Origin of the sequence: Vagococcus intermedius, from assembly GCF_029144185.1 — a bacterium.
In the GTDB taxonomy this organism is placed as follows: domain Bacteria; phylum Bacillota; class Bacilli; order Lactobacillales; family Vagococcaceae; genus Vagococcus_D; species Vagococcus_D intermedius.
Map to the genome: position 1 here is coordinate 346,030 of NZ_CP110232.1, position 115,343 is coordinate 461,372.

Below are 115,343 nucleotides of genomic sequence, written 5' to 3' on the forward strand. Positions count from 1 at the left end.
TAGATGATTTTTTAGCCCAACAAGGCCATGTTATTTCGCCAATCTTTGAGTTAGGTTCCTATGATTTGGTTATGGAATTTGCTAAGATTAATCTGGGAATCTCATGTGTTCTACGGGAATTTGCAGAATCCAATTTACTGAATGGTGAACTAATAGAGTTGCCATTGGAACAAACGATTCCCTCACGACATATTGGCATTATTCACCTAAAAAGTTATCCGTTATCTCAAGCGGCACAAAAATTTGTTGAAAGTATTATAAAATAATCTTTTTAAAATGGTATAGTTCGAATCAACTTGATTTTAATGGGATATTGGGGTATATATTAATAGAAGGTTAATTATAACGATGTTATTTATAGGACAGTAATGTATTATTTTTGCTGTTCCATCTGTTATAACCTGGTTTTTATTTAAAAGGAGGAGTTTTGTATATGTTTTGTCGGGAATGTGGGAATAAAATGAAAGAGGGCGCAGTATTTTGTCCTAAATGTGGTACAGCTGTAAAAGAAGAATCAGAGGCTAATTTTAAAAAAGGTGCCAGTGATTTTTTAGGTAACATGAATACAAAGTTTGAGGAATTAAAAAAAGATCAAGCTAGTAGTTTGCAGATCGAAGAACACCATGGGATTAATGTCACAAGGAAAGAACTAAAAGAATTGGCCCAAAGAAAGTTGTCCGGTAAATTTGGTCAATGGTCAGTCACGTTGATTTGGATGTTTGTGATTGTTATAGCGCTTATCTTAGTTGCAGTTTTAACTGGAATCAAAGGGAGCGAAGCTAGCTTCTTTGGTAATTCTTTTGTTGGGTTTATTTGGGGACTAATTGCTTTTATTGCAGTTATTGCGACTTTATTAGTCTTGATTTTAGGTAATGCCGTAATTGAGTGGTGCGCAATTAATACTTTATATGATAGAAAAGTAGATGGCAAGCGTATTTATTACTATTTTATTCGTTCAGAAAAAAATCGCGTGCTCTTAGCAAATATTTTAGTAGGTATTTTTACTTTCTTATGGACACTATTATTCATTATCCCAGGTATTATTAAAGGTGCTTCTTATTCAATGACAAACTATTTAATGGAAAGAGACCGGACACTATCAGCTAATCAAGCGATTAAATTAAGTCGTCAGCTAATGCATGGATACAAGCTTGAGTATTTAATTTTGAATTATTCATTTTTCTTTTGGCGTGTTGCGATGTCAGTTACGAATGGTTTAGTCTTTTTCTATGTAGGACCGTATCAAGCTGTTACAAGAATGGCATTTTTTGATAAGATTTATGATTATTATTTAGAAAAAAATCATGAGGCATTATAAAAATAGTAAGGTGAGCTATGTTTAGTAAATGAGAGGGACTGGAAAATAATGAAAAAATGTGAAAAGTGTGGCAGTGAATTTAATGAAGAAGCGGTATTTTGTGAAAATTGCGGAAACCGTTTGAAGAATAAGACTGAGGAACAAAATGTCAACAATGATGACGAGCAAAAGGCTGAAGTAAAAAAACAAGTGATAGAAAAAAAACAGGAACAACTTAGTGGTGAGTCTCAATCTGCTTCTAAAAAATTGGCAGAGATGAAAGCTAGAGAATTGGCAGAAATGGAAAAAGAAGCAGATGAGTTAAAGGTGAAACAAAAAGCTGCTGGGCAAAAAGAACCTACTGTTGAGAAAAAAGTAGCACCAATAAACGATCAATTTACTTGTGCACGTTGTGGTTTAGTTCAAAATGTTACCAATAATTTTTGTGAAAAATGTGGACATAAACAAGGTGAGTCATATGATGCAAGTAAAGATGATTCAAAACGAGTTTTAAATGTAGCGACACTTCCCAAAGAACCACGTAAACCTTTGTCAAAAAAAGCTAAAATAATGATAGGGTCCGGTATTGGAGCAGTTATTTTATTAGCAGGCGGTTATGCGTTTGGTAAGTCGTATTATAGTTTGGAAAATCAAGCTACACGATTTGCTGAACTTGTTAAAGAAAATGATCCAGCTAAGCTAGCGTCCGTCTTAAAAACTCATGATCCTAATTATAAGGTCAATAAACAAAATTTGACTAAGTATACGGACTATTATGCTGATAAAAAACATAAAAAAGAGTTTTCAGAACTAGTCAACACATTAAATTCTTCACCTTATGCTATCAATGGTATAGGGGATTTATCAATGCAACAGGAGGGAAGTAAATTTCTGTTCTTTGACAATTATAATTTCTATATTGAACCGGTCTATCTAGAGTTAACAGCTAATCAAAAAAATATTGAATTTAAGATAGACGATGAGGTAGTTGGGAAATCAGATTCTGATGAGTATCAAATGAGTTCTGATCCGTTAACTCCAGGTGAGTATGATATTGAGGGAGCGTTAAAAGGTCAGAAAGAAAAAAATACCTCACGTGTTAATTTAGTACGCTTTATGAACGATTCGTTTCAGGAGAATACGAGTGTGAACATGGCTATCCAGAAAGTAGCTTTTGATATCATCTCAAATACTGATACAGGTGATGTGTTATTAGATGGCGAAAAAGTTGGTGAACTGGAGGATGGAGAATTTACAGTCAAAGATAAGGTCTGGCACCAAGGTATGACTGTTCAAATTTCTAAAACCTTACCTGATGAGTCTAAGATGACAACTGATAAAAGAGAAATTGGTGAATATGACTATCCGGCTGAAAATTATAATTCTGATTACTCAGAACTTAATTTAGATTTAGAAGAAGTTAAAGGTAAAGATGATATTCAGTATGAATTAGACAATATTTATAATAATTTTTCATCTTATACAGATGATTCTTACGGCTCATATAATGCACGGGCAATCACAGATTTAGCGTCACATTTTGAAAATGGGCAGAGTAATGCTGAGTTTATTGATTTTGATACGTTTATTAACAGTGTCAGAAAAGCTAAAAGTAAGGATCATTTAAGTGCAGAAGCTAGTGTAGAAGAAGTGCAACAAGTAGGGGATAATACCTATGAAGTACGGTACTTAATCGAGTACACAACTGTGTATAAAGATAGTGATCAAGATAGTATTACGCAAATATTCCGATATAAAAAAGCTACATTTATCTATGATGAAGAAGATCAACAGTTAAAAATAAGAGATTTAGGTGGCACTGATAACTTTGAAGTCGTGGATGATGGTAATTAGATGCACCTAGCTTAAACAAAGAAAGTAGTCGAGTAAATGAAAAAAATAATAGGGTTACTAGTGGGGATTATTGTACTAGGAGTTGGTCTCTATGCTGGTGCAACAAGTTTTAAACAAGAAGCCAAAGTAAAAAAAGAAATAGAAGTCACTGAGAAAGAGCCGACTGATAAGACAACAGAGTCAATAAGTCCAACTAAAGATCAACAGTTAATGAAAAATGAACAGGATGAAACGAAAGAAGAGAAAACAAAAGAAAAGAAAGCAGAGATTAAAGCGGCAGTGACTATTGATCAAAGAATAGCAGAGATGAGCTTAGAAGAAAAAGTTGGTCAGTTATTTTTAGTCCGAGTACCAGAAGCTAACCAATTAAATGACATAAAAGAGTACCATCTAGGTGGTTATGTTTTATTCAGTCGTGATATGGAAGGTGAAACAAGAGCCTCTTTAAAAGCAAAGATAGCCAGCTATCAAGCTACTAGTAGTATCCCTCTTTTAATAGCATCAGATGAAGAAGGCGGTACGGTGAGTCGATTGAGTACAGGAAGCAATTTAGTCGATACGCCGCTACTATCCCCACAAGAACTTTATCAAGCAGGTGAATGGCAAGCCATCCGTCAGGATATAACGGATAAAGCCGCTATATTTTCTGACTATGGTATTCATACGGGCTTAGCTCCTGTTGCGGATATTTCAACTGACCCAGCCTCATTTATTTATGATCGGACTATTGGTTTAGATCGAAAGGCAACAGAAAAATATGTGGTTACGGCAGTAGAAGAGATGAAAAAGCATAAGATAGGTTCAACGTTAAAACATTTCCCTGGTTATGGTAATAATCGAGATTCTCATGTGGATATTGTGACAGATAATCGTCCGTTGACTGAATTGGAAGAAAATGATTACAAGCCATTTGAGGCAGGTATCAAGGCTGGAGCTGATAGTATTTTAGTGTCTCACAATATTATTGAGGCCTTAGACGCCAGTTTACCAGCTTCTATTTCAAAACCCGTTCATGATGAAATTCGTAATAAACTAGGGTTTGATGGGGTTGTGATGACAGATGATATGGATATGGCTGGACTAGCTGATTTTATTAGTCAAGAAGAAGCGGGCATGTTAGCTTTGAAAGCTGGGAATGATTTGATCTTATCCTCATCGTATGATCGCCAAATTCCTTATGTAATTGAAAGTGTTGAACAAGGCGAATTAAAGGAAACTCAAATTGATGCTTCGGTTAAACGTGTGTTGACTTGGAAAGAGAAGTTAGGCTTATTATAAAAATAAAAAGTGTCTCGATATTTTCGAGATACTTTTATTTTTTTATAATAAAGTGAGAGCTAGTTGGGACTTATATCATTAAATAACTTCAATATTGAATTTTTTTTAGTGAATATTCAAGAAAATATCATGATATAATAAGTAATTGCGTATTACTAATTGTAAATATACATATATTTATCAGGTTTATGAAAATAATCAGTGAATGATTTTCAGTTTTTTTCATAAAGTATGAGAAAAATTTTATTTATGTCATCTTTTTGTTATTTTATAAAACAATAATGGGTTATATGTTTTATAAAAAGTGAGAATCGTAAGAAAAGTTATTCGAAAAAAAAACTTGTCAATTTTAAATGAGATCATTGAAATAAGGGTGCGTTGACTTTTTTTGGGTAACTTAATACAATGACAACTGACTTAAAAGAAAAAGAAACATTAAATGTGATAATCTGCGACTAGTGTGCTAATAGCTGTTATATGACTTAAGTTAGCTTTGAGTGAATCAGGAGATTATTTATTATTTTTTTAGAGTTAGTAAAACGTTTTAAAAAATAGAATAAGGGGTTGTCAGTTTGAATTTTATCGTAGGAATTATTGGAATCATTATTTTTTTAGGCTTGGCTTATTTAACTAGTAGCGATCGCAGTAAAATAAAAAAATGGCCAATTATTAAATTATTTGCCTTACAGTTTATTTTTGGGTACATTTTATTAAACACGAGTGCAGGAAATTTTATTATTAGTGGAATTGCCAACGGTTTTACTAAAATTTTAGATTATGCTGGTGAAGGGGTCGAATTTGTTTTTGGAGGTCTAGCCAATAAAGGTGCAGCACCATTCTTCTTAACTGTTTTGATGCCGATTGTCTTTATTTCCGTCTTAATCGGAATTCTACAATATTTCAAAATTTTACCTTTTATTATCAAATATTTAGGTAAGGCGATTAGTAAAGTGAACGGTATGGGACAATTGGAATCATACAATGGTGTTGCCTCAATTATTTTAGGACAATCAGAAGTTTTTATTTCAGTAAAAAAACAATTAGGTGGCTTATCTGAGCAACGTCTATATACGTTATGCGCCTCAGCGATGTCAACCGTTTCTATGTCGATTGTCGGATCTTACATGACGTTACTAGAGCCTAGATTTGTGGTGACAGCGATTATCTTAAACTTATTTGGTGGCTTTATTATTGCGTCAATTATTAATCCATATGAGTTAACAGAAGATGATGATGATACGATTATTATCGAGGGAGAAAAACAATCGTTCTTTGAAATGTTAGTGGAGTATATCATGGATGGTTTTAATGTGGCGATTACAGTTGGAGCAATGTTAATTGGATTTGTAGCAATCATCGCGATGGTCAATGGTATTTTTGAAGGAATTATTGGGATTTCATTTCAAGAGCTGTTAGGTTATGTTTTTTCTCCAGTTGCCTTTTTAATGGGAGTACCTTTTGAACAAGCGGTTGATGCGGGAAGTGTCATGGCAACAAAGCTTGTATCAAATGAATTTGTTGCGATGACTACTCTAAAAGAAGGAAACTTTGCTTTTAGCGAAAGAACGGTTGCCATTGTGTCAGTTTTCTTAGTGTCGTTTGCAAATTTCACCTCAATTGGTGTTATTTCAGGCGCAGTAAATGGCTTGAATCAACGTCAAGGGAAAGTAGTTGCTCGTATGGGCTTACGTCTGCTTTGGGGAGCAACCTTAGTAAGTTTATTATCTGCAACAATCATTGGTTTAATTTTTATCTAAAAAAGAGAACTCTTTAATAAGAGTTCTCTTTTTTTTTAGTTATTTTACAGTTGTTGTAAGAATTATCCGATCCGAATTTAAATTTGGAAGCGGAGGATTCTTTTTTAAGAGGATGGTTAGGATTAAGGCAATTAAGCATAATATAGTTGTCATATTATAAGCAGATTTTATGCCGTGTAAAATAATACCTTGTTGTTGATTAATCGAGTGAGTAAGCACTAGTGACTTTTCAAAATGCTTGGAAGATATACTCATCATGGTTATTAAAATAGAGGTACCTATGGAACCCGCTATTTGTCGTGTCGTTTGAAACATAGCTGTTCCGTGCGCCACTAATTCTAAAGGCAATGATTTTAATGCTTCGGTTTGAAGAGGCATTAAAATTAAAACAAGACCAATTGAACGAATTGTTTGAGCAAGGGCAGCAAAGGTTACAGTCGAGTGGACTGTCAACTGAGTAAACATGAAAGTTCCCACAATAAGAATGACTAGACCGATAATTGTAATCGGTTTGGCGCCATAACGATCAAATAAACGCCCTGAAAGTGGAGATAAGATAGCCATAAAACAAGCACCAGGCAACATAATAACGCCAGAGACAAAAGGTGTAACATGTCGAACATTTTGTAAAAACATCGGTAATAATAGCATCCCACCGTAAAGAGCCATAATCACAACAAAATTAATAATTGTCGTCATAGTAAAAGTTTTACTTTTAAAGACGGTAAAGTTAAGCATTGGTGAGGTAATAGTTAACTGTTGGTAGACAAAGATAGCGGTTATTACTGAACCGATTATAATAACGCCTAACACGTTGAAGCTTAACCACAGATGATCACCAGCATTGCTGAAACCTAGTAACAAACAACCCAGCCCAACTGAGGATAGAATAACTCCTATTAAATTGAATTTTAACATTTTTTGTCGGCCGACATTAGCTAAATAACGGAATGATAGTAATAAATTGAGAGCAGCAAATGGAATTAAGATATAGAATAGGTAGCGCCAATTATAAGATTGCACAATCCATCCAGCCATAGTTGGTCCAATACCGGGTGCAAAATTCATGGCAAGGCCGATGAGTCCCATAATACTACCAATCTTATTAGCAGGATAAATATTCATTAAAGTTACAGTCATCAAAGGCATAATGACACCTGATCCAATAGCTTGAATCATTCGACCCAAGATTAGAACTGTAAAGCTAGGTGAAATACCTGCTAAAATAGAGCCGATTAAAAACATAGTGATTGAAAAATGATAAAGTGGACGGGTTTTAAAGCGTTCGATGAGAAAAGCTGTAATAGGAATCATCAAGCCACTAACCAACATATAGCCAGTTGAAATCCACTGACCTTGACTAGCACTGATATTAAAATCACTCATGATACTAGGAAGTGCAACATTAAGTAGGGTCTGATTCAGGTTACAAAGAAACGTACCTGTCAATAAAATAGCAAGAATCGGTCCGTTTTTAGTAGATTTAGTCATGATGTTTCACCTCATCTAAAATAGTTAGAATTTGCTGATGAGTCGTCAATAAATCGGCTAATTTTTCAGGATCAATCTCTAAGATTGGTAAGAGATTTTTTAAATAAATATCATATGTTTCAGAGACTTTTTGTTCACCACTAAGAGATAAACTTAATAGCGTATTACGTCGATCACTAGGGTCTTCCTCTTTTAATATATAACCAGAGTTGACCATACGTGAAACAATACCAGATACAGTACTTTTTCCTAAACGCATTTCCTTTGCGACTTGATTAAGTGTACTTTGAGGATTTTTTTTAATAATGTTAGCTACTAATAATTGTACAATCGTGATGTCCTTTTTCATAGCAGCGCCATTTAGTATCGTCCGTGTTTCTTGATGGATATCTCTAAAAGATAAGAGTATGGTTTTGAGATAATCTTCATTTTCGTATAGCATAATACCCTCCTTTTGATTTTCAGTTCGCAAACAAACGGTTCGTAGGCGAACTATTTTATTCTACTCTTAATAGGCGAGTGAGTCAATCTATTCTTTACTAAATATGAATAAAAAAGAGGAGTCTAAAGACTCCTCTTTTTTAAACTGTTGCAAATTTCTTATTGTAAATAATGTATAAGGCAATAAACCAAATAGGAGTGATAACCAAAGAGATACGCATATCTGGTAAGATTGCTAAGATAACAATAATAAGTAATAAAAAGGCTAGGCATAGATAGTTGCTATACGGTGCCCATGGCATAGTAAAAGCCCCACGTTTTTTAGCTTGTTGCACATATTTTAAATGGCAAATAACAATGATTGCCCAGATATATAGGAAACAAACTGTTGAAATACCAGAAATTAAACTAAATACGCCATCAGGCATGATGTAGTTTAATAATACAGTAATACCAACGACTAGTGTTGAGAAATATAACGCTAGTGACGGATTTTTACGTTTTGTTAATTTTGAGAATTTCTCAGGAGCATGATCATTGATTGATAAACCGTATAACATCCGACTAGTACTGAATAAAGCACTATTACAGGCTGAAGCGGCTGATGATAAAACAACAAAGTTGATGATACTAGCTGCACCTATGATCCCGATTGTTGAAAAAACAGTCACAAAGGGACTTGTCTTAGGATCGATAGTATTCCAAGGTTGGATACTCATAATAACGCCAAGTGAGCCAATGTAGAATAATAAAATTCTAATTGGGATATTGTTAATGGCTTGTGGAATAACTTTTTTAGGATTTTTGGTTTCGCCAGCTGTCAACCCAACTAATTCTACTCCTGTAAAAGAGAAGACGGCTAATTGAAAGGCTAGAATAAATCCTGAGAAACCATTAGGGAAAAAGCCACCATGGCTGTAGATATTTTTTAGCGAGGCTGTTCCGGTTTCAGTTTCATAATTAGTTAAAATCATAAAACCACCAATTCCGATTAAGGCAACAATTGCAATAATTTTAATCAGCGCCAACCAAAATTCGATTTCTCCAAATAATTTAACAGAAGCCAAATTCATAAACATTAAAAATAATAAGACGATTAATGCAGGAATCCATTGTGGTAAATTTGGGAACCAAAAACGCATGTAAATTCCCACAGCTGTCAAATCAGACATCGCCACACTAATCCAACAGAACCAGTAAGTCCATCCTGTAATAAAGGCGGTTCGTCGCCCTAAATATTCATGTGCTAAGTCAACAAAAGAGTGACATTCTAGATTTGAGAGTAATAATTCACCTAACCCCCTCATAATTAAAAAGATAAAAGCTCCAACAATTAAATAAACTAATAGTATCGAAGGTCCAGCCAGTTCAATCGATTTTCCAGAAGCCAAAAATAGCCCTGTCCCAATTGCTCCACCGATGGAGATCAGCTGAACGTGTCGATTACTTAACCCACGTTCTAGTGACATTCAAACATCCTTTCTTATATAAAAAATCCTCTTTGTTATCAATAAAAAAAGAGACTTCATAAGTATAGCGTAAAATTGATTAAAAATAAATGAGAACTTGTTATTTTTTTTTGAAATAAAAACCTTTTATTGGTAAGAACCTTATTTAAACAGGGATTATAGCAGTGAGAATCATTTGAAATCAGAGAGAAATCTTTGTTGAATATTTAAGAAATTTACATGAAAAGTGGTGTTATAATAGAAATGAAAGTAGAGGAGATGAGAGTATGTTGTCTATTATTCTAGAAGAGTTAGAAGAAGAACGCCCTGATTTATTTGTTCATGCCCCTTGTGGCAATATCCAGCCAGTTCAGCTTATTATAGAACTAAGTACGAACAAAGGGGATTTAACTCTAATTTGTTGGATACCCCAAACACTTATTGAAAAAGTGATTGTCTATAACCAAAAAGGGAAATGCTATGTAGGAAATTATGAAAAAGAATTAGCCGAGGTGACCTTGGCGTTAACTGAATTAGGCTATACTTCTTTTCAGCTGAGTCGGTACTATAAGACGGTTAAAGATTTTAAATACGAAGTTGATTAGTAAGTCGTAAGCAGCAATCAGAAATTAAAAAGTAGCAAGAGTTAGGTTGTAAAATAGGATTGGGTAAAGATAGGAGGAGTATAAATGATAGCAATAGTCTATGCAACAATCGATGGACAAAGTCAAAAAGTGGCAGAGTTTATTAAAGAAGAAGTTGGCGTAACCGGTGAGGTGGTTGAATTGGTCTCAATTGAGACAATAGATGAGCGTCTCTTGAATATGGCGAATAAAATTATTGTCATTGCCTCAATACGTTATGGAAAGTTTTCAAAAAAAGTGTATCGCTTTGTGGAAGATTATAGACCGGCTTTGACAGAAAAGAAAGCGGACTTTATTGGAATCAATCTGATAGCTCGTAGCCCAGAAAAACAACAAATAGCAACCAACGTTTATGTTAGGAAATTTTTAGAAAAAGTGACGTGGCAACCAGTTAATGTTGAAATTGTAGCAGGTGCCTTACGTTATACTAAATATAAGTGGTTTGATAAAACAATGATTAAGCTCATTATGAAATTAACAGATGGTCCGACTGACACGTCTGTTGATACTGAATTTACTGATTGGAGTCAAATATCTGACTATGTTCAGTCAAAAATAATTAGTTAAAATCATGAATTATTTTTTGCCAAATGTTACAAAAAGGTAACAGTAGAAATATTTTTTTAGAGATTTAAGCTTAAATAAGGCTATATATTACTTCTTTAAATGGATAAAACATAAAAAGTTGACCTTATATTACAAACGTGTTACAATTAGTTTAAGTTAAGAAATCAAAAAAATTGCTAATAGAAGAAAAAGGAGTGTTTTAGATGAAAAAAATGATGTTAGGTTTTGCGACAGTACTAAGCGTGGGGATGTTTGCACCATTAACAAGTGCTCAAGCTGATGAAATCAACGTGAATCCAATTGTTGTAGGAGAAGCCTCATCTCATCAAAACATCTCAGTTCTTTTAAATAACTATCAAAATATAGAATCAGCTTATATAACACAACAAGGTTTAGCACAACAAGCGATTGATAATTATACAGATTTTGCTGCAACTATTGCATCATATGGTTATACATTGGAAGAAGCGCGTGCTACAGCCGATAGTTATTATTATGCTGTTGATGGACAAATGCGTCAACTAGATGAGAAACGTAATTCCTACTGGTTTATGAACCAAGACCTTGCAAACCAATATAATTATTTATTGGATCAACAAAATCCAGCAGATCAAGAATTTTTAGCACAAGTTAGAAGTGTTTTAGAGAATAGCGTGCCTGTTGTTGAGAATGAGAAAGCTTGGTTTAACCAATCATTACCAACAATTATGATGACTACTAATAATATTTCAAATTACATTAGTTTATTAGCTCAATAATCAAATAAAAAACACTTAAGGTCATTTTAGACCTTAGGTGTTTTTTTATTTGTAACTCAGTGGTTGAGTTGTTTCTATGTGATAATCCATAATTGATTTTAATAAAAATTTCCAAGTATCTTCAGCGAGATAATTATCACAGTAAATTATCTTTTGATAGTTAGAACGAGGAACAGGGTAGTCCACAATTAAGAGATTAGCCTGTGACATATTAGATGTGAGTTCAAAACATTCCGTTGATAAAAGTGTTGGTAATTGTTTTTTTAGCGCAAACTCTGCTTGTGGCGTGCGGACGGTATCAATGAAAATGTATGTTTTAGATTTTAACAATAAAATATAAAGGGAACTGAAGTTTTTTTTGATAAAGTAAGATTCATTCTCCGTCATTAAAACAGTTGGATAGGCGTCAGTAATATGATTTAAAACCGCCGTCACAGAGTTATAAACATCGGTATCCTGAAAACAGTCTTGTTGATAGGGAATAACTAGGGTATAGAAATTAGCCTTTGAATTAATTGGGAACTCATGAGCATAGACTAGATCTAAGGTTAAACAATAAAGCAGTTCTCCAAATAAATTTTCAGAAATCTCCCGCTTAAAAAAGTTTAAAAAAGTTTTCAATAAAAATTTAGCTTTAATGATAATAGGATTATTTTGATGTTTGTTGAAAAATAATCCTGTTTTAGCACGTTCAGCTACAGGTATGATTTCTAAAATATTCGTACGTAGCAACAATTCAGTGAAATAAATTTGCTCAGTTGTTAAGTCAATTAAATTTAAATTGTTAAATACAGGATAGAAACTATGAGCTAAGGTTAAGATTTCTTTTGTTTGACGTGATTTAAATTGTATAGCATGGAGATCGTCTGCAAATTCTGAAAATGAATAGCGCATTAATAAGCAACGTATAGCCCCTAAGTGATCTTTATCAGCTAAAAAAGGTGAATTGATATTTGATAATTTAGTTTCCAAACTTTCTTGGCTAACGTCAGTTTCCCCGTAGTTGACTAGAAAATTTTTGACAAAATAACTTCCTAAAATTTTATAGGAAATGTCTCCAGTAATACTGTAGTAGTTCCCCTCTTTAGTCAAATCTAAGCCACAATAAACTAATAGTTTTTTGAGTTTTGTTAGTTCTTTGAGACAGTAACTATGAGAAAGTGATAAGTCTTCACATAGGGTGAAGATATTATAACGGGGGTGATGACTTAGTTTTAAAAATAAGTTATAAGGAGTCGAATTTTTTAAATAAAAATTTAATAATAATTTTTCAGGGTGATTATCAAAAGATAAATTAGGTCTAGGTGCAAAGAAATTACTATCTGTTTTAACCACACAAAATTCACTAATATTTAATAATGTGAGGTCATCGTTAATTTTTTTTATTAATCGTAAGATAGTTGAACGATTGATGTCAGTTAGTTCCACTAAATCTTTAATATGGATCGTATCGGTTTTTAGTAACGTATGGTACAGACGCATTTTTTTAGCGTCGATTGTATTAAGTAACTGATTGTGCATTGTGCCACCACCATTTCTATTTTAGTTAGATAAAGTTAAAAAGATATATAATGACCACTATTGTTCAAAATATGAAAGTTTAGAATGAACAATATTGGTAAAAATAAGATAATCACGATGTTATTTTATGGAGTATTATATTTTCATAGCAAGAGTAAAATAAGTTGTTTTATATAAGAATAAAACTAAAGGAGTTCAATAAAATGAGAATAGATAAATACTTTAATGACTATATGATTTACCGCGTAGCAATGGAAGAAAACAACCGTATCTTTTATCGTGCTTTGATTGCCCCTCTTAATCAAACACAAGAAGAATTAGAGGAAAAATTAAAAACAATGTTATCTAAAGAGTCTGTTAAAATTGTCAATATTATCGAAGAAGATTACGCATTAGAGATATGCTCGTAGTAAAGATATAAGAAAATAAAGTCGCTATAGTGAGGTCACTATAACGGCTTTTTTTAATCTTTTTTATTTTGGAGTAAAGCCTCAATAATTTTTTTACTAGCGAACCCATCTCCGTAAGGATTGGTAGCATGGCTCATTTGATTATAAGCGACCTTGTCTGTTAGTAATAGTTTGAATTGTTTATAAATTTCTTCCTCAGTGGTACCTGTTAACTTTAAGGTACCTGCTTCAATACCTTCTGGGCGTTCAGTTGTATCACGCATTACCAAAACTGGTTTTCCTAGAGAAGGAGCTTCTTCTTGAATACCACCGCTATCAGTGAGAATTAAATAACTTTTATTTAATAAGTTATGGAAATCAATAACGTTCATTGGTGGGATTAATTTGATCCGGTCATTTTCACCAAGAATGGTTGTAGCTAACGTTTTTACTTTAGGATTCATATGAATGGGATAGATACACTTGATATCAGGATGCTCTTCGACAATTCGCTTGATAGCATGAAACATATGTTCCATAGGTTGCCCAATATTTTCTCGACGATGGGCTGTAATCATAATGATCCTGCTAGAACCAGCCCACTCTAAAATCGGGTGAGTATAGTTGGGATTAATAGTTGTTTTTAGAGCATCAATCGCAGTGTTTCCAGTAACAAAAATAGATTTAGGATCTTTTCCTTCGGCGAGTAGTGTTTTTTTTGCTTGCTCAGTTGGCGCAAAATGATAGTTTGCTACCAAACCAACAGCTTGCCTATTAAATTCTTCAGGAAAAGGTGAGGTCATATTATAGGTCCGTAAACCAGCTTCAATGTGACCGATGGGAATATTCAAATAAAAACAAGCCAACGCTGTAGAAAAAGTAGTTGAGGTGTCACCATGTACAAGGACTAAATCTGGTTTTTCTTTTATAAGTATGGCTTTTATTTTATCTAAAATATTGAGTGTTATATCAAATAAATCTTGCTCTTTTTTCATAATATTTAAGTCATAATCTGGTTTGATAGTAAATGTTTCTAATACTTCTTTTAACATCTCACGATGTTGACCAGTGATGCATACGACTGATGTAATTTCAGTGTGTGACTGAAGTTCTTTGATTAAGGGACACATCTTGATAGCTTCAGGACGAGTGCCAAAAACAGACATGATTTTCATTGACTACCCTCCAAACATGTAATTTAAGTTGATAACTAATAGAAAACTATTTATAAAGCTAGTTTAACACAAATAGACAAAGATTTAATAATAAAAGCCTATTATTTTTGAATTCGAGAAAAGTCGCCATATTGTGATGATATTCCTTAGTAAGGGGGAGTTTTTATCGGATTAAACTAGGACGATAAATGGATAAAAAACAAAAAAACGAATTAAAACCTACTATTATATAGGGATAAAAAGAGTTGTATTGTCATATTGTTTTTTAGTATCGTTTTTTAGTATGTTTTCTAAAAAATAGAAGCTTTTTTTAGAAATTGACTTTTAGAGTCAGGTCACTTAATCTTTAACTAGACTAATTTTATAAGTGTACAGAAGAGGTGTGACAAGATGGTTGATAAATTAGTAGGTAAGTTATCATATACTCAAACGATGGAACAGGTTAGTGACATTTTAGAAAAATATCCAGCAATTGAGTCAGATTTTTTCATGAAACAAACCAGTGCAGGTCAGGCAGTTGAAGGTTATTGCCATTTTTCTGACACGATTGCAGATTATGGCAGCAGTCCCTTAGATGTCCAAAAATCGGCCAATTTCTTTTTTGAAAATATGGATCAGAAAATGAAGGCATTAGATTTGGCTAGAGCGAATTACTGGGAGATTAATAAAGCCTTGGCTTTTTATTATAATCAATTAGTTGATATGAGTGAGGATCAAGAGGATAACTTTGTTAAGATGGTACGGGAAAAATTAGAAGTGAGTGTAACAAGTGTTGAGCAAGAGAAGACTTGGCATCAAGAAGCAATTCCAATTATCCACCAACACATGGCGTATGTCGAAAGTATTATCATCAAGTTGTTAGAAGAAAATTAAGTGGTGTATTTTGGACAAAAAAAGAATTCAGAAATTAATCTGAATTCTTTTTTTATTGAGAAGTAGTCCTTTGTCAGTAAAAGTTTATAAAAATTTCTTTGGAGTTATAAAACCTTAAGACTACAAGGAAAGTATAGCATTTCAAGTGTTATATTTCAATTTAATAACAATAAAATATCAAAAAGAAATCTTTTTGTAATGTGAATGTAACAATTTTATGTTAAATTACGTTCATTGAGAAAAACGAATGAATATAAATCGTTTATGGAGGAATAATAAATGTCAGTGAAAAAGAAATTGTTTTTATCTACTGCAGTTTTGGGTGGAGTAGCAGCAACAGGTATGTTTGCTTCAGAAGCGAGTGCAGATAGTATCTACACAGTTAAAGATGGAGATTCTTTGTCAGAGATCTCATTTGAATTAAATGGAGATTCAGGTTTAGTATCACAATTAGCAGAAGTAAATAACATAAAAAATGTTGATTTGATTTTTGTTGGTCAAAAATTAAACCTAAGTGTTGATGGAACAATTAAAGAAGCGACAATTGAAGATGTTCAAGCGAACCCTGAAGTTGAGTCACCAGCAGAAGCGGTAACTTTACCAGAAGCTCAACAAGCAGTTGTTGAACAAACTATTATTGAATTACCAAAACAAGAAGAAGTTCCAGCTGTTGAAGAAAATACAATGGTCGAGGAAGTTCCAACTGTTGAAGAAAATACAATGGTTGAAGAAGTGCCAACTGTTGAAGAAAATACAACTGTTACTGAAGAAATGTCAGTACAAACAGAAGTTGAAGAAACACCAGTTTCTGAAATTCCAACTGTGGAAGCTCCTGTTCAAGAAGAGAAACAAGCACCAGCTGAACAAGGAAACCCAGATTTATCATGGGCTACTCGTTATTCAGATCAAGGTCATTTTACTTACTATGACGCTACTCCGGAACAAGGATGGGGAAATGGTGACTGGACTGCAGATGGTACATCAACACGTACTAACAATGGTCGCGATGAGAATGGTTTCTTGATCGTAGCAGCAGATACTAATTTCTACTCAATGGGAGATCACGTCCAAACTCCTTGGGGTGAAGGTGTCGTTCATGATACAGGTAGTGCAATTAAAGGAAATCAACGTTTCGACGTATTACGTCCAACTAATTAATAAAAAAGAAGTAGCTAAGGCTACTTCTTTTTTTTATTTTGGGTATTATTATCTTTCGAGAGATAAAGAACAGTAATTTTTAAAAAAAGTGATTCCAAAGCTAAGGGATCAAATAAATCAGGCATAAAAAAATAAGGTTCAGTCGATTGAGTTAAGTCGACTTGATCGGTAATGATAATATCAGCAAGTGTATCTGAGCTAATAAACTTAATAGTATTTTCATTAAAGAGTGTGGTAATTGTTTTTTTAAATAGCGTCTCATAAGGAAGTTGAGTGCTTAATTCAATTTTTATGTTCAATTTAATGACGTGATTGGGGCAAGTCATTCTAGCTAAATAAGTAAGATTATTGATTGGATAATAGGAACAATCTTTTTCTAACAAAATAGCTAGATTAGGGTTTAAATTTTGATTATTTGAAAGCTTGAAAGGATCGGGTAAAATAGTTAATTGAAAAAAATGTTGAAAGTTAGTCCCAACCATTTCTAATGATAGTTGTTGTAAACAAAGCAAGTAAGCTATTTCATGATAAGTTGTATCTTGTGGTACAGATTTTAATGCGAGTAATGTAGTAATTCGATTTTTATAGGCTTGAATAGAGGGGTGCTCTAGTTCCATAAATTTTTTCCCGATTATTTCACGTTTCTGATTACTAATAAGATAAGGGGCTATGAGATGAATCATCAAATTTAAAAATTTATCGGATTCGGGCAACCAAAGGCGTTTCTTTTGATTAGGAATTAATAAGTTATGCTCAGAAAATAAGATATTACTTAAGCTTTTGTATAAAGCAGAGTCACATACGATATGATCGTTTTTGGCAAAGTAATTATAAGCAGTATGTTGTAATAATTTTAACTTTATGTGAGGGTGTTCGATAAAGGGATAATTGTCTAATGAAACGAAATTTAAGGGGCTTTGGATAAATCTAGGTGCCATCATTTTAGGATCAACTAAAAATAAATAAGACCATAACAAATACTGAATAAAAAATAATTTGATCTGATTTCCTTCCCAATGTATCATATGGTTTTTTTGTGATAGACGAATATAATATGGTTTTAAAAAGTTGTTAATTTTTTTTATGAGCTTATTAAAATAACTATGAGATAGATTAAGCTTGTTTAGCAATTGTAGAGTGGATTGCGATTGTTGATAAAGCATTTCAGAAAGTATCTGATAGATGGGTGATAGGCATGAATATTTTTGAATTAATCTTGCCATTAAATCATAGACTGAATAATCGGGATGTTTGTTTAGAAAAATCTGTTGTTTCTTTATAGATATATAGTAGATGGTGTCTTCCTGTGTGGTATTTAAATCATAATTAAGATTATTTACATAGCGATGAAGGGTATCTTTTGTGACATTTAATTCTTTTCCAATAGTGTGATAAGCATGTTTTTTATTATCTGCTAAATAAGCCAACAAATTCAATTGATTATATTCATTGGTCTTCAATATTAGTGTTAGCATGGGAGTATTTCCACCTTTCAATTAGAATAACTTTAAGTTTGGAGAATAGACTTTAAAAAGTCTACTAAAATACTTTTAGTTTAAGTTATAATAACTGAAATTAATGTCAGACTTTTACTATTTTTTTCAGTGAATTAAAGATAATTTTTAGTTAAGAGCGGTGTACTCTTATTTTTTATAAAGAAAAAATATTTATTGAAATATATGAAATAAAGGAAAGGAAGCTTGATTTAACAAGCTTTTTTCCGAAAAAAACTTGTTAAACCAGGATGAAATGGTGCTAATATTTCATGAGCAACCTAATAAGAGATGTAATAGCAAACAAAGTGTAACCTCCGTGTAATACGGCTATGTTAAATTATGTCTATTGAAAAATAAAAATAACTTATAACTAATAGATGAATTTACGGAGGATTTAAAATTATGTCAGTAAAAAAAATGATGATGTCAACAGCAATCTTAGGTAGTGTGTTAGCTAGTGGTTTAGTAGCGATGAACGCTAGCGCAGATAGTATTTATACTGTTAAAGGTGGAGATTCTTTATCTGAAATTTCTTACCGTTTAAATGGCGATTCTGGTTTAGTAGCAGAATTAGCGGAAATGAATAACATAAAAAATGTTGACCTGATATTTGTTGGTCAAAAATTAAACTTAAGTATTGATGGAACAGTAAAGCCAGCGACAACTGAGGATATTAAAAATAATCCAGAAGTAGACTCACCAGAAGAGGCATTAGTAGATAAGGATGCGCAAATTGAAACAGCTTTAAAAGAAGCACCTGAAGAAGTGAAAGAAGAAATTAAAGAAGAAATTAAGGACAAAGCTCCAAAAACTAACTCAAATACGCCGTGGTCAACTCAAACAACGTCAACAGGGCACTTTACTTATTATGATGCAACACCTGCTCAAGGATGGGGAAATGGTGATTTTACAGCTGATGGAACATCGACGCGTACAAACGGTGGCCGAGATGAAAATGGCTATTTAATAGTAGCGGCTGATCCAAGTATCTATTCAATGGGTCAAAAGATAGAAACACCATGGGGAACAGGTGTTGTTCATGATACAGGCGGAGCTATTAAAGGTTCTGGACGTTTTGATGTATTACGTCCTACAAATTAAAAAAAGAGTAAAAAGAGTAGCGAAAGCTGCTCTTTTTTTAGTATAGTTACCTTTTTTAGATGACTTTTAAACAAAAACAGTCTATTAAGTTTGTTTTTATAAAACTTAATAGATACAAAATAGAAAAAAGTTGCAACTTGCTAAGTTTGGGTGTAAGATAATAGTCGACATTAAGAAGAGGCTAGTAAATCAGCCTATAAATAACGCAATAAAATTGTCAGAGATAGTGGCATTTGATATGATAAATTTAAGGAGTGGTGACTTATGAAGAAATTTTTATTTTCAACAGCTGTTTTATTATTGCCTCTTTGTGCAACTAATATCACTGTAGAAGCCAATGAAGTAACAGTAGATTACGTTTATGAAGGTCAAACAATTCGTTCAGATAAATATCAAAAAGAAGAAGGCCGTTTATTCAATCATTTAGACCGTTTAGACGCTTTAAATGAACAAGGTAAGGGAATTGACTATCAAGATATCAAAAAAGGCCAGACGACCTATGTGGTTCAACCTGGAGAGGCTTATATTTCAGATGTTGTGAAAGGAAATCCAACTTATCAAATTGCGCTAAATAAAGTGGAATTAGATGAAGATGATGCACACGGCTTTTTATTTCAGGCTAAATCAAAAGAATTCCCAGAATTAGATGCTCCAATTATGGGTTTTTCAAACTTTATTAGTGTACCTGAAGATGAGGATGTTAAAGCCAATGATTTATTAGACGAGTTACATAAACAAGTCGATTTACCAGTCGAAGGGACACCTAACATTAGTGAGTCAAAAGATATCACTGTTATTAAAGAAAAATATAGCGGTACAGAAGTTAAAAAGACGATTAAATACCTTGACGTAGAAACAAAAGAAGAAGTGGCGCCAAGTAAGGAAGTATCCTTTTTATCATCACTCAATCATGAAGAAGAAGTGCCAGAAATAACAGGGTATAAAGCCTTGGAAGAACATGTGATTGTTGGTGAAACGAGTGACGATACAATTGAAATTCCGTATATCAAAAAGGAAAAAGTCGTGATTAGTTATTTAGATGAAGAGGGAAAAACTTTAAAACCATCTAAAGAAGAAGAAGGTTTAGCAGGTGATGATTTATTAGCTGAACCACTTGATATTAGTGGCTATGAGTTGCCAGAATCAGTCGAAAAGAAAATTGAACATGGTGAAGATAATAAAGTAGAATTTATCTATAAAAAACCAGCTGCGCCTATCCATATTAAGTATGAAGATACGAGCGGCAAAGAAATTCAACCAGAAACCGTTCTTGAAGGTGAAAAAGGTGAAAAAATTAAAGTTGACGTAGCAGAACTTGAAGGCTATGATTTTGTCAAAAGTGATCATAAAGAGTCAATCACTATTAGTACTGACGAACAAACGGTTAAATTAATCTATAAAGAACTGTCAGAAAAAGAGTCAGATAAAGGCGAAGAGCCAGATGAAGAAAAAGCTGATAGAGAAGAAACAACTTCTTCATCCGAAGAAGAAAAAGAGGAAACAACTTCCTCATCCAAAGAAGAAAAAGAGGAAGCAACTTCCTCATCTAAAGAAGAAAAAGAGGAAACAACTTCTTCAAGTACAGAAGATGATAAGTTAGCGAGTGATGATGAAGACAAAATCTCAAATGAGTCAACTCACTCTTCAGAAAAAGGTAGTAATAAAGAGTTAACAGGTCTGTTAGGTCAAAAAGATCCTAAAAAAACAGGCCAAATTACAATTAAGTATGTTGATGAGGCAGGCAAAAAACTGAAAGAAGCCGAAATCGTGACAGGTAAAGTCAATCGTTTGAAAGTTGTAACTCCAACATATATCAAAGGGTATCTATTTGATCAAGCTGATCAGGATCGCTCTATGAGATTTTCCGAAAAACCGCAAACGATCACCTTAACTTATAAAAAAGTAACACTTGGTAAAGAAGATGGACAACCAATCATCGTGCGTTATGTCGATGAAGAGGGCAAAGAAATTAAAGACCATGAAGTAGTGATTGGTAAAAAAGGTCACAAAGAAACGCTTAGAGCACCAGGTATTGAAGGCTATGTTTTGAGTAAAGATGACAAGATTATCAAGCGTGTGACAGTCACGGATAAAGAGCAAGAGGTGACGTTTACTTATAAACATAAAACTGAAAAACAAGGGCAAGTCGTTGTTAAGTATGTCGATGCTTTTAAGCCAACAAAGGAACTGTCTGAGAGCGAAATTGTAACTGGTAAGATTGGTGACACATATGACGTATCTGGTTCAACTTATAAAAAAGATATTTCTGGTTATAAATTTAAGCGAATACGTCATGATAATGGAACAGGTGAATTTGGTCGTAAATCAACACGTGTTGTGTATGAGTATGAAAAAATTGACACGACTAAAATGACAGTGACGTTTGAAACATTAAGTGGTAAGAAAGTTAAAGACTCTATAGTGATTGAAGGTGAGACTGGCGATAAGTATGATTTAAATCAATATGCTGTCGATATTCCAGGTTATCATTTAGTTAAAAGTCCACGTAATATTGAAGGGGAATTTGGCCATAAGGATCGCACTAGAAAGTTTATCTATACGCCAAATCATGTCGTCGTAAAACACAAAATTTTAGGTGGCGAGACCTTTAAAACTGAAAAACTTAAAGGATTAACAGGTGAGTCTTATAGTACGACTAAACAAACCCGTGAGGGCTATCACTTAGTGAATATCCTTGGAAATACTGAAGGGGAATATGGTAAGGCTCCAAAAGAAGTTATTTATCTTTATGGAAAAGATATTCCCGGTAAAGTCAAGGTTCATTACTTAAGCCTTTTAGGTAAGGAATTAGCACCAGTTGAGACTTTAACAGGTAAACAAGGGACTAACTATACCACAACTGCTAAAGAATTTGATGGCTTCAAATTAGTTAAAATCCCTCATGATGCAACTGGGACTTTTAGATTATTACCAGGGCACGTCTTTTATGTTTATCGTCCAACCTTGGCAGTCCCAACAATTGACAGTACGGTTAAAGTCAAATATGTGGACCGTTTAGGTCGGAGTATCGCTCCTGATGAAAAATTAACAGGGAACCCTGGGGAATCATATCTGACATCAGCTAAAGAAATTGCGAATTACCGTCTAATAAAAACCCCATTTAATGCTGAAGGGACTTTCCGTAAGGGCCATCAAGTAGTCATTTATATGTATGACAAAGACCGTAATCTAGCTGGAAGTTTATCAAGCCACTTACCAAAATTAAGTGATAAAAAATGGTCGATTACAGACCGTAAAGGGAAAAACCTTCTAAGTGGTAAAGGGTCACTATCAAATCGTGATTTGGGTAAATTACCTGGTGGAAACTTTAAAGCAAAATTCTCTGGTTTAGATAAAAATGGTAAAAAATTTAAGACAGCAAAGGATTTCTCATTACCAAATAGCAATAAACGTAGTTCTGGTTACAGTAGACTGCCGCAAACAGGTGAAGAGAAAAATACAACTTATATTGCCGCGGGTGGTGCGATCGTGATAAGTGCCGGTTTGATTGCAATCTTGCGACGTAAAAACAAAAAAGAAGATAAATAAATGTCTAAAAAGAGACCTTACTGACTAGTAGGGTCTCTTTTTTTGATATTTCTATAATAAAACTACTAATATTTATGAAAATGTATATGAAAAATATTGTGTTTGTTTCATTATTAGATTACAATTAACGTATAAAAAAATAAAGGAGATGATAGTATGACAAATATGTCAAAAAAAGTAATTGCTGAAATCATCGGAACCTTTGTACTTGTTTTATTTGGTACAGGTACTGCTGTTTTAGGTGGAGGTGCTGAAGGTGTAGGGATTTTAGGAGTTGCTTTTGCTTTTGGTTTATCAATCGTAGCGATGGCTTATACAATCGGTGTGGTTTCAGGTTGTCACGTTAACCCAGCTGTTACTATTTCAATGATTGTCAACAAACGTATGGATGTGAAAGAAGGATTAGTTTATATTATTAGTCAAATCGTTGGAGCTATTTTAGGATCATTAACATTACAATACTTCCTTTCAACATCAAAACTAGCTACTGATAACTTAGGACAAAATTCATTTGGTGATTTAGGAGCCGTTGGTGCTTTTATCGCGGAAACAATTTTAACATTTGTTTTTGTTTTAGTTATTGTAACAGTGACTGGTAAACATGGTATTAACAAAATGGAAGGCTTAATCATTGGGTTTACTTTAATTTTAATTCATTTATTAGGTATTCCACTTACAGGAACATCTGTTAACCCTGCACGTAGTATTGGACCTGCCTTATTAGTAGGCGGCGAAGCACTATCACAATTATGGGTATTTATTGTGGCTCCAATCGTTGGTGGCGCATTAGCAGCTTTAGTTGGTAAATTTGTTTTATCTTCAGAAGAAGCTTAAATAAAAAAAACACGTCTTAGACGTGTTTTTTTATTTGTGTTTTTTTCGGTTAAGTAAACTTTTAAAATTATTATTAGCTTGACGTAATTTATCACTACCTAGATGTTCACGCATAATAATGAGTGCTTGTTTGGTATTGCTAGTAACAAAAGAAAGCATTTGCTGATCATCAGTATAAACATCAAAGCCTCTAATATAGCGTCCATGAAAGAGGACATGGGCCTTTACTACAACAATATTTTCCCAAGGTATTTGAATAAAACCTATGCCGTTAACAGCTAAAAATTCGATTCCTTTCTCCCCTAAGGAAAGCATCCCTTTTTTAGGTGAGATGGGATTAATTAAAGAATTTGCTTTCACTACCAGCTCAATTTCTGTATTAAAAGTTGCGGTCATTGTTTTAAAATCATCCTTTCTGTCGGAGAGTTAATATGTTTAGTCTAACAAAAAAACGGTGGGAAAGCATCCCAACCGTTTTTTTACTTAAGCAAAGATTCCTAAAACATAACCCAAGATACCTACAACGAATAAACCGAAGATGATAACAATAGGGCTAACTTTTTTACGTAATAAATAGATACATAAGAACGTTAATAATAGTGGCATTAGACCAGGGATTAGTTGATTGAAAATATCACCAAGTGTTGTGACTTGTTCACCTGAAATACTACGACCTTGTTGAATCTGAGCTGCAACTTCTCTAATTTGGCTTGTTTCTAATTTGCCTTGATTAGCACCAGAAATTAAAGAAGTGAAATCAACAATTTTATCCGCATCTTGTGCATTTTTTGCTGGATCAAAGACGACTTTTGAGACAACGGTTGGAAAATTCATGGTTGTCCAACGTGGGACAAGTACCCCCATGATAAACATACCTAATATTGAAGCACCTTGTGTGATTTTTTGCATCACACCGCCACCTAAGTTTTGGGTAATGTTAGAACCTTGACGATAACCAAGTTCTTGTGTGTTCCAAAGGAAGCCCATACGAATTAAATTCCATGCTAGGAAGAAAATAATAGGTCCCATAATATTACCTGATAAAGCCATTGAAGCGGCAAATGCACCTAATACTGGACGGATTGTTCCCCAGAAAATCGGATCACCGACACCAGCAAGTGGGCCCATCATACCGATCTTAACGCCCTGGATAGCGGCATTATCAATTTCTGCACCTGCTGCTTTTTCTTCTTCAAGTGTTAAGGTTACCCCTAAGATTGGAGAAGCTAAATATGGATGTGTATTGAAAAATTCAAGATGACGTTTTAATGCCTCAGCACGGTCTTCTTTAGTTGTATATAATTTTTTTAGAGCTGGAATCATTGCATAAGCCCAGCCAACATTTTGCATCCGTTCATAGTTCCAAGAAGCTTGTAAGAATTGGCTTCTCCAGAACACTGATAAACGGTCTTTTTTCGTTAATTTATATGAATTATTTTGTTCTGCCATTGTCTTGTCGCTCCTTTTTAATAGTCATTTAAGATGTCATCTAATGGATCGCCACCAGATGAGTTATTGTTACCACCGTTGTTATTGCCACCATTAAATTCAGGTGCAAGTTGTAAATAAACTAAAGCTAAAACAACACCGATAAGTCCCATTGCAATTAAGTTCAATTCTGAAACAGCAGCTAGGGCAAATCCTAAGAAGAAGAAAGGCCATAATTTAGGTGTTGCCATCATATTGATAACCATAGCATAACCAACAGCTACAATAAAGCCACCAGCTACAGCTAAGCCACCAGTTACCCAATCAGGGATGGCTGCCAAACCTGTTGTAACAGCAGTTGCAGGTACGGCTAAGATGATAGCAGCTGGAATCACAATACGAATTCCTTGTAAACATAGAGCAATCATATGAAACATTTCAACACCACGGAATGACCCTTCACGAGCTTTTTTATCTGCTCCATGAGCCAAACCAACAGTGATTGAACGAACAAAAATAGTTAATACTTGTCCAGCTACAGCTAATGGAATCGCAAGGGCAATCCCTTCACTGACGCTAGCACCTTTCATGGTTACTAAAATCGCAGCTGCAATCGAAGCAAGTGCGGCATCAGGTGCAACGGCAGCTCCGATATTCATCCAACCTAAGGCGATTAATTGTAGAGTTCCTCCTAAAAATAAACCTTCAGCCATATGGCCAGTTGCTAAACCAATAAGGGTACACGCAATAATTGGTTGATGAAATTGAAATTCATCTAATATTCCTTCCATTCCGGCTAAAAATGCGACCAGGATGACTAGGGTTACTGTAATAATAGACATTATCTATTCCTCCTATTTATAAATATGAAATTATTTTTTTACCATGCCAGTTTTGTCTAACAATTCCCACAAATTCTTTGGTGAGTCATTTGGCACTTTACGAACATCAAATTTAATTCCTTGATCGCGTAAATATTCAAATGATTCGATGTCTGCTTTATCGACAGATAAAACATTATTCACCATAATTTTACCTTCTGAATGAGCCATGGAACCGACATTAATCTCAGGTAATTCAACGCCACCTTTCACGACTTTAGCAACATCTTCAGGTGTTTCAAATAATAATAAGGCATTTGTTTTACCAAAACGAGGATCTTTGGAAATCTCAATCATTTTACTGATAGGGATGACATTGGCTTTGACTCCCGGTGGAGCAGCTTGCGTGATTAATGTTTTACGTAAGTCATCTTTAGCGACGTTGTCTGATACAACGATGATACGTGTAGGATTGACATTACGTGTCCAAGCCGTTGCGACTTGTCCATGTAAAAGACGAGAATCAATACGAGCTAAGCCGATTTTGATTTTGCCATCTCCCACGACAGTCCCTTCCGGTAAAGCCTGTTGAATTTCTTCAACTTTTTCAACTTTTTCTTCTTCAGGTTCTAGTTCCTCAGGTTTAGCCTTAACACCTTCTTTGGCAACCGTTAAAATATGTGACGCAATTTCATGAGCAGATGTCATTGAAAAGCGTGAAGCATAAGTTTCTATTAACATAGGTAAGTTTAAGCCACTGACCATTGCCCACTTATCTTTGTGATTTTCCAAAAGGTTATTTGCCTGGTTAAAAGGTGTTCCTCCCCATAAATCGACTAAGAATAATACTTCATCTTCTGCATCAAATGTTGCAATTGCTGCTTCCATTTTTGCTTTTAAATCTTCAGGACCTTCGCTAGGCATCAATGTCACTGCGTGAACTTTTTCTTGTTCACCAAAAATCATTGAACCCGATTGTAAAATTCCATTGGCGAATTCCCCATGACTAGCAAGAATAATTCCTACCATATTTGTTACCTCCTATTAAATTCATATGTCTAGTGCTATCTAATTTTTCAAACTTTAGTGCTCTAATCAATAATTATCAGTAAAATAAAATAATAATAGCTTTTTTATCAGTGATTTAACACAATGAAAGTTGAAATAGTTGAAACCATGAAGCCGTTAGTTAAGTGGGCATCACCTCCTTTTCTATTTTTTTAGTAGCTCAATTAAGTTGACCTTGCTATCGGCAACAACTTTTCGTATTTCTAATTCAATGCCTTCTGAGGCAAGATAGTCAAAAAAATGTTTATCAGTCTCATCAATAGCTACAGCGTTAGTAATCATCCGTTTGCCCTGTGAAAAGCTAATGCCGCCAATATTAACAGAAGTAAAAATGACGCCGCCTTGATGAACTCGTGCGACATCTTCTGGATTAGTAAAGAGTAACATCGCTTTAAATTTGGAAAAACGCGGATCCGGGTAAACCTCAATCATTTTAGCTACAGTGATGACATTTACTTTCACACCAGGTGGGGCAGCTTGAATTAATAATGATTTTCTTAAATTATCATAGGCGACAGTATCACTAACAACTAAAATTCGATTAATATTACAGGCTTTGGTCCAAACAGTTGCGACTTGTCCATGTATTAAACGGTCATCAATTCTAACTAAGCGAATATCCATAAGAGAGCTCCTTTAATAAAAGTAGTTACTTATTATTAATGCAAGAATCATGCCAAAAAATAAATAAAGTGTTAAACGGTGTCATAGAGGGGACAGGAGATAATAAAAAAACAGGATCAACACACTAATTAGTGTATTGATCCTATTTATTATAGTGTATCGTCGAATAGTGTATCATCAAAATCTGTTTTATTTTGTGTATTCTTAACTAACTGAACAATATAATAGATCTCTTCTTTTGGAAATTGAATGCCTAAAATATGATTAAGTTGTTCTAATTGTTTGGCTATAGAATGATAAAGCAGCTCATCTGGTAATGATCCCAACTCTTCAGGAGTGAGCGTTAAAGTATCTAATCGGATAATACGTTCTAGGGCGCCGGCTAGATGCATGGTTAAATTAATATGAAAGGAGTAACTTGTTGCCAATTGTAGTGTATTTTTTAGAGTGTTGGAAAACTCCCATAAAGGGTCAATCATTTTTTTAGGGTTAATAAAAGAAAAACTTTGTTCCATATACTCAATACAAATATTACGTGCTGTCAACTCATCGACATCTTCTGTCACGAGTTGAGTATTGGATAGTAACTGTTTAATGATGGTCGTTGATTCACTTAAAAAGAAGGACTCCATAGTAATAAATGGGACATTTATTTTAGGGTCAGTAATTCCTGTCGTCGCAATAATCCGATAGTTGGCTTCAATTTTTGGTAGCATTTTTTTGATGTCCAAAACGGACAAAGGAATGACTTCAATTTCAATTTCTGATTGTGTTTTAACTGATGTTTCAATCATTTCTTTCATACGTTGTGCCGTTCCTTCTCCAGAAGCACAAATTGCGATAATGGCTCTGGGTTTATGACCTAAGGCAATATCAAGCTTTTTATTGGTTGATGTAGAAGCATAACCATGAAAATTTTTTAATAAGTCATATAAATCTTTTAATTGTGTTCCTAATAATGAGGTCTTACGAGCCGCTTCTAACACGATAGGCGTAGTGACCATATCAATTGTTTTAATTGGAATGGCTGTTTGTTTTGTGATTTCTTCCGAAAAAGTTGCAAGAGATCCCATATCTACTAACAAAATAACCCCATTTCCTTCGTTAACATTTTTAACTTCTGCAATTATTTTAGTAAGAGCTTCATTTGGTGACATTTCGAGAGGCATATCAACAGCCCTCAAATTAGTGGCATTTAATAATTTTGTGACAACTTGGACCATACTAGAAGCTGTACTGTCACCATGAGCTGCAACAACAATCCCAATACGTCCATTTTTTTTATTTTCACTTAAAGAGATCAGTAAAACTGCTAGATAATAACTTTCAGATTGTGGCACATTGATTTGGAAATAACTTTCAATCATTTCTTTTATTTCTTCTGAAACCGCCAATTCTTTGGGGTAACCTAAGACCATATTTTGAATATTTTCATTTAATTCCAGTTGCAGTTTCTCACCGTTTTGAGACCGTTTTAAAAAGGAACTAATATGTAGACTCATGGCATAGATAAAGTTAGTTTGAAAATGTTGGCCTAATCGTTGTTGTGCGAGTAAATAAATATCTTTTGTGATATCAATAACAGTTTGATCGACTATTTCGACTAATTTGTTTTCAGTATCAAAGGTGAAGCCATGGTTTTTATAAAATGACTTTAGATGGACATTGATGTCAGTAGTAATAAAATTATTAATAACCTCTTGATCAACGCCATCTTCTTTTAAAACAGCGGCTTTGTCCCCAATAATTTCATATAGGTTATAAGGTAATTCATAGCTATCAGCCTCAAAGGTTATTAAATCACCATTAGGAACAACCGTAAGTTGGGGCTCTAAATGTTTTGATAACTCAGCTAAGGCGTCACGATTACTTGCTAATTGTAGTAACCCTTCTTTAATAGAGTCTGTTAATTGATCCATGGTAATGGTTAACTCTGGAAGATCCATTTGTTTTAAAAAAGCTCGAGCCGTGATTAATTGAGAATTAGATTTTAATTGTCCAACATTTCCATAAGAAACACTACCGATAAGTGACTTAACGACATCTTCAGATAAAGTTATTTTTCGTTGAATACGGGTAGCTTCCATCGACATCATTAATTTTAATAAATCAATTTTTTCGCTAGCAGGGCGATTGGTGAAATGTGGAAGCTGAATAATAATTGGGATTCTTCTGACGAAAGTATTTAGTAGTGATGAGGTGGTGCTTTCAGTAGTGGCACAGATAACTCTGACATTAGCTTTTCGTGTTTTAGAGGTTTCTCCAAGGCGGGCATAAGTGCCATGATCTAAGAAATAAAATACCATTTCTTGTCCTTCGGGTGGCAAACGGTGGACTTCATCTAGGAAAAGGATGCTACCATCAGCTTCATGAATAATACCATCTTTAGCTTTCAGTGCCCCAGTAAAAGAGCCTGCAGCGTAACCAAAGAGATGGGACATTAATAGTTCAGGGTTGTGAGCATAGTCAGCACAGTTAAAAACAATCAATTCTTTTGTCGGATCAATTACTTTATTGAGTTTGGCAAATTGAAACATAGCATGGGCAAAATAAGTTTTACCAGATCCAGTTGGCCCGATAATTAAACAGTTTAATCCTTTTGGCGGATATAAAATAGCCGCTTTAGCTTGTTCGACTGAATTTTTCATACTCCCATTGGAACCAATCATTTTGTTAAAAATATCGTTATTTGTTAGAGCTGTTTTTTTGTTCTTTTCCCCTTTTAGAGTGGTAATTTGTTTGGTATTTGGTTGTTCTAAATAACTTTTCACCGGTTTGGTTAAGGCTTTATGTTGGAAAGCTGAAATAGTAGCATATCTAACTGGACGACCGTCAATTTTTCCGATTAAGCCATCTCTGACCAATTTGTTGAGGTCTTTACTAACGTTACTACGTTGGATATTAAAGTAGTCGGCGATAACAGAGGTTGTCAATCCAGCCCCTTCCTCTAATTCGGCAACCGTTAACTGCTGAGTTTGTTTTTTGACATAATGATAAATTCGCTCGTACCGTTTCATTAAAGCAACTCCTTTAATACTAGTCATAAAATCACTAGTATTACTGTATTGTTATGTCTGTAGTGTATCATTTTAAAAGAGGTGAGCCAATATTTTTATCTATTAATCGGTTGTAATAGTAGGATAGAATATGAATTTACTCTATATATGGTGAGATAATTTTGTTTTTTTGGTCAAAAGTTGTTTCTATTATTTGCTATACTCAGTGGGAAAACTTAGATAAATTAGCAAGTATGCTTAGGGGGGAAAAGTATGAATGTCGATAACTATTTTAATGATTATATGATAATACGTGTTTTTTTTGAAGGAGAATCTCAAATGTTTAACCGTCTATTGATTGTACCTTTAGAAGTTGAAGTAGAGGAGTATCAACGATTACTTTCTAATAAGTTGAAAGATAGTGGAGTAAAAGTCACTAAAATAATGGAAGAAGAAAATGCGTGGTCGCTAATCAAATAAAAAAGACACGACAAGAGAGATGACTCTTTTGTCGTGTCTTTTTTCATTTTAAAAGATTCCCAGAAGGTCGGAGAATTAGTGAAAAACACCACTTGTTATTTTTTTGTCATTTTTATTTAAAAAAACAATTATTAGAAAAAGAAAAATAAGTATAGTTTCGTAAAAAAGTATCCAAAATATGCCTATTTTTTTAACGTGAAAATGGTTTAAAAGGAATGCGTTTAAAAAAGTGTCTATTAATGAAAAAAAGATTAAAAAAATAAAAAAACAATGAAAAAATACCCTTTTTTGGTTATTTAGAAGCAAAAAAGGGTATAAAAACTAAGTGGTTTCAAGGTTTTAACTGAATGTAATTCAAAATTTCACAAATTTCCTGAGTACTTGATTTTGAAAAAAAAAAAAGTTAAAGTTTTCTAGCAAAGAGAAATATATTTGTTCTTAAGGAGGTATTATGTTCAAAAAGACCAGGTATTTACTTGCTACATCCGCTCTCATCTTATCTAGTGTTCCTATATCTCCAATAGTAGAAGGAGTTAGTATTCGAGATGCAGAAGTAAGTAACGATAAGGTAGACTTATTAGAAGATTTTGGCGTTGACTATCAATTTGTTATGTTTCATAAAGAGCTTGTTGTTGATTTATTAGAGGCGATCTGTGAAAAAATATCAGATAACAGTACTATTAACAATAGTGACTTCGAGATAACCGATATAAAAGAGTTAAAAGATTATTTTGATAGAGTTATTGTTCGAGAAACGAACGATAAAAAAGACGACTTACCAGAAGACTCTATGGATAAACTCCAAGAGCTTAGAGATGTTGTGTTAAGTTTTTCAGATATGCCAGAAGTTTTAACTTTTAAAACATTATTATTAGAAAAATATGATAGTTATGAAAAGAATTTAAAACAGAATCATGATGTCAGTCAATCTCAAGTGATAACGGAAGAAGAAGCCAAAGCCGAAGAAGAAGCCAAAGCCGAAGAAAAAGCCAAAGTCGAAGAAAAAGCCAAAGCCGAAGAAGAAGCCAAAGCCGAAGAAGAAGCCAAAGCCGAAGAAAAAGCCAAAGCCGAAGAAGAAGCCGAAGCCGAAGAAAAAGCTAAAGCCGAAGAAAAAGCTAAAGCCGAAGAAGAAGTTAAAGCCGAAGAAAAAGCCAAAGCCGAAGAAGAAGCCAAAGCCGAAGAAGAAGCTAAAGCTGAAGAAGAAGCTAAAGCCGAAGAAGAAGCCAAAGCCGAAGAAAAAGCCAAAGCCGAAGAAGAAGCCAAAGCCGAAGAAGAAGCTAAAGCCGAAAAAATCATAAAGGATAAAAAAGAAGCAAAAACGAAAAGTAAGGAAGCTTCAAATCAGAAGAAAAATATTGAAACTAGAAAAGAAGAAATAGAAAAAATTGTGGCTTCAGCGCCATCTGGTTTACGCACAACCGATTTATTCAATATTCCAAAATCTAAACATGATGGCATAGAGAATAAAACAAAAGTTATAACTAATAAAGCAACTAATACGGATGTTGTATTCGTTACGCCAGATGAAGGGGAACAAATTGGGGTCATTTGGTCAAAGCATACCTATAAATTAAATATAAAAAAAGATTTTAAAATGCGTGCAAAAATGTATTTCGGTGATAAAGGAACCGACGCCGCAGATGGGATGACGTTTACAATCCACAATCCAGGGAAAAATGAAGCGGGTTATGATGAAAATGGCGATACTATTGTCATGGGGAATGCTGGCTCTTCATTGGGAGTTATGGGAAGAGCAACTGAAACCAAAGATAAACCATGGGGAATGGCAGTACAAAATGCCTTCACTATTGAATTTGATAGTCATGTTAATGGTCAAGGATTAGATAAGGGATTTTCTGATAAGAATTTTCATATTGGAAGTTATTATCCAGCACAACAAAAATATTATGCGAATGATAAGTCTCATAAACTAAGACATGATGGGATAATTCAATATCCGTCAACAAACCACCAATCAAATGGGGAGTGGCATGATTTTGAAGTTTCATACAAAGCAGAGACTAATGAAATAACATATAAGTATGATGGTAATGAAAGAACTGTGACATTAGATGTTGATGCATTAAATCCAGCAACTGCCGAAAATGAATCCATGTTGTATTGGGGGTTTACAGGAGCTACTGGAAGTAATTCAATGACTAACGCCATCGTATTTGAAGAACTACCTGATTTAGGAAATACGCTAAATCAACAAGATGTAAAAAAAATAATCAACAATCAAGAAGAATCTGTTAATAATTCGACAGATATTGTTCAATCAGGTGATCAATTATTTTATGACTATAATATCACCTATGAACCTGGGAAGCAGGTTACAAAACAACTTCATCTTAATGCTTCGTTAAATGATTATGTAAAAGTGACGGATGACACATTAAAAAGCATCGAAGTAAAGTATAAAAGGTATGACAAATATGGAGGTGGTGAATTACTTGCGCCTCAAGGTCCTAACCCAGGAAATTATCAAGTAAATATGTCTGAAGGAGGTCTTCAATTTGAACATCTAGCTCCTTTAGGCCCGGAAGATGGGGATGATGAGTATTATGAAAGTATGACCATACGAGTACCGGTAGTTGCCGATGAAAAACATCAGCTGAAAGAACCCCTAAGGGTGAAAGATAACTTTACAGTTAGAGAGCAAGATTATCAAGATATGACAAAATTAACTAGTAAGCAAGTGAAAAAAAGTCATGTTGAATATACGATTAATCCAATAGAAGCTGAACTAGATTTAGTGGCGGTAACTGATCGTAAAGTTGATTTGAAAGAAGGCGAGTCATCACCAGCGGACTTGCATAAGACCGAATTTATTAAAGGGACAATCGTATCTAAGGGGAAGTTAGATTTAGCTAATACTAAATTAAAAATTTCTAGTAAGGATGGCGCATTAATTGATAAGGATGGGCAAGTCACGACGTTAGAAATAAACTTAACTGCGAATCAGGATACTTTTGAAGTCCCACTAGCCGACAATCGTTTAATTGCTAGTAAAGAGTTATGTTATCAATTAATGGATAAGGATGGCAAACTGCTTGTTGAAACTACTCAAAAAGTGAAAGATGCGACACCTCCTACAGGTGAACTAAGGAATCCAATTTATGTCTTACTGAATCATCTACCAAATGAAGCGGATACTTTTATTAATAAAAAAACAGATACAAATCCAGATTCTAATAATAAGGTAACTGTGGATTATACTGACAGAGATATAATTGAACAAAATGTAATGGATCCTTCTGTTATTGATGAAAATGGTAACTATAAGAAAAAAACAGTAGCTATTACTTTAAAAGATAGTGCGGGAAACAGCCTAGTATTAGAGGATAAAACAATGATTGTTTTAGAATCTGGTTTATGGATTGTTGGTAACGATGTTGAGGTGACATCAAAAGAGTTATTAAAAAATGCACCGGTTAATCCTGAGTTGATTGAAAATCGTGAGCGAGTAGACGATAAACAAGTGAGCGATATGTTAAAAGAAAAGGGCTTAAAAGGAAACTATGTTAATTTTGAGTCACAGGAAATTGAAGATGTGACAGACGCTATTCAATTACTTGATTTAGATAAGGTGAGTTATCAGCCTGGTGAGTATCTGGTTAATGCCAAATTGACTAAAGGAGAATTAACGGCAGAAGATAAGCCACTTAAACTGAAAGTCACTGATGGTACGTTGGGTATAAAGGTTGAGGGTGAATTAGTTTATAAACCAAGTATCACATCACTATTAAACCAACATTACCAAGCAACAGATGATGTGATATTGTCAGTCGATGATCAGCGCTATGCTCAAGATGGCTGGCAATTAGACGTTTCAGCGAAGCAGTTCACTAAAGTTGAAAAACAAATTCCGTTAGAGCAATTGGAACTTTTTGGGAAGTCATCAGGTGGTTTAAGCAGTATTCAGCATGAAACAGGCTTTAGTTTTACTGATAAAGCAACTAAATCATTGGCTAATAATAACTTAGCAGATGAAAAGGCTAAATTATCTATTCAATTACAAACTGCCAAAGGAACAAGCTGGGCTAAAACTAATGATCAATATCAAACAGAATTGACATGGCAATTGACACCAGATGCTAGAGATCTAGGTAAGCTATCCTTTGGGAAACCTAAGGAAAAGGAGTGAATAAAGTGACAGTGAAAAAAATAGTACTCACGACTTTATTAGGGTTGATGTTAGGAAGTTTTGGGAGCATTGCTAGTCAAGCCAATGAAATAGATGAGGTTACAACGGATGCTCAAGTTGAATTTTTGAATGATGCGCCTAAACCCTCTCCTCCAATACCGCCGGAGATTAAACCTGACGATCAAGAGAAGCCAGAAAAAGAAAAAATACCGAGTGATAATCTAGCATCGAATGACGAACTAAATAATTCTTCAATCGTTAAACCTTTAGATAAGGAATCACATTCATTGAGACCAAATAAACCACATAGTAGTTTAGATAATGGAAGTGGGAGACTCAAGGGGGAGAATCAATCTAAATGGTTAGGTTATTTCCCACAGACAGGGGAATTATCAAGCAATAAGTTACTAAATTTCGGCTTATTAGTAATACTGATAGTCGGAGTATTATATATAAAAAATAAAAAAAACAAACACAGGGAGAGTTATTAATTATGAAAAAAACACAATTCTTTAGTTTATTTATGGCAACAACTATTTTAGGGACATCAGGTGCGGTATTAGCAAATGCTGAGGAAGAAAAATCACCAACTGATGTGACAACAACAGCTAAAGTAGAATTTACAGCTAATGATACAGGTACAACACCACCAACCAATCCAGGTGAACCAGGAGGAGAAATTGAAGTACCAGAAGATGGTGGTGAATCAGGTGGTAAGGGAGCTTTGCGTATTGACTGGGCATCAAATTTTGACTTTGGTTCAAATGAAATTAAAAATAATGGGAATGATTTAAAGTTACCAGTCTTAAGAAAAGGTAATAAAAATTTAGCGCACTTTGTTCAAGTTTCTGATTTACGTGGAGCAGACAACCCAGATTGGGAATTATCAGTTCAAGCAACTTCTTTAAAGAAACAAGTTGAAGAGGGAACTAGAACCGATGGCGCAGAAATTACAGGTGCTCATATTGATTTTAATCCAGCACCTATTTTTGCAACAGGTTCAGGAAATAAAGTAGAACCAGCTGAAAAACCTGAATGGCAAACAACGAGCATTAATTTAAATGATGGAGCATCACAATCACTAGTTAGTGCAACTGGCGACGGAGCTCGTGGAACTTGGTCAATGGGAATGTCAACAAAAGTTGATGGGACAGCAATTGATTCCGATGAGGATATCCAATTAGTTATCCCTCAATCAGAAGTAGGTAAAATTCGTAAAGGGAGCTATACAGCAAAATTAAATTGGAATTTGAGTAGTACATTAGCAACAGAAGAAGCTGGATTTATGGCACCAACAACAAAATAATAAATAAAAACGAGACTGTTTAGTCTCGTTTTTTTCCGAATGAATAATAACAAGGAGAATGATGGCATGTTTAAAAAATTAACTAAATTAGTACTTGTGATGGTAGCATTGTCTAGTTTTTGCTTAGGTAAGGCAGTGTTGGCAAGTGAAAATAAATTGAATTTCACCCCGACTATCAAACAAACACCACAAAAGATGGATGATTCTCAAACTGATTTTAAATTAAAAGGTGAGGCTGGAGAGTCTGTAGAAGTAGCGGTCGAGGTGAAAAATGAAAGTAATCGGACCATTTCGTTAAAAACAAAAATGAAAGATGCCGCCACAAATAATCAAGGCGTTGTGAATTATACATCTGATCAAAGCGTTTTGAATAAAGAGTTATCGTTAGCGAAGTTAGCGAATTATTCCGAATCTTTTGAATTAAAAGGGAAAGAAAAGAAAGAAATCAAATTTAGTATTCCGTTACCTGAAAAAAACTTTTCAGGAATAGTGTTAGGTGGGTTATTGATAGAGCAGGAACCAGATAAAGAAGCTAAAGGTATGATAAAAAATGTGTTTTCTTATTCGATTCCCGTAGTTGTGGTAGAGAGTGAAGAAAATATTGAAGCTGACTTAGCTTTTAATAGTGTCAAACCTGAATTGACAGGCGGACGAAATGCTTTAAAAATCAGTTTGGATAATCCAATTAATAATTTGTTGCCAGAAGCTAAATTTCAGGTTAGTGTAACTAAAAAAGATGGAAAAGAAACACTATATAGAGATGAGATTAAAGAGGTTAATTTTGCACCTAATAATACCTTCCATCATTATGTTGATATGGGAAAAGATGCGTATAAAGCAGGCGAGTACACGGCTCATATAAAAGTCAATTCTCCATATGGTGATTGGAAATGGAATGAAGCTTTTGAAATCAAGGGTGATGTTGCAAAAAAATTAAATAAAGAATCGATTAGTGTCCAACGTATGAGTCGAACAATGAAAATAATGATAGGTATTGTTATTTTATTACTATTATTAGTACTTATTATTTTTTATATCATGCGTAAGAAATTAAAAGAGGCCCAAAATAAATCAGTTAATGAATAAAGCACGCCTTAGGCGTGCTTTTCTTTTCATATAGAAGAAATCTTTTTAATATAAGTGCTGCTTATAAAAGTAACTAATTGTTCTAACCAAATCATTTCATGAGAATTATATACATAGAAAAACTCTTGATCGGGGTGATAATTAAGTGGATTATCACTAATGACTAAATCAACATCTAATGAATTAGGTACAATTTGAATTTTTGTCTGTGAGAAAAATTCAGACAGTACTTTACGAATACTAAATTCCGTGGTGGGATTCATTGTCAAATCGATAGCTATCGTTAAAGTGCGTTTAGTATAGGTTTTTATCAGATTATTAAGGATACCAACGTATAAATCACAATGATCTTCGAGCAATTTAAACACATTAGGGTGTTTCTCTATTAAAGCTGAGGCATAAAGTCGTTTTAAAATTACTTTGGATGATGTCTGATCCTTATCTTCAAGATCAAATCCGATAGAATAATCTTGGTTATATATCAATGATACGTAGTCAGTAGGAAATAGCTCTTGAGATATTCGTAGTATAAAAATAGTATAGTGTAGGTAAAGGGAATCATTAACAGTTAAGTTGATATCTTTTGGCAAACATGAGACGATGAATTGTTCGATGATTCGCGAATCAGTGTATAATTTATTGGTTTTTAGTGACTCATCTAACATATAATTGGCTAATTCTATTTGGCTTATATTATTAGTGAATTGTAATTGGGCAAAAAAATTAAGTAATTTTCTAATATTTTTATTTTGGCTTAGGGTATCTAAATCGGTCGAAAATAAGTCGTTTTTTTCGACCATTAAACTAAGAGCCTGGTCGACATTAGGATGACTAATAGTAATGGTATCAAATTTGTCTTTTAATTTAAGCAGTTGTTTATACGCAATACTTAAGCGGTGCTTTTTCATATAGTCAAGAGAGTTGATTTGATTATAATTTAGGTATCGAGTTATCTGAGTCAATACATTGCTATCTGGATTTTGACATGAGATGGGTTCAAAGATTGTTGATAAATAACTATCTAAGTTATAGGTTAAAATAAAAATATTCCATGACTCTCCAGTAAAATGATAAACATTATTTTTAAGTCTGATTGTGACATTTGATGACTTAATAAAGCGGTTAATATCACCTATGAGTTGTTTGACATAGGGTTGAGACATATCAAGTTTTTGACATAAAAAATCAATAGAGAGATTGTTGTTTTTGACTAAAAGAAAAAGTAGATTGGCTTTGTATGATTCGCTAACTGTTTTTTGATAAATAAAATAAAGTGCTTCATTGACTTCTTTATTTGTTAATTTAGGATCGAGACTGATGTAATTGTTATCGATAAGGATAAAATCTTCTTTGTGTAATCGTGTATGAATCGCTTTAATTAAACGTAATAAAGTCGGGTGTGAAATATCTAATCTAGCAAGAATTTCTTTTGTAGAATAGTGGGTATTTTTATCTTCATTTTTCAAGAGTCTGAGTAATAGAATTTCATTAAGCTCATTTTTTTTTAGAAGTAAAGCTTCCATGTTTGCCCTCCGTTAACGTAATATTTGATTAAGTATAACATGAAGAAAAAAAAAATAAATATATCCATTTATCTTGTTTTTATCTATAAGGAAGTATTTATATTCAGTTATAGATGTTAAACAATATAAATGTCTGTTAAAAATACGTATTTTTCTTAAAGTGAACAAAAAGGCATATAATTTAGGAGGTTGTAAAAGTAATTGTTACTTAACTTTATAGGTTATTAGATAATATAGTAGGAAAAGGCTGGTTATGACTTTTTATAAAAAATACGTATTTTACAATAAAAGTTATAAGTATGTTAAGTATCTGTTATTTTATTAATTATTATTACTTGTTTTTTTCTGAATCAGTTAGCCGATATTAGTGTAATAAAAAGAAGTTATTGATAGTAGAATACAAATTATTAAAAAAATATAAAACGAGAAAAAAAAAACTGGGATTAACATGCTATACTTCGTACATACTCTATATCAACCTATACTTACCCCTAGAACTTCAAGCAGTCTATAATTAATAGATTTCTTGAAGTTCTTCTTTTTGCTCATTTATAACCTTTTTGTGTAATTGTGAATATTTTATATGGTAAAAACGAAAGAAGATGACTATTTTAAGAATATTTGTATTAAAGATTGAAAAAAATTAAATTTAATATTATTATATAGAGTGTTCTTCTTTTATTTCAAAATTGAAATCAAAATTAATAAGGAAAACTAAAAGGTATGGCTAGTTATTTTATACTAGGTATCATTGTTAAATGTAAGTTTAACAACTAAAAAAAGTAAATTTATTGTGAATGAATTGATCTAAATTAATGAATATATTAGGTTAATATGTTATGATTATAAATGCCTAAATTTAACTTTTTTTGTATAAAATGCGATATATATCTTATAGAATAATATGCTATTATTAATAAGTTGAAAAGTTTATTTAAGGAACAAAAAATATAGAATAAAAGGTGATGTAGTTGAAGAAATTAACGTTGTTTTTTGCAGCAAGTGTTTTACTTTTTAATTCATTAGCCGCACCGATGGTGACTGTTGCAGCAAGTACATCTTTTGATGAAATAGCAGAAGAGACAATTGCTTCTAATAAAGAAGAAACTGAAGAAGAAGCAGACCAAAAGGCTGAAGAAGAAACAGACCAAAAGGCTGAAGAAGAAACAGACCAAAAGGCTGAAGAAGAAACAGACCAAAAGGCTGAAGAAGAAGCGGAACAAAAAGCTCAAGAAGAAGCAGACCAAAAAGCTAAAGAAGAAGTGGAACAAAAAGCTAAAGAAGAAGCCGAACAAAAAGCTCAAGAAGAAGCCGAACAAAAAGCTCAAGAAGAAGCAGACCAAAAAGCTAAAGAAGAAGCGGAACAAAAAGCTAAAGAAGAAGCCGAACAAAAAGCTAAAGAAGAAGCTGACAAACAAGCAGCCGACCAAAAAGCTAAAGAAGAAGCAGACAAACAAGCAGCCGATCAAAAAGCTAAAGAAGAAGCTGACAAACAAGCAGCCGACCAAAAAGCTAAAGAAGAAGCAGACAAACAAGCAGCCGACCAAAAAGCTAAAGAAGAAGCTGATAAACAAGTAGCTGAGCAAAAAGCTAAAGAAGAGGCTGATAAAAAAGCCAAAGAAGAAGCTAATAAACAAGCAGCTGAGCAAAAAGCTAAAGAAGAGGCTGATAAAAAAGCCAAAGAAGAAGCTAATAAACAAGTAGCTGAGCAAAAAGCTAAAGAAGAGGCTGATAAAAAAGCTAAAGAAGAAGCTAATAAACAAGTAGCTGAGCAAAAAGCTAAAGAAGAGGCTGATAAAAAAGCCAAAGAAGAGGCAGCCAAACAAGCAGCCGAGCAAAAAGCTAAAGAAGAGGCAGCCAAACAAGCAGCTGAGCAAAAAGCTAAAGAAGAGGCAGCCAAACAAGCAGCCGATCAAAAAGTTAAAGAAGAAACAGCCCGCTTAGAAAAAGAGAAGCAATTAGCGGAACAGCAAGCTCGTAATGAAATTATTCGTCAAGAAGCTACTAATAAAGCAAGTACAACAAATTTATGGCAACCAAAAGATGGAATTATTAGTGTTTTACCTAATAAAACATCACAAGAATTTATCGATGCAATTGGTCCATTAGCAGCGGAAGTCGCAGAAGAATATGGAATTTATGCATCAGTTATGATTGCTCAAGCCTCATTAGAGAGTGCTTATGGAAATAGTGCCTTAGCTACGGCGCCTAATTATAACTTATTCGGAATCAAAGGAAGTTATGAAGGAAGAACTGCTAATTTCCAAACGCTAGAAGATTCTGGTAACGGTAGTATGTACTCAATCTCAGCTGGTTTTAGAAAATATCCAAGCTATAAGGAGTCATTAGAAGATTACGCTAAACTATTGAAAAATGGTGTTGGAGGAAATTCTAAGTTTTATGCTGGAACCTGGAAAGAAAATACGGATTCATATAAAGATGCTACTAAATTTTTAACTGGACGTTATGCAACGGATACTAGTTATAATAAGAAATTAAATGGTATTATTGAAGCTTATAATTTAACAATGTATGATAATGGTGCTAACTTTAAAACAACTAAGAATCGTTATTACATCGTGAAACCTCATGATACGTTAAATAAAATTGCTAAAAAAGAAAAAGTATCAGTGAAACAAATAATGTCACTGAATAAAAAAATTAAAAACCCTAACTTAATCTATCCAAAAGATAAATTATTGATTGAGAAAGGTCGTAAAATTACAAAACGTGGGAAATTAACCTCTACAAATGATGTTATTATCAAAGCGCGTGAATATTTGGGAGTGCCTTATGTTTGGGGTGGGACAACACCTTTAGGTTTTGACTGCTCAGGTATTGTGCAATATGTTTACCGTGATTTAGGAATTAACCTACCACGTGTTACAACTCAACAAGAATTTGCCGGTCCAGTTGTCGACTTTGATGATATGGAAATTGGTGACTTGTTATTCTGGGGTGCTCGTGGCCAAACACATCACGTTGCGTTCTATTCAGGCAATGGTCAAATGATTATGGCACCAGAACCTGGTGATGTTGTGAAAGAAGTACCAATGTCTAGTTACATGCCAGACTTTGCGGTACATATTGAAAAAAATTTAAAAAAAGTATCTGTCGGTAAAGACGATAAATAAAAAAAGCTATCCTTAGGGATAGCTTTTTTTTTAGATAATATTTTTTTTAAAAGTTTCAAAACGTTTTAAATTAGCTTCCATCTGTTCACGCTGTATTAATAATTGAGAGTGGATCATTGTATTATTACTATTCATTGCCATCGTATTGTTGATTGCAATAATAGCACTATTTAAGTACTCACAACTGTACATTACCATTAATTTAACGTCTTCTTCGGTCATTTCCATTTTACTTAATACCTCCAATAGTTATTATTATAAAGTTGTTACTATCATAGCATTTAAAAATAAAAGTATTTTTTCTTTTATTTTTTTATGTCAAATAAAAAAACAAGCAGTCTTGAGACTACTTGTTTTTAAAAATAATGATTTGTTTGTTTTTGGAGTTGTGATTTAATATGAGCGACATTTTTTTCATGAGTCAAAATATTTAATCTATCTCCCGCCAGTAAGAGTGTGTCACCTTTGGGGATAAATTCTTTTTCTCCACGGGTTATGCTAGCTACTAAGCAATCTACAGGAAAGTCTGTTTCTTTTAACATTTTGCCATCTAAATCACAACCAGTATGCAGCGATATTTCAATGATCTCTTTATTCCCAGCAATATTTTCTTCAGGCTCACCAGTCATTTTTTCTAATAAAGCTTCGTAAATCGGTGAGGCGCCTAATAAATCAGCGACAATATAAGCCACAAGAGAGACCACAGCAATGGTCATAAGCTGTTGGAAGTCTCCGACCATTTCGGTAATTAAAATACAAGCAGTCAGGGGAGCTTTGCTAATAGCTGTAAAAAGACCGGCCATACCTAAAATTAAGAAATTCCGTGTGAAGGAGTCATTAATATTAAGATAGCTAAAACTTGCACTGGCAAACCAAGTCCCTAAAATAGCTCCTAGAGAAAGGATCGGTAGAAAAATACCGCCAGGTAAACCAGAACCATAAGAAATCATGGAAAAAGCGAATCTCAAAAGTAAAATACCAGAGAGGGTGAGTAAAGGCAACTTGTTGTCGGCAAGAATAAAAATAACTTCACTGCCACCACCTAATAAATTTGGCCAAGCAAAACCTATTGGGATCACTAAAACCAAAGGAATAATACCGTAGTAATAATTAGGTATTTTTTTAAATAACTGATAAAATCTGGGCATTCCTAGCAATGTTTTTTGGTAAATAACACCTGCTATTCCCAAAAATATCCCAAATACGATTAATAACCAGTAGTATTTAAGTGGTAGACGAGTGATACTACCGAATGATAGGATCGGGGTTAAACCAAAAAAATGCAGTGAGATAAAGTTGGCTGTAGTTGTAGCTGACAAGGTGGTGAGAAGCACAACAGGTGAAAAATTGTGTTGGATTTCTTCCAAGACAAATAATAAGCCAGCAAAGGGAGCGTTGAAGGCAGCGGATAAACCAGCACCAGCACCACTAGCTAGTAGGACTTTTTTTGACATGGTATTTCCCTTAAGTAACTGGTTAATCCCTTGTCCGGCTGCAGCACCTAGTTGAATAGAGGGCCCTTCACGACCTAAAAATAAGCCAGATGAGATTGCCAAGATGCCGGCTAATCCTTTTTTCCACAGAACGGAAAACCAGTCACCATCTAATGTACCTGCAATTTGCCCTTCCACTTGGGGAATGCCACTCCCTTTTATGAAAGGGTCGCTTTTAATGAATTGTCCCAGAATAATAGCTAATAAGATAGAGATACCCAGCCAAGGTAAGAGCCAAATCGGAGAACTGTGTAGAAAATAATAAATAGTTTTAGTGAGATGGAACATTTTTTCAATCGCGACTCTGAATAAGCTAACGACTAAACCAGCCGTAATACCTACTAAGATTCCTTTTGCAATAAAAATTAATTTTGTGCGATCGAAATAAGTTGTAACAAACTTTTTCTTTGTGTGACTAGTCAAATCTAAAACTCCTTTTTAATGTCTCAAAATAATTGTTACCGTATTAATCATAATACTATTTGACTGTCTTTACAAAAAAATTGTTATTTATAAGTGAAAAAATTAATAATAAATAAGAGACCTTGAAGGTCTCTTTTATCTAGTCGGTTGAATCAATCGAATAATTTCTTGATTTGGTAATTCTCGTTTTATTAGTTTACCTATGGCATTTTTGGGTAATTCTTTTACTAGATAGTATGTTTTAGGACATTTGTAAGCGGCGATTTTTTTTGATAATAAACTTAGAGCGTCTGTATTAAAATCATCTATATCAGTCACGACAAGATAAGCGACAACGCGTTCTCCCCAATAAGTATCCTGTTCTCCAATGACAGCAGCTTCTTTAATCATAGGAAGTTGTTTAAGCTGGTATTCGACTTCTAAAGGATAAATATTTTCTCCACCAGAAATAATTAATTCCTTTTGACGCCCACTGACAAATAAAAATCCTTCGTTATCTAAATAGCCTAAGTCACCGGTCTTAAAGTAACCATCTTCTGTTAATTCTAGTGGAGAATTTAAGTATCCGGGAGTAACATTGGGACCTTTAATTAAAATTTCACCAGTTGAATAGGGCTCAACTGTATCAGCAATTTTTAATGAGATTGCAAGTTGAGGTAGCCCACTAGAACCTATTTTTTTGCGAGCATCGTGATGATTTAAGGCAACAACTTGTGAGGCTGTTTCGGTCATACCAAATGATTGAATGACTGGTAAATTCAAACGGATACAGTGCTCCAATGTATCAATCGAAAGTGCAGCTCCACCCAAAAGTAAACATTTTAGTTGCGATCCTAGACGTCTAAAGCTAGGATTGTTCAATAAAACCTCTAGCATAGTCGGGACTAAAGAAAGGTGAGTGACGTGATAAGTTGTTAAGGTGTTAATAATAGTATCGGGATTAAATTTAGCGATTAGACAAACTGTTTGTCCATAAATCAGCCCCTTGATTAACATTGAATACCCACTAATATGAAAGAGTGGGACAGTCATTAACCAGGTGTCATCTTGGGATAGTCCAAGATTTAAAGCTGAACCAATCGCACTAGACCAGTGATTTTCATAAGTTTGTCTCACTGCTTTTGGTGTGCCAGTTGTACCAGAAGTGAACATAATAGTTGTCGTTTGGCTTAAATCAATTGTGGTCTCACTGAAACTTAGAGCGGTGTCACTGTTGATTTGTTTGAGAGACTCTAAACTAAGACTGTCATAATCAGTTGTGCTAAGTGTTAGTTTTTCAGTGAATTTTTCTTCAAAAATAATCAAATCAGGTTGAGCGATAGTGGTTTGTTGTTTAATTTCTTGGGCAGTTAAACGATTATTTAAGATGATTGTTTCAATATTACCCAAATGTAAGGCTAATAGAAGGTGATAAAAATCTGCCGCGTTACTACCTAAAACAGCCACTCGTGAGAGTGACTGTTTATGGTGGTAAAGTTGGTTTAGTAAGGTATTAGCGCACATTTTTAGCTCTGAAAAAGTCCAATTGTTATTTTCAAACACAAGGCCAATTTTATTAGGCGTTAGTCGGGCACGTTTTAGTAACCAATTTTCCATAATAACTAAGCTCCTTAAGGGAATTTAGGAAATTTTTCGAAATCAGGATCACGTTTTTCTAAGAAAGCATTTTTGCCTTCGCGTCCTTCATCCGTTGTATAATATAACATAGTAGCATCGCCAGCAAATTGTTGTAAACCAGCTAATCCATCCGTGTCAGCATTCATAGCAGCTTTGATAAAACGAATGGCAGTTGGGCTTTTCTTAAGAATTTCTTCGGCCCAGGCAACCGTCTCATTTTCGACTTCCTCTAATGGGACTACTGTATTGATCCATCCCATATCAAGAGCTTCTTGTGCTGAATATTGACGACAAGTAAACCAAACTTCTTTAGCTTTTTTATGACCAACAACACGAGCTAAGTAGCCTGAACCATAGCCGGCATCAAAACTACCAACATTAGGGCCTGTTTGACCAAAAACAGCATTTTCAGCAGCGATTGTCAAATCACAAACTAATTGTAGGACATTTCCCCCACCAATTGACCAGCCTTTCACCATAGCAATAACTGGTTTTGGAATGATGCGGATTAAACGTTGTAAATCTAAAACATTTAAACGAGGAATATTGTGGTCGTCAATATAGCCCCCATTTCCACGAATACTTTGGTCGCCACCGGAACAAAAGGCTTTATCTCCAGCTCCTGTTAAAATGATTGCACCAATACTCGCGTCATCACGTGAAATTGTGAAAGCTTCAATCATTTCTGAAACTGTTAGTGGGGTAAAAGCATTGTGTACATGTGGACGGTTGATTGTGATTTTTGCAATGTGTCCATATTGTTCAAATAAAATTTCTTGGTATTCTTTGATTGTTGTCCAATTCATTAATTTCGACTCCCTTTAATTAGTAATAGTTCTATTATAAGCAAAGAAAAAATGTTTGTATATCATTTCGTTTTGATATTTAATAATAAGTAAGAAAAAGAGAAGAGGAGTAGTTTATATGACAGCAATAGAAACTTTAGGAATTAAGGAAATAATAGTCAGTCAAGATCGGGTTGTCCTAGAACTTGATATTAAGGAATGTCATCGTCAACCGTTTGGTTTAGTACATGGAGGGGTTTCTGCCTTGATGGCAGAGACGGCTGCTAGTTTAGGGGCAACAACTTATTTGGACACCACTAAAAAAATTCCAGTAGGCATGGATATTCATTCACGTCATGTTAAATCCGTTAAAGAAGGTCGCTTAAACGCGATAGCTAAGCCTATATCAATTGGAAAGACGGTTCAAATCTGGGAGATTGAGATAATCGATCAACAAGAACGTTTAATCTGTCATAGTACATGTAGTTTGTTGGTGATCGATAAGCCGTAATAGCACGAAATCATATGAGTATATGGTAAGTATCTAACGTGTTGTGGCAGTGGTAAGCATCTCCCTAGCTATTAAATTTATTTTTGCCACAACTTTTGCAAAAAGCTTGGATTAAATAGTTTCTTTCGTGATGTTACACTAATAGTGAAGAAAATAAAGGGAGTGAGAAAATGTCACAAAAAACTATTGTTGCTATCACATCTTGTCCGGTTGGCATCGCCCATACCTACATGGCGGCTGAAACCTTAGAGAAAAAAGGACAAGAATTAGGTGTTAGAGTTAAAGTTGAAACACATGGTTCAATCGGGATTGAAAATGAATTAACTAGTGCTGAGATTGAGCAAGCAGAAGGTGTTATTATTGCAGCGGATACGGTGATTGATATGTCGCGTTTTGCTGGTAAACAAGTCATTAAAGTGGGCGTTCAAGATGGGATTCATAAAGCTGAGAGTCTAGTCAATCAAATTTTGACTAACCAAGGTCAAGTTTTATCAGGCACAGCCACTGCCTCGACTGAAGAAGGTAACGCTAAAAAAGCGAGTGTGGGTCAAACAATGTATAAGAGTTTAATGAATGGTGTTTCTTATATGGTGCCATTTGTTGTAACAGGTGGCTTATTGATTGCAATTGCCTTATCACTAGGTGGTGTCCCTGGACCAAACGGTATTGCGATTCCTGCGGGAAGTGTCTGGGCAACTGTCAATGATATTGGTGGAATTGCAATGGGACTTATGGTCCCTGTTTTATCTGCTTTTATTGCCCATAGTATTGCAGACAGACCAGGTTTAGTTCCTGGGTTTGTTGGCGGGATGATTGCTACGAATGGTGCCTTATATAATAGTGAAGCTGGAGCTGGTTTTTTAGGTGGGATTTTAGCTGGTTTTATCGCAGGATTTGTCGCTTTAGGTATTAAAAAAATTAAAGTACCAAAAGTAATTCAATCCATTATGCCAATCATTATTATTCCGGTTGTGTCATCAGTTATTGTTGGTTTTTCATTTATCTATGTGATTGGTCGTCCAGTAGCCGTTCTATTTGAAAGTTTATCAACGTGGTTAGCTGGGATGCAAGGTGGTAGTCAGATTATTTTAGCTTTGATTTTAGGAGCGATGATTGCTGTTGATATGGGCGGTCCATTTAATAAAGTGGCCTTCCTATTTGGTTCTGGAATGATTGCTCAAGGTAATTTTAATATTATGGGACCAATTGCAGTAGCCATTTGTGTGCCACCGTTAGGAATGGGTGTGGCAACATTTATCTTGAAAAATAAATTTACGCAACCTGAAAAAGAAGCTGGGAAAGCCTCTTTTGCAATGGGCTTATTTGGAATTACTGAAGGTGCTATTCCTTTTGCTTCAACTGATCCGCTACGGGTTATCCCAAGTATTGTTGCCGGCTCAATGACAGGTAGTGTCGTTGCAATGTTAGGTGGTGTGACCGATCATGTAGCTCATGGTGGTCCTATCGTCGCAGTTTTAGGTGCAGTTGATAATGTTTTAATGTTTTTCGTAGCCGTAGCTGCAGGGATTGCAGTAACTGTTGCTTGTTTACAGTTCTTGAAAAAAGATGTAACAAAAGTGGCAGTTGCTATCTCAACAGAAGAGACTGTCATTGAAACAGTTGAGGAAGTAATTGAAGAAGAAAAAGAAGAATTTGAAAAATTAACGGATATTGTGTCTGATCAAGCTTTAATTTTAGATGTTAAAGGTGAAACCAAAGAAGAGGTTATGGATGAGATGATTGCCAAATTTGGTGAACTTGAAAAAATTACGTCAACGTCAGAATTTAAAAAAGCAATCCTGGCTCGCGAAGCTGAAAGTACAACAGGAATTGGGATGTCAGTGGCGATTCCTCATGGCAAATCTTCAGCTGTGAAAGAGCCAAGCGTTGTCTTTGCTCGTTGTCCTGAAGGGCTTGATTGGGCTAGTTTAGATGGTGAGCCAACTAAATTAATGTTTATGATTGCAGTTCCAGCTGATAATCAGACTGATGCTCATTTGAAAATATTACAAATGTTATCTCGTAAATTGATGGATGATCAATTTAGAGAAGCGCTATTAGTAGCTGCTACCAAAGGTGAAGTAATGTCTTTACTTGATACTGTCCGTTAAAATAAAGTGAATAGAGTAGACTCTGCCTATGTTATAATTTAAATAGCATAGGCAGAGTTTTTTTGAAAAAGGAGGGCTAAGGTGAATTTACGACAAAAAAATATACTAGAATATTTAGTGGTCAATAAAGATAAGTCATATACATTACAAGAATTGGCCAATCAAAGTCACTGTTCGACTAGAACTGTTCGGAATGATTTGGCGCAAATTAGCCAGTTATTAGTCGCTCGTCACTATGAAGCTAACTTAATTAAGAAGCCTGGTGTGGGCATTAGCTTGGCAATCAGCCCATATGAACGTCGAAAATTAATGAGGGAATTATTGCAAGCGGATTCTAAGCAAGCATCTGATGATGTAAGTCGCAAAGAACTATTGTTGGCAACATTATTGATGTCTCAGCACCCTTTAACTTTAGATGAGTTAGCTGAGCGCTTATACGTTAATCGAACGGTTATTAGGGAAGATATTGATAGTTTACGAGAACAAACTAAGGGATATAAGCTTGATATTATTAGTAAGCCACGCTTGGGGACCTATATTGAAGGTTGTGAGCGGGAAAGGCGCGATTTGTTAGCTCAAGTCATGAAGAAAATTAATCAACAAGCCCAAGATGGCAAAGGGTTGTTAGATTTTTTTCCTGCTAAAATGATTGAACGAGTCAATCATTCTTTAAATCTTTTAAGTCGGGAAACGGCAATTTCGATTGAAAATAACCCTTTAAATAGTATTACAATTCATATTTTATTTATGATTGAGCGTATTAAACATCATCAGTCACTATATTTATCTACTAGTGAGTGGGATTTAATCAAGCATTCAAAAGCACTAGGATATGCCCGAAACATTACGACGGAGTTGACTCAACAGCTAGGGTTGAGTTTTCCAGAAGATGAAATTGGTTATTTAGCTTTACGAATATCGAGTTTTAATATTCATAATGAAGGAAGAACAGATGCTTATTATGAAGAAATGAAGCAAACTGTGGAGAAAATAACTTATGTTTTGATAAGGGAAGTCTCACAATTACTCGAAATTGATTTATCTGAGGATTGTATTTTAAGGAATAATTTACAGCAACATTTGGATTCGACTTTCACGCGCATTAATAGCGGGTTTCATATTTCAAATCCATTAAAAGTAGAAATTATGCGGGCTTATACACAGTTATTTATGTTAATCCAAGTTTTAGTCGAAGAATTATTGGAAGAGACTAATCTTGTAATGCCAGAAGAGGAGATTGCCTATTTAACTGTTCATTTACAAGGAGCAATTGAACGACAGAAAAAAGTAGCGAAACGGACGTTTAAATCAGTTATTATTTGTGAATTTGGTATGGGAGTATCAGCATTTTTAGAAGCTAAAATTAAACGGATTTTTCCGACAATTGACATCTTAGAGTTACTATCTATTGCAGAGTTGGAAGTTTATAATAATTTAAATGACTTAGATTTTATTATTAGTACGGTTCCTTATCAACATGAAAAGCTCCAAGTTTTAGAAATTTCCCCTTTATTGGAAGAACGTGATTTAACTTTGTTGCGCGCCTTTTTAGTAGAGTATGAGCCATCTTTACCGACAAAACATTTTGATATTAGTTTGTTTAGTCAACCCTTCTTAGTGGAGACTCAGATAGATCAAAAATCAAAAAAAGAAGTTATCACTCAAATGGTTCAAAAATTAATTAAAAAAGGATATGTTGCGCCCTCTTATTTAGAATCTGTTCGTCATCGAGAAGAGACGTCTAGTACTCGAATTGGTCATCTGTTAGCTTTGCCTCACGGCAATCCTCAAGAAGTGAGGCATTCGAGCATTAGTTTTGCTACCTTGACATCTCCTATTGAGTGGGGAAATGGCGAAGTACAAGTAGTGGTGTTGTTGGGGTTGAAAAAGCATGATCTGGGAAGGTCTGAATTAAAAGAGTTTTTTTCAGTGTTACATTATCTCAATGAACATCCACTTATTCTGGCTGATATTATAAAAGAAACTGATAAGTTAAAAGTATTAGAGTATTTTACAAAATATGAATAAAAATAAACCTAACAGTTAGAAGCTGTTAGGTTTATTTTTTAAGGGACTTTTACAATTTCGACATTGAAGTTAGCAAAGTGAATAGTGTTAGAGTTATTAAAATCGGTTAAAATAGCTTGATGCAAGACTGTTTTTGTAGCTGCGCCTTCTTTATAATGAACAAGATAGCGTATTTTGACATCGATGCCAACCTCGGTCACATCCATCAAGAAGGTTGGTTCAGTTGTCCCATCAGATAGTTCAATAGCCTCCATCTCTTTTTCAAAATCAGTAACTTCGGGGAAAGTTCTATTTTTTTGTTTGAAAAATTCTTGATCACAAGCTTTTTTCATAATTACTTGAGCCTGTTGCCAATCGCTTTCATGGGTCAGTGTATAACTGATTTCGTGCCAGATAAAATGATTAAGTGCGGTATAGTTAAAGATATTATCATCAAAAATAACACTATTAGGAATCTTGATTGTTCGTCCTGTCGGTGAGTCAGAAGAGAGCCAATTGTTGATTTCCACCATAGTGAAATGGATAAAACCAATTTTTATTACCTCACCTTTGACACCATTAATTTCCAAACGGTCATAAATACGGAAATGTTTCCTTTTTTCAATAATAAACCAAGCAATTAGATTATTAATCATCCCCTTAACAAAAATTGAGATAAAGAGTAAGGCGATAAAAATGAGCAAGATAAAGGTGTCGAGGGCTTGCATCCAAGTTTTTAAAGTCATTAAAATCATAATACCTCGAATAAGACTTTTAAAAATAGGTCGGATCTTGTAATAAGTTTTAACACTTTTAAAGTGTTTCTTCATTACTTTTAAACCGAGGTATTCAACACTGAAGCCAATTGTTAAAATCATGAGCATCATAGAAATTTTGGTTGAATATTCTTCAGGGTTTCTGATTCCATCGGCAATATCGTAAGAAAGTGTCACAAAATAATCACGAATTGAATCTTCCATTAATTTAATTTCTCCATTTCATAAGCTTGAAAAGATCTTAGAATCGTAAGACTCTTCTATAAGAACAGTATAAAAGAAGATGAGTTATAGTTAAAGTAATATCGCAATGTCGATTGATAATCTAGTATTAAGATGGTTGGTTAAGTGGGTTAAAAAGAGTGTGGTATAATAATCTAAAAGATAGGGGGAATATATATGCAAGAGAAAAAAGCCTTTGCTGTTAATGGGTATATTGGCCTAGTAGTTATGATTGTTCTTTTAATTGGATCACTTTCTCTTTTTTACCAAGGGTTTTCTATTGGAACAGGTACTGAGGAAGTTAAGGTAGGTCTCGTTTTGTTAGGGGTGTTATTATTAATAATCGCAGGACTATTTATCTCATCTTTGATGATTGTAGCGCCAAATACATCTAAAGTGTTGACGTTTTTTGGTAATTATATCGGAACGATCCGTGAGCCAGGTTTATTTATGACGGTTCCTTTAACGAACAAATCAACGGTGTCATTGAAAGTAAATAACTTTAATAGTGTTAAGATGAAAGTAAATGACTTGGATGGTAATCCTATTGAGATTGCAGCAGTAGTGGTTTATCGTGTTGTAGATACAGCAAAAGCGTTATTTGAAGTAGACTACTATACTAATTTTATTGAAATTCAAAGTGAGACAGCTATTCGTCATGTTGCAACGAAATATTCTTACGATGGAGATGATGATGAAGTATCTTTAAGAGGGAACGTCAGTGAGATTTCAGAAGAATTGGCAACAGAGCTTCAAGAACGACTATCAGTAGCAGGGGTGGAAGTTTTAGAAGCGCGCTTGACACATCTAGCTTACTCAACTGAAATTGCCAGTGCCATGTTACAGCGTCAGCAAGCTAAATCAATTTTAAAAGCGCGTCAATTGATTGTAGAAGGAGCTGTTGATATTACACAATCGGCCATCGAACGTTTGACGTTGAATCAAGAGTTGACCTTGACTACTGAGCAACGTGTAAAATTGGTTAATAACTTATTAGTCGCGATTGTCAGTGAAAAAGGGGTTCAGCCAACTATTTCTGCTGATCAAGCAACTGACTAACAGATACCATATTCGTAATAAAAGAACGCTAGTCTTTATTAGACTAGCGTTCTTTCTGTTTTATTATGAGTGAAAGAAGAGAAAGATTTGAAGACGACATGAGAATTCTTTCTTAATCTACATTATTAATGAGTGTTTTTTTAATGTCTGAAATAATAATTTAGAATTATTTTTATTTGCACGAATTTATTTGATGGGTAATTAGGTTGAAAGCTTGATGTTGTAAGGTTTTAAACCGTTTTTGTATTATGGGTGTTTTTCTTTTTATTTACTGATTATTTTCATCGTTTTTTAATTTAACTAATGAAACCTATTGTAATTTTCTCATTTATGTATTAAACTTGTATTTTAATTCATATAAAATAATTTTAAATAAAGAGAGTGTGGGTAAAATGAGATATACACGTGAAGAGATGATTGAGAGTGTTCCAAGGACTGGCTTCTTCGGACATCCAAAAGGATTAGGAATTCTATTCTTTGTAGAGTTCTGGGAAAGATTTAGTTACTATGGTATGAGAGCAATTCTTTTATTCTATATGTACTATTCAGTAACAGAGGGTGGTTTGGGCTTGCCGATGGCAATGGCTCAATCAATTATGTCATTATACGGCGCATTAATCTTTATGACAGCCTTATTAGGCGGATGGTTAGCTGATAGGGTGTTAGGTTCACGACGTTCACTATTTATTGGTGCTACAATTATTATGTTAGGTCATATTGTTTTATCATTACCTGGCGGGGTACCACTATTCTTACTATCAATGGCATTGATTATTATTGGATCAGGTTTAATGAAACCAAATATTGCCAACGTTGTAGGTGGTTTGTACGATAAAAATGATGCTCGTATGGATTCAGGTTTTGTTATTTTCTACATGTCAGTTAACATGGGAGCTCTTGCATCACCGATGATTGTTGGTCAATTACAGACAACATTAGGTTTCCACTATGGGTTTGCTGCAGCTGCAATCGGAATGGCTTTAGCCTTAGTTGTTTATGCTGTATATAATCGTAAGTCTTTAGGTTTAGTAGGGAAAGATATTCCAAATCCCTTAACTGAAGAAGAAAAAGGAAAATATAAAAAAGGAGCAGTCGTTAGTGTTGTTGCCTTATTAGCAATTTTAGCTATTACTTATTCAACAGGTATCTTAACGTTTGACACGTTCTCATATTTTATTACAGGTTTAGGTTTAATTTTACCGATTGTTTATTTCTTATCAATGTATCGTAGCACTAAGACAGATGCAACAGAGAAAAAACGTTTATTAGCTTATATTCCATTATTCCTTTCAGGTGTCATGTTTTGGTCAATTCAAGAGCAAGGGTCATCAATCTTAGGAACATTTGCTGACACAAAAACACAATTAGATTTAAGTAAAGTGATTGGAATTGATTATACTGTTCCAGCTGCTTTCTTCCAATCAATTAACCCAATTTTTATTGTTATTTTTGCACCAGTTATTTCAAGTTTATGGGGTAAATTAGGTAAACATAATCCTTCAACAGCATTTAAATTTACCTTAGGATTATTCTTTGCAGGTATTTCATTCTTAATCATGGTAATTCCTACTTGGGGCATGGTTGAAGGCGACAAAATTAATCCATTCTGGTTGATACTTTCATTTTTCTTATGCGTAATTGGAGAGCTTTGTTTATCACCAGTTGGTCAAAGTGCGACAGTTAAGTTGGCACCAAAAGCATTTGAGTCAACTATGTTAAGTTTGTGGTTACTATCAAATGCGACAGCTCAAGGTTTAAATGCTCAGTTAGTTAGATTATATAATGTTTTAGATGAGTCACAATATTTCGGATTCTTAGGTTTAATGGCGATTGTTTTAGGGATTATTATTTTGATTATCTCACCATGGACTAAGAAAATGATGGGTGGTATTTACTAAAGAAGGCAATTAAAAAGCTAGCGACTTAGTCGCTGGCTTTTTTGTTGGCATTGAATTTAACTAAATGAGTAGAAAGGTAGGTCTTTTTCTAGTAATTTGGTATAATATTAGCGAGAGCAAAATAAGATTGTCTAGAAGGAGCGAGTCTGATGAAACAAGAAAATTTAGTCTTAGTTCAAGGTGAAAAAGGCATGGAATTACCGTTTGAAACGGGCAATTGGGTATTATTGAAAGGTGAAGAAGGTTATTCACCAGTTGAGACTTTAGCAGCTTGTGTAGGAGCATGTGGTGCATATGTCTATCAGTCTATATTAAAAAATTCAAAAATTGACTATCAATTTGAAAAAGTTCATGTGACTTATAAGCGAGATGAGACTAAAAAAAGTGAACCGTTATCAATGGTATCTTTAGTGTTCGATATTCGAGTAGCTGAAGAAGATCAAGGAAAAGCAGAACGTGGTTTAAAAATGATAGGGGCACATTGTCCAGTGATGCAGTCCTTAGATCCAGCTATTGAAATTAGTGAGATCGTTAATTTTTTGTAAGCGAGTAATAGGTCTATACTTTTAATTGAATTATAGGTATAATAAGCAAGCGTTTGGAATGTCTTAAGCCAAATGCTTGCTTATTATTGAGAAAAAAAGACTGCTATTTTTGAAATATATTGTAATAATTGACATCTAATTTTCATATAAAACTGAAATATTCAAGTTGTTATTACCTATTTATTATATTAAAATGTTAGTAGTGCTTACTGTAATTAGTTATATAGACTCATATAATGGCTATTTTTTGTAAAGAAAGTCATGGTAAAAAAGTTGTACGTCAGATGTTTGAATATGTCTGATTGTGACATTAAGGGGAGAAAATGAAGAAAAATTTTATAATGAGAAGTTTATTCCTTCTTATCATTTTGTTTGGCTTCTTGGGAGTCAAAACAACAGCCTACGCAGGTCAAGCAAAATTTAAAGTAGTTGGCTATTTACCTGACTATGATATGATTCATCGTGATGCCACCATTAATTTTAAACAGTTAACGGATGTCAATTATTTTTCAGTAGTTCCTGAAGCGACAGGTAAATTAAAATTTACTGAAAATGGAAGTGCTGAACAATTAAAAGAACTAGTGAAAGATGCCCACAAAGAAAAAGTTAAGGTGGGTGTCAGTCTTGGCGGTTGGGGTCTTAGTGATAATTTTGCAGAAGCTACCTCCGATACAAATCGTAAACAGTTTATCGCAAGTGTGGTTGATTTTGTCGATCGTTATAATTTAGATACGGTTGATATTGATTGGGAGTATCCTGATCAAGATAAGGCACCTCAATTTGAAGCTTTTGTCAAAGAATTAAAAAAAGAATTAAAAACAAAATTAGATGGTACGATAAAGGTATCGATCTGTGTTCCCACAGGTATTGGTTCAAATGGTTTGCCAACAGGCACTTGGGAGGACCATTTTACGCCAGCGGCATTGAATGCTGCTGATTGGATTAATATCATGTCATATGATGCTCAGATGCCTGGCTTTCCGAATCATTCGCCAGTTGATTTACAAAAAAATGCTTTAAATTACTGGAATGATTTAATGGGTGGCGATAAAATGGCACATTTAGTAGCTGGGATGCCTTATTATGCTAAAGCGTTAAATGAGACAGTTATTACTTACAATAGTTTAGTTGATGTCTTCGAAGGGGTTTTGACTAATGATGAAGCCACCTACATGGGTGAAACCTTTTACTTCAATAATAAAGAAACAGTTCAAACTAAAACACAAGATTCTATAAAATTAGGTTCTTTGGGAGTGATGATCTGGACGCCAACGCAAGATGCCAATTTAGGTAGTCCGAGTCGTTTGACAGATGTTATTGCAGATACAATTGCAGATAGTAATAAGGTAGAATTAGATAAAGATATTCCCGTAGCAGAAGTCGCGATAGATAACGTGATTGAAAAAGTTAAAGAAGGCAAATCAGTTAACAAATGGTTATTAGTAAGTCTCTTAATGTTAATGGTTATTAGCTTATTATTATTTAGAGGCCATTTACCATTCTTGTTACCAAGTCAAATTAAAGGAAGAAAAGTTGACAAGATTAACTTAGGTAAATTAGTTGGTTTAATTTTATTAACAGTTTCTGTTTTAGCATTTATTATTGTTGTCTTGCCGTGGTATCTATCATTATTAATATTTGTTGGATTAGGTGCTGGTGGTTATTATATCTTAAAATAAAAAAAAGAAGCCTTTAGGCTTCTTTTTTTATTTATTTTTTCGAATGTCTTGTAGTAAGCGACTAGCTATTTCTGAATTCATCGTTGATTCAAGACGTAATTTTTCTGATAATAAATCAATTTCTTCGTTGACTGCCCCAACATGAATCGCTAAAGATTTGGCATGTAAGCTCATATGCCCCCTTTGAATGCCTTCGCTGACTAATGCTTTCAAGGCAGAGAAATTTTGGGCTAAGCCGACGGAAGTAACAATTTTAGCAATATCTAATGCAGATTCGGCTTTCATTAATTGCTGACTTGTTTTAGCAAGCGGTAAGACACTGATAGCGCCACCGACAGATCCGACAGGCATGGGCAAAGTCAATTCGCCATTTAAGAATCCTTCCTCATCTAAAGACCAACGGCTCATGCTACGATACTGTCCATCTCGAGCAGCATAGGCATGGGCGCCAGCTTCGACTGCTCGGCTATCATTTCCTGTTGCGATTAAAACTGAGTCAATACCATTCATAATACCTTTATTATGTGTAGCTGCACGATAAGGGTCTAGTTGAGCGTAACGTGTGGCTGCAACAATTTTTTTGGCAACTTCTAAACCACTCATAGAAGAACTTGCTAAATCTTGAGTTGCGACACGACAACGACTTGTCACAAGAGAATGATCATTAAAATTACTTAAGATACTCATTAAGCATTCGGCATCTAGCCATTTTTGGATTGCCTGGCTTACTGTTTCTAAAATAGTATTGACGATATTAGCTCCCATGGCGTCTTTAACATTTACAATCAGATGAATGGTTAAAAATTCATCTTCGTTCCGTTCATTTTTGATTACACGGATGTCAATTTCCTCTAGGCCCCCCCCTCGTTTGACAATTGAGGGATGAGCTAATCTTGTTTGTTCAAAAATATCGTCACGATGACGTTCAATAATCTGTGCGGCTTCTTGAAAATCAATAATATCAGTTAAGATGATTTGACCAATTAAAGCACGTTTGTGAACTTTAGTTATAAAGCCCCCATGCTTCCGCATAAATTTAGCCCCATTACTAGCCGCGGCAATAACGGATGGTTCTTCAACAACCATTGGCACTACCACATCTTTGTTATCAACAATAAAGTTAAGAGCTACCCCTAAAGGGAGAGGGAATTGAGCGAGTTGATTTTCAATTAAACTATTAGCTACATCCTCAGTTAGCAAGGGACTAGCATTAAGGAGTGCCAGAGAATCATTGTCTAAAAAGCCACTCTCTTTTAAAAGGTCTAAGCGTTCAACACGTGTTTTTTTATAGAATTGTGAAATATTAGATGTCATAATTAGTAAATTCTCCTTTTATTCGGGACGTGAAATAGCTAAAGCTAACCCAATGCCGCCTCCGACACAAAGTGAGGCAATCCCTTGCTTTTTATGCTCCCGCTCTAAAGAATAAAGTAAGGTAGTTAAGATACGGGCACCGGACGCTCCTAGTGGATGACCAAGGGCAATGGCGCCCCCATTAATATTGACACGTTCAGGTGGTAAATCGAGATCTTTAACAATGGCAAGTGATTGGGAGGCAAAAGCTTCATTGATTTCAAAAAGATCAATATCAGTTGTTTTTAAGGTCATTTTTGCTAGTAAGTCTTTAATTGCGTAATAAGGGGCATAGCCCATATAGTTTGGATCATTGCCAATTTCGGTATACTCTCCAACAATTGCTTGGTAAGGAATGCCTCTTTTTTCTGCAACTTCTTTGGCCATTAACACTAGGGCAGAAGCACCGTCATTAATGGTGGAAGCATTGCCTGCAGTGACACTTCCATCTTTTTGAAAGACTGTTTTTAACGTTGCTAGTTTTTCAAGAGTACTACTGCCACGAATTCCCTCATCTTGAGTGACAACTAAGCCATCAGGTGTCGTAACAGCGACAATTTCTTCGTCAAAATAGCCAGCTTGTTGGGCATGATAAGCTTTAAGTTGTGACTTATTAGCATAAGTATCTTGATCTTCACGTGAAATTTGGTATTTTTCTGCTACGGCTTCGGCAGTTGTTCCCATATGTTGATGGCTAAATGCATCGGTTAATCCATCTAAAATCATGGAGTCGACCAATAAGTTTTCATCAAAAGCTTGATCTTTTCCCATTCGATGATGCAGTAACGGTGATTGGGACATATTCTCAATCCCACCTACCACAACCGTATCACTAATCCCTAATTGGATGGCTTGCTTTCCTAAAATAACTGTTTTAAGACCAGAGCCACAAACTTCATTGATCGTCATGGCAGGGGTCGTTTGAGGAATCCCTGCATGAATCGCAACTTGTCTTGCTGGATTCTGTCCATTTCCAGCTTGTAAAACATTTCCTAAAATAACTTGATCTACCTTGGTAGGGGATAGGTCTGCACGTTGTAGGGCTTCTTTAACCGCAATCGTCCCTAGTGCTACAGCAGAAGTATCTTTAAATGCGCCTTTAAATTTACCGATAGGTGTTCTGGCTGCACCAACAATAACGACTTCTCTCATATATGTTCCTCCAAAATTATTTAATATTATTTTCTTAGGTAATGACGTTGATGACCGGTTAATTTTTCTAATATGATTGGGGCAGGGTCAGTGCTTGTAGGCAAGATAAAAGTAGAGCCATCTTTTGGTAATGAGCCACTGAATAACTCTTCATAGTCAGAGATACTTAATTCTGTACGTTCAGCCAATAATTGCTGATGTTCGCTACTTAAAAGCGCATCCTTAAAGTTAGGAGCAAGTCTCCCACTAAAGAATTCACCCACAGCACCCGAACCATAGCTAAATAGACCAATCCGTTGTCCTGCTTTTAAATTAGATTGATGATCCAATAATGAACATAGACCTAAATAAAGTGAACCAGTATAAATATTTCCAATTTCTTTTGTATAAAGGGTACTGTGAGCATAGTTAGCTAATAAACGCTCAGATGTTTCATCTGTTTCAGATTCTAAGAGAGGGAGTAACGCTTTTTTTCCCATTTTAGAATATGGAAGATGGAAACAAATAGCTTCAAAGTCTTCGAAAGTCAAGTTATTCCGTTTTGAATATTCTTCCCAAATATTTTTAAAAAAAGACATATAGACGTCATTTGAAAACTTACCATCTACAATTGCTGTGTCTGAATAAGCGGGACGCCAAAAGTCAAATACATTTTCCGTCATAGCGACAGAGTCATCCTCGAGGATGAGAATACTAGGATTTGAACTAACTAACATAGCCACAGCACCGGCACCTTGTGTGACTTCACCAGCAGTGTTTAACCCATAACGAGCAATGTCAGAGCCAATTACTAAAACTTTACGATCAGGATGTGATTTGATATAATCTCTAGCCATTAAAAGACCAGCAGTTGCCCCATAACAAGCTTGCTTAATTTCGATAGCTTTAGCAAATGGTTGAATACCTAATAATTGATGAATGTAAGTGGCACCAGATTTTGAATAATCAAAAGATGATTCTGTTCCTAAGATAACCATATCAATTAATTCAGCCTCTTCTTTTGACACAATAGGAAGAGCCGCATTAGCAGCAATCGATACTGTGTCTTGGCTTAAAGGATTGATTGCCATTTTATTTTGTCCAATCCCAATTGTATATTTATCAGGATCTGTCCCACGTGCTTCTGCAAGAGGAACTAAGTCAACATAGAGATTAGGTGTAAAAAAATGTAGTTTATCAATACCAATAGTCATGGATCATTCCTACTTTCGTTTAATTTATTTTGTAGCTAGTATAGCAAAGTTATCATTATAGAGTTTAACATATTGTAGAGAGATAAGTCATATCGATAAAATATTTTAACTAATCTTTAAAAATAATTAGCTTTTTAAAGGTGAATAAAATAAAAAAAGCAGCTATAAAATAGAAATATTCGTGTATAATAGTTGTCGTGGTCAAGTCATAGTAAATAAATTTGTTTATTTATAAGGACGATAATTAGAGGGGATGAACGAATGTCATATATAAAGTTGCATGATATTTCTAAAAAGTTTCATGAAGAGCAAGCGTTAGGAAGGTTAAACCTCCTGATTGAAGAAGGGGAATTCGTGGCACTTGTCGGTCCGAGTGGGAGTGGCAAGAGTACCATGTTAGATATTATTTGTGGGTTTGAACAAAGTGACAGTGGTTATGTGGCTATTGCGGGAAAAGATGTGACAGATTTGACACCAAAAGAACGAGACGTTGCGATGGTATTTCAAAATTATGCTTTGTTCCCCCATATGACAGTCGCTGAGAACTTAGCCTTTGGGATGAAAATTCGCAAGATAGCTAAAAAAGAGCGCCAAATGAAGGTAGCGGAAGTAGCAAATCTTTTATCTTTAAGTGAATATTTGAACAAGTATCCTAAAGAACTATCTGGAGGTCAAAAACAACGCGTAGCGTTAGGTCGTGCCATTGTAAGAGAGCCCAAGTTATTTTTAATGGATGAACCACTTTCTAATTTAGATACAAGTTTAAGAGAGCAAATGAGTAGTGAAATAAAGAAATTACAGAAAGTTCTCTCCGTCACTACCTTATATGTAACACACTCACAAGATGAAGCGATGTTAATGGCAGATAAAATTGTAGTTTTAAATAAGGGCGTTATTCATCAAGTAGGCACGCCTCATCAAATATATCAACAACCGGCGGACTTATTTGTTGCAAGTTTTATAGGCAAACCAAAGATAAATTTAATCACTGGGTGTTGTCAAAATGGGTCATTTAGTATTAAGAATCATTGCCTTGGAAAATTAAGTTATCCAGACAAATATGAAGGACAAGAACTTATCATCGGTATTCGAAGTGAACACATTGAGGTCACAACTAATTTTAACGAGTGCCATGTCACTATTAATAATATAGCTTATCTTGGCCAAGAAACGTTGTATTATTTAGAAAATACTCACGGTTTAAAATTAACGGTAAGACAAATAAATCCATTAGTCCAGTCAGTCGGAGACGACTTATTCATTAAGTTCAATCTTGAAAAAGCGGTACTTTTTGATAAACAAACAACTAAACGAATAGGAGAAGATTAGCATGAAAAAAATTTTAACAGGATTATTTATTACCTCAGCCTTATTAGGAGGGTGTGCTAAAAAGGCGACAGAGGAAAGTCAGTCTGAAAAAATTGGAGGAGAATTGACAGTTGTCACCAATCGGACTGATGCCGATAAATTATTTGAGAAAATTGAAAAAGGTTTTATTGAAAAGTACCCTGAAGTTAAGGATATAAAATGGGAAGCAGTTGCTGATTATGATAGTAATATTATGACCAGAATGACAAGTGATGATTATGGGGATGTTTTATTTGTACCCTTTTCAATGGCAGGTATGCCAAATGAATACCCTAATTATTTTGAATCATTAGGTAAAGTAGATGAGATGACGTCAGATTATTTAGATGTGACTGAAGCTGATTTTGAAGATAAGGTATATGGTTTGCCTACAGCTCTGAATTCTTTAGGAATTATTTATAACCAAGAGTTGTTTGATGAAGCGGGTATTAAAGAGGTGCCAACAACTGTTCCAACTTTTATTGAAGCCGCTAAGAAAATTAAGGCTAATACTGGCAGTACTCCTTTTTATACAAATTATCAAAGTGTAGCTATTTGGGCAGGGGCCTTAACATCGTTTGGGGGAGAGCAATTCAAATCAGCTACCTTAAAAGAGGGGGATGCTTTTGCTAAAGGGCAAGCAATCCGTCAAGTAATGGACTTATTTTATGAGTTAGCTTCAAATAAGTTGATTGAAGAAGATCCGATAACCCTAGACTCACAAGCAGCACAACAAAAATTAGCCGAAGGTGAAATCGCAATGCTAATGAGTGGTTCGCAAGATGTCATACCGATTCAAGCATTGGCTAAAGATAAGAAATCTAAAGCTATTAAAATAATGAATTTTCCAGTTGAAACAAAAGGGAAAACAAGCTTACCTTTAGGTGCTTCAGGAGTAGTAGGAGTTAGTAATAAATCAGCTAATAAAACGACAGCCAGAGCCTTTCTAGATTACTTTATTTCAGGTGAAAGTGGCTATGCGGTGGATGCCAATGGTATGTCTCCCGTTAAGGCCGATTTGACGAAAGAACAGCAACAAACAATTGAAGACAGTAATGTTATTTTGACGGTGGCAACTGAAAAACCAGAAGATGATGCCACATATAGTAAAATTGCTGAAGAAGCGGGAGTCGCTCGCTTAACTGATGTCTTACAACAAGTCATCAATATTGGTCTATATCCAGAAAAAAATGAGCCATACACAGATTACGTTGCTTCATTAAGTAAAACATGGCAAGAGGCTGCTAAACTTCATGCTGAATAATATTAGTTTGCAGGGGAAAAGAGAAAGACGAGTTATTTTTTGCTTTCTCTTCTTTCCAGTAGTATTGTTATGTTTATTTGGCATTTGGCCAATTGTTAATTTAATATATTTAAGTTTTACTTCGTGGAATGGCATAAGTGAATCAAAAGAATGGGTCGGGTTTGCTAATTATTTTAAAATTTTACAAGATCCAACATATTTGACTATCTTCAAAACAAACTTATATTATTTAGTATCGGGTTTGCTACAAATGGTTGTGGCTATGTATTTCGCTATTATTTTATCTTTTAAAACATGGGGTCAGTCATTTTTTAGAGCCAGCTTTATTTTACCCTTACTAATTAGTGGGGTTGCTATTTCGATGATGTTTCGTTTGTTTTTTACTGGTGAGGGTGCGTTTGACCAACTTTTAACTTTTTTGGGGTTAGAGAAATTCATTGGGATGTGGCTAGGAGATCCAGAGCGAGTCAATTACACATTAGCAGGTATATCGCTGTGGCGGAATATTGGGAGAAGTTTTCTTTTGTATTTAGGAGCTATCCAAAGTATCGATCCGGCTTATTATAAGGTAGCTGAAATGGAAGGAGCAACGTTTTGGCATAAGGTAAGGTACATTATTTTACCTAATATCACAACGGTCTTGACGTTGGATTTTATTTTATTAACAATTGGCGTTGTATCTGTTTTTGAGATGCCATTTATTTTAATGAATGGTTCAAACGGAACAGCTACTGTCTTAGTTAAGACGATGAAGTTAGCTTTTGATAATAAAAAATTTGGAATGGCAGCCAGTCTTTCAGTTTTATTAACCTTAGTTATTGCTTTGTTAACTATTATTCAACGTTATGTTGTTATTAAGAGAGAGAGGCGGCAGCTATGAAACAGCTTGTTTTTAAATCACTGAAATATATCAGCTTGTTAACCTGGTTATGCATCATCTGTCTGCCTATAGTAACATTATTTTTAGGGTCTTTTATGACCCATGAGGAATTTTCGAAAGCATCGAGTTTAACCTTTCCAACTAGTTTCTTTTATTTAGAAAATTATCGGATTGCATGGCAAGAAGGCCAGATGTTACGTGGCTTTTTACTCACATTTGTTTTACTGATATGTGGTGTGTTTGGAAGTGTTTTGGTAGGGTCGATGGTCGCCTATATATTAGCACGATTTAATTTTAAATTTAAAAAAGTCCTTGTTCTGCTATATTTTATTGTGTCCATGGTGCCGATGACAGTCTCACAAGTATCTACTTTTAAAATTGTGAGTAATTTGGGATTATACAATACTATCTGGGCACCAATTTTGTTGTATGTTGGTGCTGATGTCATGATGATTTATATTTATTTGCAGGGATTAGAAAAAATTCCGACAGAATTAGATAAGGTTGCAATTTTGGAAGGAGCTTCGTATTTTCAAGTCTACCGTCAAATAATTTTACCTTTGTTAAGACCAGCCACAGGAACGGTGATCATGCTAAAGGTAATTAGTATTTACAATGATTTTTATTTGCCCTATCTCTATATGCCAAGTCAAAATTTAAATACCATTGCCACAACGCTTTATCGCTTTGTAGGTCCTAACCAAACAAGATGGGAAGTTATTTGTGCCTGTATTATTATTAGTATGGTGCCGATGATTTTATTATATTTAGTTTTACAAAAAAAGATTTATGAAGGATTAATGTCAGGGAGTGTCAAAGGATGATAAAAAAATTAATAAGCTGGCTAGTCGGCTTCCCAAAGAGAGCCTATACAGTAATGGAATTACGAACAGGCTTTGCAACAGGTTTGCCAATCTTAAGTAGCGGTCTATTCGGAGCTTATTTAGTCGGACACTTAAGAATAATTCCACTAGTATTATTTTTTATTTGTGGGTATAGTTTTAATATTGTGGCTAACGTGGCCAATGAGATTAGAGCCTATTTAAAAAATGAGGAAGATGATAAAACCTTGACAGAACATTTTGGAAGTGAGGGGCTAGTCCGAGGGGATGCTACGTTATTGGATGCTGTCTTAAACCTCTTAGGGGTGTTGGGCATTGGAGGCATCTCTGGCTTGGGATTGACCTGGTTGCTTAACAGTTGGCTATTACTAGTCTTAGGGATACTTGGGTTAGTCGCTGCGTTGACATACTCATTAGGACCTAAACCATATATTGTCTATCCTGTTGGAGAGTTTGTTTCAGGTCTGTTTGTCGGTGGGCTAAGTTCGTTATTGTCTAGTTGGATCCAAGTCGGTCAGTTGATTTTACCCAGTGTTTTATATGCGTGGATTTGTATGATGTTAACAGTATTTTTAATGTCTACTAACAATACAGGTGACTATGAAAAGGATTTAGGCGTGAGGCGAACCTTACCTCATGTTATCGGTTTTCGTGCGTCAATTTTGATTATTATCCCTGAGTTTATTACAGTACTAGTTGCGTGGGCTATGTTAGGACTTACCGTGATTCCTTGGTGGGTCTTTCTCATAGGCCTAATTATTTTTTATGTACAGGGCTACAAGAGATGGTATCAAGCATATTATAAGATACAAAAAGTATATCCAGAGATGGGAAGGGAGTTTGGCCCACGTCCATTATTAGTGATTTATCACTTTCATGGTTGGTTAACTTTTATCTTTTGGTTATTACTAATAAAGGAAAGTGGGAAATGGTTATGGCTATAATTAGATTGCATCAAAATAGAATCAACCCATTGGTATTGCCGGTTATTTTGGCCAAAGAACTAGGATTTTTTGATAAAAGAAAGGTTGAAGTTGAGCTGCGTTTAGCAGATGATTTTGTTTTTCAAGGGAAAAATGAGTTTCTTTTGGGCGAAGTCGATGCAGTGATGGGTGATACAACCTTTTTCTTTTATTATTTGGAAGAAGGAAAGCAAGCCAAAATTACTTCTAACTTAACTAGAACGATTCAATTGGTCGATAATGGCATGACCGATGACGAGACAACTTTTGTGGTAGGTGTTAATCGTCGAGGTCTATTTCGCTTTTTTCAACAATATTTTATGCCAGAGCAATTAAAAAATGCTTCTTTAAAATGGTTAAATAATACCTATGAACGGATGGAAGCCATGCGAAAAGGTGAGATTAATAGTTTAGTTGCGATTGAACCTTTTATCGCAGATGTTCAAACTGAATTTAATAGCCGAGTTGTGTGGCACTCTAATCAAATTGAGCATTATTTTGTGATGTGGTGTTTTGATTCTCAATTTGTAGAAGAGAATCCACAAACGGTTAGACATTTTCATGAGGCTTTAGAAGAAGCATCTAGTTATTTTAATCAACTATCAGCTGAGGATAAAGTGATAACTTATCAAACTTATGCAAAAGTTCCACTAGCAAAAGCTGAAGCGATGAGTCAGTTTAATTTTGAAGAACAAAAAAATTATCAGAGTGACGATTTTAATCTGTGTCAAAAGTGGATGAAAGATGAAGGTGAAATTTCTCAGTTATATGAAGCGGAGAGATATATATTTGCAGGAATTGAGTCGAAAAAAGAACCTTAGCCAGCGGCTAAGGTTCTTTTTTTATAAGTGAGTCATGGTATTTACGATAATAACTAGGCGTAAAACCAGTACGTTGTTTAAAAATACGACTGAAATAGTGTTGATTAGGATAGCCGACTTTTTCACCTATTTCATGAATAGGATAAGCAATTGGTTCAAGCATCAAAAGTTCACAGGCTTTTCTAATACGTAATTCAGTTAGAAAATCATTAAAACTTTTCCCAAATTCCTGCTTCATTTGTTTACTAAGGTAAGAGGTATCTACAAATAAATCGGCTGCCACCATTGCTAAAGTTAAATCTTTTTTAGCATAATGTTCTTGAAGGTAGTTGGCAGCAGCTTGGCTCAAATTACGAGCTTTGGGAGGTGTTATTTTTTTAGGTAAAAGTTGTAACTGTTCTTCAACTTTTAGCAGTAACTGTTTCATATCTGACGGTGGTATCGGCTTAAGTAAATAATCAAATACTTGAAGATGAATGGCTTGTCTGGCATAACTAAAATCATCATACCCACTAATGACAACAACTAAAGTATTCGGAATTAGATATTTTAATTGTTTAATTAAGTCCAATCCGTTCATATCAGGTAAGTTAATGTCTGCAAAAATAACATCTGGTTTAGGTAGTGTTTTGGCATAAGCTAGTGCTTCATTAGCTGATTCAGCTTGTAAAATAGTGGTAAAAATAGTGGTGTTTTTTTTGACACTATTAGCCAAACCTCGACGAATAATAGGTTCATCATCAATAATTAAGAGGGTGAAAGTCATATTTTTAGTACTCCTTTAGGAATAGTGATTGTTACAATAAAGAAAGCGTCACTAATTGAAAAAGAAAGAGTTGCGTTTGATGGGTTAAAAGCAAGTTGTAAGCGATAACTAATACTATATAATCCAAAACCGGATTGATCTTCTTCTTTAATATTTTGTTGATAATAGTTATTCATAGCCTTAACTTTTTCCTTTGTTGGGAGTTTGCCTGTATTCTTTACATGAATGAGCAGTGCGTCATCTGTTAAGGTACTATCAATAATAATTTTTTGACCTTTTTCAGCAAGAGGTCTGATACCATGATACAGGGCATTTTCAACAAGAGGTTGTAATAAAAAGTGTGGGACTAGTAGTTCTTTTGTTTCTTCTGCTAGGTGATACTGGACGTTTATGTGTTTTTCATAACGTGTTTCTTGAATTTTTAAATAGCTAGCAACATGTTGCTGTTCTTCTTGCAGGGTTGCCCAATCTGAACCATTATTCAAGCCTAGACGGAAGTAATCACTTAGAGCGGTGATAATTTCAGAAACAGTTTCCGTCTCACCAGCATCTGCCAACCATTGAATCGTATCAAGAGTATTATAGAGAAAATGAGGTTTAACTTGTTCCTGAATGAGTCGTATTTGTGCATAAGATTGCGATTTTTGTGAGTGTTCCAGACTATCTAACATATTATTAAATTGTTGGGTAAGCAAGCCAATCTCATCATTTTTATAAACAATCGCTCGAGTTGAAGCCTCTCCTTGCTGAATTTTGTGGATGCTTTTACTTAAAGAGGTGATAGGAGCAACAAAGGCATTTAAAATAAATAATAGAAAAATTAAAAAAACAGCAAAAACGAGACAGCCTACAATAATAAGTAATTTTTGTAAATGTCGCCCATTTTGTAGTAGTTCTTTTTTTTCAACCGTATAGTTAAGTTGCCAATTAGGAAGCAAGGGTATCTCTTTAACAAAACTTACTATCTCTGTTTTAGCAAGCTTATCTACAGAAGTAATGGGTTTGTTTTTTGTTTTTTCAGCACTAAGTAATTCACCAACCCCATCATAAATAGTCAATTCATCTGTCAAATTTTCGATTTGAGCTGTAGAGACCGACGCTGCAATGTAATTGATTTGTTGACTAGTAGGACGAGGCAAAGGGTAGAGGATAATCACAATTCGGTGTTTAGATTCTTTAGAGTCAAGGACATTACTAACGGTATAGGGAGCGTCTGACTGAATCAATTTTTTATAATACAAACGATCGCGAATTGTGAAATCTGGCGCAATCCATGATTTAGAAACACCATTTGTGCTTACTAGCCGAATCGAATCATAGATATTCGGTTGACGTTTTTCTAAATCTCGGGTCTCTAAAAAGAAATCATCTGTTGCCAAATCTAGTCTACTGGCAGTACTTGCAAGTAAACTAAGTTCACTCAAACGTTCTGACATCCAAGAATTTATCTCATTGCTTTTACTATTAACTAATTGTTCGGTTGCTGCTTTGTTTAGTGGTAAGGTTGTTTGTGTCATTTCACGTTGAATAGTGATAGTTAAACATAAATATAAAATGAAAAAAAAGAGGCTGCTACTAATAAGAATTTTTTGTTTAAGGGTTTTCATCATGGTTAGCTCCGATAGTGAATTTTTGAACAAAGTAGACTGATTTAGATAAAAAATAACTGATTTGGATAAATACAACAAGCAGGATATTTCTTATACTAAAGTTGTTCATGTACATAGTACATCATTTTAAGAGGAGGAGCAAAAATGAAAAAATTACATCGTTGGGGAATTATGGCAGCAACTGTGATGTTATTAGCCGGTTGTACAGGTCAAACTAAGGGTGATGGCAATTTTGAAGGTAAAGGGACAGGAAAACATGGTGATATTAAAGTAGAGGTCACTATGAAAGACAGTCAAATAGATAAGATTAAAGTTTTGGAAGATCAAGAAAATGAAGTTTTGGCTGAACCAGTCTATGATGAATTAGAGAAAAAAATGATTGAGACTAATACGACAGATGTTGATGTTGTCACAGGCTCTAGTGCAACAAGTGAAGGGTATTTGGCCGCAGTGAAAGATGCTGTTGAAAAATCAGGTATCACATTAGCTGCTGTTAGCAAAAAAGCAGGGGAAAGTAAGAAAGAAGAGACAGAACAAACGTATGATGTTGTCATCGTTGGTTCAGGTGGGGCTGGTTTCAGTGCCGCTATTGAAGCAAAAGAAGCAGGTAAATCGGTAGTTATTTTAGAAAAAATGCCGGCAGTTGGTGGCAATACGTTAATTTCTGGCGCAGAGATGAATGTTCCAAATAACTGGGTACAGAAAAAACTTGGGATTAAAGGGGATAGTCCTGAGGTGATGGCAAAGGATACCATTAAAGGTGGCGATGAACTAGGTGATAAACATATGATCAAGGTCATGACCGAAAATGCGTTAGATGCCGCTGAATGGTTAAGAGATGACATTAAAGTTGATTTCTTAGAAGATCAATTGTTCCAATTTGGGGGACATTCGTATAAACGTGCGTTGATTCCACAAGGTCATACAGGTGCAGAAGTTATTACTAAATTCCGTGCAAAAGCGAAAGAATTAAAAATTCCAGTTAAATTGAATACAACAGCTACAGAGTTAATTCAAGATAAAGATGGGAAAGTTATTGGGGTAAAAGCTAATAACAAGGAAAAACAAGAAATTTCTTATATGGGTAAAGATGGTGTTATTTTAACAACAGGTGGTTTTGGTTCAAATATTGAAATGCGTAAGAAATATAATAAAAAGATGGATGAGAGCTATATGTCAACAGTAACTGAAGGTTCTACTGGTGACGGGATTGTCATGGCTGAAAAAATTGGTGCTGATTTAACAAACATGGAAAATATCCAAACATATCCAATTTGTAACGTTGAAACAGGAGTTATTTCACTATTAGCAGATACTCGTTTTGATGGTGCTGTCTTAATTAACCAAGAAGGAAAACGTTTTGTAGAAGAGCTAGAGCGTCGTGATGTTATTTCAAACGCTATTTTAGATCAAACAGGAAGTTATACTTATCAGTTATGGAATGAAGACATTAACAAAATTTCTAAGACAATGGAAGCACATCAAGGAGAATATGAAGAGTTATTAAAACAAAAATTAATTGTAAAAGCTGATACTTTAGAAGAAGCAGCTGAATTCTTTGATATTGATGTTAAAAACTTAAAAGAAACAGTTAAAAAAGTTAATAAATATGCTAAAGATGGGAAAGATAAAGATTTTGATCACCGTGGTGGTTTAGTATCGCTTGAAAAAGGCCCATATTATATTGAGAAGGCTGCACCATCTGTACACCATACGATGGGTGGTTTAGTAATTAATGATAAGACAGAAGTCTTAGATAAAGACGGTAAAGCAATTGATGGTCTTTATGCAGCTGGTGAATTAACAGGTGTCATCCATGGTTCTAACCGTTTAGGAGGCAATGCAATTACTGATATTATCGTATTTGGTCGTATTGCAGGTCAAACAGTTGGAGAAAAGTAACCTTTAATTAAATAATAATTTCATTAGCGTTTAGTAGGCATGATCGATATGCTTACTAAACGTTTTTTAGGTTGAGTGGCTATAAAGTAGTGTAGTTTGATCTAGAATAAAAATAAGTCTTAGTCATTATTAGGTTATGATAGATAAATTTGTGCTATATTAAATTGAGAGCGGTTAATATTAATGAGTAGGTGAATAAGATGAGTTTTTTCCAGAATAAAAATTTGATTAATCATTTATCCGAAGCAGAGTCAGCTATCTACAGTTACATTGTTAATAATAGTGAAAAAGTTCAGTATATGAGAGTCCGTGATTTGGCAATGGAAACCCATACCTCGGCAACAACTGTTTTTCGCTTTATTAAAAAATTAGGATATGAATCATTTCCAGAATTTAAATTATCGTTTAAAAAAGAATGTCATAAATGGCAAGAAGACAAAAATAGTAGTCTACTTGAGCAACACTTTGATATATTGAATCCTAAAAATTTTAATCAAGATCTTGAATACTTAATCAACCAAATGGTAAATCAGATGGGTGAGGCAGAGACTATCATCTTTTGTGGGATGGGGGCGTCAGGTTCAGTAGCCAAATATGCTTCTAGAAAATTAGCAAATATTGGTTACAATTCATTTAGTATTGATGACCCAACTTACCCAATCAGGAGTCGTTTTTCAAAGACTGGGCATAATTTATTAATTGTGATTAGTTCATCGGGAGAAACGACAGAATTAGCGGAGTTGGTCGTTGAAAATACAGGGGACAGCAATATCTATACAATCTGTATTACTGGCAATCGTTATGGAAAAATAGCCAAGTTATCAGACTATATCATTGACTATGAAATTTCGACTGAACGGAGCCATCGTTATTATGATTTATCAAGTCAAATACCGGCAATGTTTATTGTCGAGTTAGCGATTGATAGTTTGAGACAAAAATCCAAGTCAGGAACGTAGTGTTCCATGCTTGGATTTTTTTTTATTTCGGTCAAAAAAGATTCTAAAACAATGAAACCCCTTTCTATTATTGAGAAGAAATTTATAATAAAAGTATCAAAAAGAAAAGAGGGATTGATTGTATGGATAAGTTTAATAGTATTATTGAGAAAACCTTAGTACCTATTGCAACCAAATTAAATAATCAACGGCATGTTGCAGCTATTCGTGATGCATTTATGTTTATATTTCCACTAACATTGTCAGCGTCAATGGTTATTTTAATTAACAATTTGATTTTTTCACCAGATGGATTTATTGCTAAAATTTTATTTTTACCAAAGTTCTTCCCAGATTTAGAAAAAGCGCAACAATATTTAGCGCCAGCTGCAAATGGGACGATTAATTTGATGTCTATCTTTATTGCTTTTCTAGTAGCTAGCATATTAGCAAAACATTTTGAAGCAGATGATATGCTAGCTGGGATTACTAGTATTGCCTGTTTTATCATTTTGTATCCGGTACCATTTGAGCTGAAAGAGGGTGGTCCGAATGTGATGGAAACAACCTATTTAGGTGCCCAAGGGTTATTCGTTGCCATGATTGTAGGCTGTTTGGTTGGTGAATTTTTACCGAAACTCTTTAAAAATAAACATTTAAAAATAACGATGCCTGATATGGTACCACCGGCTGTGGCTCGTTCCTTTTCCGGTTTAATTCCGATTGTTATTGCCATTATGATTTGCTCAGTTGCGAGTGCTTTGCTAACAAAAGTTGCCCCAGGCGGGTTAAATGAGCTGATTTATACAAGTATTCAAACACCTTTACGTCAGTTAGGTGGAAATATTTTTGGTATATTATTTATTGCTTTCATTCAAAATTTATTATGGTCAATAGGGATCCATGGACCAAATACCTTAAATGCCATTCGTTCTGCTATTTTTACGGAACCAGATTTGGCAAACTTGGCACACATTAATTCTACTGGATCAGTCAAAGGCATCCCCTACCCAGAAACGTGGGGTATGTTAAATGATGCCTTTGCTAATATGGGTGGTTCAGGCATGACTCTAGGGCTAATTATCGCTATTTTTATCGCCTCAAGGCGTTCGGATTATCGTGAAATTGCTAAGATGTCGTTAGTTCCAGGTTTGTTTAATATTAATGAACCATTAATTTTTGGACTACCGATTGTGTTAAATCCAATTCTGATTTTCCCATTTATCTTAGCTCCATTAGTTAATATTATGATCGGTTATGTAGTAACAGTTGTCTTTCAATTAATCCCATCACCAGCTATTGGTGTTCCTTGGACCACACCGGGCCCACTTATTCCTTTCTTAGGAACAGGTGGTAATCTATTAGCTCTCGTGATTGGCTTTGTCTGTTTGGCGATATCTGTTTTAATTTATCTACCATTTGTAGTAGCAAGTAATAAAGTAATAGAAAAACAAAACTAAAGGAGAATTTTTTATGACTAGAGAAGTATTTAAACATGATTTTTTATGGGGTGGCGCTGTAGCTGCTCATCAATTAGAAGGAGCATGGCAAGAAGGCGGTAAAGGAGTGAGTGTTGCTGATGTTATGACAGTAGGTGCTCATGGTGTGCCTCGTAGGATTACTGATGGTGTTTTAGCTGATGAATATTATCCTAATCATGAAGGAATTGATTTTTATCACCATTACAAAGAAGATATCAAGTTATTCGCCGAAATGGGTTTTAAGTGCTTCAGAACCTCGATTGCTTGGACACGTATTTTTCCTAAAGGAGATGAATGTGAACCTAATGAAGCAGGACTTAAATTTTATGATGAGTTATTTGATGAATGTTTAAAATATAATATTGAGCCCGTTGTGACCTTGTCTCACTTCGAAATGCCATTTCATTTAGTAACAGAATATGGTGGGTGGAAAAATCGTAAAGTGATTGATTTTTTTGTTAACTTTTCTGAAGTTTGTTTTAAACGTTATCAAACAAAAGTAAAATATTGGATGACTTTTAATGAAATAAATAATCAAGCTAATTATGTTGATGATTTTGCTCCTTTTACAAATTCAGGTATTGTCTACAAAGAAGGTGATAACCGTGAAGAAATCATGTATCAAGCTGCTCATTATGAGTTAGTGGCTGCAGCTAAGGCTGTTGCAATTGGCCGAAAAATCAATCCCAATTTTGAAATAGGTTGTATGATTGCGATGTGTCCAATTTATCCAGCAACCTGTTCGCCAGATGATATGTTAATGTCAGTTAGTGCTATGCATACTAGGTATTGGTTTACCGATGTTCATGTGAAAGGAAGTTATCCTAAACACTTGAAAAAATATTTTGAACGTAATCAGTTTAATTTAGATATTACGTTAGAAGATGAAGAAGTGCTGAAAGGTGGTTGTGTTGATTATATTGGGTTTAGCTACTATATGTCATTCGCTGTTAGTTATCAGAATCAAGCGCACTATAAGTACGATGAATCTAAAGACTTGGTAGCTAATCCGTATGTTGAGGCATCTGATTGGGGATGGCAAATTGATCCTAAAGGGTTACGCTATGCGATGAATTGGTTTACAGATAGATATGATTTACCATTATTTATTGTTGAAAATGGTTTCGGAGCGTTGGATAAGCTCGAAAATGATACAGTCCAAGATGATTATCGGATTGCGTATTTAAAAGCCCATATCGAGCAAATGAAACTGGCTGTATCAGAAGATGGTGTTGATTTGATGGGGTATACACCATGGGGATGTATTGATTTGATTTCAGCAGGAACAGGTGAGATGAAAAAACGTTACGGATTTATTTATGTTGACCGAGACAACGAAGGGAATGGGTCATTAAAAAGGTTGCCTAAAAAGTCATTTGATTGGTATCGAGAAGTGATTAAAAGTAACGGTGAAGTTCTTTAATAGGTAAACTCAAATGAGTTAAAGATAGGAAGGAGCTGGAAGGCATGTATATTGGTATTGATATAGGTGGGACAACAATTAAGTATGGATTAGTTGCGGATACTGGATTGGTTTCTAATAAACATAAAATAGCAACACCCACTAAGAAAATTGATCTATATACGGTACTTAAAGGGATTGTGTCGGAGTTAAGTCAACAAGGAGTGGTTAAAGGCGTAGGAGTTAGTGCGCCTGGTATCATTCAAAAAGATGGATTTATGACAACTGGTGGGGCAATAACTTATTTGTATGGTGTCAATTTAAAAGAAGAATTGGAACATCTTTTAAACTTACCAGTGAGGGTTGAAAATGATGCCAATGCAGCGGCAATAGCTGAAAAATGGATTGGTAATGCTCAAGATGCGAGCAACTATCTATGTTTGGTATTAGGAACAGGCGTCGGCGGTGGAATTATCATTAATGATCAAGTCTACCGCGGAGGACACGGAATGGCAGGAGAATTTGGCTACATGCTAACACAGACGTTAGACTGGGAAAGAGAGATTGAGGATTTTTCTTTAAATCGCACAGCATCTGTTATTACCGGCTTATGCCAACGTTATAATAAGGAGATATTAAGTAACGGTCAAGCAAATTTAGCAGGAGATGACGCGAGTTATATTATTTCGCTAGCTTTAAGTGGTGATACTATTGCTAATAAAGTCTTAAATGACTACACAGAAGCTGTTTCAGTTGGTCTGTTAAATTTGATAGGGGCATTTGATCCAGAAATTATTTTAATTGGTGGTGGCATCAGTGCCAATACTGATTTTTTTGAAAAATTAGTCCAAACGTTTGATCAGTTACTAAGGGCACATGATAGTTTGAACTACCTAAAAAATAAAACAGTAGGACAACTAAAACCAACTAAATTAAGAAATGATGCAGGCTTGATTGGTGCTGTTTATCAATTGCATCTTGACCTACTGAAGTAAGTTAGAAAAAATGCTCACTATTGATTAAATAGTGAGCATTTTTTAATTAGTTAGTTCGACCTTATTTAACCAGTCTTTTAAAACAACAAGGTATTTAGCATGCTCATCTACAAATGGCATGTGACGGCTTGTTGCAAATAATTCCCACTGACTATTAGGAATTCGATCGTTCATTGTTTTAGCAATGAGAGGTGTTGATAAATCATCGGTTCCACTGGTGATAAGTGTAGGTACTGTGATTGTATGGAGTTTATCACGGTAATCCCAACCTGCTAAGGTGCCATTTGGGTAAAATTCATTTGGTCCCCAAGCTGTAATGTATGATTCAGTTCCAGCAACTTTTTTACGACGTAAAGGTTCTGGTGAGTCAGGGCTAGGAACATCTGCCGCATGGCGTTTCATAAATTCATCGTTAGCCTCTAAGTAAGCTAGTTTTGTAAAGTCATCGCTTGCCTCAGCTTCAGCAATAGCTTTTTGATGGGGTGGACTCATTAATTTTATCATACGGTGTTGTTCTTGTGCCCACAGCTCAGCTGAAGGTAAGGTACTGGAAAGAATGACGCTTAGAATGCCAGTTGGCTTATGATCGCAAAGGTATTCAATTGCTAACATACCTCCCCATGATTGACCTAAAATATGACACTCGGTAATATTTAAAAAATCACGTAGTGCCATTAATTCATTTAACCATGTTTTAGCGTGCCATAAATCCGGACGAGAATCTGTTGCAGATTTTCCACAGCCTAATTGGTCATACATAATAATTTGGCGGTCATCTTCCAAGGCAAGTTGATCGAACAACTCAAAATAGTTATGAGTTGAACCAGGTCCACCGTGAAGTAAAATTAACGGTTTTTTAGTTGGATTAGGAGACCCGACAATTCGGTAATAAGTTTGATAATTTAGATAAGGCATATAGCCTTCTTCGATAGTCAAAAAATCCCTCCTCTTTTTTTGGGGTTCGATACTATGATACCATAAAAATATGCCCTATTGATGGATAATTATTAGCTTTTTTATTTTATCAGAAAGTTGCTACAAAAGGCTTGCTAAAAGGGATTTTTAGTTTATAATAAATTCTTGATTGAAAAAAAAACGGAGGTAGCGACATGAAAAAATTAGGCTTTGATCCAGAGAAATATATTGAGGAACAATCAAAATATATTCTTGAACGAGTTAACCATTACGATAAATTGTATTTGGAGTTTGGGGGTAAACTAATTGGCGATAAACACGCTAAACGAGTTTTACCAGGTTTTGATGAAGATGCCAAAATCAAGTTGCTCCACCATTTAAAAGACCAAACAGAAATTATCATCTGTATGTATGCTGGAGATATTGAACGAAATAAAATTCGTGGAGATTATGGTATTACATATGACATGGATATATTACGCTTAATTGATGATTTGAAAGAGTATGAATTGGCAGTTAATAGTGTGGTTATTACACGTTACAGCGGTCAACCAGCTACAAAATTATTTATTAATAAATTAGAACGCCGTGGTATTAAGGTGTATAAACATTCATCAATTGAAGAGTATCCTTCAAATGTTGATAAAATCGTGAGTGATGAAGGTTTTGGTAAAAATGACTATGTTGAAACAACTAAACCAATCGTGGTCGTAACAGCACCAGGAGCGGGAAGCGGTAAATTAGCGACTTGTTTAAATCAACTATATCACGAAAGTCGATTAGGACGTAAAGCAGATTATTCTAAATTTGAAACCTTTCCAGTTTGGAATTTGCCACTAAAACATCCGGTTAATGTCGCGTATGAAGCGGCTACTGTTGATTTAAAAGACATTAATATGATTGATTCTTTCCATTATGAAAAATATAACGAGGTCGTGGTAAATTATAATCGTGATTTAGAGACATTTCCAGTTATCAAACGTATTATTGAGAAGATAACGGGTAAAGAATCTGTCTTCCAGTCACCCACTGATATGGGTGTCAATCGTGTTGGGTTTGGAATTACAGATGATGAAGTGGTTCAAGAAGCTTCTAAACAAGAAATTATTCGTCGTTATTTTGCCACAGCCAACGATTTTAAAAAAGGGATTGTTGATGAAGAAGTATTACAACGTAGTAAATTAATTATGGAAGAAATGCTCTTGAGACAGGCAGATCGTTCGCCAGTTATGCCCGCACGTGAGTATGCTGATAAATTAAAAATGGCTACCTCTCTGGATGATACACCGGTGGCTGTCATTGCGTTGGAATTACCTGATGGTCAAATTATTACAGGGCGTTCAAGTAAATTAATGGATTCATGTTCTGCTGCATTATTGAATTCATTGAAAACATTGGCAAATATTACAGATGATATTTTATTATTATCCCCTGTGATTCTTGAAACGATTCAAGGATTAAAAACCAATGATTTGAATAGTAAAATTACAGCTTTGAATGCCAATGAGGTTTTGATTGCTTTAGCGATTAGTGCAGTTACTAATCCAACCGCTCAAGCAGCTTACGATAAATTGAATGAATTAGTTGGTTGCCAAGCCCATTCAACTGTGATGTTGAATAAAGATGATGGTCAAATTTTACGTGATTTAGGGATTGATGTGACATGTGATCCAGTGTATCCTTCAGAAAATTTATATTACGTTTAACAATGTATCCCCTATGATAGTGTAAAATGGTTCTCAATTTGAGAACCATTTTTTTTGTTATAAGCTTTACTTGTTATTTAAAGTTTGTTTTAATAGATAGATTAGAAGGAGGATTAGAATATGTTAAAACGATTTTTTAGTTATTATAAACCGTATAAAAAATTATTTATACTTGATTTTGGCTGTGCTATCGTAGCAGCTTTATTAGAATTAGCCTTTCCTTTAGTAGTCAATGATGTTATTGATAAGATTATGCCACAGAAAAACTGGGGCTTGATTATGACCGCGTGCTTAGCTTTATTGGGTTTTTATATCATTAACACAATTTTGCAATATATTGTAGTAAATTTTGGTCATCGTTTAGGAGTCAACATTGAAACAGATATGCGTCGAGAATTGTATGCACATTTACAAAAACAACCCTTTGAGTATTATGACAATCAAAAAACAGGGAAATTAATGAGTCGTTTAACGACTGATTTATTTGAAATTTCTGAAGTAGCCCATCATGGTCCCGAAGATGTATTTATTACTATTATGACACTAATAGGCTCTTTTTTAATTATGTTACAAATCCATGTTAAGTTGGCTGTCGCTACTTCCATCTTAATTCCATTTATTACGATTGCTTTAGTGGTTTTTAATAAAAAAATGACCAAAGTTAATACTGAAATCTATCAAAATTTAGGTGAGTTTAATGCAGGGATTGAGGCTTCTGTTAGTGGCATTCGTGTTGTTCAGGCGTTTGCTAATGAAGCTTTTGAAAGAACACGTTTTGAAAAACTTAATCAAAACTATCGTCAATCCAAAATTAAATTCTATTCAGTAATGGGCGTCAGCTCAGCTTATAATTATTTATTAATTCGTTTAATCAGTTTATTTGCTTTGATTTTTGGGGCATTTTATACAATTCGTGGCGAAATTAGTTATGGTCAGTTTGTTGGATTTATCTTATTATCTAATGTGTTTATTCGTCCCATCGAAAAAGTTAACAATATGATTGAGAGTTATCCTAAAGGGATTGCAGGTTTCAAACGCTTTATTGAAGAGATTGATCGTCCCTCAACCATTGTCGATGCAAAAGGGGCAGTCGAGCTTAGAGAAGTTGAAGGAACTATTAAATATGAGAACGTTTCTTTTAAGTATAGTGATGGAACAGAAGTTCTTAACGAAATATCTTTACAGGTAAGCCCAGGAGAAACAGTTGCTTTTGTTGGCCCTAGTGGAGCAGGTAAAACGACATTATGTAATTTATTACCACGATTTTACGATGTAACTGGTGGGAAAGTAACGATTGATAATCAAGATATTCGTGACGTGTCTTTAGATTCGTTACGTAGTCAAATAGGTATTGTGCAACAAGACGTCTTTTTATTTCCAGGTAGTTTAAGAGAGAACGTTGCTTATGGTAAGTTGGAAGCCACAGAAGAAGAAATTTTAAAAGCAGTCGAGTTAGCTCATTTAAACTTAGTTGTTGATGGCTTACCAGAGGGACTAGATACCATCGTGGGTGAACGTGGTGTCAAATTATCTGGTGGACAAAAACAACGAGTTGCCATTGCTAGAATGTTCTTGAAAAATCCGAAGATTTTGATTTTAGATGAGGCAACATCGGCTCTGGATACTGAGACAGAACAAGTGATTCAAGAATCGTTATTATCGCTATCAGAAGGTAGAACCACCTTGATTATTGCGCATCGTTTAGCAACTATCCAACAAGCTACACATATTGTAGTTGTGGATGAAGGTGGAATTGTTGAAGAAGGTAATCATGAGACTTTATTGGCTAAAGGCCAATCTTATAAAAAGTTATATGATGCTCAGTTTAGAGATTAAAAACAGCGAAGGATACTCTTCGCTGTTTTTTTATAAGCTTAGAATGTTATTGTAGACGCTAGATAAAAAGCTTTAAATAGCAAGTTTAGTTTGAGAGATTGGACAATATTAAAGATATTTTAGAGGATCTATGTTAAAATAAAAATTAAGATTATTCATAAGAACTGTAGAGACCAAAGTCAATTTGACGCGGTGTGACAGAGTCTGTCAGTTGGCGAAACTTTTCCAACTGTCTAGGCTCCTTTAAACGTACCCTATCTACTTTGAGAGATAGTTAAAGAAACATAAGAAATTGAAAATAAGTTAGACAAGCTAGGTGTGCTAACAGCCGAATCTGTTTAGTTAAGGTAGCCCTTTGGTATCTTTCAACTAAGTGAGAATTGGTGATTTTCATTTTTTATGCCCATAAATCACGTCAGATTAGCGAGCTAATAAAATTAGCACTAGTCAACAAACTATTAATGACACAGACGAGATAATCATTAGAAAATAAACGAGGTGAAGGAATTTGAGTACAAGTACAATTAAAATAATTCCACTAGGCGGCGTTCGTGAGAACGGAAAAAACTTATATGCTGTGGAAGTACAAGATGAGATTTTTATTTTAGACTGTGGATTGAAATATCCTGAAAATGATTTATTAGGAATAGATATTGTTATTCCTGATTTTAGCTATTTATTAGACAATAAAGAGAAGATTGCAGGTGTTTTCTTAACTCATGGCCATGCAGATGCGATTGGGGCATTGCCGTATTTATTAGAAAAAATTGAGGTGCCGGTTTTTGGTACAGAGTTAACAATTGAGTTAGCTAAAATAAATGTTAATGGTTATCCAGGAGCTAAGAAATTTAAAGATTTCCATGTAATTGATGAGTTTACAGAAATCGATTTTGAATTTGCTACAGCTAGCTTCTTCAGAACCACTCACACGATTCCAGATTCTGTAGGGATTTCATTAAAAACAAGCGAAGGTCATATTGTCTATACAGGTGATTTTAAATTTGATCATAGTGCTATTCCAATGTATCATACTGATTTTGCTCGTTTGGCAGAAATCGGTAAAGAGGGTGTGTTAGCGTTGTTGAGTGATTCAACTAATGCTGAAAATCCAGCACAAGTGGCATCTGAACGTGAGATTGCTGAAGAAGTTTACGATACTGTTCGTTATTCAGACGGTCGTATTATTGTGGCAAGTGTGGCAAGTAATATCCAACGTGTGCAACAAGTATTGGATGCCGCTTATAAGTCAGAGCGTAAAGTTGTGTTGACGGGTGAAGATTTAGAGAAAATCATTCGGACAGCTATCAAGTTGGAAAAAATTAAATTGCCAAGTGATGATTTAATTATTGAAACGAAAGCAATGAAAAATTATCGTGATGATGAGTTGGTTATTTTAGAAACAGGTCGAATGGGAGAACCATTAAAATCGCTACAACGTATGGCTAATGATCGTAGTCGTGGGATTAGTATCAAAGAAGGTGACCTAGTTTATATGACGACAACACCGTCTACAGCAATGGAGACAGCAGTTGCTAAAACGGAAGACTTAGTCTACCGTGCTGGTGGGACAGTTAAAACTATTTCTGATAATTTTAGAGTGTCCGGACATGCCAATCCGAATGATTTAAAATTAATGTTAAACTTAATGAAACCTAAATATTTTGTACCAATTCAAGGTGAGTACCGTATGTTAGCGGCTCATGCTGATTTAGCTCATGAGTTAGGTCTTTCTTATAAAGATATTTACATCACCGGTCGTGGCGATATTTTAGAATATAGCAATGGTCGTATGCACATGGCTGGTTCTACGGAAGCAGATAATGTGATGATTGATGGGTTAGGTGTTGGTGATATTGGCAATATCGTCTTGCGTGATCGTCGTATTTTATCAGAGGATGGGGTCTTTATTGCTGTTACTACAATCAATCGTAAGCAACAAAAAATTGTGGCACGTCCACAAATTACCTCACGTGGGTTTGTATATGTGAAGGAAAGTAAAGATTTAATGAAAGAAAGTGCTGATATCGTTGAAGATATTATCATTGAAAACTTAAAAAATAATGACTTTGAATGGGGTAAACTTAAACAAGATATCCGTGAGCAGCTAAGTCGTTATTTATTTGAACAAACAAAGCGTCGACCAGTTATTTTACCAGTGATTATGGAAACGAGTCAACGTAAAAAATAGTCGTTATGGAAGAAGCTTATTCTATGAAAATAGAATAAAGCTTCTTTTTTAACTGATTAGTGATTAAGGCGTTAAATTTAAGTAAAAGTGGAGGGTATGTTGAGTGAATAAAGAGTATAGATTAGATGAAAAGCATGATTATCATGATCATCGTTGGGTTATATTGGTTGCGATAGGATTATTTACTTTTATGTCAACCTTAGATGGAAGTATTGTAAATGTGGCTTTGCCTACCATTTCTGCCGATTTAGGTGTAAAAATGAATCAGGCAGAATGGGTCGTCTCCATTTATCTGATGACTGTGTGTGCGTGTCTATTATTATTTGGAAAAATTGGTGATAGTAAAGGAAAAGTGGCTGTTTTTAAATGGGGGACAGTCGTTTTTGTTATAGGTTCAGCACTGTGTGGCATACCTGGTTCATTATCTTTGTTATTAGTTGCCAGAGCTGTACAGGCGGTTGGTGCTAGTATGACAATGGCTACGGGAAGTGGCATCATTACAGAAGTCTTTCCTTTAAGTGAACGTGGTAAAGCACTGGGCTTGATGGGGTCATTTGTATCTCTGGGTTCTATTACAGGACCGGGCGTAGGTGGTCTTATTCTGCATTCCCTCCATTGGAGTTATATTTTTTGGATTAATATCCCTGTAGGAATTGTTACAATTATCATTGGTCAAAAGTATTTACCAAAAGAATCGATTCGGTCGGATAAAAAAATAGATAAATTAGGATTTATCATGTTTGCTATTTTTATTATGACTTTTTTTGGGGGAGTATTTGTTGGGCAAGAGATTGGCTTCCAACAGCGCTTGGTTTGGTTATTAATGAGTGTTTCTTTAGTTAGTTTGATTACTTTCTATCGTGTGGAAAAAAGTGTGGAAAATCCGCTGATTAATTTTAAGATTTTCCACAATAAAATGTTTACTATGAGTTTATTAACCGCATCATTAATTTTTGTGAGTAACTTTTTTGCAAATGTGATTGTTCCCTTTTATTTACAAAATTTAAGAGGGTTTAGTCCAAGTAAGGCTGGTATGATTATGATGGTTTTTCCTTTAGTAATGGTAGTGGTCGCACCATTAAGTGGGATGCTTTCTGATAAAGTGGGTCCAATGATTTTATGTTTAGTTGGTTTAAGTGTTCTGACCTTGTCTCAATTCTTTTATACACAAATTGGACAAGATACGCCTTTAATATTATTTGTTTTTATACCAGCGCTAATGGGTTTAGGAAATGCTTTATTCCAAGCTCCTAATAATACTATTGTCATGAGTAGTGTCACTATTGACGAGTTAGGTATTGCAGGTAGTCTTAATTCTTTAGCTCGCAATTTTGGGATGGTAGTAGGAATATCCCTTTCAACAACTGTTTTATATCAATCGATGTCAACAAAATTCGGAAGTCGTGTTACGACTTATCTTACAGATCGTCCAGATGTGTTCTTATATGGGATGCATGTTACTTATCTGGTCTCTTTTAGCATTTGTTTAGCAGCGTTTATGATGACTTTATGGCGTTATTTAAAAAATAGAGGAGTCAACAGAACCGCTTAGATTATCTGTTATAACATCTGTATTAACTTTTACTTGAAACTGTTATAGCGAAAAAGACAAATCTCTTTGTTTTTTTAAGCTATAACATATATAATATAGTTATTAAACTGTTTTATTGACTAAGAGTAAGCACGTGAAGTGTTTTTGAGATATTAGTTTATAAGGGGAAGGAGCGGTCGATTATGGCAACCAAACATGATCAAATCTTAGAGTATATAGAATCATTGCCAGTAGGTGAGCGTATTTCTGTGAGAAGTATTGCTAAAAGTTTGAGTGTCAGTGAAGGAACTGCTTATCGAGCGATTAAAGAGGCTGAAACATCAGGTTTAGTTTCAACGATTCAAAGAGTAGGGACTATACGGATTGAGCGTAAAATGAAAAGTCACTTTGAACGTTTAACCTTTGGCGAAGTTGCTAAAATTATAGAAGGTGACGTTCTTGGCGGAAAAAATGGATTGGAAAAAAGCCTAGCTAAGTTTATTATTGGCGCGATGACAGAAGATGCGATGGCTCGTTATATTGCACCAGGATCGTTGATGATTGTTGGTAATCGTGAGGAAGTTCAAGCATTAGCTTTAGAAAAAGGTGCGGCTGTCTTAATTACCGGAGGCTTTGAAACAACAAAGGAGATTGTAGAACTAGCAGATGAAGTTGGAATGCCTATTCTAAGTACTAGCTATGATACTTTTACAGTTGCCACAATGATCAATCGTGCCATGAGTGATCAGCTAATCAAAAAAGATATTATGCTTGTGGGTGATATCTTTACTAATTTAGAACAAACTAGTTATTTATTAACAACTGATACTGTTAATAGTTATCGTCAACTATCAGATAAGACAGGACACACACGTTTTCCAGTTGTGAATAAGAGTTTGCGAGTATTAGGTATTATTACAGCTAAAGATGTTATTGGCAAACAAGATGCACAGCCTTTAGAAAAAGTCATGACAAAAGATCCAAATAAGGTGAAAAAGCATATGAGTGTGGCTAGTGTCGCTCATATGATGATTTGGGATGGTTTAGAGATGATGCCAGTTGTCGAAGATGATTTGTCTTTACTCGGAATTATTTCGCGACAAGATGTTATGAAAGCCATGCAAATTGCCCAACGTCAACCCCAGGTAGCTAATACGATTTCTGATGAAATTTCAGGTCAAATTGTATTATTAGAAGATCGGATGACAGAAGAGTTGCGTTTTGGGTTCAAAGTATCACCACAAATGGTCAGCACAGTAGGGACGATCTCATTTGGTGTCCTAAGTGAAATCATAAGTAATGTTGCTCAACGCACACTTTATTTGAATCAACATCGCAATGTAGTGATTGAACAAGTTAATTTACATTATTTCCGTTTGATTCAAATCGAAAGTGAATTGGAAATTCGTCCAAGAATTCTAGACTTAGGTCGTCGTTCAGCCAAACTAGATATTGAAGTATACTTGGAAAATGCGATTGTTGCTAAGGGCATCGTAGTGTGTCAAGTGATGGAAAAAACTTAAGAGAAGAGGCCACTTTTTATGACAGTTCAAGCAGATATTTTAAAAGAAATTAAAGCGTACGATACGATTATTATTCATCGTCACCAACGACCAGATCCAGATGCTTTAGGTTCCCAAGCAGGTTTAGGAGAACTGTTAAAAGCAACCTATCCAGAGAAAAAAATCTTGTTAGCTGGTAGTGAAGTTGGTGATTTAGATTATTTAACAACAATGGATGATATTTCAGTTGAGACATATGAGGGTGCTTTAGTTATTGTAACCGATACAGCAAATGCCCCAAGAATTAGTGGGGAAAATTATGCGTTAGGTGCTAAACTAATTAAGATAGACCACCATCCAGATGATGAGCCCTATGGTGATTTATCATGGGTCAATACAGAAGCAAGTAGTTGCAGTGAAATTATTTATGATTTCTATGAAATGTTTAAAGGAGAACTAACTTTAAACGCTGAAGGAGCACGTTTACTTTATGCAGGAATTATTGGTGATACAGGACGCTTTATGTATCCATCTACTACGTCCCATACGCTAGCTGTAGCTGCTGATTTATTACGTTTTGGTTTTGATGCACCTTTATTAAATCGTCAAGTAAGTGAGATGCCATTTAAAGTAGCCAAATTGTCAGGATATGTTTTACAGAACTTACAGATGACAGATAATGGTGCGGCTATGATTATTTTACCTGACTCTTTATTACAAGAAAATGATGTAACAGATGCTGATACGTCAGCTTTGATTTCATTACCAGGACAAATTGAGAGTGTTTTAGCTTGGGGGATTTTTGTCGAACAGCCTAGTGGTTGCTATCGTGCTCGTTTGCGTTCTAAAGGACCGGTTATCAATACAATTGCTAAAGCTCACAATGGTGGCGGGCATCCGTTAGCAAGTGGTGCCAATGCCAAAGATATGGCAGAGGTTGAAGAAATTTTCAGTGAAATTCAACTAGCTATTTCAGAACAATAAAAAAAGCTAAACCAGTTTTTCTGGTTTAGCTTTTTTATTGTTCTTCTAATTCGAGTCCTAAGGTTTCCCACTGAGTCATCAAGTTTTCTTGCTTAAGTTCTAGTTCATTCAGAGTTGCTTGTAAGGTCATTAATTTGCTATGGTCCTCGATGTAGAGTGGGTTTGCCATCTCCATTTGAGTAGCCGTAATAGTATCATCAACTTCTGCTAGCTCAAGTTCAATTTGTTCAATTTTTCGTGTCAGACTTCTAATTTTTCGTTGGTAGTCTTTCGACTGTTGGAACTGATTTTTATTAGAGACAAGGGTGACAGTTTCCTTTGTCTCTGAGTTTTGTTTTTTGAGAAGGGCTAGTTCCTCTGCCTCAAGTTTTTTCTCTAAATAATAATCATAGTCACCTAAGTAGAGAGTACTACCAGTTTCAGATAGTTCAATAACTTTTGTTGCAATACGATTGATGAAATAACGGTCATGAGAAACAAAAAGTAACGTTCCTTCATAGTTAATTAGGGCATTTTCAAGCACTTCTTTGCTGTCAATGTCTAGGTGGTTGGTAGGTTCATCTAGGATTAAGAAATTTTCTTTATCCATTGAGAGTTTAGCAAGAGCTAAACGAGCTTTTTCGCCACCACTTAGTAAAGGAACAGTTTTTTCAACATCTTCTCCAGAGAAAAGGAAGCTCCCTAAAACAGAACGAATGTCTTTTTCTGGAACTGTGGAGTGTTCGTCCCAAAGTTCATTTAAGACTGTTTTATGGGAGCGTAAATCAGCCTGCTCTTGATCGTAGTAGCCGATAGTGACATTAGTACCTAAATGAGTGTTACCTTTAATAAAAGGTAATTGCCCAATAATTGATTTTAAGAGCGTTGACTTTCCAATCCCGTTAGGACCCACTAAGGCAATCGCTTCTTGTTTTCTAATATCTAAGTTGATTGGCTCACATAAGATGGTCTCATCATAACCAATTGCAGAGTCCTCAGTCTGTAAGACAATATTACCTGATTGTTTTTCAATATCAAATAAAAAACGAGCTGATTTTTCATCTCCGACAGGGCGATCCAAACGTTCCATCTTATCTAATTGTTTTCGTCTACTTTGGGCACGTTTAGTGGTACTTGCCCGTACAATATTTTTAGCAACAAATTCTTCGAGTTTGTTGATTTCTGTTTGTTGTTTTTCAAAGGCTTTCCAGTCAGAAGCGAGTTTTTCAGCTTTTAATTCGAGAAATTTACTATAGTTTCCTTTATAATGGGTCATTTTATGTCGGCTTAAGTCATAGACTTCGGTAACAATCTTATCCAAAAAGTAACGATCATGTGAAACCAGTAACAGTGCCCCACGATAGTTTTGCAAGTAGTTTTCTAGCCATGATAACGTTTCAATATCAAGGTGGTTAGTTGGTTCATCTAGAATCAACAAATCAGGGCGTTCTAATAGGAGTTTGGCTAAAGCTAGACGTGTTTTTTGACCACCAGACAAACTTGAAATAGGGCGGTCATAAAAAGTTTGGTCAAAACGAAAACCATTTAAAACGGCCTTGATTTCTGATTCATAACCGTAACCATTCTGCTCATTGAAATTATGTTGTAACTGATCGTATTCTTTCAAAAGCCGAGCATAGGCTTCTTCATCGGCTAGTAACTCAGGTTGTCCAATTTTATATTCTAATTGTCGCAAGCGTGTCTCTAAGGCGCGTAATTGGTCATAAGCTGTTAACATTTCTTCCCAGATAGTTTTGTCACTGCTTAGACCGGTGTGTTGGTCTAAGTAGCCAATGGTTAAGGCTTTAGTTTTAGAGATAGTTCCCTCATCTGGTTCATCAATACCGGCAATGATTTTTAAGAGTGTCGATTTTCCGGCACCATTTCGACCGACTAAGGCGATGCGGCTGCGATCTTGTATTTCTAATTGGATATGATCAAATAAAACTTCGGCACCAAAATGTCGAGCTACTTGATTGGCTTGTAGTAAAATCATAGTGTCTCCTTCTAAAATAAGTAGTATGTTAATAGTCTATCACACTTGCTATTATTGAGAAAAGAAAGTTGCCATTTTTATAGGAGATATTTCACAAAACGAAACAGGAAAATTGCATTTTAACGAGGTATACTGGTATTATAGTAATGTATTTATTAAGCTATCGAGATTTGATACTAGATATAAGCTTGTTTAAAAGTAGACAAGCATTGAAATAGAGCAATCAGTCGAGAACAGATATTTTTAAAGGAGGATATAGTATGAAAAATCAAGCAATACCAAAAGCCACAGCTAAAAGACTACCTTTGTATTACCGTTATCTTAAGGTTTTATTGGATTCTGGTAAAACAAAAGTGTCATCAACTGAATTGAGTGATGCCGTTAAGGTAGACAGTGCGACTATTCGTCGTGATTTTTCTTATTTTGGAGAGTTAGGAAAACGCGGTTATGGGTATGATGTCGAGAGTTTATTAGAATTTTTCTCTAAAACATTAAGTGAAGATCGCTTAACAAATGTTGCGTTAATTGGGGTAGGTAATTTAGGGAATGCCTTATTAAAGTACGGCTTCCATCAAAACAATAATATTCGTATTAGTGCGGCTTTTGACGTAAGAGAAGACCTAGTAGGACGGATTGTTGATGGGATTCCAGTCTATCCAATGAGTGATATGGAATCACAAATTAAATTACAACAAATTGAAATTGCTATTTTGGCTATTCCAGCTTCTGAAGCACAAGATACAGCTAACTTGTTAATCAATGCTGGAATCAAAGGCATTATGAACTTTACACCAGTTCGTCTAACAACGCCTAAGCATGTTCAAGTTCAAAGTGTTGATTTAACAAATGAGTTACAAACATTAATTTACTTCTTAAATCACTACACAGAATCAGAAGAATAAAAAGAAACCTAGACAAGTGTCTAGGTTTCTTTTTATTGCAAGATACTTAATTGTAACAACATCACAAGACCATTCATACAACAATGTGTCACGATAGAAGTCCAAATACTTCCAGTTTTTTGGTAAAGATAATAGAAGGTCATCCCCATTGCAAAGTACACAAGTATATGTCCGTCAGCGTGAGCTAAGGCAAATAAAAAAGAGCTAGTTATGCCAGCAAGTAGACTAGAAATGTACTTACTTAAAAAGCCAGTAATGGCTTTACGAAAAACAAATTCTTCCATAATAGGCCCAGCAATACTTACTGCTATCATAAAAATTGGCGCGGTTTTTATTAATTCTACGATATTCTGAGTATTTTCTGATTCGGGTACCGTATGAAAAAGTAGTTGTTCTAAAAGATTGGCAAAGGTTTGAGCAAAAAAGGCTAAGGGAATTCCTAATAATCCCCACAGTATAACTTTAGAAATCGGGAAATTTCCCGATTTTTTTTCAATTGGGGGAACTTCTTTTAAACGATTATTAAAGAATAATAAAAGCCCAGCGCCTAAAAAATAACTCCCAGCTGTTAAAGTAATAGATTGTTGAGCGGTTAAATTTAAGGGAATTGCGATGATGGGACTAAAAAAGATTAGGGTGTAGCCACATAGTGTAGCAATTGTATATTTTGTAAGACTCATAGTAAACTCCTTTATTATTGATAATTATTTCATTAGTATAGCATAAAGTAAGAAAAGCAGGTTATTTTTCAAAAAAAAAACACCATATGACTTGCCAAATAATTCATTTATGAGTATGATGAATAAGTGAGTTAGCACTCGGTTGTAACAAGTGCTAATTCATAATCAAAAATTTCAATAGATGGAGGGATTTATAGTGTTAAAACCATTAAATGATCGTGTTGTAATTGAAGTAGTCCAAGAGGAAGAAGTGACTGCTGGCGGGTTAGTGTTAACTTCAGCTGCTAAAGAAAAACCGCAAACAGGGAATGTTGTAGCAATTGGAGACGGTTATATGTCTAACGATGGTACAAAACTTCCATTATCAGTTAAAGCTGGAGACAAAGTTCTTTTTGAAAAATATGCCGGTTCAGAAGTAAAACACGAAGGCAAAGACTACTTAATTGTACACGAAAAAGACATTATTGCGATTGTGCAATAAACGATAACTTATAAAACATAAATAAAAAATAATTATGAGGTGACGTAAAATGGCAAAAGATATTAAATTTTCAGTAGATGCACGTGCAGCAATGGTTCAGGGTGTTGATACATTAGCAGATGTTGTAAAAGTAACGTTAGGACCTAAGGGGCGTAATGTTGTATTAGAAAAAGCATTTGGCTCACCACTTATTACTAATGATGGGGTAACAATTGCGAAAGAAGTTGAATTAGATAACCATTTTGAAAATATGGGAGCTAAATTAGTTTCAGAAGTAGCTTCTAAAACGAACGATATCGCTGGAGACGGTACAACGACTGCGACCGTTTTAACTCAAGCGATTGTGCGTGAAGGACTTAAAAATGTTACAGCTGGTGCTAACCCAATTGGGATCCGTCGTGGGATTGAAACAGCAACACGTACTGCTGTGGAAGAATTACACGCAATTTCTAAAAAAGTAGATTCAAAAGAATCAATTGCTCAAGTAGCTGCTGTTTCTTCAGGCTCAAATAAAATTGGTGAATTAATTTCAAATGCGATGGATCGTGTTGGAAATGATGGTGTCATTACGATTGAAGAGTCTAAAGGGATTGAAACAGAATTAGATGTCGTGGAAGGTATGCAATTTGATCGTGGTTACTTATCACAATATATGGTAACCGATACGGATAAAATGGAAGCTGTACTAGACAATCCATATATCTTAATCACAGATAAAAAAATCTCAAATATTCAAGAGATTGTGCCTTTATTAGAACAAATCTTACAACAAGGTAAACCGTTATTAATCATTGCTGATGACATTGATGGTGAAGCATTACCAACACTTGTTTTAAATAAAATTCGTGGAACATTTAATGTGGCAGCAGTCAAAGCCCCAGGTTTTGGTGACCGTCGTAAAGCTATGTTAGAAGACATTGCTACATTAACTGGTGGAACATTAATTACGGATGATTTAGGTTTGGATCTAAAAGAAACAACGTTAGAGTCATTAGGAACAGCCCGTAATGTTGTGGTAACAAAAGATAGCACAACGATTGTTGAAGGTGCTGGCAATAAAGCTAAAATTGAAGATCGTGTTAATTTCATTCGCTCACAAATTACTGAAACAACTTCAGAATTTGACCGTGAAAAATTACAAGAGCGCCTAGCTAAATTATCAGGTGGTGTGGCAGTAGTTAAAGTCGGAGCAGCAACTGAAACAGAGTTAAAAGAATTAAAACTTCGTATTGAAGATGCGTTGAATGCAACTCGTGCTGCTGTTGAAGAAGGTATTGTTTCGGGTGGGGGAACAGCTCTAGTAAATGTTTCTCACAAAGTAGCTGCCTTAGAAGCAACAGGAGATGAACAGACAGGTATTAATATCGTACTACGTGCCTTAGAAGAACCAGTTCGTCAAATTGCTAACAATGCAGGTCTTGAAGGCTCTGTCGTGGCTGATAAGTTAAAACAAGCTGAATTAGGAATTGGTTTTAATGCGGCAACAGATGAATGGGTAGATATGATTGAGGCTGGTATTGTTGATCCAACTAAAGTGACGCGTTCTGCTTTACAAAATGCAGCAAGTGTTGCATCACTTATCTTAACAACAGAAGCTGTAATTGCTGAAAAACCAGGAAAATCACCAATGCCACCAATGCCAGGTGGCGGTATGGACCCATCAATGATGGGCGGTATGATGTAGAGTTTTAACATCATGCTTTATTCTAAAAAAGAACTCTCTAATTGGAGAGTTCTTTTTTTTAGTGATAAAGTCTAAAAACCCTCCCTAATATGTGTTTTACATTATAAAAAGATTAAAATATAATGAGTTATATTTGTAAGGAAAGGTTTTGATGGGGATGTTAGAAAGTAAAGAAGAAACAGTACAGTTAAATGGGGCATTAAAATCACGGCACATGCAGATGATTGCTCTGGGGGGAACAATCGGTGTCGGATTATTTATGGGGTCATCTGCGACAATCAAATGGACAGGACCATCTGTTTTATTAGCTTACGCTTTTTCAGGGTTAATTTTGTATATTGTGATGAGGGCATTAGGGGAAATGCTTTATATTAGTCCAACAACAGGCTCATTTGCAAATTTGGCAACAACCTATCTACATCCTAGATGGGGATATTTAGCAGCATGGAGCACCGTTTTTGAATATTTTTTAGTAGGTATTAGCGAAGTTATTGCGGTAGAAGCTTACTTGGCTTTTTGGTGGCCAGATTTTCCTAATTGGTTAATAGGAATTATTATCATTGGAATATTGTGTTTGGCCAATCTTATTTCGGTAAAAGTTTATGGTGAAATTGAAATGTGGTTTGCCTTGATCAAAGTTGTGACCATTATTGTGATGATTATGCTAGGTTTTTTGATGATTTTTTTAGGTGTCGGAAATCATGGCATCCCCTTAGGTCTTGGTAATTTATGGCAACATGGAGGATTTTTTACAGGGGGAATTAAAGGGTTTGTTTTTTCTTTATCAATTGTAATTGCAGCCTATCAAGGGATTGAATTGATTGGAATTACCGCTGGTGAGGCAGAAGACCCCCAAAAAAATATTGTAAAAGCAATTCGTTCTATTGTGTCACGTATTTTAATTTTTTACATTGGGGCAATATTTGTGATTGTGACGATCTATCCTTGGAATCAAATTGGTGAAATCGGCTCACCCTTTGTGGCAACTTTTGCTAAGTTTGGAATTACTGTTGCCGCTGGTATTATAAACTTTGTTGTCTTAACAGCAGCATTGTCAGGTTGTAATTCGGGTATCTTCAGTGCAAGTAGAATGTTATATACACTAGGCTTACAAGGCGATTTACCTAAATTCATGACAAAGTTATCACGCTATAAAGTCCCTTATATGCCAGTTATTACGATGGGGCTAGGAATATTAGTTGGGTTTATTCTTAATCATTTTACTGCTGATTATTTAGGTAAAGAAAGTAATTTATTTGTAATTGTTTTTGGTTCAAGTGTTTTGCCGGGTATGATTCCATGGTTTATCATTTTATTTAGCCAATTGAAATTTAGGCAAGCTCACGAGAAAGAGTGGCGCAACCATCCCTTCAAGTTACCCTTGTATCCTTTTAGTAATTACTTTGCCTTACTTAGTCTGTTTTTTATTTTAATTTGCATGTTTTTTAATCCAGAAACAAGAATTTCAATTGGTGTCGGGCTTACTTTTGTGAGTGTAACACTCGTTAGCTATGAGATTATTAGTAAAAAAAGATGAAATATCATTAAGCCAAAATAGCCACCTTTTAAGGTGGCTATTTTGGCTAATTAGATGTAAAGATAGGTAATAATAAATGATAGATACGTTGCCATTTCTCTGAAAAAAGACTATCTTTTAAATAAATAAAATTAAACTGATGGTGTGTTTCTAAGTGAGGAATGCTTATTTTTTTTAACGTTTTTTTGGCTAGGTCATTTGCCACAACTGTTTGATATAGAAATGCAATCCCTTCATTTTCTTTAACTAAACTAGTCATGCTATCAAGACTACCAATTTCGATTTTTCTTTTAAAATCATTAATAGTTAAATTTTGCTCTATCAGCAAATTATCTAAAATATGGCGGGATCCAGACCCTTTTTCTCTAATAATTAGTGTTTCATTTTTTAAGTCATTTAAATCAAGTTTTTGTTTAGAGGCTAAAGAATTTTGCTGAGATAAGACCCCAATAAATGCTTCTGTGGATAAAATGTGAGAAGAGTAGTACTCTTTGGGGAAGTTTCCTTCAATTAAGGCAAAATCAAGCTTTCCTGTTTTGAGTTTTGTTAAGATACTGTCAGTATTTTCAACAAGACAATTTAGGTGTGAGTCAGGGAACTTTTTTGCTAATTTAGGCATAATAGTAGTCAAATAGTAATCACTAATGGATAAGGTGACAGCAAAATTGAGTACCTGAAGTTCTTTAGGAGCAGCTTTCATAGTCGTTTCTATTTTATTGATTTGTGCTTGTAGTTGGGTTAAATAATTGTAAAGTTCTTCACCTTTGGGGGTTAAACTAAATTGTCTTTTCCGATAGCTAACTAATTTGGTTTGATAATAAGCCTCAAGCCATTTGATATGTTGTGTGACAGCTGGTTGAGTGATGAATAATTTCTCGGCAGTCAGAGTATAATTCTTCTCATGACAAAGCGTTAAAAATGTTTGGTAGTGATAATCTAGCATACTGAGACTCCTTTATAAGTTTATGTGATAGTTATATTATAATATATAATTTAATTTTATAAAACTGACGTGGTATGCTTATTTTATGAAATAGAGAGAGTAGGAGTGTTGTTAATGGGTTTAAAAGTGAAAGAAATTAGTACTGGATTTATAGCATGTCTAAGTCTTGGTCTTATCTCGCAAGCAATAGGCAATTTTTTTCCACAAGTTGGGGCCTCGTTATTTGCGATTTTGTTAGGAATTATTTGTGGGAACACCATTTTAAATCAGTCACATTTGTCTAAGGGGGTGCGTTTTTCAGAAAGTCGGTTGTTAGAAATTTCAATCGCCTTAACAGGACTAACCTTAAATATGAAAGACGTATTGGCGGTAGGCTGGCAAGGGCTAGGCTTTATTATATTACAGATGATTGGTACAGTTGTCTTAGCCTATCATCTAGGAAGTTGGTTAGGTTTTTCTAAGAAATTTTCCTTACTAATGTCAGCAGGGAATGCCGTTTGTGGTTCTTCGGCGATTGGAACAATTAGCCCTGTTGTTGAGGCAGATGACAAAGATAAAGGCATTTCGATTACGATTGTTAATTTAACAGGTACCATCTTAATGGTTGCTTTGCCACTTGTAACAGGTTATTTATACCAACATCAAGTAATTCCAACGAGTGCGATGATTGGTGGGGTTTTACAATCTGTCGGGCAGGTCATTGCTTCTGCCAAACTAGTTAATGAAGATGTTACGCAATATGCGACTATCTTTAAAATTATCAGAATTATTTTTTTAGTAGTGGTTGCTATTGTTTTTTCAAAATTTAATACCAGAGAAGGCGAACCCCTTCTAAGAAGAAGTCGCAAACAAGAGCAAGTAAAACGGGTAGGAATTCCTCGGTTCATTTTAGCCTTTTTCGCTTGTTGTTTGGCTGTAACCTTAAATTTAATACCGGACGAATTATCGTCAATTGCTAAAAAAACAAGTAATCAATTTGAAATCATTGCCTTAGCAGGAATTGGGATGCGTGTTAAATTTAGGGATCTGATTAAAGAAGGACCAAAGGCGATGCTTTATGGTGGCTCAATTGGTATAGGACAAGTCTTATTAGCAATTATCTTGATTTTTGTCTTATTTAGGTCCTAATTTTAAACAAGATAGCGCTTGCTTTCTTGAAAGAATGATGATACATTAATAGACGTTAAACTGAAAACAGCGATTACTGTTTTTTTAAAACTAAATATTATAGACTATATGTATAGGTGGGTGGGTTTTACACTATCCGTCTATACTTTTTTTGTTTATAAAAGTTAAGGAGAGATAAGTTTTGAAGAATCAAAGTATTGATGTAAAAAAAGAAGTATTAGCGGGATTAACATCATTTTTCGCAATATCTTATGTCATCATTGTTAATTCGATGATTTTAGCTGAGGCGGGTATTCCTCCACAGTTAAGTGTTTTTGGCACAATTATTATCTCAGTTTTAGGTTGTTTAATCATGGGACTTTTTGGTAATGTTCCGATTGTTATCACAACGGGTATGGGAGTAAATTCATTTTTTACCTACACACTAGTTTATTCTTTAAAGATGAGCTGGCAAGAGGCATTAGCTGCTAGTTTTTGTGCAAGTTTAATTTATCTAGTTGTCGCTTTTACGCCTCTTTCTCAAATCTTGATAGAGGCAGTCCCTGAGAGTTTGAAACATGCTATTACAGCAGGAATCGGCATCTTTTTAGTGATGGTTGGGTTAGAAAATGGTGGTATTATTGTTCGTGGTGAGCATACATTTATGGAATTAAATTCATTTCAATCACCCATCCTTTTGCTAACGTTAGCTTCATTAATTTTGACCTTATTTTTATTATTTAAAAATATTCAAGGTAGTTTTTTTATCGGTATTATTGTCACAACTTTGGGGGCTAATCTCTTCAATCTAGTTCCTAGGACAGATAGTTTGTTTTCTTTATCAGCCATAAAAGATTATCCAACAATTGTGGGGAAATTAGATTTTTCACATATAATGACGACAGAATTTATTTTAGGAACGTTTTCATTAGCAATGATTTTAATTTTTGAATCAATGGGCTTATTTAATGGCTTATTACCAAAGATGACCGACCAAGAATTTAAAAAAGCGTATCGTTTAAATGGTATTATTATGCTATTTTCAAGTTTATTAGGAACAAGTCCGACTATTCCAGCTGCTGAGAGTTCAACGGGAATTCAGCAAGGCGGTAAAACTGGTAAAACAGCTATTACAGTCGGCTTATTATTCATAGTTGCCTTCTTTGCTATTCCACTATTAACTTATATTCCTAGTTCGGCTTTGGCTCCTGTAATCATCATTACAGGCTGCTTAATGATGCAAAATATGCAACATATTGAGATGGGGGATTTAAGTGAGTGGTTCCCAGCTTTCTTAATGATTGTTCTAATGGCATTTTCCATGAGTATTTCAGATGGGTTAGCTTTTGGCTTTGTTTCATATCCCATTGTAAAAATCTTTGTAGGTCAAACTAAACAAATATCTAAACCAATGTGGCTAATTTCCTTTTTCTTCTTGTGTTATTTGATAGCTAAAGTTTGGATTTAAAGAGTGTGAGATAGAACTTCCTAGTCTTAATAAGATTAGGAAGTTTTTTTTATTATTCTCCCTTTTCTTGCGAATAATAAGAGTATGAGGAGGGAAGTTAATGTTAGTAGCGCTTGATGCATGTGGTAAAAAATGTGATTTAAGGCAACTGTCGATGGTTGAGGGAAAGAAAAATCTACCCGGAAATTACCGTTGTCCGTGTTGTAAAAAAGCGGTAATTTTAAAAAATGGGTTGACCCGAAGAGCACATTTTGCACACAAAAGTATTAAAGAATGTGCGACTTTTTCAGAAGGTGAAACGGCTGAACATTTATTGGGCAAAAAATTGTTAGCTGATTGGTGTGATAAAAATCAGAAACCATATGAGCTTGAAGCTTATTTACCTCGACTAAAACAACGACCTGATATGTTACTATCACAGAAGATAGTGATTGAGTTTCAGTGTAGTAGCTTACCTTTAGCTCGTTTAGTTAAACGAACTAATAATTATTTGAAAAATGATTATCATGTTATATGGTTGGTAGGTCGTCAGTTTTTTGTGACTAAAAAATTAACTAGATTACAAAAAGCGATGATTAATTTTAGTCGGCGACTGGGTTTTTATTTGTGGGAACTGGATGTAATAAAACAAGAAGTAAGGTGTGTCTATCAGATTGAGGAACGTTTGATTAGCAAAGAGGTAATTAAGAGTTATAAAAAATGGCCACTAGGTTCGTGCTCCTTAGCGACTTGTTTCACATTTCCAGAAAAAGCAAAGATTTATCAGCAGCGCTTATACAATATCACGACGGAAGTTGACGAGATTAAGAGCAAAATCAACTTGGGTTTGGCTTATAAAAATTTGAATTATCTGCATTTACAAGAACGGTGTTACCTTTCTCAGACTTATTTACAGTATTTTCCATATGGTTATTTTGGTCTTTTAACCGACAACCTGATTTCGGCAGATTCGACCCTACTTTGGTGGTTACAGATTATTGATTATTTCAATCACCACTCTAGTAACCGGTTAGAAATAGCAAAAGAACAATTAGCCAAAGGACTATTAACGAATCAAAACTATCAAATTATGCCAATGATTGATTGTCAAGAAATCATCTATAATTTTGTCTTGCAGGCTATAAAACAGCTAGCTCAGCAAGGTATCATTCAGATTGATGAGAAAATGGTGAGAGTGTTGACTATCCCTATTTTTTTGGATAGTAGAGTTAGTCCTTACAAGCATCAAGATTTCAATAATAAAACAATGAGTCTTAAGTCATGTATTCCCTATGAAAATGTGTTATTATGAGAAAGTAATGTGAAAAATAGGAGGATGAGTAGATGACTACAACCCAACAATTACCTAAACGATTAGAAGTTCCCAGTGAGATGACTTGGGATTTAACAACGATGTTTGCAACAGATGAGGCTTTCAACGAGGCTTTGGCGTCATTTTCGAGTAAGATAGCGACGGTCAAAGCACATCAAGGAAAATTGAAAGAAGGGCCATCAGCTTTATTAGAAGCCATTGAAGCAATTGCTTCAATTTCTCGCGAGTTTGAGTTGCTATATGTTTACTCCCATTTAAAAAATGATCAAGATACTACAAATACCGCTTATCAAGCAATGCATGCTCAAGCAAGTAGCTTGTCCGCTCAAGTCAATGAAGCTATGTCGTGGTTTGAACCAGAATTATTACAACTAAGTGACGATGAGATTTGGCGCTATTTTGAAGAGGAAGCTAAGCTTACAGAATATAGCCATTTTATTGAGACAATTATTAGCGAGCGTCCACACATTTTAACTGAAAAGGAAGAAGCTCTTTTAGCCGGTGCCAGTGAAATTTTTGGTGCTTCAAGTAAAGCCTTTTCCATTTTGAATAATGCTGATTTTAAATTTCCAACGGTAACGAATGAAGAAGGACAAGAAGTTCAATTATCTCATGGCTTGTATGGCCAGTTGTTAGAGAGTACTAATGCTAAAGTGCGTGAGGAAGCATTTAAAGGGATGTACAGTGTTTATCAACAATTTCAAAATACGCTCGCAACAACCCTTAGTAACCATGTCAAAGGACATAACTATAAAGCAACTGTTAGAAACTATTCATCAGCCCGTGAGGCAGCTTTGAGTGCCAATCACATTCCAGAGAGTGTTTACGATACATTGATTTCAGTGGTCAGAAATAATTTGCCTTCGTTACATCGCTATGTTGCTCTTAGAAAAAAATTATTAGGCTTAGATGCTTTACATATGTATGATATGTACACACCAATTTTAGGTGAGGCACAAATTCGTTATTCCTATGAGGAAGCGAAAGAGAAATCACTAGAAGCCTTGAAACCGATGGGAGAGGAGTACTTAGCGATTGTCAAAGAAGCTTATGACTCTAGATGGATTGACGTCGTTGAAAATCAAGGAAAAAGAAGTGGTGCGTATTCATCAGGTTGTTATGATTCAGCCCCGTATATTTTGATGAATTGGCACGATAGTTTGGATCAGATGTACACACTTGTTCATGAGATGGGACACAGTGTTCATAGCTATTTGACACGCAATAATCAGCCTTATATGTATGGCGATTATTCAATCTTTTTAGCAGAAATAGCGTCAACGACTAATGAAAACTTATTGACGGAGTATTTATTAGAAACTGAGACGGACCCTCAAGTCAGAGCCTATGTGTTGAATCGTTATTTAGATGGTTTTAAAGGGACAATTTTCCGTCAAACCCAATTTGCAGAATTTGAACATTTTATACATACTGAAGATGCCAAAGGAGTACCATTAACTAGTGATTATTTAAATGAGTATTACGGCAACCTTAATGAAATCTATTACGGAGCAGCTGTCGAGAAAGATCCAGAGATAGCAGTCGAATGGTCACGTATTCCACATTTTTATTATAATTATTATGTTTATCAGTATTCAACTGGTTTTTCTGCAGCTTCAGCTTTAGCTGAAAAAATTATTAGCGAAGAAGAAGGCGCTCTAGACAAGTATTTGACCTTCCTAAAAGCTGGTAGCAGTGATTATCCAATTGAAGTCATGAAAAAAGCCGGTGTTGATATGACATCACCAACTTATATTGAAGAAGCTATGGCGGTATTTAATACTCGTTTAGCCGAATTTGAAGAACTGGTGGCCAGCTTTAATTAATAATAAAAGAACCTCCTATTTAATAGGGGGTTCTAATTTTTTAATAATTTTAAAGCACAGTGAGCCAAGTCGGCATGTTTGACAGTCGCTTGCTCTTGTTTGTAAATAGTTAACTCACTAGGTTCTTCATCATTGATTTGTAATAGCTCATTTAGTAACTCAGTTGTTAGACCATCTTCAACTAGGACACCGTAGTCTTGATTTTTAGTATAATTGAAAAAAACGGCTGAATCAGTTTTAGAAACAGACATCTCTTTGGCAATTGCTTGGTCAGTTTCAAATGATTGTTTGATAACATCTGATTGGCGGTCACTTTCAAACATATCTAAGTCACCATTAATTGACTCAATAATATCTACGACAAGTTGTTTAGAATAAGGAATCTGCTCATTGCAAACTTTATCTTGTAAATTCAAGAGAAATAATCGTCCCTTTTTTTTACCTTGAAGCTGAATGGCTTTATAATCAAGCGCCGCTGAATAAGCTGCATCAAAAAGCTGATTACGTTCATATAGATTTAAAAATTTAGTATTTTGCTTCATTAAAAATTGTTGAAAGGTATGTAAGTTAAGTAATGGCAGTATTTTGAACTGAACCTTTTTCGGTGCATTTTGAATCATCTGTAAGAGCCTCTTCTCAGATGAAAGACTATCTGGACAAAGAGGATGGATAAATAAATAAATTTCAATCATAATAATCCCCCATAACCCTTTTCTTTTAATAACTCTAATGTATCAGAAAACCTGAATAAAATGAAATGAAATGGCTTATTCTGCCATTTTGGCAGCAAAAGTTCGTTCAATTTTATTTTTAGTTGGTGAGTAGGGGATACCATGTCGATTTAAAAAGTTCACAAAGAAAGCTTTGCCACTTTCTGCATTTTTAACTTCCATTTCCAATTCAAAATCGTGTTGCCCATGATACCAACTTTCATCTAAAACTAAGAGATTATCTGGTGTGAGTGCTACCTCCGCTCTCTTAGTCGTAAGTTGTCCAAAACTTGTCAGCTTAATTGGATCAATTCCTAAGTCTTTTAAGTAAGTCGCCACATTACCTGTTAGTAAAATATTATCTTCATCAATTAGGTCTTTTGCTTCTGTTAATGTTAACTTATCAGTAGTTTCTAACAGACCATAGCCAGTAACTAGAGGGGACTTTAATGTTAATTCAGCCTCTGTTGGTAGCAGACGAATTCGTAGCCCCATTTTTTGTTTTTTTAATAGATGGTCCGGGGTATCAAAGTAATTATTAGTTTGGGTAAAACAATCTTGCTCTGTCAAGTTATAATCAGTCATTAATTTTGCATATTGTTTGCTGGTTAAACGTGTTTTAAATTCGATTTCAACTTCTTGACTCATCCTAACACTCCTTCAAAAAAAGATACTTCTAACATTTTGGCTCAAAAAAGTAATTTCGTCAATCTTTAAATAGATAAAAATGTAAACTATTGTGGATAACTAACTTTTTTTTATGATTTATGCTAGAATAATACGAGTGAGATTAGTACTAGAAATTTAAGCAAAGAACGAGGTTGCTGAGATGGAAAAATGGGAATTATTTTTAGCACCATATGAACAAGTGGTGTCTGAGATGAAAATAAAATTAAAAGGCATTCGTAAGCAGTTTAGAGATAACAATCAACATGCCCCAATCGAATTTGTGACAGGTCGGGTTAAGCCAATGGATAGCATTAAAATCAAATCCAAATTACGTGGTATTCCGATGGAGCGTTTGGAAGATGAGATGCAAGACATTGCCGGGCTTAGAATTATGTGTCAGTTTGTTGATGATATTTATGAAGTGGTTCGCTTGATTAGGGCACGTAAAGATATGACAGTTGTTCAGGAGCGAGATTATATCACAAATCAAAAAGAGAGTGGTTATCGTTCTTATCACTTGATTATTGAATATCCAGTTCAGTTAGTGACAGGGGAAAAGAAAATCTATGCGGAAATTCAAATTAGAACATTATCAATGAATTTTTGGGCAACGATCGAGCATTCACTCAATTATAAATATCAGGGCGAGTTTCCTCAAGAAATTAATGATCGGTTGCGGAATGCCTCCGAAGCTGCTCATTGGCTAGATGAAGAAATGTCGAAGATTCGTGAAGAAATTCAAGAAGCACAACAGTTATTTTCACATGGTCGAGGGAAGCAACATGATCGATATTATCAAGACTATTTAAAACGTCACGAGGAGATAGCTCGTTTAGAAGCTAGTGAAGACCAAGCTAGTGAGACAGATAGTTTGGAATAACTAAAGGGAGATGGAGTAGGTGAAGGTATCAATAATCGCGAATCGGTCTGAAAAATCACAGCAAGCCATGGCGAAATTAACAAAACTTATTGCCGCCACGGAGATAGAAATTAATGATAAACAACCGGATATTGTTATTTCTATAGGGGGCGATGGTACTTTATTGTCAGCGTTTCACCGATATGTTCACTTATTAAATAAGATACGCTTTGTAGGAATCCATACAGGCCATTTAGGTTTTTATACAGATTGGCGGGACTATGAATTAGAAAAACTACTGACAAGCTTATTAAATGACGAAGGACAAAGTGTCAGTTATCCTCTACTCGATGTCCGAGTGACATTTTATGATAATAAAGAATCACAACATTTTTTAGCTTTAAATGAATGTACCATTAAAAGAATGACTCAAACAATGGTGGCTGATATCTCCATTAAGAAAGAGTTATTCGAACGTTTTCGTGGGGATGGTTTATCGGTGGCTACGCCAACGGGGTCAACTGGTTATAATAAAAGTGTAGGTGGGGCGGTTATTCATCCGCGAGTCAACGTATTACAAATGACGGAGATTGCCTCATTAAATAATCGAGTGTATCGGTCATTAGGCTCACCTTTAGTGATTGCCAATGATGAATGGATTACTATAGCATTAGCCGAGGCCGATGATTATTTACTGTCGATTGATCAGTTGAACTTACCTCAATCTAAAATAAAACAAATAGAATACCGGATTGCTGATGAACGGATTCATTTTACCGCTTCAAAACATACCCATTTTTGGCGACGAGTAAAAGATGCCTTTATAGAAAAAAGTTCGGAAGAAAAGGACCTAGAAATACATGATTTTTAATTGGACATATAAGGAACTAGAACCACAACAGATTAAATATTTTTTGAAAAATCAGGGAGTGTCTAGAGGGCTACTAGCAAAGGTGAAATTTCATGGTGGGCATATTTCAGTCAATGGTCAGCGAGAAAATGTGCTGTATTACTTGAAAAAAGATGATGTGTTGACCTTTGAAATTCCCGATGAAAAAGAACATGAGACACTCATCCCAGATGAAACGCCAATTGAAATAGTGTTTGAAGATGAGCACTATCTTGTAGTCAATAAACCGACGAATGTGGCATCAATTCCTGCTCAGTACCATCCGAAAGGAACGATGGCAAACCGAGTGAAGCATTATGTCTGTAGTCAAGGTTATGCCAATCAAGTTGTTCATATTGTGACCCGTTTAGATCGAGATACTACAGGGTTGATGTTATTTGCTAAGCACGGTTTTGCTCATGCTTTATTAGATCAAGAATTGCGAAATAAGCGTGTAATTAAAAAATATCAAGCCTTGGTGAGTGGTAATATCTCAGATTTAGAGAGTCATGCAATAATTGACTTACCGATTGAACGTGACCTGACATCATTATTAAAACGGCAGACGGGTCCCAATGGCTTAGCCTCTAAGACTGAATACTGGTTATTAGAGAGAAGAAAAAACTTGGCTTTAGTTGATATTCAATTGCACACAGGGCGTACGCATCAAATTCGTGTTCACTTTGAAGCGCTTAGTTGCCCCTTGTTAGGGGATGAGATGTACGGTGGGGAGTTGAATCAAGGTATCAGGCGTCAAGCCTTACACTGCGGTGAATTGATTTTTACACACCCATTTACAAAAGAGACGGTACACTGCCAATTAGCTTTACCAAAAGATATGAAAACGGTGTTGGGTAGCATGCAAGAATAAAGGGAACGGAGGAGAAAGTTTAATGGATGGTCAAACAACGATTGAGGAGCAATATGACTATTTATTAGCTGTTCTTCAGGCAGATCAGTTAATAGAGTTTAGAGAACTATTTTTTAATCTTCATATTTATGAGCAAGGGCAATTTTATTTATCTTTAAATGAAGAGGAGCGCCAACGCGTATACACTTATTTGTCACCTAAGGAAATGGCAGATATGTTCGATGTTATTGAAGAAGATGAAGAAGATGTGGAAGAATATTTAAAAGAGATGAAGCCAAGCTATGTGGCAGACATGTTAGCAGAAATGTACACAGATAATGCTGTGGATACTTTAAATCAATTAGATAAAACAACTATGGCTAAGTATCTGAGTTTGATGGATACCGAAAGTGCGAGTGAAATCAAGGAATTATTACACTATGAAGACGAAACGGCTGGTTCAATTATGACCACTGAATATGTCTCCATTGTTGCCAATCAAACGGTTCGTTCTGCTATGTATCTTTTAAAAAATGAAGCCACAGTAGCAGAGACGATTTATTATGTCTTTGTCGTGGATCGTGAAAATATTTTAGTAGGGGTTATTTCACTAAGAGATTTAATTGTGAATGATGATGATCGAATGATCTCAGATATTATGAGTGAGCGGGTAATGTCAGTTAAAGTCGGTGATGATCAAGAAGATGTGGCAAAAATGATTCGAGATTATGACTTTTTAGCAGTTCCGGTTACTGATTATGAGGGACATTTATTAGGGATCGTAACAGTTGATGATATTATTGATGTCATTGATGAAGAAGCAGCCAGTGATTATTCAGGTTTGGCAGGGGTAGACGTTGAAGAATCAAGTGAAAATCCTTTTAAAGCTGCGTCTAAACGCTTACCTTGGCTGATAACACTTCTATTTTTAGGCATGTCGACTGCGACTTTGATTGGTCGTTATGAGGAACTGGTAAGCGAGGCAAGTATTTTGGCAGTCTTCATTTCACTTATCACTGGGACAGCTGGAAATGCAGGAACGCAGTCCTTAGCGGTAGCGGTTAGAAGACTTGCTGTGCAAGATGATAAAGACAGTGGTTTTTTCCGTTTGATTATTAGTGAAGTACTGACCGGTTTAATTACCGGAGCAGTGACAGGTCTTGCGATTTTTATTGTGGTAGGTATTTGGAAACAGAATTTCCCATTAGGTTTTGTAATAGGAATCGCAATGCTTTTTGCTATTACAGTAGCCAATTTGGCAGGAAGTTTAATCCCAATGCTGATGGATAAGTTAGGTTTTGATCCAGCAGTTGCTAGTGGGCCCTTTATTACGACGCTCAGTGATTTAACGAGTGTCTTAATCTATTTTAATATTGCTAGTCTTTTTATGAGTTATTTCATTTAAAAAAACCTCCTAAAAATAGGAGGCTTTTTTTTATGTTAAGTCAACAATTTTAGTACCATGGATTTCGCTAATCTCTAAATTATTGGCGACCATTTCTTGATTTTCATAAGAAATTCCCCCACCTGGTAAGATAATAATTCGTTTGGCACTATAAGTAATCAATTCTTTTAAATAAGCCAAATTATCAGCGATGGGTGTCCCAGCAGCCCCTCCGTGAGTTAAAATGCGATGGACGCCATTTTCGGCTAACCAATCAATTGCTTTAAATTGTTCTTCTTTATTTAAGGCGTCAAAAGCCATATGGAAGGTAATTTGTAGACCTTCAGCAGCAGCTAAAAATTCTAACATCGCTTCTTTATCAAGTTGACCTTCAGAAGTTAAACAGCCAATTACTATGCCATCAGTTCCCCTTGTTTTGGCAACTGCTAGATCTTCATGCATGATTTTTAACTCGGCATCAGTATAAACAAAGTCACCACCACGAGGGCGAATGATTGTCATAACGGTCACCTCATGTTCATGGCAATAATCATAGGTCTGGCTCATAACACCAGGGCTAACAGTTGTTCCTCCCGCTGTTAAATTATCACACAATTCAATTCTCTTAGCTCCAGCTTTGATGGCACTAGGGATATGAGTGAAATTTTCTGCACAGAATTCTTTTATTAACATGTGACACATCCTTTCAATTGATCCATTTAAGGGTCGATAATTGTTATAGACCAATTATACCATATTTTTTCAAAGAAAATGTGGTATGATAATGAAGATATTATGTGAAAGGAACAAGGCTAATGTTGTTAAAAAAAATTGATCAAGGACGAGCTTACCTAGAAAAACATGGCGAGTTATTTGCCTGTCCTAAATGCTCAAGTAAGATGTCAATAAAGGAAAATACGATGAGTTTTGTTTGTCAAAATCACCATCAGTACGACTTATCTAAAAAAGGAACGCTTCATTTTTTATCTCACCATATCAAAACAGATTATGATAAAGAAATGTTAGTCCATCGTCAAGAGATGATTAAAAGTGGCTTATATCAACCACTTGTAAAAAAAATTGCTGATTTAATGAGACAAATACCAATAACAAGTATGGTTGATATGGGATGTGGCGAAGGCAGTTTTTTGCAAGCCTTAGCAGATGAGAAAGTTCCTGGGACCAAAATAGGCTTTGATATTTCAAAGGATGGGGTATTTTTAGCGACTAATCAACCAGTAGAGGCTTTTTGGTGTATTGCAGACATGACGAATTTACCTTTTGCTAGTCAGAGTATGAGTCATTTGTTAAATATTTTTTCTCCAAGTCATTATAGTGAATTTACGCGTGTCCTACAAAAAGAGGGCTTGTTAATTAAAGTAGTACCTGAAGAGAATTACTTAAAAGAGTTAAGAGAAGTCTTTTATGTAGATAATGAAAGTAAACAAGTGTACAGTAATGAAAAAGTTGTTAATAAATTTTCACAAGAAATGACACTCCTTTCACAAGAACGTTTGACTTATCAAGTCCCTGTAAGCGAAGAAAATCAAGAACACCTTTTAAGAATGTCACCATTACATTGGGGAGCGTCAAAACAGGCTTTCGCTCAGGCTAAAGCACAAGGGATTACTGAAATAACAATCGATGTTTTGGTCTTAGTTGGAAAAAGTAAAATGTAAATGTGAATTTTTTTTGAAAATGGTTGTTGCAAATTGTGAAAGCATTTGGTATAGTATCTTTAAAGTTATTTTTCGATAGTTTTTATCAGGGTCCTGTTCTGATAAAAGTTAGTGAAAAATACTCACTAACGTAACGACTCGCAGTGGACTAACACCGAGGCGATACGTTCTTTTTTTGTATATCGCCTCAAATAGAAATAGTCAAATGACCAGGAGGAAATAATCATGACAAATCATATTGTCTTATTTGAACCACAAATACCTGCCAATACAGGGAATATTGCGAGAACATGTGCCGCAACTAATACGCCCTTGCATCTAATTGAACCTTTAGGTTTTTCAACGGATGATAAACAGTTAAAACGTGCCGGACTAGATTATTGGAACGATGTAGACCTTACGTACTATAAAAATTTAGCTGATTTTTTAGAAAAAAATCCGACTATTTCACTACATTTAGTCACAAAATTTGGTCATGATGTGTATAGTGACGTAGATTATAATGATGGAAAAGATCACTATTTTATGTTTGGAAAAGAAACAACAGGTTTGCCAGAAGAATTTATGCGGGACAATGAAGAGTTATGTGTTCGAATACCGATGAACGATGAACATGTCCGTTCGCTTAATTTATCTAATACAGCTGCCTTAGTCATTTATGAGGCCTTACGTCAACAAAGTTTTCCAAATTTAGAACTAACTCATCATTACGAAAACGATAAATTGGATTAAGTTTTAATCAAAAAAACGAGGTTAGCCATGGCTAACCTCGTTTTTTAGTTGTGTTAATTTTTTTAGATCGAGGTTGCTATCTGTTAGTACATCGAGATGCTTAGTTATCGTGTCGATTGGCCAGTCCCACCAAGCTAAGGCTTCAAGGGCTTGAATAACCTCATCTGAAAAGCGTTTCTTTATTTGTCTTGCAGGGTTTCCACCGACAACTGTATAAGGTGGAATATCTTTTGTTACAACTGAGTTTGCTGCAATAATACTACCATTACCAATCGTAACGCCTGGTAAAACAGTGACATTTTGCCCAAACCAAACATCGTTTCCAATGATAGTATCGCCTTTATAGGGTAAGTCAGTTAATTTTGGAGCATGGTCTGCCCACTGCCCACCCATGATATTAAAAGGATAAGTTGTGACAGAAGCTAGACGATGGTTACAGCCATTCATGATGAACTCAATACCGCTAGCAATGGCACAAAATTTTCCAATAATTAAGTTATCACCAATAAAATCATAGTGATGGGTGACGCACTCTTCAAAGCTTATTTCTGAGTTGCCGGCATCAAAATAGGTGTAGTCACCAACACTTATGGAGTCTCTTGTTAAATCATTTTTGATAAAGATAAGTTGTGGAATGAGAGGATTAGGATATTTGGCATTTTTGTCTGGAATTAGCATTAAATCACTCCTTTTAGTGAGTGTAAATAAAAATCATGTTACTGTCAATAAGTAGTAGTCGATAAAAAAACTAAAAAGGTTATTTTTTCTTGTTATTATTCAGATAAACTACTATCATAGATACATAATCCAAAAAGAAAGTGGGAGTGAAATGGGAGACGTACTTGCAGATGAATTAGATCCAACTGAAGGCATGTTTATCACAGGGAAAGTAGCCGCTATCTTTTTTCAAAACCCTACTAATTTTTATAAAGTAGTCTTGGTTAAAGTAGTCTCTACTAATACTTCTTATAAAGAAAAAGAAATTGTTGTGACAGGGAGCTTTGGAGATCTACAAGAGGAAGAAGTCTATCGTTTTCAAGGTGATTTTGTTGACCATCCAAGGTATGGTCAACAGTTTCAAGTCGAGTCATATCAGCAAGATAAACCGACGTCTGAAACGGGACTAATTGCTTATCTATCCAGTGATAAATTTCCAGGTATTGGGAAGAAAACTGCTGAAAATATGGTTGAAATGTTAGGTGAAGGGATTATTGATGAAGTTATGGCGGACCCAACACGTCTTAATAGTGTTCCAGGCATCACTTCAGCCAAACGAGATATGATCGTTGAGACGCTTCGTCAAAATTATGGAATGGAACAAATTGTCATTGGGCTAAACCGTTACGGTTTTGGCAGTCAGTTAGCCATGGCTATATTTCAAACCTATAAGGAAGAAACCTTAAACATTATTGAAGAAAATCCTTATCAATTAACAGAAGATATTGAAGGAATTGGGTTTAAAAAAGCAGATGTTATAGCGGAGCAACTTGGTTACGCAGCTGATTCGCCTAAACGATTAGCAGCTGCCATTAGACATGTCTTATTAGATAGTTGTTTTGATACAGGTAACACCTATATTGAAGCCGAAGAGTTACTAAAAAAGGCTATCAGAACTTTAGAAAGTAGTCGCTCATTTAGAATCAGTCCAGACTTAGTGGCCAATGAAATCATTGCCTTAGTAGAAGCGAATAAAATACAACAAGAAGGGACACGCCTTTATGAAAATACACTGTATTTTTCTGAATGGGGGGTTGGTACGTCCATTCAACGCTTACTATCACGAAAGAAAACAATAAAATATGATGAAGAAGATATCGATAAAACCATCCGATTAATTGAGAAAAAGTTAGCTATTAGTTATGGAGATTCTCAGATTGAAGCAATGAAAGAAGCTATTCGCTCACCGTTATTTATTTTAACTGGCGGACCAGGTACAGGGAAAACAACTGTCATTAATGGCATTGTGACACTTTTTGCAGAATTAAATGGTCTCTCATTAGATATTGACGATTATCAAAACGCCATTTTTCCAATTTTGTTGGCAGCACCAACAGGTAGGGCAGCCAAACGGATGAATGAAACGACAGGTCTGCCGGCAAGTACCATTCATCGTATGTTGGGGTTAACTGGTCGTGAGAGTAACGCAAGTTTAAGTAGCAAAGAATTAGAAGGTGGGTTATTAATTGTTGATGAAATGTCGATGGTTGATACGTGGTTAGCTAATACCTTGTTAAAAGCAGTGCCAACAAATATGCAGATTATCTTAGTAGGGGATAAAGATCAATTGCCTTCTGTCGGGCCAGGTCAAGTCCTTCATGATTTACTAGGAATTAGTGAATTACCGAGTCGAGAGCTTGTCGAAATTTATCGTCAAGAAGATCAGTCTAGCATTATTTCTTTAGCACATACTATCAAAAAAGGACAGCTACCTGATGATTTTACTCAAAACCATCGTGATCGCTCCTTTTTCCAAGCAAATGCTTATCAAATTGAAGAGATTATTAGACAAATAGTAACTAAAGCCCAAAAAAAAGGATTTACACCACAAGATATTCAAGTTCTGGCACCAATGTATCGTGGGGTTGCTGGGATAGATAACCTGAATAAGATGATGCAAGAAATATTTAACCCTAATTCAGATGGTCAACGAAAAGAAGTTGTCTGGAATGATAAAATCTATCGAATTGGGGATAAGGTGTTACATTTAGTTAACAGTCCAGAAGCAAATGTGTTCAATGGGGATATGGGAAAAGTTGTTGGCATCACCCTAGCCAAAGACTCAGAGGATAAGGTGGATGAACTGATTCTTGAGTTTGACGCTAATGAAGTGGTTTATAAGCGGAATGAATGGAATAAAATTACTCTGTCATATTGTTGTTCGATTCATAAATCTCAAGGTAGTGAGTTTAAAATGGTTATACTTCCAATGGTTCATCAATATCAACGTATGCTACAAAGAAATCTACTATATACAGGCTTGACGCGTAGTAAAGATTTGTTGATTTTATTAGGAGAAGTAAAAGCATTTAGCGAATGTGTCGCCAATGAAGGGGCGAATCGTCAAACAAGTCTTAAAGAACGAATTATCTCAGCTGACCAAATGTCTCTCACCTTACGAACACGATTAGAAAACTATGAAACGAATTTAATGATAGAAGAGGACAGTGAGATCGGTGAGCTGTCCAGTTCTGAGAAAAAAGCTGAGGTTGGGATAAAAAAAGTTAACTCTCAAAAAAAAGAGACAGCTAAACAAGAGCCGGTCTCCTCACCTAAAGTGGAGGAACTGTCATTATTTAGTAATGATTTTAATGAAGAGGATAAGCGGACAAAGATCGTCAACTTAGAACCTTTAGCAAGTCAAGAATCAGAAGAGTCTATTGAACCCAATCAATTAACGCTAACAAAAGTCAGGGAACAGTTGATTGACCCAATGATAGGAATGACAGATATTACGCCATATGATTTTATGGCTAATTAAATTAATTAGGTTACAGTTAATCATTTTTGAGGGTTCTTCGAAAATGATTAACTGTTTTTTTGTATGATATTAATTTTAGGTAGGACCAGAATTATTAGTCGACTATAAGAACAGTACGCAATCGTGTTCATTTATTGTTAGATATTTATGTTTTTTGCGACAGATTGTGATGATTCTCGTTTTTATAGTGAATAAAAGCCTACTATTGTTGATTCTTAAGAGATGTCATTAGGATTGTAGAAGGAAGATTTAGTTAGTGTTTGCTATCACTAGTGTATTTCTTGCGAAAAAAAATTGATTACAGTACGATGTATTTAAGCAAAAGAAAAGCGCTTTTCAATTGTTGATAAAGTCAAAACATGGAGGAGAAGATAGTATGCATTTATTGGCTATGATGATAGTAGGATTACTTATTGGAGCAGCAGCGAGTGCAATAACTTCTAAGAGTATCCCTGTTTCTGGTTGGTTAGGTAATATTCTAGCTGGATTGATTGGTTCTTGGTTAGGCCAATCTTTATTTGGAACATGGGGGCCGAGGTTAGCTGGTATTTCCCTGTTACCATCTCTAGTGGGCGCTATTATTTTAGTTTTAGTGGTGTCACTTGTTATGAGTAATATGGCTAAACGAAATTAAGTGAGTGTCATGTTGATTAACTAGAAATATAGTAACAATCAGACTTAACGCTAACAAGCGTGAAGAAATATAAACTAATAAAAAGTAAGCGACATAAAAATAAAGGTTTTGGACAAGGTATTGTACAACCATCCCTATTATTGACATGACTGCATCCAAAACTAGTAAAACAGTTTTGGGTGCTTTTTGTTTTAAATAAACTATTCGGATTTAGAAAGGAAGAAATCAGATGACAATCAAACATGATAAAAATAATGAAGTAGAAGAGACAAAAGAATCACCTTTAGTAGAACCGGAAGAAAAGAATCCACCTAAACCGTTGGTTAACCCTAAAAAAGATGAACCACTAAGTCCTTTAACAGAACCAAATAAAAAATAATGAGAGTGAGAGATGGAAGGAGAATGCGACATGCAAAAAAAATTAATGGAAAATAAAAGTAAAGTTAGTAAATTTTTAATTGCAACAGCAGCTACCTATGCTTTTAACAAATGGTTAACTAAAAATAATCAAAAAGCAGATAAAAAGAAAAGAAAAAACTAAAAAGTGCTGGGAAATATCAGGTATTAAATAACTCTAAATAAGAAAGGAGATACTTAAGATGACGATCAATGAAGAAAATAAAATCAGTACAAATAACGTTGTGAGAGAAGAATTATTAGTAGATGATCAAAGAAATAACCAGGCAGGTAAGTCACTTTCATGGGGGGCTATTTTAGCAGGTGTGATGACGTTCTTTTCACTGTTTATCCTCTTATCCTTTATTGGTTCAGCGATTGGCTTTGGAACGGTTGCGCCTACTTCTGATAAACCTTTTGAACATGTTGGAGCAGGTCTAATTACTTGGACGATTCTTACGTTCTTACTGTCGTTTTTAGGAGCAGGTTTTGTTTCGGGGGCGACTGCTAAAAAATCAGGTTATATCCATGGATTTTTAACATGGGCAGCCTCATTTTTATTATTAATAGTGGTCTTAACTTTTGCGACAGTCGGGGCACTATCTAACCTTGGCTCCCTATTTGGTAATGCTGTTGCTGATGTTGGCGATGGGATCACAGAAGTTGTTCAGATTTCTGCTAGTGGTGTCACTGACTTGGCTACTAATTTAGGTGACGAGATCGACACTGATAAATTAAATCAAGCAGTTAAGGGTGGTCTTAAGGAAACAGATATCCCAGAGCTACAACCTGATTATTTAAAAAAAGAACTAAATAAATCAACAGACTATCTGAAAAAAGCTGGCAAACAGATGGTAACAGAACCGGAAAACTCAGATCAAGCGATCGATAATTTATCTAAGAACTTAGAAAATCAAGTGACTGATATGAAAGAAGCTTTGGATAAGGAAGCGGTGGCTCGTTCTGTTGCTAAAAATACTGATTTGACTGAAGCCGAAGCCAAAGAAGCAGTCTCTAATATTATGACAGAGTATGATAAAGCAAGTAGTCAAGCCTCTAAAAAAATTGAAGAGTTGAAAGAAGATATTAACCAACTAAGGAGTGAGTTAGATAAAGAGGTTAAAGAAGCACGCGAAACAGCAGAAGATGCGTCAAATACAGCAGCTAAAATGTCTGGCTTAGCATTTGTAGCCGCGATGCTAGCGTTAATCCTAACCTCTTACGCTGGCATGAAAGGGGCAAGTACTAAGAGTTATTACGTGTTTAAATAATGACTAGTGTTACTAAATTAGCAGTCATTTCTAATAAAAAAAGCACTTACTTTTAAAGGTAGGTGCTTTTTTCATATTAGTTTAAAAGAATGAGCTTAAGGTTTGTGATGGCAACTAAACTTAGATTGGTTGCCATCACAAACCTTAATTTTGACTATCTTACCTGTTCTTTTTCTTAAACTGATCGCCATAGTCAGAGATAGTTAAGAAAAAGAAAGGAGATCGTTACAACCAAAAGAACCGCTCATTTGTGGAGAAGGTCAGTTTTAGTGGTGCCTGACCTAGTTCTTCACCATCTGCTTGACCAAATTGAGCTGTTGACGAACTTAGCTTTAATTCGGTCATTCGATAATGATGAACGTTAGGTGATGTAAAATGAGTCTGTCTTAAGAGTTTAACAGCTAGACCGATTAAACGATAGGGTGGTTGATAATCGACAACGATTAAAGACATATTTGCCTCTTGGGGATTTGCTAGTGGATCTAAGGCAAGCCCACCTCCAAAATAAGGATGATTAGTTGTTGTACAAAGTAAAGCGTTTGGATAGTCGATTTTTTTACCATCAAACTCAACAGTAAGAGGAAAGCCTTTTTGTTTGAAAATGACAGAGCTAGCAGCCAACAAATAACTCATTGACCCTAAGTGGCACATATTCAATAATTTTTTTAATCTCGAGTGATTTGCTTGTGAAACGATTGCAGCATCAATCCCAATTCCGACATTATTATTAACCCATCGCTCTTGGTTTGTAAGATGATTGTGATAGTGTAAGAGATTAAAGCGTTGTGGTTTTTCACAGGTTAATAAGTGATTAAGAGCTGTTAATGGCTCTTGGCTTAAGTTGACACCTCGAGCAAAATCATTGCCAGAACCTGCCGGGATATAGCCAAGAGGGATATCAAAATTATTTGCTAGGGCATTGATGACTTCGTGTAAA

General features: G+C 34.9%; 95 protein-coding genes (2 of these 95 only partly in view). 63 read left to right on the forward strand and 32 right to left on the reverse strand.

The window, feature by feature from the left end; all coding sequences use genetic code 11:
• The 5 genes from OL234_RS01565 to OL234_RS01585 form a co-directional block, all read left to right on the forward strand.
• Positions 1 to 266: the end of a LysR family transcriptional regulator gene (locus OL234_RS01565; protein WP_275469421.1), read on the forward strand. The gene continues 616 nt to the left of window position 1, outside the view; 266 of the gene's 882 nt are visible here — the last part of the coding sequence; its start codon lies off the left edge, out of view; it ends in the stop codon at positions 264 to 266.
• Between the two features lie 167 nt (positions 267 to 433).
• Positions 434 to 1,318, forward strand: a complete 885-nt coding sequence (locus OL234_RS01570; RefSeq protein WP_275469422.1) for a DUF975 family protein — start codon at positions 434 to 436, stop codon at positions 1,316 to 1,318.
• Positions 1,319 to 1,366: 48 nt separating this feature from the next.
• Entirely contained in the window at positions 1,367 to 3,151 is a 1,785-nt protein-coding gene (locus OL234_RS01575) for a TcaA second domain-containing protein (RefSeq protein ID WP_275469423.1), read from the forward strand.
• A gap of 36 nt (positions 3,152 to 3,187) precedes the next feature.
• Positions 3,188 to 4,429 carry a glycoside hydrolase family 3 protein gene (locus OL234_RS01580; protein ID WP_275469424.1) on the forward strand — a complete coding sequence of 414 codons (1,242 nt, stop codon included), beginning with the start codon at positions 3,188 to 3,190 and terminating at the stop codon, positions 4,427 to 4,429.
• Between the two features lie 572 nt (positions 4,430 to 5,001).
• Entirely contained in the window at positions 5,002 to 6,186 is a 1,185-nt protein-coding gene (locus tag OL234_RS01585; protein WP_275469425.1) for a NupC/NupG family nucleoside CNT transporter, read from the forward strand.
• Positions 6,187 to 6,225: 39 nt separating this feature from the next.
• Here the strand turns inward: OL234_RS01585 and OL234_RS01590 are convergent, their stop codons facing one another.
• The 3 genes from OL234_RS01590 to OL234_RS01600 all read right to left on the reverse strand — a co-directional run bounded on the left by OL234_RS01590 (position 6,226) and on the right by OL234_RS01600 (position 9,587).
• A complete protein-coding gene (locus OL234_RS01590) occupies positions 6,226 to 7,677 on the reverse strand; it encodes a DHA2 family efflux MFS transporter permease subunit (protein WP_275469426.1) in 1,452 nt (483 codons plus the stop codon).
• A complete protein-coding gene (locus OL234_RS01595) occupies positions 7,670 to 8,119 on the reverse strand; it encodes a MarR family winged helix-turn-helix transcriptional regulator (RefSeq protein ID WP_275469427.1) in 450 nt (149 codons plus the stop codon). Before OL234_RS01595 ends, OL234_RS01590 begins: the two co-directional genes overlap by 8 nt.
• A gap of 139 nt (positions 8,120 to 8,258) precedes the next feature.
• The gene (locus OL234_RS01600) at positions 8,259 to 9,587 is read right to left on the reverse strand and encodes an amino acid permease (RefSeq protein WP_275469428.1); all 1,329 of its coding nucleotides are present in this window, start codon (positions 9,585 to 9,587) and stop codon (positions 8,259 to 8,261) included.
• Between the two features lie 266 nt (positions 9,588 to 9,853).
• Here OL234_RS01600 and OL234_RS01605 point away from each other — a divergent pair, with 266 nt between their 5' ends.
• The 3 genes from OL234_RS01605 to OL234_RS01615 all read left to right on the forward strand — a co-directional run bounded on the left by OL234_RS01605 (position 9,854) and on the right by OL234_RS01615 (position 11,535).
• Positions 9,854 to 10,171, forward strand: a complete 318-nt coding sequence (locus OL234_RS01605; RefSeq protein ID WP_275469429.1) for a hypothetical protein — start codon at positions 9,854 to 9,856, stop codon at positions 10,169 to 10,171.
• Positions 10,172 to 10,255: 84 nt separating this feature from the next.
• Positions 10,256 to 10,777, forward strand: a complete 522-nt coding sequence (gene hemG, locus OL234_RS01610) for a menaquinone-dependent protoporphyrinogen IX dehydrogenase (protein ID WP_275469430.1) — start codon at positions 10,256 to 10,258, stop codon at positions 10,775 to 10,777.
• A 203-nt stretch (positions 10,778 to 10,980) separates the two neighbouring features.
• The gene (locus OL234_RS01615) at positions 10,981 to 11,535 is read left to right on the forward strand and encodes a hypothetical protein (RefSeq protein WP_275469431.1); all 555 of its coding nucleotides are present in this window, start codon (positions 10,981 to 10,983) and stop codon (positions 11,533 to 11,535) included.
• 45 nt (positions 11,536 to 11,580) lie between these two features.
• Here OL234_RS01615 and OL234_RS01620 read toward each other — a convergent pair whose 3' ends face one another.
• Positions 11,581 to 13,056 carry a helix-turn-helix domain-containing protein gene (locus tag OL234_RS01620; protein ID WP_275469432.1) on the reverse strand — a complete coding sequence of 492 codons (1,476 nt, stop codon included), beginning with the start codon at positions 13,054 to 13,056 and terminating at the stop codon, positions 11,581 to 11,583.
• 203 nt (positions 13,057 to 13,259) lie between these two features.
• On the opposite strand from OL234_RS01620, the gene OL234_RS01625 reads away from it, so the two are divergent.
• Positions 13,260 to 13,466 carry a hypothetical protein gene (locus OL234_RS01625; protein WP_275469433.1) on the forward strand — a complete coding sequence of 69 codons (207 nt, stop codon included), beginning with the start codon at positions 13,260 to 13,262 and terminating at the stop codon, positions 13,464 to 13,466.
• Between the two features lie 53 nt (positions 13,467 to 13,519).
• On the opposite strand, the gene wecB is transcribed toward OL234_RS01625, so the two are convergent.
• Positions 13,520 to 14,620 carry a non-hydrolyzing UDP-N-acetylglucosamine 2-epimerase gene (wecB, locus tag OL234_RS01630; protein WP_275469434.1) on the reverse strand — a complete coding sequence of 367 codons (1,101 nt, stop codon included), beginning with the start codon at positions 14,618 to 14,620 and terminating at the stop codon, positions 13,520 to 13,522.
• Between the two features lie 390 nt (positions 14,621 to 15,010).
• Between wecB and OL234_RS01635 the strand changes: the two genes are divergently transcribed.
• Positions 15,011 to 15,493 (forward strand): hypothetical protein, encoded by a 483-nt coding sequence (locus OL234_RS01635; protein ID WP_275469435.1) that lies wholly within the window; start codon positions 15,011 to 15,013, stop codon positions 15,491 to 15,493.
• Between the two features lie 279 nt (positions 15,494 to 15,772).
• Complete coding sequence (locus OL234_RS01640; RefSeq protein ID WP_275469436.1) at positions 15,773 to 16,651, forward strand: LysM peptidoglycan-binding domain-containing protein; 879 nt, start codon at positions 15,773 to 15,775, stop codon at positions 16,649 to 16,651.
• 20 nt (positions 16,652 to 16,671) lie between these two features.
• Here the strand turns inward: OL234_RS01640 and OL234_RS01645 are convergent, their stop codons facing one another.
• Positions 16,672 to 18,111 (reverse strand): helix-turn-helix domain-containing protein, encoded by a 1,440-nt coding sequence (locus OL234_RS01645; RefSeq protein WP_275469437.1) that lies wholly within the window; start codon positions 18,109 to 18,111, stop codon positions 16,672 to 16,674.
• Between the two features lie 438 nt (positions 18,112 to 18,549).
• Here OL234_RS01645 and OL234_RS01650 point away from each other — a divergent pair, with 438 nt between their 5' ends.
• From OL234_RS01650 to OL234_RS01660, 3 genes are all read left to right on the forward strand, one after another.
• Positions 18,550 to 19,248, forward strand: a complete 699-nt coding sequence (locus OL234_RS01650) for a LysM peptidoglycan-binding domain-containing protein (RefSeq protein ID WP_275469438.1) — start codon at positions 18,550 to 18,552, stop codon at positions 19,246 to 19,248.
• Between the two features lie 264 nt (positions 19,249 to 19,512).
• A complete protein-coding gene (locus OL234_RS01655; RefSeq protein ID WP_275469439.1) occupies positions 19,513 to 22,797 on the forward strand; it encodes a MucBP domain-containing protein in 3,285 nt (1,094 codons plus the stop codon).
• A gap of 165 nt (positions 22,798 to 22,962) precedes the next feature.
• Positions 22,963 to 23,631, forward strand: coding sequence for an aquaporin (locus OL234_RS01660; protein ID WP_275470093.1), 669 nt, complete (start codon positions 22,963 to 22,965; stop codon positions 23,629 to 23,631).
• 30 nt (positions 23,632 to 23,661) lie between these two features.
• Here the strand turns inward: OL234_RS01660 and OL234_RS01665 are convergent, their stop codons facing one another.
• The 6 genes from OL234_RS01665 to OL234_RS01690 all read right to left on the reverse strand — a co-directional run bounded on the left by OL234_RS01665 (position 23,662) and on the right by OL234_RS01690 (position 30,589).
• Complete coding sequence (locus OL234_RS01665) at positions 23,662 to 24,027, reverse strand: DUF956 family protein (protein WP_275469440.1); 366 nt, start codon at positions 24,025 to 24,027, stop codon at positions 23,662 to 23,664.
• 87 nt (positions 24,028 to 24,114) lie between these two features.
• Complete coding sequence (locus tag OL234_RS01670; protein WP_275469441.1) at positions 24,115 to 25,080, reverse strand: PTS system mannose/fructose/sorbose family transporter subunit IID; 966 nt, start codon at positions 25,078 to 25,080, stop codon at positions 24,115 to 24,117.
• A gap of 17 nt (positions 25,081 to 25,097) precedes the next feature.
• A complete protein-coding gene (locus OL234_RS01675; RefSeq protein ID WP_275469442.1) occupies positions 25,098 to 25,901 on the reverse strand; it encodes a PTS mannose/fructose/sorbose transporter subunit IIC in 804 nt (267 codons plus the stop codon).
• A gap of 30 nt (positions 25,902 to 25,931) precedes the next feature.
• On the reverse strand, positions 25,932 to 26,909 hold the full coding sequence (locus tag OL234_RS01680; RefSeq protein WP_275469443.1) for a mannose/fructose/sorbose PTS transporter subunit IIA: 978 nt from the start codon (positions 26,907 to 26,909) through the stop codon (positions 25,932 to 25,934).
• Positions 26,910 to 27,092: 183 nt separating this feature from the next.
• On the reverse strand, positions 27,093 to 27,572 hold the full coding sequence (locus OL234_RS01685; protein ID WP_275469444.1) for a PTS sugar transporter subunit IIB: 480 nt from the start codon (positions 27,570 to 27,572) through the stop codon (positions 27,093 to 27,095).
• Between the two features lie 149 nt (positions 27,573 to 27,721).
• The gene (locus OL234_RS01690) at positions 27,722 to 30,589 is read right to left on the reverse strand and encodes a sigma-54-dependent transcriptional regulator (RefSeq protein WP_275469445.1); all 2,868 of its coding nucleotides are present in this window, start codon (positions 30,587 to 30,589) and stop codon (positions 27,722 to 27,724) included.
• A gap of 252 nt (positions 30,590 to 30,841) precedes the next feature.
• Here OL234_RS01690 and OL234_RS01695 point away from each other — a divergent pair, with 252 nt between their 5' ends.
• The 5 genes from OL234_RS01695 (at position 30,842) to OL234_RS01715 (ending at position 37,587) form a co-directional block, all read left to right on the forward strand.
• The gene (locus OL234_RS01695; protein ID WP_275469446.1) at positions 30,842 to 31,048 is read left to right on the forward strand and encodes a hypothetical protein; all 207 of its coding nucleotides are present in this window, start codon (positions 30,842 to 30,844) and stop codon (positions 31,046 to 31,048) included.
• 451 nt (positions 31,049 to 31,499) lie between these two features.
• Complete coding sequence (locus OL234_RS01700; protein ID WP_275469447.1) at positions 31,500 to 35,195, forward strand: lectin-like domain-containing protein; 3,696 nt, start codon at positions 31,500 to 31,502, stop codon at positions 35,193 to 35,195.
• 5 nt (positions 35,196 to 35,200) lie between these two features.
• Entirely contained in the window at positions 35,201 to 35,686 is a 486-nt protein-coding gene (locus tag OL234_RS01705) for an LPXTG cell wall anchor domain-containing protein (protein ID WP_275469448.1), read from the forward strand.
• A gap of 2 nt (positions 35,687 to 35,688) precedes the next feature.
• The gene (locus tag OL234_RS01710; protein WP_275469449.1) at positions 35,689 to 36,501 is read left to right on the forward strand and encodes a WxL domain-containing protein; all 813 of its coding nucleotides are present in this window, start codon (positions 35,689 to 35,691) and stop codon (positions 36,499 to 36,501) included.
• A 66-nt stretch (positions 36,502 to 36,567) separates the two neighbouring features.
• Positions 36,568 to 37,587, forward strand: a complete 1,020-nt coding sequence (locus OL234_RS01715) for a DUF3324 domain-containing protein (protein ID WP_275469450.1) — start codon at positions 36,568 to 36,570, stop codon at positions 37,585 to 37,587.
• A gap of 26 nt (positions 37,588 to 37,613) precedes the next feature.
• Here OL234_RS01715 and OL234_RS01720 read toward each other — a convergent pair whose 3' ends face one another.
• Positions 37,614 to 39,110 (reverse strand): helix-turn-helix domain-containing protein, encoded by a 1,497-nt coding sequence (locus OL234_RS01720; RefSeq protein ID WP_275469451.1) that lies wholly within the window; start codon positions 39,108 to 39,110, stop codon positions 37,614 to 37,616.
• 971 nt (positions 39,111 to 40,081) lie between these two features.
• Here OL234_RS01720 and OL234_RS01725 point away from each other — a divergent pair.
• The gene (locus tag OL234_RS01725; protein WP_275469452.1) at positions 40,082 to 42,244 is read left to right on the forward strand and encodes a glucosaminidase domain-containing protein; all 2,163 of its coding nucleotides are present in this window, start codon (positions 40,082 to 40,084) and stop codon (positions 42,242 to 42,244) included.
• A gap of 30 nt (positions 42,245 to 42,274) precedes the next feature.
• On the opposite strand, the gene OL234_RS01730 is transcribed toward OL234_RS01725, so the two are convergent.
• The 4 genes from OL234_RS01730 to menB all read right to left on the reverse strand — a co-directional run bounded on the left by OL234_RS01730 (position 42,275) and on the right by menB (position 46,583).
• Positions 42,275 to 42,472 carry a hypothetical protein gene (locus tag OL234_RS01730; protein WP_275469453.1) on the reverse strand — a complete coding sequence of 66 codons (198 nt, stop codon included), beginning with the start codon at positions 42,470 to 42,472 and terminating at the stop codon, positions 42,275 to 42,277.
• A gap of 128 nt (positions 42,473 to 42,600) precedes the next feature.
• Entirely contained in the window at positions 42,601 to 44,160 is a 1,560-nt protein-coding gene (locus OL234_RS01735) for a ClC family H(+)/Cl(-) exchange transporter (RefSeq protein WP_275469454.1), read from the reverse strand.
• 135 nt (positions 44,161 to 44,295) lie between these two features.
• Positions 44,296 to 45,756: an o-succinylbenzoate--CoA ligase gene (gene menE / locus OL234_RS01740; RefSeq protein WP_275469455.1), complete on the reverse strand. Its 1,461-nt coding sequence runs from the start codon at positions 45,754 to 45,756 to the stop codon at positions 44,296 to 44,298.
• A 14-nt stretch (positions 45,757 to 45,770) separates the two neighbouring features.
• Positions 45,771 to 46,583, reverse strand: coding sequence for a 1,4-dihydroxy-2-naphthoyl-CoA synthase (gene menB / locus OL234_RS01745; protein ID WP_275469456.1), 813 nt, complete (start codon positions 46,581 to 46,583; stop codon positions 45,771 to 45,773).
• A 118-nt stretch (positions 46,584 to 46,701) separates the two neighbouring features.
• Between menB and OL234_RS01750 the strand changes: the two genes are divergently transcribed.
• From OL234_RS01750 to OL234_RS01760, 3 genes are all read left to right on the forward strand, one after another.
• Complete coding sequence (locus OL234_RS01750; RefSeq protein WP_275469457.1) at positions 46,702 to 47,073, forward strand: PaaI family thioesterase; 372 nt, start codon at positions 46,702 to 46,704, stop codon at positions 47,071 to 47,073.
• A 170-nt stretch (positions 47,074 to 47,243) separates the two neighbouring features.
• Complete coding sequence (locus tag OL234_RS01755; RefSeq protein WP_275469458.1) at positions 47,244 to 49,184, forward strand: PTS fructose transporter subunit IIABC; 1,941 nt, start codon at positions 47,244 to 47,246, stop codon at positions 49,182 to 49,184.
• A gap of 81 nt (positions 49,185 to 49,265) precedes the next feature.
• Positions 49,266 to 51,212, forward strand: coding sequence for a BglG family transcription antiterminator (locus OL234_RS01760; protein ID WP_275469459.1), 1,947 nt, complete (start codon positions 49,266 to 49,268; stop codon positions 51,210 to 51,212).
• A gap of 38 nt (positions 51,213 to 51,250) precedes the next feature.
• On the opposite strand, the gene OL234_RS01765 is transcribed toward OL234_RS01760, so the two are convergent.
• The gene (locus tag OL234_RS01765; protein WP_275469460.1) at positions 51,251 to 52,171 is read right to left on the reverse strand and encodes a mechanosensitive ion channel family protein; all 921 of its coding nucleotides are present in this window, start codon (positions 52,169 to 52,171) and stop codon (positions 51,251 to 51,253) included.
• A 195-nt stretch (positions 52,172 to 52,366) separates the two neighbouring features.
• On the opposite strand from OL234_RS01765, the gene OL234_RS01770 reads away from it, so the two are divergent.
• The 4 genes from OL234_RS01770 (at position 52,367) to OL234_RS01785 (ending at position 57,370) form a co-directional block, all read left to right on the forward strand.
• Positions 52,367 to 53,248 carry an SPFH domain-containing protein gene (locus OL234_RS01770; RefSeq protein ID WP_275469461.1) on the forward strand — a complete coding sequence of 294 codons (882 nt, stop codon included), beginning with the start codon at positions 52,367 to 52,369 and terminating at the stop codon, positions 53,246 to 53,248.
• Positions 53,249 to 53,664: 416 nt separating this feature from the next.
• Positions 53,665 to 55,146, forward strand: a complete 1,482-nt coding sequence (locus tag OL234_RS01775) for a peptide MFS transporter (protein ID WP_437184431.1) — start codon at positions 53,665 to 53,667, stop codon at positions 55,144 to 55,146.
• 149 nt (positions 55,147 to 55,295) lie between these two features.
• Positions 55,296 to 55,691, forward strand: coding sequence for an OsmC family protein (locus OL234_RS01780; RefSeq protein WP_275469463.1), 396 nt, complete (start codon positions 55,296 to 55,298; stop codon positions 55,689 to 55,691).
• A gap of 323 nt (positions 55,692 to 56,014) precedes the next feature.
• Complete coding sequence (locus OL234_RS01785; protein ID WP_275469464.1) at positions 56,015 to 57,370, forward strand: glycosyl hydrolase family 18 protein; 1,356 nt, start codon at positions 56,015 to 56,017, stop codon at positions 57,368 to 57,370.
• 27 nt (positions 57,371 to 57,397) lie between these two features.
• Here OL234_RS01785 and OL234_RS01790 read toward each other — a convergent pair whose 3' ends face one another.
• The 3 genes from OL234_RS01790 to OL234_RS01800 are packed head-to-tail and all read right to left on the reverse strand — an operon-like array spanning position 57,398 to position 61,068.
• Entirely contained in the window at positions 57,398 to 58,684 is a 1,287-nt protein-coding gene (locus OL234_RS01790) for a hydroxymethylglutaryl-CoA reductase, degradative (RefSeq protein WP_275469465.1), read from the reverse strand.
• Positions 58,685 to 58,702: 18 nt separating this feature from the next.
• Positions 58,703 to 59,875 (reverse strand): acetyl-CoA C-acetyltransferase, encoded by a 1,173-nt coding sequence (locus OL234_RS01795; RefSeq protein ID WP_275469466.1) that lies wholly within the window; start codon positions 59,873 to 59,875, stop codon positions 58,703 to 58,705.
• A 26-nt stretch (positions 59,876 to 59,901) separates the two neighbouring features.
• Complete coding sequence (locus OL234_RS01800) at positions 59,902 to 61,068, reverse strand: hydroxymethylglutaryl-CoA synthase (protein ID WP_275469467.1); 1,167 nt, start codon at positions 61,066 to 61,068, stop codon at positions 59,902 to 59,904.
• Positions 61,069 to 61,329: 261 nt separating this feature from the next.
• On the opposite strand from OL234_RS01800, the gene OL234_RS01805 reads away from it, so the two are divergent.
• Genes OL234_RS01805 through OL234_RS01830 form a run of 6 tightly spaced genes read left to right on the forward strand, consistent with a single transcriptional unit; the run spans position 61,330 to position 67,184 of the window.
• Complete coding sequence (locus OL234_RS01805) at positions 61,330 to 62,397, forward strand: ABC transporter ATP-binding protein (RefSeq protein WP_275469468.1); 1,068 nt, start codon at positions 61,330 to 61,332, stop codon at positions 62,395 to 62,397.
• Position 62,398: 1 nt separating this feature from the next.
• On the forward strand, positions 62,399 to 63,679 hold the full coding sequence (locus tag OL234_RS01810) for an ABC transporter substrate-binding protein (protein WP_275469469.1): 1,281 nt from the start codon (positions 62,399 to 62,401) through the stop codon (positions 63,677 to 63,679).
• Complete coding sequence (locus OL234_RS01815) at positions 63,669 to 64,559, forward strand: carbohydrate ABC transporter permease (protein ID WP_275469470.1); 891 nt, start codon at positions 63,669 to 63,671, stop codon at positions 64,557 to 64,559. Before OL234_RS01810 ends, OL234_RS01815 begins: the two co-directional genes overlap by 11 nt.
• On the forward strand, positions 64,556 to 65,383 hold the full coding sequence (locus tag OL234_RS01820) for a carbohydrate ABC transporter permease (RefSeq protein WP_275469471.1): 828 nt from the start codon (positions 64,556 to 64,558) through the stop codon (positions 65,381 to 65,383). Before OL234_RS01815 ends, OL234_RS01820 begins: the two co-directional genes overlap by 4 nt.
• On the forward strand, positions 65,380 to 66,345 hold the full coding sequence (locus tag OL234_RS01825) for a prenyltransferase (RefSeq protein ID WP_275469472.1): 966 nt from the start codon (positions 65,380 to 65,382) through the stop codon (positions 66,343 to 66,345). The genes OL234_RS01820 and OL234_RS01825 overlap by 4 nt, the downstream gene beginning before the upstream one ends.
• Positions 66,336 to 67,184 carry an ABC transporter substrate-binding protein gene (locus OL234_RS01830; protein WP_275469473.1) on the forward strand — a complete coding sequence of 283 codons (849 nt, stop codon included), beginning with the start codon at positions 66,336 to 66,338 and terminating at the stop codon, positions 67,182 to 67,184. Before OL234_RS01825 ends, OL234_RS01830 begins: the two co-directional genes overlap by 10 nt.
• Before the next feature lie 7 nt (positions 67,185 to 67,191).
• Here OL234_RS01830 and OL234_RS01835 read toward each other — a convergent pair whose 3' ends face one another.
• Together OL234_RS01835 and OL234_RS01840 are read right to left on the reverse strand one after the other, a co-directional pair.
• Positions 67,192 to 67,950, reverse strand: a complete 759-nt coding sequence (locus tag OL234_RS01835) for a response regulator transcription factor (protein WP_275469474.1) — start codon at positions 67,948 to 67,950, stop codon at positions 67,192 to 67,194.
• The gene (locus OL234_RS01840; protein WP_275469475.1) at positions 67,947 to 69,557 is read right to left on the reverse strand and encodes a sensor histidine kinase; all 1,611 of its coding nucleotides are present in this window, start codon (positions 69,555 to 69,557) and stop codon (positions 67,947 to 67,949) included. The genes OL234_RS01835 and OL234_RS01840 overlap by 4 nt, the downstream gene beginning before the upstream one ends.
• A gap of 147 nt (positions 69,558 to 69,704) precedes the next feature.
• Here OL234_RS01840 and OL234_RS01845 point away from each other — a divergent pair, with 147 nt between their 5' ends.
• The 5 genes from OL234_RS01845 (at position 69,705) to OL234_RS01865 (ending at position 76,278) form a co-directional block, all read left to right on the forward strand.
• Positions 69,705 to 71,462, forward strand: a complete 1,758-nt coding sequence (locus tag OL234_RS01845; protein ID WP_275469476.1) for a flavocytochrome c — start codon at positions 69,705 to 69,707, stop codon at positions 71,460 to 71,462.
• Positions 71,463 to 71,662: 200 nt separating this feature from the next.
• Positions 71,663 to 72,421, forward strand: a complete 759-nt coding sequence (locus OL234_RS01850; RefSeq protein ID WP_275469477.1) for a MurR/RpiR family transcriptional regulator — start codon at positions 71,663 to 71,665, stop codon at positions 72,419 to 72,421.
• 122 nt (positions 72,422 to 72,543) lie between these two features.
• On the forward strand, positions 72,544 to 73,860 hold the full coding sequence (locus tag OL234_RS01855; protein ID WP_275469478.1) for a PTS sugar transporter subunit IIC: 1,317 nt from the start codon (positions 72,544 to 72,546) through the stop codon (positions 73,858 to 73,860).
• 13 nt (positions 73,861 to 73,873) lie between these two features.
• Positions 73,874 to 75,304 (forward strand): 6-phospho-beta-glucosidase, encoded by a 1,431-nt coding sequence (locus OL234_RS01860; protein ID WP_275469479.1) that lies wholly within the window; start codon positions 73,874 to 73,876, stop codon positions 75,302 to 75,304.
• 44 nt (positions 75,305 to 75,348) lie between these two features.
• Positions 75,349 to 76,278 (forward strand): ROK family protein, encoded by a 930-nt coding sequence (locus OL234_RS01865; RefSeq protein WP_275469480.1) that lies wholly within the window; start codon positions 75,349 to 75,351, stop codon positions 76,276 to 76,278.
• A 42-nt stretch (positions 76,279 to 76,320) separates the two neighbouring features.
• On the opposite strand, the gene pepI is transcribed toward OL234_RS01865, so the two are convergent.
• Complete coding sequence (gene pepI / locus OL234_RS01870) at positions 76,321 to 77,214, reverse strand: proline iminopeptidase (protein ID WP_275469481.1); 894 nt, start codon at positions 77,212 to 77,214, stop codon at positions 76,321 to 76,323.
• Between the two features lie 173 nt (positions 77,215 to 77,387).
• Between pepI and OL234_RS01875 the strand changes: the two genes are divergently transcribed.
• The 6 genes from OL234_RS01875 (at position 77,388) to OL234_RS01900 (ending at position 86,940) form a co-directional block, all read left to right on the forward strand.
• Complete coding sequence (locus OL234_RS01875) at positions 77,388 to 78,899, forward strand: DUF1846 domain-containing protein (RefSeq protein ID WP_275469482.1); 1,512 nt, start codon at positions 77,388 to 77,390, stop codon at positions 78,897 to 78,899.
• A gap of 120 nt (positions 78,900 to 79,019) precedes the next feature.
• Positions 79,020 to 80,735: an ABC transporter ATP-binding protein gene (locus OL234_RS01880; protein WP_275469483.1), complete on the forward strand. Its 1,716-nt coding sequence runs from the start codon at positions 79,020 to 79,022 to the stop codon at positions 80,733 to 80,735.
• A gap of 508 nt (positions 80,736 to 81,243) precedes the next feature.
• Positions 81,244 to 82,923, forward strand: coding sequence for a ribonuclease J (locus OL234_RS01885; protein ID WP_275469484.1), 1,680 nt, complete (start codon positions 81,244 to 81,246; stop codon positions 82,921 to 82,923).
• A 103-nt stretch (positions 82,924 to 83,026) separates the two neighbouring features.
• The gene (locus OL234_RS01890) at positions 83,027 to 84,475 is read left to right on the forward strand and encodes an MFS transporter (protein ID WP_275469485.1); all 1,449 of its coding nucleotides are present in this window, start codon (positions 83,027 to 83,029) and stop codon (positions 84,473 to 84,475) included.
• Between the two features lie 182 nt (positions 84,476 to 84,657).
• On the forward strand, positions 84,658 to 85,977 hold the full coding sequence (locus tag OL234_RS01895) for a DRTGG domain-containing protein (RefSeq protein WP_275469486.1): 1,320 nt from the start codon (positions 84,658 to 84,660) through the stop codon (positions 85,975 to 85,977).
• A gap of 18 nt (positions 85,978 to 85,995) precedes the next feature.
• Positions 85,996 to 86,940: a DHH family phosphoesterase gene (locus OL234_RS01900; RefSeq protein ID WP_275469487.1), complete on the forward strand. Its 945-nt coding sequence runs from the start codon at positions 85,996 to 85,998 to the stop codon at positions 86,938 to 86,940.
• A gap of 34 nt (positions 86,941 to 86,974) precedes the next feature.
• On the opposite strand, the gene OL234_RS01905 is transcribed toward OL234_RS01900, so the two are convergent.
• The gene (locus OL234_RS01905; protein ID WP_275469488.1) at positions 86,975 to 88,915 is read right to left on the reverse strand and encodes an ABC-F family ATP-binding cassette domain-containing protein; all 1,941 of its coding nucleotides are present in this window, start codon (positions 88,913 to 88,915) and stop codon (positions 86,975 to 86,977) included.
• A gap of 260 nt (positions 88,916 to 89,175) precedes the next feature.
• Here OL234_RS01905 and OL234_RS01910 point away from each other — a divergent pair, with 260 nt between their 5' ends.
• Entirely contained in the window at positions 89,176 to 89,817 is a 642-nt protein-coding gene (locus OL234_RS01910) for a redox-sensing transcriptional repressor Rex (RefSeq protein ID WP_275469489.1), read from the forward strand.
• Positions 89,818 to 89,849: 32 nt separating this feature from the next.
• Here the strand turns inward: OL234_RS01910 and OL234_RS01915 are convergent, their stop codons facing one another.
• Positions 89,850 to 90,497 carry a CPBP family intramembrane glutamic endopeptidase gene (locus OL234_RS01915; RefSeq protein WP_275469490.1) on the reverse strand — a complete coding sequence of 216 codons (648 nt, stop codon included), beginning with the start codon at positions 90,495 to 90,497 and terminating at the stop codon, positions 89,850 to 89,852.
• Positions 90,498 to 90,693: 196 nt separating this feature from the next.
• On the opposite strand from OL234_RS01915, the gene groES reads away from it, so the two are divergent.
• From groES to OL234_RS01930, 3 genes are all read left to right on the forward strand, one after another.
• A complete protein-coding gene (groES, locus tag OL234_RS01920; protein WP_275469491.1) occupies positions 90,694 to 90,978 on the forward strand; it encodes a co-chaperone GroES in 285 nt (94 codons plus the stop codon).
• Positions 90,979 to 91,027: 49 nt separating this feature from the next.
• On the forward strand, positions 91,028 to 92,662 hold the full coding sequence (gene groL, locus OL234_RS01925; RefSeq protein ID WP_275469492.1) for a chaperonin GroEL: 1,635 nt from the start codon (positions 91,028 to 91,030) through the stop codon (positions 92,660 to 92,662).
• A gap of 157 nt (positions 92,663 to 92,819) precedes the next feature.
• Entirely contained in the window at positions 92,820 to 94,199 is a 1,380-nt protein-coding gene (locus OL234_RS01930) for an amino acid permease (RefSeq protein ID WP_275470094.1), read from the forward strand.
• Between the two features lie 46 nt (positions 94,200 to 94,245).
• Here the strand turns inward: OL234_RS01930 and OL234_RS01935 are convergent, their stop codons facing one another.
• On the reverse strand, positions 94,246 to 95,142 hold the full coding sequence (locus OL234_RS01935; protein ID WP_275469493.1) for a LysR family transcriptional regulator: 897 nt from the start codon (positions 95,140 to 95,142) through the stop codon (positions 94,246 to 94,248).
• A gap of 114 nt (positions 95,143 to 95,256) precedes the next feature.
• Here OL234_RS01935 and OL234_RS01940 point away from each other — a divergent pair, with 114 nt between their 5' ends.
• From OL234_RS01940 to pepF, 4 genes are all read left to right on the forward strand, one after another.
• Positions 95,257 to 96,270, forward strand: a complete 1,014-nt coding sequence (locus tag OL234_RS01940; RefSeq protein WP_275469494.1) for a YeiH family protein — start codon at positions 95,257 to 95,259, stop codon at positions 96,268 to 96,270.
• Between the two features lie 181 nt (positions 96,271 to 96,451).
• Entirely contained in the window at positions 96,452 to 97,717 is a 1,266-nt protein-coding gene (locus tag OL234_RS01945; RefSeq protein ID WP_275469495.1) for an NCS2 family permease, read from the forward strand.
• A 100-nt stretch (positions 97,718 to 97,817) separates the two neighbouring features.
• The gene (locus tag OL234_RS01950; RefSeq protein WP_275469496.1) at positions 97,818 to 99,008 is read left to right on the forward strand and encodes a competence protein CoiA; all 1,191 of its coding nucleotides are present in this window, start codon (positions 97,818 to 97,820) and stop codon (positions 99,006 to 99,008) included.
• Between the two features lie 32 nt (positions 99,009 to 99,040).
• A complete protein-coding gene (gene pepF / locus OL234_RS01955; RefSeq protein ID WP_275469497.1) occupies positions 99,041 to 100,855 on the forward strand; it encodes an oligoendopeptidase F in 1,815 nt (604 codons plus the stop codon).
• Positions 100,856 to 100,887: 32 nt separating this feature from the next.
• Here the strand turns inward: pepF and OL234_RS01960 are convergent, their stop codons facing one another.
• Together OL234_RS01960 and OL234_RS01965 are read right to left on the reverse strand one after the other, a co-directional pair.
• A complete protein-coding gene (locus OL234_RS01960; protein ID WP_275469498.1) occupies positions 100,888 to 101,547 on the reverse strand; it encodes a DsbA family protein in 660 nt (219 codons plus the stop codon).
• A gap of 75 nt (positions 101,548 to 101,622) precedes the next feature.
• Complete coding sequence (locus OL234_RS01965) at positions 101,623 to 102,213, reverse strand: CYTH domain-containing protein (protein WP_275469499.1); 591 nt, start codon at positions 102,211 to 102,213, stop codon at positions 101,623 to 101,625.
• A 181-nt stretch (positions 102,214 to 102,394) separates the two neighbouring features.
• On the opposite strand from OL234_RS01965, the gene yjbM reads away from it, so the two are divergent.
• From yjbM to mgtE, 4 genes are read left to right on the forward strand one after another with little or no spacing between them, the layout of a single operon-like run.
• Positions 102,395 to 103,114, forward strand: a complete 720-nt coding sequence (gene yjbM, locus OL234_RS01970) for a GTP diphosphokinase (RefSeq protein ID WP_275469500.1) — start codon at positions 102,395 to 102,397, stop codon at positions 103,112 to 103,114.
• Between the two features lie 19 nt (positions 103,115 to 103,133).
• Positions 103,134 to 103,964 carry an NAD kinase gene (locus OL234_RS01975; RefSeq protein WP_275469501.1) on the forward strand — a complete coding sequence of 277 codons (831 nt, stop codon included), beginning with the start codon at positions 103,134 to 103,136 and terminating at the stop codon, positions 103,962 to 103,964.
• Complete coding sequence (locus OL234_RS01980; protein WP_275469502.1) at positions 103,954 to 104,853, forward strand: RluA family pseudouridine synthase; 900 nt, start codon at positions 103,954 to 103,956, stop codon at positions 104,851 to 104,853. Before OL234_RS01975 ends, OL234_RS01980 begins: the two co-directional genes overlap by 11 nt.
• A 22-nt stretch (positions 104,854 to 104,875) precedes the next feature.
• A complete protein-coding gene (mgtE, locus tag OL234_RS01985; RefSeq protein WP_275469503.1) occupies positions 104,876 to 106,237 on the forward strand; it encodes a magnesium transporter in 1,362 nt (453 codons plus the stop codon).
• A gap of 30 nt (positions 106,238 to 106,267) precedes the next feature.
• On the opposite strand, the gene OL234_RS01990 is transcribed toward mgtE, so the two are convergent.
• Positions 106,268 to 106,909, reverse strand: a complete 642-nt coding sequence (locus OL234_RS01990) for a copper homeostasis protein CutC (protein WP_275469504.1) — start codon at positions 106,907 to 106,909, stop codon at positions 106,268 to 106,270.
• A gap of 125 nt (positions 106,910 to 107,034) precedes the next feature.
• On the opposite strand from OL234_RS01990, the gene OL234_RS01995 reads away from it, so the two are divergent.
• Both OL234_RS01995 and trmL read left to right on the forward strand, forming a co-directional pair.
• The gene (locus tag OL234_RS01995) at positions 107,035 to 107,895 is read left to right on the forward strand and encodes a methyltransferase domain-containing protein (RefSeq protein WP_275470095.1); all 861 of its coding nucleotides are present in this window, start codon (positions 107,035 to 107,037) and stop codon (positions 107,893 to 107,895) included.
• Between the two features lie 225 nt (positions 107,896 to 108,120).
• On the forward strand, positions 108,121 to 108,627 hold the full coding sequence (gene trmL, locus OL234_RS02000; protein WP_275469505.1) for a tRNA (uridine(34)/cytosine(34)/5-carboxymethylaminomethyluridine(34)-2'-O)-methyltransferase TrmL: 507 nt from the start codon (positions 108,121 to 108,123) through the stop codon (positions 108,625 to 108,627).
• Positions 108,628 to 108,648: 21 nt separating this feature from the next.
• Here the strand turns inward: trmL and OL234_RS02005 are convergent, their stop codons facing one another.
• Positions 108,649 to 109,305 carry a Vat family streptogramin A O-acetyltransferase gene (locus OL234_RS02005; protein ID WP_275469506.1) on the reverse strand — a complete coding sequence of 219 codons (657 nt, stop codon included), beginning with the start codon at positions 109,303 to 109,305 and terminating at the stop codon, positions 108,649 to 108,651.
• Between the two features lie 151 nt (positions 109,306 to 109,456).
• On the opposite strand from OL234_RS02005, the gene recD2 reads away from it, so the two are divergent.
• The 5 genes from recD2 to OL234_RS02030 all read left to right on the forward strand — a co-directional run bounded on the left by recD2 (position 109,457) and on the right by OL234_RS02030 (position 114,406).
• On the forward strand, positions 109,457 to 112,105 hold the full coding sequence (gene recD2, locus OL234_RS02010; RefSeq protein ID WP_275469507.1) for an SF1B family DNA helicase RecD2: 2,649 nt from the start codon (positions 109,457 to 109,459) through the stop codon (positions 112,103 to 112,105).
• Between the two features lie 376 nt (positions 112,106 to 112,481).
• A complete protein-coding gene (locus OL234_RS02015) occupies positions 112,482 to 112,739 on the forward strand; it encodes a GlsB/YeaQ/YmgE family stress response membrane protein (RefSeq protein WP_275470096.1) in 258 nt (85 codons plus the stop codon).
• A 229-nt stretch (positions 112,740 to 112,968) separates the two neighbouring features.
• Positions 112,969 to 113,118: a hypothetical protein gene (locus OL234_RS02020; RefSeq protein WP_275469508.1), complete on the forward strand. Its 150-nt coding sequence runs from the start codon at positions 112,969 to 112,971 to the stop codon at positions 113,116 to 113,118.
• A gap of 30 nt (positions 113,119 to 113,148) precedes the next feature.
• Positions 113,149 to 113,280 (forward strand): hypothetical protein, encoded by a 132-nt coding sequence (locus OL234_RS02025; RefSeq protein WP_275469509.1) that lies wholly within the window; start codon positions 113,149 to 113,151, stop codon positions 113,278 to 113,280.
• 58 nt (positions 113,281 to 113,338) lie between these two features.
• Entirely contained in the window at positions 113,339 to 114,406 is a 1,068-nt protein-coding gene (locus tag OL234_RS02030) for a hypothetical protein (protein ID WP_275469510.1), read from the forward strand.
• Between the two features lie 225 nt (positions 114,407 to 114,631).
• On the opposite strand, the gene OL234_RS02035 is transcribed toward OL234_RS02030, so the two are convergent.
• On the reverse strand, positions 114,632 to 115,343 hold the 3' portion of the coding sequence (locus OL234_RS02035; RefSeq protein WP_275469511.1) for a diacylglycerol/lipid kinase family protein. The gene runs 254 nt beyond the window's last position; 712 of the gene's 966 nt are visible here — the last part of the coding sequence; its start codon lies off the right edge, out of view — the gene reads right to left on this strand; it ends in the stop codon at positions 114,632 to 114,634.

What these genes read in the sequence shown, in the direction of transcription:
- OL234_RS01570 (WP_275469422.1), top strand. Translation starts at nt 434, where the DNA reads ATGTTTTGTCGGGAATGTGGGAATAAAATGAAAGAGGGCGCAGTATTT.
- OL234_RS01575 (WP_275469423.1), top strand. Translation starts at nt 1,367, where the DNA reads ATGAAAAAATGTGAAAAGTGTGGCAGTGAATTTAATGAAGAAGCGGTA.
- OL234_RS01580 (WP_275469424.1), top strand. Translation starts at nt 3,188, where the DNA reads ATGAAAAAAATAATAGGGTTACTAGTGGGGATTATTGTACTAGGAGTT.
- OL234_RS01590 (WP_275469426.1), bottom strand. Translation starts at nt 7,677, where the DNA reads ATGACTAAATCTACTAAAAACGGACCGATTCTTGCTATTTTATTGACA.
- OL234_RS01595 (WP_275469427.1), bottom strand. Translation starts at nt 8,119, where the DNA reads ATGCTATACGAAAATGAAGATTATCTCAAAACCATACTCTTATCTTTT.
- OL234_RS01600 (WP_275469428.1), bottom strand. Translation starts at nt 9,587, where the DNA reads ATGTCACTAGAACGTGGGTTAAGTAATCGACACGTTCAGCTGATCTCC.
- OL234_RS01605 (WP_275469429.1), top strand. Translation starts at nt 9,854, where the DNA reads ATGTTGTCTATTATTCTAGAAGAGTTAGAAGAAGAACGCCCTGATTTA.
- hemG (WP_275469430.1), top strand. Translation starts at nt 10,256, where the DNA reads ATGATAGCAATAGTCTATGCAACAATCGATGGACAAAGTCAAAAAGTG.
- OL234_RS01615 (WP_275469431.1), top strand. Translation starts at nt 10,981, where the DNA reads ATGAAAAAAATGATGTTAGGTTTTGCGACAGTACTAAGCGTGGGGATG.
- OL234_RS01620 (WP_275469432.1), bottom strand. Translation starts at nt 13,056, where the DNA reads ATGCACAATCAGTTACTTAATACAATCGACGCTAAAAAAATGCGTCTG.
- OL234_RS01625 (WP_275469433.1), top strand. Translation starts at nt 13,260, where the DNA reads ATGAGAATAGATAAATACTTTAATGACTATATGATTTACCGCGTAGCA.
- wecB (WP_275469434.1), bottom strand. Translation starts at nt 14,620, where the DNA reads ATGAAAATCATGTCTGTTTTTGGCACTCGTCCTGAAGCTATCAAGATG.
- OL234_RS01635 (WP_275469435.1), top strand. Translation starts at nt 15,011, where the DNA reads ATGGTTGATAAATTAGTAGGTAAGTTATCATATACTCAAACGATGGAA.
- OL234_RS01640 (WP_275469436.1), top strand. Translation starts at nt 15,773, where the DNA reads ATGTCAGTGAAAAAGAAATTGTTTTTATCTACTGCAGTTTTGGGTGGA.
- OL234_RS01650 (WP_275469438.1), top strand. Translation starts at nt 18,550, where the DNA reads ATGTCAGTAAAAAAAATGATGATGTCAACAGCAATCTTAGGTAGTGTG.
- OL234_RS01655 (WP_275469439.1), top strand. Translation starts at nt 19,513, where the DNA reads ATGAAGAAATTTTTATTTTCAACAGCTGTTTTATTATTGCCTCTTTGT.
- OL234_RS01660 (WP_275470093.1), top strand. Translation starts at nt 22,963, where the DNA reads ATGTCAAAAAAAGTAATTGCTGAAATCATCGGAACCTTTGTACTTGTT.
- OL234_RS01665 (WP_275469440.1), bottom strand. Translation starts at nt 24,027, where the DNA reads ATGACCGCAACTTTTAATACAGAAATTGAGCTGGTAGTGAAAGCAAAT.
- OL234_RS01670 (WP_275469441.1), bottom strand. Translation starts at nt 25,080, where the DNA reads ATGGCAGAACAAAATAATTCATATAAATTAACGAAAAAAGACCGTTTA.
- OL234_RS01675 (WP_275469442.1), bottom strand. Translation starts at nt 25,901, where the DNA reads ATGTCTATTATTACAGTAACCCTAGTCATCCTGGTCGCATTTTTAGCC.
- OL234_RS01680 (WP_275469443.1), bottom strand. Translation starts at nt 26,909, where the DNA reads ATGGTAGGAATTATTCTTGCTAGTCATGGGGAATTCGCCAATGGAATT.
- OL234_RS01685 (WP_275469444.1), bottom strand. Translation starts at nt 27,572, where the DNA reads ATGGATATTCGCTTAGTTAGAATTGATGACCGTTTAATACATGGACAA.
- OL234_RS01690 (WP_275469445.1), bottom strand. Translation starts at nt 30,589, where the DNA reads ATGAAACGGTACGAGCGAATTTATCATTATGTCAAAAAACAAACTCAG.
- OL234_RS01695 (WP_275469446.1), top strand. Translation starts at nt 30,842, where the DNA reads ATGAATGTCGATAACTATTTTAATGATTATATGATAATACGTGTTTTT.
- OL234_RS01700 (WP_275469447.1), top strand. Translation starts at nt 31,500, where the DNA reads ATGTTCAAAAAGACCAGGTATTTACTTGCTACATCCGCTCTCATCTTA.
- OL234_RS01710 (WP_275469449.1), top strand. Translation starts at nt 35,689, where the DNA reads ATGAAAAAAACACAATTCTTTAGTTTATTTATGGCAACAACTATTTTA.
- OL234_RS01715 (WP_275469450.1), top strand. Translation starts at nt 36,568, where the DNA reads ATGTTTAAAAAATTAACTAAATTAGTACTTGTGATGGTAGCATTGTCT.
- OL234_RS01720 (WP_275469451.1), bottom strand. Translation starts at nt 39,110, where the DNA reads ATGGAAGCTTTACTTCTAAAAAAAAATGAGCTTAATGAAATTCTATTA.
- OL234_RS01730 (WP_275469453.1), bottom strand. Translation starts at nt 42,472, where the DNA reads ATGGAAATGACCGAAGAAGACGTTAAATTAATGGTAATGTACAGTTGT.
- menE (WP_275469455.1), bottom strand. Translation starts at nt 45,756, where the DNA reads ATGGAAAATTGGTTACTAAAACGTGCCCGACTAACGCCTAATAAAATT.
- menB (WP_275469456.1), bottom strand. Translation starts at nt 46,583, where the DNA reads ATGAATTGGACAACAATCAAAGAATACCAAGAAATTTTATTTGAACAA.
- OL234_RS01750 (WP_275469457.1), top strand. Translation starts at nt 46,702, where the DNA reads ATGACAGCAATAGAAACTTTAGGAATTAAGGAAATAATAGTCAGTCAA.
- OL234_RS01755 (WP_275469458.1), top strand. Translation starts at nt 47,244, where the DNA reads ATGTCACAAAAAACTATTGTTGCTATCACATCTTGTCCGGTTGGCATC.
- OL234_RS01765 (WP_275469460.1), bottom strand. Translation starts at nt 52,171, where the DNA reads ATGGAAGATTCAATTCGTGATTATTTTGTGACACTTTCTTACGATATT.
- OL234_RS01770 (WP_275469461.1), top strand. Translation starts at nt 52,367, where the DNA reads ATGCAAGAGAAAAAAGCCTTTGCTGTTAATGGGTATATTGGCCTAGTA.
- OL234_RS01780 (WP_275469463.1), top strand. Translation starts at nt 55,296, where the DNA reads ATGAAACAAGAAAATTTAGTCTTAGTTCAAGGTGAAAAAGGCATGGAA.
- OL234_RS01785 (WP_275469464.1), top strand. Translation starts at nt 56,015, where the DNA reads ATGAAGAAAAATTTTATAATGAGAAGTTTATTCCTTCTTATCATTTTG.
- OL234_RS01790 (WP_275469465.1), bottom strand. Translation starts at nt 58,684, where the DNA reads ATGACATCTAATATTTCACAATTCTATAAAAAAACACGTGTTGAACGC.
- OL234_RS01795 (WP_275469466.1), bottom strand. Translation starts at nt 59,875, where the DNA reads ATGAGAGAAGTCGTTATTGTTGGTGCAGCCAGAACACCTATCGGTAAA.
- OL234_RS01800 (WP_275469467.1), bottom strand. Translation starts at nt 61,068, where the DNA reads ATGACTATTGGTATTGATAAACTACATTTTTTTACACCTAATCTCTAT.
- OL234_RS01805 (WP_275469468.1), top strand. Translation starts at nt 61,330, where the DNA reads ATGTCATATATAAAGTTGCATGATATTTCTAAAAAGTTTCATGAAGAG.
- OL234_RS01810 (WP_275469469.1), top strand. Translation starts at nt 62,399, where the DNA reads ATGAAAAAAATTTTAACAGGATTATTTATTACCTCAGCCTTATTAGGA.
- OL234_RS01815 (WP_275469470.1), top strand. Translation starts at nt 63,669, where the DNA reads ATGCTGAATAATATTAGTTTGCAGGGGAAAAGAGAAAGACGAGTTATT.
- OL234_RS01820 (WP_275469471.1), top strand. Translation starts at nt 64,556, where the DNA reads ATGAAACAGCTTGTTTTTAAATCACTGAAATATATCAGCTTGTTAACC.
- OL234_RS01825 (WP_275469472.1), top strand. Translation starts at nt 65,380, where the DNA reads ATGATAAAAAAATTAATAAGCTGGCTAGTCGGCTTCCCAAAGAGAGCC.
- OL234_RS01830 (WP_275469473.1), top strand. Translation starts at nt 66,336, where the DNA reads ATGGCTATAATTAGATTGCATCAAAATAGAATCAACCCATTGGTATTG.
- OL234_RS01835 (WP_275469474.1), bottom strand. Translation starts at nt 67,950, where the DNA reads ATGACTTTCACCCTCTTAATTATTGATGATGAACCTATTATTCGTCGA.
- OL234_RS01840 (WP_275469475.1), bottom strand. Translation starts at nt 69,557, where the DNA reads ATGAAAACCCTTAAACAAAAAATTCTTATTAGTAGCAGCCTCTTTTTT.
- OL234_RS01845 (WP_275469476.1), top strand. Translation starts at nt 69,705, where the DNA reads ATGAAAAAATTACATCGTTGGGGAATTATGGCAGCAACTGTGATGTTA.
- OL234_RS01850 (WP_275469477.1), top strand. Translation starts at nt 71,663, where the DNA reads ATGAGTTTTTTCCAGAATAAAAATTTGATTAATCATTTATCCGAAGCA.
- OL234_RS01855 (WP_275469478.1), top strand. Translation starts at nt 72,544, where the DNA reads ATGGATAAGTTTAATAGTATTATTGAGAAAACCTTAGTACCTATTGCA.
- OL234_RS01860 (WP_275469479.1), top strand. Translation starts at nt 73,874, where the DNA reads ATGACTAGAGAAGTATTTAAACATGATTTTTTATGGGGTGGCGCTGTA.
- OL234_RS01865 (WP_275469480.1), top strand. Translation starts at nt 75,349, where the DNA reads ATGTATATTGGTATTGATATAGGTGGGACAACAATTAAGTATGGATTA.
- OL234_RS01875 (WP_275469482.1), top strand. Translation starts at nt 77,388, where the DNA reads ATGAAAAAATTAGGCTTTGATCCAGAGAAATATATTGAGGAACAATCA.
- OL234_RS01880 (WP_275469483.1), top strand. Translation starts at nt 79,020, where the DNA reads ATGTTAAAACGATTTTTTAGTTATTATAAACCGTATAAAAAATTATTT.
- OL234_RS01895 (WP_275469486.1), top strand. Translation starts at nt 84,658, where the DNA reads ATGGCAACCAAACATGATCAAATCTTAGAGTATATAGAATCATTGCCA.
- OL234_RS01900 (WP_275469487.1), top strand. Translation starts at nt 85,996, where the DNA reads ATGACAGTTCAAGCAGATATTTTAAAAGAAATTAAAGCGTACGATACG.
- OL234_RS01905 (WP_275469488.1), bottom strand. Translation starts at nt 88,915, where the DNA reads ATGATTTTACTACAAGCCAATCAAGTAGCTCGACATTTTGGTGCCGAA.
- OL234_RS01910 (WP_275469489.1), top strand. Translation starts at nt 89,176, where the DNA reads ATGAAAAATCAAGCAATACCAAAAGCCACAGCTAAAAGACTACCTTTG.
- OL234_RS01915 (WP_275469490.1), bottom strand. Translation starts at nt 90,497, where the DNA reads ATGAGTCTTACAAAATATACAATTGCTACACTATGTGGCTACACCCTA.
- groL (WP_275469492.1), top strand. Translation starts at nt 91,028, where the DNA reads ATGGCAAAAGATATTAAATTTTCAGTAGATGCACGTGCAGCAATGGTT.
- OL234_RS01930 (WP_275470094.1), top strand. Translation starts at nt 92,820, where the DNA reads ATGTTAGAAAGTAAAGAAGAAACAGTACAGTTAAATGGGGCATTAAAA.
- OL234_RS01935 (WP_275469493.1), bottom strand. Translation starts at nt 95,142, where the DNA reads ATGCTAGATTATCACTACCAAACATTTTTAACGCTTTGTCATGAGAAG.
- OL234_RS01940 (WP_275469494.1), top strand. Translation starts at nt 95,257, where the DNA reads ATGGGTTTAAAAGTGAAAGAAATTAGTACTGGATTTATAGCATGTCTA.
- OL234_RS01950 (WP_275469496.1), top strand. Translation starts at nt 97,818, where the DNA reads ATGTTAGTAGCGCTTGATGCATGTGGTAAAAAATGTGATTTAAGGCAA.
- pepF (WP_275469497.1), top strand. Translation starts at nt 99,041, where the DNA reads ATGACTACAACCCAACAATTACCTAAACGATTAGAAGTTCCCAGTGAG.
- OL234_RS01960 (WP_275469498.1), bottom strand. Translation starts at nt 101,547, where the DNA reads ATGATTGAAATTTATTTATTTATCCATCCTCTTTGTCCAGATAGTCTT.
- OL234_RS01965 (WP_275469499.1), bottom strand. Translation starts at nt 102,213, where the DNA reads ATGAGTCAAGAAGTTGAAATCGAATTTAAAACACGTTTAACCAGCAAA.
- yjbM (WP_275469500.1), top strand. Translation starts at nt 102,395, where the DNA reads ATGGAAAAATGGGAATTATTTTTAGCACCATATGAACAAGTGGTGTCT.
- OL234_RS01980 (WP_275469502.1), top strand. Translation starts at nt 103,954, where the DNA reads ATGATTTTTAATTGGACATATAAGGAACTAGAACCACAACAGATTAAA.
- mgtE (WP_275469503.1), top strand. Translation starts at nt 104,876, where the DNA reads ATGGATGGTCAAACAACGATTGAGGAGCAATATGACTATTTATTAGCT.
- OL234_RS01990 (WP_275469504.1), bottom strand. Translation starts at nt 106,909, where the DNA reads ATGTTAATAAAAGAATTCTGTGCAGAAAATTTCACTCATATCCCTAGT.
- trmL (WP_275469505.1), top strand. Translation starts at nt 108,121, where the DNA reads ATGACAAATCATATTGTCTTATTTGAACCACAAATACCTGCCAATACA.
- OL234_RS02005 (WP_275469506.1), bottom strand. Translation starts at nt 109,305, where the DNA reads ATGCTAATTCCAGACAAAAATGCCAAATATCCTAATCCTCTCATTCCA.
- recD2 (WP_275469507.1), top strand. Translation starts at nt 109,457, where the DNA reads ATGGGAGACGTACTTGCAGATGAATTAGATCCAACTGAAGGCATGTTT.
- OL234_RS02015 (WP_275470096.1), top strand. Translation starts at nt 112,482, where the DNA reads ATGCATTTATTGGCTATGATGATAGTAGGATTACTTATTGGAGCAGCA.
- OL234_RS02020 (WP_275469508.1), top strand. Translation starts at nt 112,969, where the DNA reads ATGACAATCAAACATGATAAAAATAATGAAGTAGAAGAGACAAAAGAA.
- OL234_RS02025 (WP_275469509.1), top strand. Translation starts at nt 113,149, where the DNA reads ATGCAAAAAAAATTAATGGAAAATAAAAGTAAAGTTAGTAAATTTTTA.
- OL234_RS02030 (WP_275469510.1), top strand. Translation starts at nt 113,339, where the DNA reads ATGACGATCAATGAAGAAAATAAAATCAGTACAAATAACGTTGTGAGA.